Source organism: Pseudomonas sp. L5B5 (assembly GCF_020520285.1).
Classification (GTDB): Bacteria; Pseudomonadota; Gammaproteobacteria; order Pseudomonadales; family Pseudomonadaceae; genus Aquipseudomonas.
This window is the reverse complement of record NZ_CP084742.1, coordinates 3,220,751-3,334,332: the sequence shown is the minus strand read 5'-3', so window position 1 is coordinate 3,334,332 and position 113,582 is coordinate 3,220,751. Positions and strand designations below refer to the sequence as shown.

The 113,582-nt window shown below is 62.0% G+C and carries 99 protein-coding genes, 3 tRNA genes, 1 other RNA gene and 2 pseudogenes (2 of these 105 running past the window's edge); 64 read left to right on the top strand and 41 right to left on the bottom strand.

What is annotated here, in order from left to right:
• The 7 genes from LGQ10_RS15300 to LGQ10_RS15270 form a co-directional block, all read left to right on the top strand.
• Window positions 1-393: the final stretch of an NAD-dependent epimerase/dehydratase family protein gene (locus LGQ10_RS15300; RefSeq protein WP_226526033.1), read on the top strand. The gene continues 501 nt to the left of window position 1, outside the view; only the last 393 of its 894 coding nucleotides appear in the window; the start codon falls outside the window, past its left edge; its stop codon occupies window positions 391-393.
• 131 nt (window positions 394-524) lie between these two features.
• Window positions 525-2,192 carry a gamma-glutamyltransferase gene (gene ggt / locus LGQ10_RS15295; RefSeq protein WP_058436547.1) on the top strand — a complete coding sequence of 556 codons (1,668 nt, stop codon included), beginning with the start codon at window positions 525-527 and terminating at the stop codon, window positions 2,190-2,192.
• 159 nt (window positions 2,193-2,351) lie between these two features.
• Complete coding sequence (locus tag LGQ10_RS15290; RefSeq protein WP_058436546.1) at window positions 2,352-3,797, top strand: SulP family inorganic anion transporter; 1,446 nt, start codon at window positions 2,352-2,354, stop codon at window positions 3,795-3,797.
• A 216-nt stretch (window positions 3,798-4,013) separates the two neighbouring features.
• Window positions 4,014-5,363 (top strand): gluconate:H+ symporter, encoded by a 1,350-nt coding sequence (locus LGQ10_RS15285; RefSeq protein ID WP_226526032.1) that lies wholly within the window; start codon window positions 4,014-4,016, stop codon window positions 5,361-5,363.
• Window positions 5,364-6,224, top strand: coding sequence for a MurR/RpiR family transcriptional regulator (locus tag LGQ10_RS15280; protein WP_226526031.1), 861 nt, complete (start codon window positions 5,364-5,366; stop codon window positions 6,222-6,224). It abuts the gene before it with no gap.
• A 1-nt stretch (window position 6,225) separates the two neighbouring features.
• The gene (locus LGQ10_RS15275) at window positions 6,226-7,692 is read left to right on the top strand and encodes an N-acyl-D-amino-acid deacylase family protein (RefSeq protein ID WP_226526030.1); all 1,467 of its coding nucleotides are present in this window, start codon (window positions 6,226-6,228) and stop codon (window positions 7,690-7,692) included.
• A gap of 117 nt (window positions 7,693-7,809) precedes the next feature.
• Window positions 7,810-8,178, top strand: a complete 369-nt coding sequence (locus LGQ10_RS15270) for a glyoxalase superfamily protein (protein ID WP_226526029.1) — start codon at window positions 7,810-7,812, stop codon at window positions 8,176-8,178.
• Between the two features lie 5 nt (window positions 8,179-8,183).
• Here the strand turns inward: LGQ10_RS15270 and LGQ10_RS15265 are convergent, their stop codons facing one another.
• The 4 genes and pseudogenes from LGQ10_RS15265 to LGQ10_RS15255 all read right to left on the bottom strand — a co-directional run bounded on the left by LGQ10_RS15265 (window position 8,184) and on the right by LGQ10_RS15255 (window position 11,650).
• On the bottom strand, window positions 8,184-9,212 hold the full coding sequence (locus LGQ10_RS15265; RefSeq protein WP_058434944.1) for an AraC family transcriptional regulator ligand-binding domain-containing protein: 1,029 nt from the start codon (window positions 9,210-9,212) through the stop codon (window positions 8,184-8,186).
• Window positions 9,213-9,517: 305 nt separating this feature from the next.
• Entirely contained in the window at window positions 9,518-10,231 is a 714-nt protein-coding gene (locus tag LGQ10_RS31550; RefSeq protein WP_413247623.1) for a methyl-accepting chemotaxis protein, read from the bottom strand.
• 144 nt (window positions 10,232-10,375) lie between these two features.
• A pseudogene (locus tag LGQ10_RS31545) lies at window positions 10,376-11,302 on the bottom strand (methyl-accepting chemotaxis protein); the annotation flags it as partial.
• A gap of 168 nt (window positions 11,303-11,470) precedes the next feature.
• Window positions 11,471-11,650: a hypothetical protein gene (locus LGQ10_RS15255; RefSeq protein ID WP_226526028.1), complete on the bottom strand. Its 180-nt coding sequence runs from the start codon at window positions 11,648-11,650 to the stop codon at window positions 11,471-11,473.
• 145 nt (window positions 11,651-11,795) lie between these two features.
• Here LGQ10_RS15255 and LGQ10_RS15250 point away from each other — a divergent pair, with 145 nt between their 5' ends.
• Entirely contained in the window at window positions 11,796-12,473 is a 678-nt protein-coding gene (locus LGQ10_RS15250; protein ID WP_226526027.1) for a histidine phosphatase family protein, read from the top strand.
• 36 nt (window positions 12,474-12,509) lie between these two features.
• Here the strand turns inward: LGQ10_RS15250 and LGQ10_RS15245 are convergent, their stop codons facing one another.
• The 3 genes from LGQ10_RS15245 to LGQ10_RS15235 all read right to left on the bottom strand — a co-directional run bounded on the left by LGQ10_RS15245 (window position 12,510) and on the right by LGQ10_RS15235 (window position 14,277).
• A complete protein-coding gene (locus LGQ10_RS15245; RefSeq protein WP_226526026.1) occupies window positions 12,510-13,088 on the bottom strand; it encodes a DUF2589 domain-containing protein in 579 nt (192 codons plus the stop codon).
• Window positions 13,089-13,155: 67 nt separating this feature from the next.
• A complete protein-coding gene (locus LGQ10_RS15240; RefSeq protein ID WP_226526025.1) occupies window positions 13,156-13,812 on the bottom strand; it encodes a DUF2589 domain-containing protein in 657 nt (218 codons plus the stop codon).
• 81 nt (window positions 13,813-13,893) lie between these two features.
• Entirely contained in the window at window positions 13,894-14,277 is a 384-nt protein-coding gene (locus LGQ10_RS15235) for a hypothetical protein (protein ID WP_058434939.1), read from the bottom strand.
• A gap of 168 nt (window positions 14,278-14,445) precedes the next feature.
• Between LGQ10_RS15235 and LGQ10_RS15230 the strand changes: the two genes are divergently transcribed.
• Entirely contained in the window at window positions 14,446-15,003 is a 558-nt protein-coding gene (locus tag LGQ10_RS15230) for a pesticin C-terminus-like muramidase (RefSeq protein WP_226526024.1), read from the top strand.
• Between the two features lie 40 nt (window positions 15,004-15,043).
• On the opposite strand, the gene LGQ10_RS15225 is transcribed toward LGQ10_RS15230, so the two are convergent.
• The 3 genes from LGQ10_RS15225 to LGQ10_RS15215 all read right to left on the bottom strand — a co-directional run bounded on the left by LGQ10_RS15225 (window position 15,044) and on the right by LGQ10_RS15215 (window position 18,037).
• Window positions 15,044-15,502, bottom strand: a complete 459-nt coding sequence (locus LGQ10_RS15225) for a hypothetical protein (protein ID WP_226526023.1) — start codon at window positions 15,500-15,502, stop codon at window positions 15,044-15,046.
• Between the two features lie 582 nt (window positions 15,503-16,084).
• Window positions 16,085-17,551 (bottom strand): ArnT family glycosyltransferase, encoded by a 1,467-nt coding sequence (locus LGQ10_RS15220; RefSeq protein ID WP_226526022.1) that lies wholly within the window; start codon window positions 17,549-17,551, stop codon window positions 16,085-16,087.
• Window positions 17,552-17,686: 135 nt separating this feature from the next.
• Window positions 17,687-18,037 (bottom strand): winged helix-turn-helix transcriptional regulator, encoded by a 351-nt coding sequence (locus LGQ10_RS15215; RefSeq protein WP_226526021.1) that lies wholly within the window; start codon window positions 18,035-18,037, stop codon window positions 17,687-17,689.
• 105 nt (window positions 18,038-18,142) lie between these two features.
• Between LGQ10_RS15215 and LGQ10_RS15210 the strand changes: the two genes are divergently transcribed.
• Window positions 18,143-19,177 carry a zinc-binding alcohol dehydrogenase family protein gene (locus tag LGQ10_RS15210; RefSeq protein ID WP_226526020.1) on the top strand — a complete coding sequence of 345 codons (1,035 nt, stop codon included), beginning with the start codon at window positions 18,143-18,145 and terminating at the stop codon, window positions 19,175-19,177.
• A gap of 4 nt (window positions 19,178-19,181) precedes the next feature.
• Here LGQ10_RS15210 and LGQ10_RS15205 read toward each other — a convergent pair whose 3' ends face one another.
• Together LGQ10_RS15205 and LGQ10_RS15200 are read right to left on the bottom strand one after the other, a co-directional pair.
• Window positions 19,182-19,667, bottom strand: coding sequence for a hypothetical protein (locus tag LGQ10_RS15205; protein WP_226526019.1), 486 nt, complete (start codon window positions 19,665-19,667; stop codon window positions 19,182-19,184).
• Between the two features lie 85 nt (window positions 19,668-19,752).
• The gene (locus LGQ10_RS15200) at window positions 19,753-20,223 is read right to left on the bottom strand and encodes a hypothetical protein (RefSeq protein WP_058434747.1); all 471 of its coding nucleotides are present in this window, start codon (window positions 20,221-20,223) and stop codon (window positions 19,753-19,755) included.
• Window positions 20,224-20,576: 353 nt separating this feature from the next.
• Here LGQ10_RS15200 and LGQ10_RS15195 point away from each other — a divergent pair, with 353 nt between their 5' ends.
• Window positions 20,577-20,894 (top strand): hypothetical protein, encoded by a 318-nt coding sequence (locus tag LGQ10_RS15195; RefSeq protein ID WP_058434744.1) that lies wholly within the window; start codon window positions 20,577-20,579, stop codon window positions 20,892-20,894.
• A gap of 52 nt (window positions 20,895-20,946) precedes the next feature.
• Here the strand turns inward: LGQ10_RS15195 and LGQ10_RS15190 are convergent, their stop codons facing one another.
• Window positions 20,947-21,729 (bottom strand): AraC family transcriptional regulator, encoded by a 783-nt coding sequence (locus LGQ10_RS15190; protein ID WP_226526018.1) that lies wholly within the window; start codon window positions 21,727-21,729, stop codon window positions 20,947-20,949.
• 114 nt (window positions 21,730-21,843) lie between these two features.
• On the opposite strand from LGQ10_RS15190, the gene LGQ10_RS15185 reads away from it, so the two are divergent.
• The 4 genes and pseudogenes from LGQ10_RS15185 to LGQ10_RS15170 all read left to right on the top strand — a co-directional run.
• Complete coding sequence (locus LGQ10_RS15185; RefSeq protein WP_058434742.1) at window positions 21,844-22,716, top strand: EamA family transporter; 873 nt, start codon at window positions 21,844-21,846, stop codon at window positions 22,714-22,716.
• A 108-nt stretch (window positions 22,717-22,824) separates the two neighbouring features.
• Window positions 22,825-24,465, top strand: a complete 1,641-nt coding sequence (locus LGQ10_RS15180; protein WP_226526017.1) for an ArnT family glycosyltransferase — start codon at window positions 22,825-22,827, stop codon at window positions 24,463-24,465.
• Between the two features lie 65 nt (window positions 24,466-24,530).
• Window positions 24,531-24,980: a GNAT family N-acetyltransferase gene (locus LGQ10_RS15175; RefSeq protein ID WP_226526016.1), complete on the top strand. Its 450-nt coding sequence runs from the start codon at window positions 24,531-24,533 to the stop codon at window positions 24,978-24,980.
• Window positions 24,981-25,021: 41 nt separating this feature from the next.
• Window positions 25,022-26,040 (top strand): annotated as a pseudogene (locus LGQ10_RS15170) (HipA domain-containing protein); the annotation flags it as partial.
• Between the two features lie 48 nt (window positions 26,041-26,088).
• Here LGQ10_RS15170 and soxR read toward each other — a convergent pair.
• Complete coding sequence (gene soxR, locus LGQ10_RS15165) at window positions 26,089-26,574, bottom strand: redox-sensitive transcriptional activator SoxR (protein WP_226526015.1); 486 nt, start codon at window positions 26,572-26,574, stop codon at window positions 26,089-26,091.
• A 96-nt stretch (window positions 26,575-26,670) separates the two neighbouring features.
• Between soxR and LGQ10_RS15160 the strand changes: the two genes are divergently transcribed.
• Window positions 26,671-27,870, top strand: a complete 1,200-nt coding sequence (locus LGQ10_RS15160) for an efflux RND transporter periplasmic adaptor subunit (protein ID WP_226526014.1) — start codon at window positions 26,671-26,673, stop codon at window positions 27,868-27,870.
• Window positions 27,871-27,882: 12 nt separating this feature from the next.
• Window positions 27,883-31,041: an efflux RND transporter permease subunit gene (locus LGQ10_RS15155; protein WP_226526013.1), complete on the top strand. Its 3,159-nt coding sequence runs from the start codon at window positions 27,883-27,885 to the stop codon at window positions 31,039-31,041.
• A gap of 52 nt (window positions 31,042-31,093) precedes the next feature.
• On the opposite strand, the gene LGQ10_RS15150 is transcribed toward LGQ10_RS15155, so the two are convergent.
• From LGQ10_RS15150 to LGQ10_RS15125, 6 genes are all read right to left on the bottom strand, one after another.
• Entirely contained in the window at window positions 31,094-31,453 is a 360-nt protein-coding gene (locus tag LGQ10_RS15150) for a RidA family protein (protein ID WP_058435269.1), read from the bottom strand.
• A 30-nt stretch (window positions 31,454-31,483) separates the two neighbouring features.
• Complete coding sequence (locus LGQ10_RS15145; protein WP_226526012.1) at window positions 31,484-32,137, bottom strand: DUF3726 domain-containing protein; 654 nt, start codon at window positions 32,135-32,137, stop codon at window positions 31,484-31,486.
• Window positions 32,118-33,812: a hypothetical protein gene (locus LGQ10_RS15140; RefSeq protein WP_058435271.1), complete on the bottom strand. Its 1,695-nt coding sequence runs from the start codon at window positions 33,810-33,812 to the stop codon at window positions 32,118-32,120. The genes LGQ10_RS15145 and LGQ10_RS15140 overlap by 20 nt, the downstream gene beginning before the upstream one ends.
• A complete protein-coding gene (locus LGQ10_RS15135; protein ID WP_058435272.1) occupies window positions 33,813-35,372 on the bottom strand; it encodes a BCCT family transporter in 1,560 nt (519 codons plus the stop codon).
• Between the two features lie 122 nt (window positions 35,373-35,494).
• Complete coding sequence (locus LGQ10_RS15130; protein ID WP_226526011.1) at window positions 35,495-36,544, bottom strand: membrane dipeptidase; 1,050 nt, start codon at window positions 36,542-36,544, stop codon at window positions 35,495-35,497.
• Window positions 36,541-37,992, bottom strand: a complete 1,452-nt coding sequence (locus LGQ10_RS15125) for an aldehyde dehydrogenase family protein (RefSeq protein ID WP_226526010.1) — start codon at window positions 37,990-37,992, stop codon at window positions 36,541-36,543. The genes LGQ10_RS15130 and LGQ10_RS15125 overlap by 4 nt, the downstream gene beginning before the upstream one ends.
• 151 nt (window positions 37,993-38,143) lie before the next feature.
• Here LGQ10_RS15125 and LGQ10_RS15120 point away from each other — a divergent pair, with 151 nt between their 5' ends.
• Window positions 38,144-39,019 (top strand): LysR family transcriptional regulator, encoded by an 876-nt coding sequence (locus LGQ10_RS15120; protein WP_226526009.1) that lies wholly within the window; start codon window positions 38,144-38,146, stop codon window positions 39,017-39,019.
• A 162-nt stretch (window positions 39,020-39,181) separates the two neighbouring features.
• Here the strand turns inward: LGQ10_RS15120 and LGQ10_RS15115 are convergent, their stop codons facing one another.
• The 3 genes from LGQ10_RS15115 to LGQ10_RS15105 all read right to left on the bottom strand — a co-directional run bounded on the left by LGQ10_RS15115 (window position 39,182) and on the right by LGQ10_RS15105 (window position 41,878).
• A complete protein-coding gene (locus LGQ10_RS15115; RefSeq protein WP_226526008.1) occupies window positions 39,182-40,237 on the bottom strand; it encodes a hypothetical protein in 1,056 nt (351 codons plus the stop codon).
• A 100-nt stretch (window positions 40,238-40,337) separates the two neighbouring features.
• Window positions 40,338-40,715 (bottom strand): RidA family protein, encoded by a 378-nt coding sequence (locus LGQ10_RS15110; RefSeq protein ID WP_058435275.1) that lies wholly within the window; start codon window positions 40,713-40,715, stop codon window positions 40,338-40,340.
• Window positions 40,716-40,741: 26 nt separating this feature from the next.
• The gene (locus LGQ10_RS15105; protein ID WP_058435276.1) at window positions 40,742-41,878 is read right to left on the bottom strand and encodes an NAD(P)/FAD-dependent oxidoreductase; all 1,137 of its coding nucleotides are present in this window, start codon (window positions 41,876-41,878) and stop codon (window positions 40,742-40,744) included.
• Window positions 41,879-42,043: 165 nt separating this feature from the next.
• Here LGQ10_RS15105 and LGQ10_RS15100 point away from each other — a divergent pair, with 165 nt between their 5' ends.
• On the top strand, window positions 42,044-42,661 hold the full coding sequence (locus tag LGQ10_RS15100) for a helix-turn-helix domain-containing protein (protein WP_226526007.1): 618 nt from the start codon (window positions 42,044-42,046) through the stop codon (window positions 42,659-42,661).
• A 55-nt stretch (window positions 42,662-42,716) separates the two neighbouring features.
• Here the strand turns inward: LGQ10_RS15100 and LGQ10_RS15095 are convergent, their stop codons facing one another.
• Window positions 42,717-43,622 carry a proline iminopeptidase-family hydrolase gene (locus LGQ10_RS15095; RefSeq protein WP_226526006.1) on the bottom strand — a complete coding sequence of 302 codons (906 nt, stop codon included), beginning with the start codon at window positions 43,620-43,622 and terminating at the stop codon, window positions 42,717-42,719.
• Window positions 43,623-43,713: 91 nt separating this feature from the next.
• Window positions 43,714-44,475: a LuxR family transcriptional regulator gene (locus tag LGQ10_RS15090; RefSeq protein ID WP_058435279.1), complete on the bottom strand. Its 762-nt coding sequence runs from the start codon at window positions 44,473-44,475 to the stop codon at window positions 43,714-43,716.
• Window positions 44,476-44,639: 164 nt separating this feature from the next.
• Between LGQ10_RS15090 and LGQ10_RS15085 the strand changes: the two genes are divergently transcribed.
• From LGQ10_RS15085 to LGQ10_RS15060, 6 genes are read left to right on the top strand one after another with little or no spacing between them, the layout of a single operon-like run.
• Complete coding sequence (locus LGQ10_RS15085; RefSeq protein ID WP_226526005.1) at window positions 44,640-45,527, top strand: proline iminopeptidase-family hydrolase; 888 nt, start codon at window positions 44,640-44,642, stop codon at window positions 45,525-45,527.
• A gap of 3 nt (window positions 45,528-45,530) precedes the next feature.
• Complete coding sequence (locus LGQ10_RS15080) at window positions 45,531-46,478, top strand: ABC transporter permease (protein ID WP_226526004.1); 948 nt, start codon at window positions 45,531-45,533, stop codon at window positions 46,476-46,478.
• Window positions 46,475-47,326, top strand: a complete 852-nt coding sequence (locus LGQ10_RS15075) for an ABC transporter permease (protein ID WP_226526003.1) — start codon at window positions 46,475-46,477, stop codon at window positions 47,324-47,326. Before LGQ10_RS15080 ends, LGQ10_RS15075 begins: the two co-directional genes overlap by 4 nt.
• Complete coding sequence (locus LGQ10_RS15070) at window positions 47,323-48,309, top strand: ABC transporter ATP-binding protein (protein WP_226526002.1); 987 nt, start codon at window positions 47,323-47,325, stop codon at window positions 48,307-48,309. The genes LGQ10_RS15075 and LGQ10_RS15070 overlap by 4 nt, the downstream gene beginning before the upstream one ends.
• Complete coding sequence (locus tag LGQ10_RS15065; protein WP_058435284.1) at window positions 48,306-49,277, top strand: ABC transporter ATP-binding protein; 972 nt, start codon at window positions 48,306-48,308, stop codon at window positions 49,275-49,277. Before LGQ10_RS15070 ends, LGQ10_RS15065 begins: the two co-directional genes overlap by 4 nt.
• Before the next feature lie 27 nt (window positions 49,278-49,304).
• Window positions 49,305-50,819 (top strand): ABC transporter substrate-binding protein, encoded by a 1,515-nt coding sequence (locus LGQ10_RS15060; RefSeq protein ID WP_226526001.1) that lies wholly within the window; start codon window positions 49,305-49,307, stop codon window positions 50,817-50,819.
• 624 nt (window positions 50,820-51,443) lie between these two features.
• On the opposite strand, the gene LGQ10_RS15055 is transcribed toward LGQ10_RS15060, so the two are convergent.
• Entirely contained in the window at window positions 51,444-52,883 is a 1,440-nt protein-coding gene (locus tag LGQ10_RS15055) for a PLP-dependent aminotransferase family protein (protein ID WP_226526000.1), read from the bottom strand.
• Between the two features lie 603 nt (window positions 52,884-53,486).
• Window positions 53,487-53,708, bottom strand: a complete 222-nt coding sequence (locus LGQ10_RS15050; RefSeq protein ID WP_226525999.1) for a co-regulatory protein PtrA N-terminal domain-containing protein — start codon at window positions 53,706-53,708, stop codon at window positions 53,487-53,489.
• Window positions 53,709-53,981: 273 nt separating this feature from the next.
• On the opposite strand from LGQ10_RS15050, the gene LGQ10_RS15045 reads away from it, so the two are divergent.
• Both LGQ10_RS15045 and LGQ10_RS15040 read left to right on the top strand, forming a co-directional pair.
• On the top strand, window positions 53,982-55,160 hold the full coding sequence (locus LGQ10_RS15045; RefSeq protein WP_226525998.1) for an efflux RND transporter periplasmic adaptor subunit: 1,179 nt from the start codon (window positions 53,982-53,984) through the stop codon (window positions 55,158-55,160).
• Between the two features lie 42 nt (window positions 55,161-55,202).
• Window positions 55,203-58,406: an efflux RND transporter permease subunit gene (locus tag LGQ10_RS15040; RefSeq protein ID WP_226525997.1), complete on the top strand. Its 3,204-nt coding sequence runs from the start codon at window positions 55,203-55,205 to the stop codon at window positions 58,404-58,406.
• A gap of 322 nt (window positions 58,407-58,728) precedes the next feature.
• Here the strand turns inward: LGQ10_RS15040 and ssrA are convergent.
• From ssrA to LGQ10_RS15005, 7 genes are all read right to left on the bottom strand, one after another.
• Window positions 58,729-59,122, bottom strand: a transfer-messenger RNA (tmRNA) gene (ssrA, locus tag LGQ10_RS15035).
• Window positions 59,123-59,210: 88 nt separating this feature from the next.
• A complete protein-coding gene (locus tag LGQ10_RS15030; RefSeq protein ID WP_011059173.1) occupies window positions 59,211-59,498 on the bottom strand; it encodes a hypothetical protein in 288 nt (95 codons plus the stop codon).
• A 130-nt stretch (window positions 59,499-59,628) separates the two neighbouring features.
• Window positions 59,629-62,439: an FAD-binding and (Fe-S)-binding domain-containing protein gene (locus tag LGQ10_RS15025; protein ID WP_226525996.1), complete on the bottom strand. Its 2,811-nt coding sequence runs from the start codon at window positions 62,437-62,439 to the stop codon at window positions 59,629-59,631.
• Window positions 62,436-63,107, bottom strand: coding sequence for a LutC/YkgG family protein (locus LGQ10_RS15020; protein ID WP_226525995.1), 672 nt, complete (start codon window positions 63,105-63,107; stop codon window positions 62,436-62,438). The genes LGQ10_RS15025 and LGQ10_RS15020 overlap by 4 nt, the downstream gene beginning before the upstream one ends.
• On the bottom strand, window positions 63,107-64,561 hold the full coding sequence (locus LGQ10_RS15015; RefSeq protein ID WP_226525994.1) for a LutB/LldF family L-lactate oxidation iron-sulfur protein: 1,455 nt from the start codon (window positions 64,559-64,561) through the stop codon (window positions 63,107-63,109). Before LGQ10_RS15015 ends, LGQ10_RS15020 begins: the two co-directional genes overlap by 1 nt.
• Complete coding sequence (locus LGQ10_RS15010; protein WP_226525993.1) at window positions 64,558-65,382, bottom strand: (Fe-S)-binding protein; 825 nt, start codon at window positions 65,380-65,382, stop codon at window positions 64,558-64,560. The genes LGQ10_RS15015 and LGQ10_RS15010 overlap by 4 nt, the downstream gene beginning before the upstream one ends.
• Window positions 65,383-65,518: 136 nt before the next feature.
• A complete protein-coding gene (locus LGQ10_RS15005; RefSeq protein ID WP_226525992.1) occupies window positions 65,519-67,213 on the bottom strand; it encodes a lactate permease LctP family transporter in 1,695 nt (564 codons plus the stop codon).
• 263 nt (window positions 67,214-67,476) lie between these two features.
• Between LGQ10_RS15005 and LGQ10_RS15000 the strand changes: the two genes are divergently transcribed.
• Entirely contained in the window at window positions 67,477-68,244 is a 768-nt protein-coding gene (locus LGQ10_RS15000) for a GntR family transcriptional regulator (protein ID WP_226525991.1), read from the top strand.
• An 82-nt stretch (window positions 68,245-68,326) separates the two neighbouring features.
• On the opposite strand, the gene smpB is transcribed toward LGQ10_RS15000, so the two are convergent.
• Entirely contained in the window at window positions 68,327-68,809 is a 483-nt protein-coding gene (gene smpB, locus LGQ10_RS14995) for an SsrA-binding protein SmpB (RefSeq protein WP_022642145.1), read from the bottom strand.
• Window positions 68,810-68,925: 116 nt separating this feature from the next.
• Here smpB and LGQ10_RS14990 point away from each other — a divergent pair, with 116 nt between their 5' ends.
• The 3 genes from LGQ10_RS14990 to LGQ10_RS14980 are packed head-to-tail and all read left to right on the top strand — an operon-like array spanning window position 68,926 to window position 71,078.
• Window positions 68,926-70,329: a sodium-dependent transporter gene (locus LGQ10_RS14990; protein ID WP_226525990.1), complete on the top strand. Its 1,404-nt coding sequence runs from the start codon at window positions 68,926-68,928 to the stop codon at window positions 70,327-70,329.
• A gap of 7 nt (window positions 70,330-70,336) precedes the next feature.
• Window positions 70,337-70,771, top strand: a complete 435-nt coding sequence (locus tag LGQ10_RS14985) for a type II toxin-antitoxin system RatA family toxin (RefSeq protein ID WP_058433614.1) — start codon at window positions 70,337-70,339, stop codon at window positions 70,769-70,771.
• On the top strand, window positions 70,764-71,078 hold the full coding sequence (locus LGQ10_RS14980) for an RnfH family protein (protein ID WP_226525989.1): 315 nt from the start codon (window positions 70,764-70,766) through the stop codon (window positions 71,076-71,078). Before LGQ10_RS14985 ends, LGQ10_RS14980 begins: the two co-directional genes overlap by 8 nt.
• A 58-nt stretch (window positions 71,079-71,136) precedes the next feature.
• Here LGQ10_RS14980 and LGQ10_RS14975 read toward each other — a convergent pair whose 3' ends face one another.
• A complete protein-coding gene (locus tag LGQ10_RS14975; RefSeq protein ID WP_226525988.1) occupies window positions 71,137-71,664 on the bottom strand; it encodes an outer membrane protein assembly factor BamE in 528 nt (175 codons plus the stop codon).
• Window positions 71,665-71,762: 98 nt separating this feature from the next.
• Between LGQ10_RS14975 and fur the strand changes: the two genes are divergently transcribed.
• On the top strand, window positions 71,763-72,167 hold the full coding sequence (fur, locus tag LGQ10_RS14970; RefSeq protein WP_011059185.1) for a ferric iron uptake transcriptional regulator: 405 nt from the start codon (window positions 71,763-71,765) through the stop codon (window positions 72,165-72,167).
• 107 nt (window positions 72,168-72,274) lie between these two features.
• On the opposite strand, the gene recN is transcribed toward fur, so the two are convergent.
• A complete protein-coding gene (gene recN, locus LGQ10_RS14965) occupies window positions 72,275-73,948 on the bottom strand; it encodes a DNA repair protein RecN (protein ID WP_226525987.1) in 1,674 nt (557 codons plus the stop codon).
• A 250-nt stretch (window positions 73,949-74,198) separates the two neighbouring features.
• On the opposite strand from recN, the gene grpE reads away from it, so the two are divergent.
• The 8 genes from grpE to LGQ10_RS14925 all read left to right on the top strand — a co-directional run bounded on the left by grpE (window position 74,199) and on the right by LGQ10_RS14925 (window position 84,701).
• Window positions 74,199-74,765 (top strand): nucleotide exchange factor GrpE, encoded by a 567-nt coding sequence (gene grpE / locus LGQ10_RS14960; protein ID WP_058438050.1) that lies wholly within the window; start codon window positions 74,199-74,201, stop codon window positions 74,763-74,765.
• 102 nt (window positions 74,766-74,867) lie between these two features.
• Window positions 74,868-76,784, top strand: coding sequence for a molecular chaperone DnaK (gene dnaK, locus LGQ10_RS14955; RefSeq protein WP_226525986.1), 1,917 nt, complete (start codon window positions 74,868-74,870; stop codon window positions 76,782-76,784).
• A 323-nt stretch (window positions 76,785-77,107) separates the two neighbouring features.
• Window positions 77,108-78,232 (top strand): molecular chaperone DnaJ, encoded by a 1,125-nt coding sequence (gene dnaJ, locus LGQ10_RS14950; protein ID WP_015634112.1) that lies wholly within the window; start codon window positions 77,108-77,110, stop codon window positions 78,230-78,232.
• 10 nt (window positions 78,233-78,242) lie between these two features.
• Window positions 78,243-79,049 (top strand): 4-hydroxy-tetrahydrodipicolinate reductase, encoded by an 807-nt coding sequence (dapB, locus tag LGQ10_RS14945; protein ID WP_226525985.1) that lies wholly within the window; start codon window positions 78,243-78,245, stop codon window positions 79,047-79,049.
• Window positions 79,050-79,307: 258 nt separating this feature from the next.
• A complete protein-coding gene (carA, locus tag LGQ10_RS14940; RefSeq protein WP_058434312.1) occupies window positions 79,308-80,444 on the top strand; it encodes a glutamine-hydrolyzing carbamoyl-phosphate synthase small subunit in 1,137 nt (378 codons plus the stop codon).
• A gap of 129 nt (window positions 80,445-80,573) precedes the next feature.
• On the top strand, window positions 80,574-83,795 hold the full coding sequence (carB, locus tag LGQ10_RS14935; protein ID WP_226525984.1) for a carbamoyl-phosphate synthase large subunit: 3,222 nt from the start codon (window positions 80,574-80,576) through the stop codon (window positions 83,793-83,795).
• Window positions 83,792-84,268 (top strand): transcription elongation factor GreA, encoded by a 477-nt coding sequence (greA, locus tag LGQ10_RS14930; RefSeq protein ID WP_226525983.1) that lies wholly within the window; start codon window positions 83,792-83,794, stop codon window positions 84,266-84,268. The genes carB and greA overlap by 4 nt, the downstream gene beginning before the upstream one ends.
• A gap of 28 nt (window positions 84,269-84,296) precedes the next feature.
• Window positions 84,297-84,701 (top strand): hypothetical protein, encoded by a 405-nt coding sequence (locus LGQ10_RS14925; protein ID WP_058437025.1) that lies wholly within the window; start codon window positions 84,297-84,299, stop codon window positions 84,699-84,701.
• Between the two features lie 12 nt (window positions 84,702-84,713).
• Here LGQ10_RS14925 and LGQ10_RS14920 read toward each other — a convergent pair whose 3' ends face one another.
• A complete protein-coding gene (locus LGQ10_RS14920; RefSeq protein ID WP_058437024.1) occupies window positions 84,714-85,022 on the bottom strand; it encodes a YhbY family RNA-binding protein in 309 nt (102 codons plus the stop codon).
• Between the two features lie 106 nt (window positions 85,023-85,128).
• Between LGQ10_RS14920 and rlmE the strand changes: the two genes are divergently transcribed.
• The 18 genes from rlmE to LGQ10_RS14830 all read left to right on the top strand — a co-directional run bounded on the left by rlmE (window position 85,129) and on the right by LGQ10_RS14830 (window position 102,451).
• Complete coding sequence (gene rlmE, locus LGQ10_RS14915) at window positions 85,129-85,758, top strand: 23S rRNA (uridine(2552)-2'-O)-methyltransferase RlmE (RefSeq protein WP_058437023.1); 630 nt, start codon at window positions 85,129-85,131, stop codon at window positions 85,756-85,758.
• 201 nt (window positions 85,759-85,959) lie between these two features.
• On the top strand, window positions 85,960-87,864 hold the full coding sequence (gene ftsH, locus LGQ10_RS14910) for an ATP-dependent zinc metalloprotease FtsH (protein WP_058437022.1): 1,905 nt from the start codon (window positions 85,960-85,962) through the stop codon (window positions 87,862-87,864).
• Between the two features lie 8 nt (window positions 87,865-87,872).
• Complete coding sequence (folP, locus tag LGQ10_RS14905; RefSeq protein WP_226525982.1) at window positions 87,873-88,724, top strand: dihydropteroate synthase; 852 nt, start codon at window positions 87,873-87,875, stop codon at window positions 88,722-88,724.
• A 16-nt stretch (window positions 88,725-88,740) separates the two neighbouring features.
• Window positions 88,741-90,078, top strand: coding sequence for a phosphoglucosamine mutase (gene glmM, locus LGQ10_RS14900; RefSeq protein WP_058438377.1), 1,338 nt, complete (start codon window positions 88,741-88,743; stop codon window positions 90,076-90,078).
• 66 nt (window positions 90,079-90,144) lie between these two features.
• Window positions 90,145-90,900 (top strand): triose-phosphate isomerase, encoded by a 756-nt coding sequence (gene tpiA / locus LGQ10_RS14895; RefSeq protein ID WP_226525981.1) that lies wholly within the window; start codon window positions 90,145-90,147, stop codon window positions 90,898-90,900.
• 4 nt (window positions 90,901-90,904) lie between these two features.
• Window positions 90,905-91,288, top strand: coding sequence for a preprotein translocase subunit SecG (secG, locus tag LGQ10_RS14890; RefSeq protein WP_226525980.1), 384 nt, complete (start codon window positions 90,905-90,907; stop codon window positions 91,286-91,288).
• Between the two features lie 29 nt (window positions 91,289-91,317).
• A tRNA-Leu gene (locus LGQ10_RS14885) sits at window positions 91,318-91,403 on the top strand.
• A 96-nt stretch (window positions 91,404-91,499) separates the two neighbouring features.
• Window positions 91,500-91,576 (top strand) — tRNA-Met (locus tag LGQ10_RS14880).
• A gap of 130 nt (window positions 91,577-91,706) precedes the next feature.
• Window positions 91,707-92,165 (top strand): ribosome maturation factor RimP, encoded by a 459-nt coding sequence (gene rimP, locus LGQ10_RS14875; protein ID WP_226525979.1) that lies wholly within the window; start codon window positions 91,707-91,709, stop codon window positions 92,163-92,165.
• Between the two features lie 47 nt (window positions 92,166-92,212).
• The gene (nusA, locus tag LGQ10_RS14870; protein WP_025131410.1) at window positions 92,213-93,694 is read left to right on the top strand and encodes a transcription termination factor NusA; all 1,482 of its coding nucleotides are present in this window, start codon (window positions 92,213-92,215) and stop codon (window positions 93,692-93,694) included.
• Between the two features lie 26 nt (window positions 93,695-93,720).
• A complete protein-coding gene (gene infB / locus LGQ10_RS14865) occupies window positions 93,721-96,243 on the top strand; it encodes a translation initiation factor IF-2 (protein ID WP_058438930.1) in 2,523 nt (840 codons plus the stop codon).
• A gap of 159 nt (window positions 96,244-96,402) precedes the next feature.
• Window positions 96,403-96,804 (top strand): 30S ribosome-binding factor RbfA, encoded by a 402-nt coding sequence (rbfA, locus tag LGQ10_RS14860; RefSeq protein WP_025131408.1) that lies wholly within the window; start codon window positions 96,403-96,405, stop codon window positions 96,802-96,804.
• Window positions 96,805-96,807: 3 nt separating this feature from the next.
• Window positions 96,808-97,725 (top strand): tRNA pseudouridine(55) synthase TruB, encoded by a 918-nt coding sequence (gene truB, locus LGQ10_RS14855; protein WP_058438936.1) that lies wholly within the window; start codon window positions 96,808-96,810, stop codon window positions 97,723-97,725.
• A 115-nt stretch (window positions 97,726-97,840) separates the two neighbouring features.
• On the top strand, window positions 97,841-98,110 hold the full coding sequence (gene rpsO / locus LGQ10_RS14850; protein WP_003177875.1) for a 30S ribosomal protein S15: 270 nt from the start codon (window positions 97,841-97,843) through the stop codon (window positions 98,108-98,110).
• A gap of 197 nt (window positions 98,111-98,307) precedes the next feature.
• Entirely contained in the window at window positions 98,308-100,413 is a 2,106-nt protein-coding gene (gene pnp / locus LGQ10_RS14845; RefSeq protein WP_058438928.1) for a polyribonucleotide nucleotidyltransferase, read from the top strand.
• Between the two features lie 123 nt (window positions 100,414-100,536).
• A tRNA-Thr gene (locus tag LGQ10_RS14840) sits at window positions 100,537-100,612 on the top strand.
• A gap of 476 nt (window positions 100,613-101,088) precedes the next feature.
• On the top strand, window positions 101,089-101,610 hold the full coding sequence (locus LGQ10_RS14835; RefSeq protein ID WP_226525978.1) for a hypothetical protein: 522 nt from the start codon (window positions 101,089-101,091) through the stop codon (window positions 101,608-101,610).
• A 544-nt stretch (window positions 101,611-102,154) separates the two neighbouring features.
• Window positions 102,155-102,451: a DUF6388 family protein gene (locus LGQ10_RS14830; RefSeq protein WP_058438924.1), complete on the top strand. Its 297-nt coding sequence runs from the start codon at window positions 102,155-102,157 to the stop codon at window positions 102,449-102,451.
• A 68-nt stretch (window positions 102,452-102,519) separates the two neighbouring features.
• Here the strand turns inward: LGQ10_RS14830 and nadC are convergent, their stop codons facing one another.
• Window positions 102,520-103,368 carry a carboxylating nicotinate-nucleotide diphosphorylase gene (gene nadC / locus LGQ10_RS14825; protein WP_226525977.1) on the bottom strand — a complete coding sequence of 283 codons (849 nt, stop codon included), beginning with the start codon at window positions 103,366-103,368 and terminating at the stop codon, window positions 102,520-102,522.
• Window positions 103,369-103,729: 361 nt separating this feature from the next.
• Here nadC and LGQ10_RS14820 point away from each other — a divergent pair, with 361 nt between their 5' ends.
• The 5 genes from LGQ10_RS14820 to LGQ10_RS14800 all read left to right on the top strand — a co-directional run bounded on the left by LGQ10_RS14820 (window position 103,730) and on the right by LGQ10_RS14800 (window position 110,153).
• Window positions 103,730-105,949: a DUF1631 domain-containing protein gene (locus LGQ10_RS14820; RefSeq protein WP_226525976.1), complete on the top strand. Its 2,220-nt coding sequence runs from the start codon at window positions 103,730-103,732 to the stop codon at window positions 105,947-105,949.
• A 63-nt stretch (window positions 105,950-106,012) separates the two neighbouring features.
• Window positions 106,013-106,573 carry a 1,6-anhydro-N-acetylmuramyl-L-alanine amidase AmpD gene (gene ampD, locus LGQ10_RS14815; RefSeq protein ID WP_058437188.1) on the top strand — a complete coding sequence of 187 codons (561 nt, stop codon included), beginning with the start codon at window positions 106,013-106,015 and terminating at the stop codon, window positions 106,571-106,573.
• Window positions 106,570-107,406 (top strand): regulatory signaling modulator protein AmpE, encoded by an 837-nt coding sequence (ampE, locus tag LGQ10_RS14810; protein WP_058437187.1) that lies wholly within the window; start codon window positions 106,570-106,572, stop codon window positions 107,404-107,406. The genes ampD and ampE overlap by 4 nt, the downstream gene beginning before the upstream one ends.
• 180 nt (window positions 107,407-107,586) lie before the next feature.
• Window positions 107,587-109,617, top strand: coding sequence for a methyl-accepting chemotaxis protein (locus tag LGQ10_RS14805; RefSeq protein WP_226525975.1), 2,031 nt, complete (start codon window positions 107,587-107,589; stop codon window positions 109,615-109,617).
• 164 nt (window positions 109,618-109,781) lie between these two features.
• Window positions 109,782-110,153: a hypothetical protein gene (locus tag LGQ10_RS14800; protein ID WP_226525974.1), complete on the top strand. Its 372-nt coding sequence runs from the start codon at window positions 109,782-109,784 to the stop codon at window positions 110,151-110,153.
• Here the strand turns inward: LGQ10_RS14800 and LGQ10_RS14795 are convergent.
• Window positions 110,139-110,930 (bottom strand): TatD family hydrolase, encoded by a 792-nt coding sequence (locus LGQ10_RS14795; protein ID WP_226525973.1) that lies wholly within the window; start codon window positions 110,928-110,930, stop codon window positions 110,139-110,141. The genes LGQ10_RS14800 and LGQ10_RS14795 overlap by 15 nt on opposite strands.
• A gap of 3 nt (window positions 110,931-110,933) precedes the next feature.
• On the bottom strand, window positions 110,934-111,929 hold the full coding sequence (gene cra, locus LGQ10_RS14790; RefSeq protein ID WP_226525972.1) for a catabolite repressor/activator: 996 nt from the start codon (window positions 111,927-111,929) through the stop codon (window positions 110,934-110,936).
• A 299-nt stretch (window positions 111,930-112,228) separates the two neighbouring features.
• Here cra and ptsP point away from each other — a divergent pair, with 299 nt between their 5' ends.
• A protein-coding gene (gene ptsP / locus LGQ10_RS14785; protein ID WP_226525971.1) for a phosphoenolpyruvate--protein phosphotransferase crosses the window boundary here: on the top strand, window positions 112,229-113,582 show its 5' portion. 1,508 nt of this gene lie beyond the right edge of the window; the window shows 1,354 of its 2,862 coding nt (coding positions 1-1,354); the start codon lies at window positions 112,229-112,231; the stop codon falls past the right edge of the window.

Sequence of the window (113,582 nt, the reverse complement as noted above, 5' to 3'; positions counted from 1 at the left end):
GTGCAGCTGCCGCGCCTGCTCAAGCAAGCGCGCAACAGCGGTGTGGTGCGCCATGTCGGGCCAGGGCAGAACATCTGGTCCAACGTGCATATCGAGGACGTGGTGGCGCTCTACATCCTGGCCCTGGCCGGCAACACCCCGGGCAGCTTCTACTTCGTCGAGAGCGGCGAGGCGTCCTTCATCGACATGACCCGCGCCATGGCCCATGCCCTGCACCTGGGCGAGCCCGAGGACTGGCCGCTGGCCGCCGCCGAAGCCGAGTGGGGCTACGAGATGGCCAACTACGGCCTGGGTTCCAACAGCCGCGTACGTGGCAAGAAGGCTCGCGAACGGCTGGGTTGGGCACCACGGCGGGCCTCGGTGCTGGAGTGGATCGAGCACGAGATGGTCTGAGACTGGCCCACTGATCCATCTGCGACAAACGGCTGCCTGCGGGCGGCCGTTTTGCCGTGGGCGTTTGCTCACTACGCAACAAAACGCCTAAGGTTCGTCTGGTCTGAAAACAACGATAAAGGACGGACTCCATGCGTATCTTGCTGTGCAAGACCCTGGCCCTGGGCGTCGCACTCGCCGCCGGCTCACCCGCCTTCGCCGCGTTGCTGGAAGGGGGCGCCGTGGCTGCACCCAACTCGTACGGCGCCGAAGTCGCGGCGCAGATCCTCAAGAAGGGCGGCAACGCGGTGGACGCCGCGGTGGCCACTGCCTTCACCCTGGCCGTGACGTACCCCGAGGCCGGCAATATCGGCGGCGGCGGGTTCATGACGATGTACATCGACGGCAAGCCGTATTTCCTCGACTACCGGGAAACCGCGCCCAGCGCCGCGACCCGCGACATGTACCTGGATGACAAGGGCGAGGTGATCGAGAACCTGAGCCTGGTGGGCGCACGCGCCGCCGGGGTGCCGGGCACCGTGATGGGCCTGTGGGAGGCGCACCAGAAGTTCGGCAAGCTGCCCTGGAGCGAACTGATCACCCCGGCCGTGGGCTATGCCAGGAACGGTTTCAAGGTGGCCGACAAGCAGTACCAGTACCGCGAGGATGCCTTGAAGCTGTTCAACGGCAGCACCAACTTCGCCGACTACTTCGGCAGCATGAAACCCGGCGAGACCTTCCGCCAGCCGGAACTGGCCGCGACCCTGGAGCGCATCGCCGACCAGGGCGCCAAGGAGTTCTACAGCGGCAAGACCGCCGACTTGCTGGTGGCGCAGATGCAGGCCGACAAGGGCCTGATCACCAAGCAGGACCTGCAGGACTACAAGGTCCAGTGGCGCCAGCCGCTGCAGGTGAGCTTCCGTGGCAACACGCTGTACACCGCGCCGCCGCCCAGCTCCGGCGGGGTCGCCCTGGCGCAGCTGATCAGCATCAAGGAAGCCCGCGCGGCAGACTTCAAGGGGGTCGAGCTGAACTCGGCCAAGTACATCCACCTGCTGGCTGAAATCGAGAAGCGGGTATTCGCCGACCGCGCCGACTACCTCGGTGACCCGGGGTTTTCCGAGGTTCCGGTCAAGCAGCTGACCGATCCGGCCTACCTGAAAAAACGCGCCGCCGAGGTCAACCCCGACGCCATCTCGGCTACCGAGAAGGTGCGCCCCGGGCTTGAACCGCACCAGACCACCCACTTCTCCATCGTCGATGCCCAGGGCAATGCGGTGAGCAACACCTACACCCTGAACTGGGACTACGGCAGCGGCGTGGTGGTCAAGGGCGCGGGGTTCCTGCTCAACGACGAGATGGACGACTTCAGTGCCAAGCCCGGCGTGGCCAATGCCTTTGGCGTAGTGGGCGGCGATGCGAACGCCATCGCCCCGGGCAAGCGCATGCTGTCGTCCATGAGCCCGAGCCTGGTGACTCGTGACGGCAAGGTCACCCTGGTGTTGGGCACTCCTGGCGGGTCGCGGATCTTCACCTCGATCTTCCAGGTGCTGAACAACCTCTACGACTACCACCTGCCGCTGGAAAAGGCCGTGGCCGCGCAGCGCGTGCACCACCAGCTGCTGCCCAAGGACACGATCTACTACGACGCCTATGCACCGCTCACCGGCAAGGTGGCCGATGAGCTCAAGGCCATGGGCTACACCCTGGAAGACCAGGGTTGGGAGATGGGCGATATCCAGGCCATCCGGGTCAACGGCACCCAGCTTGAAACCGCCTCCGACCCACGCGGGCGTGGTGTGGGCAAGGTCGTCAAGTAACCGCTGCGCCTTGTCGGAGCCGGTACGCCGGTTCCGGCAAACGCATCTCTGCGCGCCGACGGCCGGCTGGTCGGCGGCGTCTCGATTCCGTACCATTCCCCGCCTGTTTCCCGCCATCCCCCAAGGGCCGCTCCTGTCGGTCCGCGTCGTAGGTCAATCATGAAAGCAAAACGTCTGCGTGCCGATGTCCTGGCCGGACTCACCACCTCGTTCGCCCTGCTGCCCGAATGCATCGCCTTCGCCCTGGTGGCTCACCTCAACCCGCTGATGGGCCTGTATGGCGCCTTTTTCATCTGCACCCTGACCGCGCTGTTCGGCGGCCGGCCGGGCATGGTCTCCGGTGCTGCCGGTTCCATGGCGGTGGTGATCGTCGCGCTCGTCGTGCAGCACGGCGTGCAGTACCTGCTGGCCACGGTGCTGCTGGGCGGGCTGGTGATGGTCGCCTTTGGCCTGTTGCGCCTGGGCAAGCTGGTGCGCATGGTGCCGCACCCGGTGATGCTGGGTTTCGTCAACGGCCTGGCGATCGTCATCGCCCTGGCCCAGCTGGAGCATTTCAAAAGCGGCGAACACTGGCTCAGCGGCCAGCCGCTGTACCTGATGGCCGGGCTGGTGGCGCTGACGATGGCCATCGTCTATCTGCTGCCACGCCTGACCCGGGCGGTGCCGCCGGCCCTGGTGGCGATCCTCGGTGTCGGCCTGCTGGTGTACCTGCTGGGGCTGCCGACCCGCACTCTCGGGGACATGGCCCACATTGCCGGTGGCCTGCCGGTGCTGGCGCTGCCGGACGTGCCCTGGACCCTGGAGACCCTGGGCATCATTGCGCCCTATGCGTTCCTGATGGCCATGGTCGGCCTGCTGGAAACCCTGCTGACCCTGAACCTCACCGACGAAATCACCGAGACCCGTGGCTACACCAACCGCGAATGCGTGGCCCTGGGCGCGGCGAACATGGTCTCCGGCGCCTTCGGCGGCATGGGGGGCTGCGCGATGATCGGCCAGACCGTGATCAACCTGAGTTCCGGTGGGCGTGGACGGGTGTCCGGGGTGGTGGCCGGGGGGCTGATCCTGCTGTTCGTGCTGTTCCTCTCGCCGCTGATCGAGCGCATTCCCCTGGCGGCGCTGGTGGGGGTGATGTTCGTGGTATCGCAGCAGACCTTCGCCTGGGCCTCCTTGCGGGTGATCAACAAGGTGCCGTTCAACGACGTGCTGGTGATCCTCGCGGTGACCGTGATCACCGTGTTCACCGACCTTGCCATGGCGGTGTTCTGCGGCATCGTCATCGCCGCTCTCAACTTCGCCTGGCAGCAGGCCCGCGAGCTGTATGCCGACAGCCACCTGGAAGCCGACGGCAGCAAGTTGTACCACCTGCACGGAACCTTGTTCTTCGCTTCCACCACGCCGTTCCTCAACCAGTTCGACCCGGCCAGCGACCCGCAGCAGGTGACCATCGACTGCCGGCACCTGAACTTCGTCGACTACTCGGCCATCGCCGCGCTCATGACCCTGCGCGAGCGCTATGCCAAGGCCGGCAAGCAGCTGCGGGTGCTGCACCTGTCCGAGCGCTGCAAGAAGCTGCTCAAGCGCGCCCGGGTGCAACACGACTGACGCTTCGCGGGCGGGCCATCGCGCTCGCCTGTTCCGCCTGCCAGGTGCATGAAAATACCCAGTGGCGATTTTCATCGCCTGGGCCTTGGCATAGCCATGCACGACAACACCTGCCTCTTTGCGAAAATCAGTTTCATTTGATTTGAAAGTTACCGCCTAAAGTGATTAAAAACTTTCATAACCATTCGAAACGACGCTGTTCTCAAGGAGGTATCCGTGGCTCCTGCATTGGCTTACGGACTGCTGGGTTATGCCGCAGTCGCCATCATCGCGTTGATCGTCCTGATCGCCCGCTACCGGCTCAATCCCTTCATCGTCATCACCCTGGTATCGGTGGGCCTGGCCCTGGTGAGCGGCATGCCGGCCTCCGGGGTCGTGGCGGCCTACGAGGCCGGGGTCGGCAAGACCCTGGGGCATATCGCCCTGGTGGTGGCCCTGGGCACCATGCTTGGCAAGCTGATGGCCGAGTCTGGCGGGGCCGAGCAAGTGGCCCGGACCCTGGTCGCCCGCTTCGGCCAGCGCAATGCCCACTGGGCCATGGTCTGCATCGCCTTCCTGGTGGGCCTGCCGCTGTTCTTCGAGGTGGGTTTCGTGCTGCTGGTGCCCATTGCGTTCACCGTGGCGCGCCAGGTCGGGGTGTCGCTGCTGATGGTCGGCTTGCCGATGGTGGCCGGGCTGTCGGTGGTGCATGCCCTGGTGCCGCCGCACCCGGGGGCGATGCTGGCGGTACAGGCCTACCAGGCGCCGGTGGGCCAGACCCTGCTGTACGCGATCCTGATTGGCGTGCCTACGGCGATCGTCGCCGGCCCGGTGTATGCGCGATTGATCGTGCCGCGTATCCAGCTACCGGCGCACAACCCGCTGGAGCAGCAGTTCATCAACCGCGAGCCGCGTGCACGCCTGCCGAGCTTTCGCCTGACCCTGGGCACCATCCTGTTGCCGGTGGTACTGATGCTGCTGGGCGGCTGGGCCAACCTGATCGCCGCGCCGGGCACCGGCCTGAACCAGTTCCTGCTGTTCATCGGCAACTCGGTGATTGCCCTGCTGGTCGCGACCCTGGTGAGCTTCTGGACCCTGGGCCTGGCCCAGGGCATGAACCGCGAGTCGATCCTCAAGTTCACCAACGAGTGCCTGGCCCCCACCGCCAGCATCACCCTGCTGGTGGGGGCCGGTGGCGGCCTGAACCGCATCCTGATCGATTCCGGGGTGACCGAGCAGATCATCGGCCTGGCCCATCAGTTCCAGCTGTCGCCGTTATGGATGGGCTGGCTGTTCGCGGTACTGATGCGGGTCGCCACCGGTTCGGCCACCGTGGCCCTGACCACGGCCTCCGGCGTGGTGGCGCCGGTGGCATTGGGCTTGGGCTATCCCCATCCCGAGTTGCTGGTGATCGCCACCGGGGCGGGCTCGGTGATCCTGTCCCATGTCAACGACGGCGGCTTCTGGCTGGTCAAGGAATACTTCAATATGACCGTCATCCAGACCTTCAAGACCTGGACCGTGCTGGAGACCCTGATCTCGCTGATCGCCTTCGGCTTGACCCTGGTACTCGCGGAGTTTCTCTAGATGGACATCCTTTATCAGATCCGCTCGCGCCTGGACGATCTCAGCGCCGGGGAGGCGCGGATCGCCCGGCTGATGCTCGACGACGTGGGGTTCGCCGCCTCGGCCAGCCTCGAGGAGCTGGCCCGGCGCGCCGAGGTCAGTGCCGCGACCCTGTCGCGTTTCGCCCGCAGCGTCGGTTGCCGGGATTTGCGCCAGTTGCGCCTGCAACTGGCGCAGGCCAGCGGGGTGGGCAGCCGCTTCCTGGACCCGGGCGCGAGCACCGAGGCGTCCGGTTTCTACCGCCAGATCGTCGGCGATATCGAATCGACGCTGCACCGGCACCTGGCGGGTTTCGAGGAAGCGCAGTTCGCCGATGCAGTGCGCCTGCTGGGCCGCGCGCGGATGATCCATGCCTTCGGCACCGGTGGTTGCTCGACCCTGTGCAGCGCCGAGTTGCAGGTGCGCCTGGTACGCCTGGGCTACTGCATCGCCGCCTGCCATGACCCGGTGATGATGCGGGTGACCGCCGCCTCCCTGGGGCCGCAGCACGCAGTGATTGCCTGCTCCCTCAGCGGCCTCACCCCGGAGTTGCTGGACGCGGTGACCCTGGCCCGCAGCTACGGCGCCGGCGTGCTCGCCATCACCTTGCCCGACTCGCCCCTGGCCGGGTTGGCGGACGTGCTGCTGCCGCTGCACAGCGCCGAGACCCCGTTCATCTACAAGCCCACCGCTGCCCGCTACGGCATGCTGCTGGCCATCGACGTCCTGGCCACGGAGCTGGCCCTGGCGATGCCCGACGACAACCAGGAACGCCTGCGCAGGATCAAGCTGGCCCTGGACCATTACCGTGGCGGCGCCGACAGCCTGCCCCTGGGAGACTGACATGCGCTACGACACCCTGATCCGCAATGCCCTGATCATCGACGGCAGCGACCGCCCCGGCTATTGCGCCGACCTGGCGATTCTCGACGGCCGCATCCAGCGCATCGGCGAGCTGGCCGGTGCGGTCGCCGCGGTCGAGATCGATGCCGCCGGCCGCGTGCTGGCGCCGGGGTTCATCGATGTGCACACCCATGACGACACGGTGGTGATCCGCCAGCCGCAGATGTTGCCCAAGCTCAGCCAGGGGGTGACCACGGTGATTGTCGGCAACTGCGGGATCAGTGCCGCGCCGGTGACCCTCAAGGGCGATCCGCCGGACCCGATGAATCTGCTGGGGCAGCGGCAGATGTTCGTCTACCCGCGCTTCGCCGACTACCGCGCGGCGGTGGATGCGGCTCGTCCGGCGGTGAATGTCGCAGCCCTGGTGGGGCATACCGCGCTGCGCAGCAATCACCTGGCGGACCTGTACCGTACCGCCACCGCCAGCGAGATCGCGGCCATGCGCGAGCAATTGCGCGACAGCCTGGAGCAGGGAGCCCTGGGCCTGTCCACCGGGCTGGCCTACGCCAGCGCCTTCTGCGCCGAGACCGATGAAGTGCGGCAACTGGCCGAGGAGCTGACGGCCTTCGGCGCGCTGTATGCCACGCACTTGCGCAGCGAGTTCGAGCCCGTGCTGGACGCCATGGACGAAGCCTTCCTGATCGGTCGCTCGGCGCGGGCGCCGGTGATCATCTCGCACCTCAAGTGCGCCGGTGCCGGCAACTGGGGGCGCAGCCCGCAACTGCTGGCAGCCCTGGAGCAGGCGGCGCAGGAACACCCAGTAGGCTGCGACTGCTACCCCTATGCCGCCAGCTCCTCGACCCTGGACCTCAAGCAAGTCACCGACGCCTATCGCATCACCATCACCTGGTCGACGCCGCATCCGGAGCAGGGTGGGCGCGACCTGGCACAGATCGCCGCCGACTGGGGCCTGGACCTGCTGGCCGCCGCCGAGCGCCTGCAACCGGCGGGGGCGGTGTACTACGGCATGGACGAAAGCGATGTGCGGCGCATCCTCGCCCACCCACTGACAATGGTCGGCTCCGATGGCCTGCCGGAAGACCCGTTTCCCCATCCCCGGCTGTGGGGCGCTTTTCCCCGGGTACTGGGGCACTTCAGCCGCGACCTGGGGTTGTTCCCGCTGCACACCGCGGTACACAAGATGACCGGCCTGTCGGCGGCGCGCTTCGGCCTGCTGCAGCGCGGCGAGATCCGCGAAGGCTATTGGGCCGACCTGGTGCTGTTCGATCCGGCGCGGGTCCAGGACGTGGCCGATTTCCAGGAACCACGCCGCTCGGCGCAAGGAATCGACGGGGTGTGGGTCAATGGCCGGCACAGTTATACCGCAGGCCAGGCCAGCGAACAGCGCCACGGACGCTTCCTGCCTCGGGAGGGCGATTTGCGCCAGGGGTTCGCCGTTCCAGGCTGAATGCTTGATCCCCATCACAGTAGTGGCGTCTTGATATTAAAGAAAGCGCGCGTGGCGCCGAAGTGCTGACCATTGGGGTCGCTAACACCGACCTGTTTCCAGTCAGGGAGTCACGCAATGAGCTTTGGCAAGACCACCCCCGTCCTGCGCATCTTCGATGAAGCCAAGGCCCGGGCGTTTTACCTGGACTTCCTCGGCTTCCATCTCGATTGGCAGCACCGCTGCACCAACGATCTGCCGCTGTACATGCAAGTGTCACGGGGCGAATGCGTGTTGCACCTGTCCGAGGACCAGGGTGACGGCAGCCCGGGTGCCGCGCTGCGTATCGAGACCGACGAGCTGGAAGCCTTCCAGCAGCAGCTTTTGGCCAAGCACTATCCGTTTTCCGATCCGCGCATCCAGGCCATGCCCTGGGGCAGCCAGGACATGACCGTACTCGACCCGTTCGGCAATCGGCTGGTGTTCACCAACGCCATCAGCGCCTGACAGGCTCAGGCCTGGCCCCGGCTGGGAGCCGCCTGGCGGAACTGGCCGGGCGTCAGGCCGGTGCGGGCCTTGAAGCTGCGGTGGAACGAGCGAGGCTCGGTGAAGCCCAGGCAGTCGGCAATGGCCTGGATCGACAGGTCGCTGTGCCGCAGGTAGTGCTCGGCCAGTTCCTGGCGCAGGTCGTCCAGGACCTGCTGGTAGGAGGTGCCGTCCTTGAGCAGCTGGCGCTGCAGGGTACTGACCGACACCTGCAGCTGTTCGGCCACCTGCTCCTTGCGCGGCAGGCCATCCTTGAGCAGTTGGCGCAAAACGTTCTGCACCTGGAGCGTCACGGGCGCATCGGCCAATGAAGCCATCATCGACTGGGCGTGGTCTTCCAGGGTCTTGAGCAGGCGTGCATCGGCCTGGCGCAGGGGCAGTTGCAGGTAGTGCAGGGGGGCCACCAGGGCCGAGCAGGGTTGCTGGAACAGCACCGGGCAGCCGAACAGCGCCTCGTACTGCTCGACCCTGGCCTGTTCGGGCAGCGGATGCTCGAACCACACGGCGCAGGGCGACAGCTGCGAATCGGCGATCCAGCGGGCATACAGCAACCAGGAGGCGAGCACGTTTTCCACCAGGTGCCGGCGAATATCGGGACGCTGGTGGCGGCAGCTCCAGACCAGGCGCACTTCGTCACCTGCCACCTCGGCGCGGCTGGTGCCCATGTCCCCCACCAGTTTCTCGAACGGCATGATGCGGCCCATGGCTTCGCCCAGGGTCGCGCAGTTCATGGTGATGTAGCCCAGCACGTTCCAGGAGCTGGGCTTGACGAAGCGTGCCGAGTTGAGCCCGAACAGCGGGTCGCCCGAATGCAGGCAGAAGTAGTCCAGCAAGCGTTCGTGGACTTCCAGCGGCAAGCGCAGGCTGGTGTCGTTCAGCTGCGCCGGCTGCAGCCCGGCGGCGGCCAGTGCCGGTTCCGTGGCAATGCCCAGTTGCTCGGCATACAGCAGGTACTTGAGCAGGGGCGGGACCGAGGTAAAACCGAGGCTGGGCATGGGCGGGTTCCTGGCAACGAATCCTTCGGACAGCAGGATGGAGACCGGGAAAGGTAAGGGCAAACCGCGAGCGCTGTAAATGACTGTGCACCGCGCCTCTTGTCGCCGCTGCCGAAGGCGGCGACCGGCCCCGAAGGAGAGCTGCCTTCGAGGGCCCGGGAAGGCCCTGCGGGCCTTGTCGCAGCCTGTGGCAGCGGCTACAGAAGTCGAGCATCCAGGCGTGGCGCACCTTGCGTGCGCCGGGTATCTGGCGTCCTGCACATGACCACCAGCCTTGTTCAAAGGCGGCGGCCATGGGGGGCAAGTCAGACGCGGAAGTGGCTGACCATCATCTGCAACTGGCCGCCCAGGCGGGCCAGTTCGACGCTGGAGGCGGCGGTTTCCTCGCTGGCGGCGGCCGTCTGTTCCGACACGTCGCGCACGTTGATGATGCTGCGGCTGATCTCTTCGGCCACGGCGCTCTGCTGTTCGGCAGCGGCGGCGATCTGCTGGTTCATCGACTGGATGTTGGACACCGTGCGGGTGATGTTCTCCAGGGACGCACCGGCCTTGCGGGTCAGGTCGACGCTGCTGTCGGTCAGTACTCGGCTGTTGTGCATCACGGTCGCCACTTGCTGGGTACCGTTCTGCAGGCCGGCCACCAGTTCCTCGATTTCTTCGGTGGACTTCTGGGTGCGCTGGGCCAGGGCCCGCACTTCGTCGGCGACCACGGCGAAACCACGGCCGGCTTCACCGGCGCGGGCGGCTTCGATCGCGGCGTTCAGGGCCAGCAGGTTGGTCTGTTCGGCCACGGCCTTGATCACGTCCATGACGCTGCCGATCTTGTCGCTTTCCTGTTGCAGCACGCTCATGGCGTCGGTGGAGCGCACCACTTCGCTGGCCAGGCGCTCGATCTGCTCGATGGCCTGGGCCACTACCTTGTCGCCTTCGCGAGCTTCGCCATCGGCGGCGGCAGCCGCCTGGGAGGCCTCTTCGGCGTTGCGCGCGACTTCCTGCACGGTGGCGGTCATCTCGTGCATGGCGGTGGCCACCTGGTCGGTCTCGACTTTCTGGCTGTTGACCCCGGCGCTGGTTTCCTCGGTCACCGCCGACAGTTCTTCGGCGGCGCTGGCGATCTGGGTCACGCCGTCGCGGATACCGCCAATCAGCTCCCGCAGGGTCACGCCCATGCGAGCGATGCCCTGTTGCAGCACGCCCAGTTCGTCGCGGCGGGTGATATGCATGTCCTGGGTCAGGTCGCCGGAGGCGATGCGCTCGACCGCGGTCAGGGTTTCGCGCAGCGGACGGGTGATCTGGCGGGTGATGATCACCGCGGCCAGCACGCCCACCAGCAGCGCCAGCAAGGTGCTGGTCAATTGCAGGCTGCGGGCCTGGGCACTTTCGACGTCACGGCGATCCAGCTGGATCTGGTACAGGGCGTCGCTGCGGCTGACGATGTCGGCGCCCTGGTCGGTCATTTCCTTGCGTGCCTGCACGGCGCTGGTAAAGGCCACCTTGAAGTCCTGCAGCGAGCTGCGGTAGCCATTCAGGGCTGTTTCCAGCTGTTGCAGGGCATCACGCTGGGTGATGCTGAAATGGGCCTTGAGCTGACCCATTTCGGCAATCGCGGCGTTGAGCTCGGTGACGGCTTTCTGTTCGGTGTTCGGGTTGTTGGTGGTGACGTAGCCACGCACTTCATAGCGGGCCAGCTGGAAGGCTTCCTTGGCCTGGGTGATGGCCTGGAACTGCTCGAAGCGCTCGTCGCTCAGGGGGAGCTGCTTGACCCAGGTGTTGATTCCGTTGATCAGGTCATTGGCGCGTTCGGCGTTCTGGTTCATCGCCAGGCGCGCAGCGTCGCCGGTGCGGTAGGCGTTGCGCATCTTGTTCAGCGAGTCCTGATAGGCGCTGATGGTCGCGCCCAGGCCTTGCAGGAGCTTGATGTTTTCCGGGCTCTGGAACGAGGCCAGGAGCTTTTTCTGCTGGGCGCTGAAATCGTCCAGGGTGTTCTGCACGCCCTGGGCGGCAGTTTCGTCGCCGTTGGCCAGCATGTACTGCAGGCGGGTGACCCGCAGCTTGGTCAGGCCGATGTTGAGCTGGGTGATGTCACTCATCCAGTTGCTGCGGTCGATCATGCCGCCCAGGCTGGTCCAGCCGGTCAGTGCAAGAACGGTGGTCAGGGCCAGGACCAGGCCGAAGCCCAGGCCCAACTTAAGGTTGACGCTGATGTTGGCGAACCAGCTATTCATTGAATTCCTCCAGGAACGTAGCGCTTCTTGATCTCAGTTGGCCGGAAGATTGTTGTTCTTGGTGACCAGCAAGGTGTTTTGTAGGGGGTGTATCGGCGGGATGTGCCATAGCTGAAACGATTTCGTCGGCATTGCGCCAAGACAATGTTTCAGCGTTTGACGGCTATTTTGCGGGATGAACCCCCTGTCCGTTGAGCTTTTTTTCACATTCATTTCACCGCTCCCCCACGCCCACCCGCCTAGAGTCTGGCCGTTCGCTGCCTCGGGCACGCGACAGCGCTCGATTGTCATCAGGCCTGCGTAGCCTCGGCGCGAGCTGTTCGGCACCACGGAACATTCTGCAAAGGGCGACGCCAACGTGAGTACAAGACTGTTGATTGCGCAGGCCGGGCGTCCTTCCCTGGGGCGTGTCCTGGCCCGCTACAGAAGGCTCCTGGCCCTGTTGCTGGCTGTGGGCCTGATGCTGCCGCTGGGCCTGTACCTGCTCGAACCGGCGGCCGTGCCCGACCTGGCCCATGGCAACACGAGCGGGATCAAGGCCCTGAGCGCCAGCTGGGCCAAGGGCGACGTGATCGCCCTGGTGCGCCATGTGGAGCGCTGCGATCGCTCCAATGCTGCCTGCATTGGCCCGACGGACGGTATTACCGATCGTGCCCGGGACGTGGCGGTGGGGCTCGGCGCGCAGTTCGAGCAACTGGGCCTTGCGCGGACCGACATCTACAACAGCCCCCTGACGCGTACCGTGCAGACAGCAGGCTATATGTTCAGCAAGGTCAGCAGCGGCGACAGCTGGCTGTTCAACTGCAAGGGCAGCATGTTGCGCGACGCCCTGGCGCACAAGGTTGCCGGCCGCAACCTGGTGCTGGTGACCCACAGCGAATGCATGGCGCAACTGGAACAGGACCTCAAGCGGGCGACCCCGACCCTGGGGTACGGCGCGGCCTTGTTCGTCTCCACCGATACGCTGGACGGCACGCCGAAGATGCTCGGCCTGATCGAGGCCAGCGACTGGCGCTCGGTGGACCTCAAGCGCTGAGGCGATCGCCTGGCCTTGCCCTGGACGCTGTTGGCTTCAGGGCATCAGCAGGTCTGCCTCTTCAGGCCGGCCGGGGCGCGGTGGCAGGTTCGGCGGGTTTTCGCTGAGCCGCTGGGGGCTGATCAGGTTGGTGAACTCTTCGATCAGGCGCTGGATCGCCTCCGGCGGCTCGCAATCGCGAAACTCCATGCTGATCTGCACCTCGTCGGGGTCGCGCTCATGGCCTTCGCGCTTGCCGTGGCCGAAGGTGACGAAGAACTTTTCGCACTGCAGTTCACCGTTCTCCAGGTCGTGGGTAGCTTTCTGCAGCTCGGTGCCTTGCATGCGCACCGACAGGTCGACGGTCATCTTGTGCAGGGCCAGGCCCTTGGGCGAGACCAGGGCGATCAGCGGGACGTTGATGATGTGCTGGTCGTTGAGCGCCACCTCCACCATCTTGGCCTTCATCGGCGTGCCCAGGTCGTTGACGTCATAGTCGAAGAACTGGTCGAACAGCTTGATGTACTGCTGGGCGATCAGGTTGTGGGTAGCGGCCGCAGCCTGGTGCATGCCCCGGGTGATGTGACTCAGGTCGCTGGCGGACATGGGCTCCTTGCGACGGGAAAAAAACGCCATGGATCACGCTCCTGGAGTGGTGGCTGGAGTACCCCGCCGGGTGGGCGGGGCTCGTTGGCAGAGGCAATCACACGGTGTCTTTTTTCTTCTCCGCAGGCGCATCAGGCTGTTTCAGCGTATTGGCGGTGGGCAGCTTGTCGGTGTCGGTCGCGGTGGCGTTGGGCAGCATCACCGGCTTGGTGGCCGCATCGGTGAGGAAGTCGATCACCCGCATCAGGGCTTCCGGCGGGTCCTGGCGGACGATCTTGGTGCTGATGGCATAACGTGCGCGGGTATCGGTCTTGCGGGTCTGGGTGGACTTGTGGCTCGCCGCACCCTTGACCGAGACGCTGAAGGGCCCCCAGCCCATCTTCGCCTCGAAGCTGCCGGAGGCCTCGGTGGAACTGGTGTCCTCGGCCATCTGGCTGATGGTCAGCTCGAACTCGATCGAGCCTTCCTCGATGGTGATGTTGGGGTGACTGATGGCCGCCAGCAGCGGGATGCGCATCGACTTCTTCACCGTGCCCTTGTAGACGCCCTGATCGTCCACCAGGGTCTCGTCGTAGTCGAACTGCACCGATACCGCCTGGCCGTTCTGGATGCACACGCCCATCAGGAAGTCCGCGTAGGCTTTGCTCGCGGCGACCTGTGCCTGGATCATCGCCATCAATGGACCAGTGATCATCTTGTCCAGGGGCAGGGCGGCTATCACGCCGCCGATCAGGCCCTTGTCTATTTCTGCCATGGTCTTTCTCCTTGTCGTCTATGCGCTGGTTGCGCACTTGCAGCCTATGCAGGCCATTGTCGACGCTTCAGCGGGAAGCGATTACCGGGGAGTGGTGACGTCCAGGCGACGGATGTTGCCGATCTGCCGCAGGCTCAGGCCGTATTTGTCGGCCAGTACGCTACGGGAGATCCCGCCCAGGCTTTCCAGCTGGATGTGCTGGTTGCGGATCTGCCGGCAGAAGTGATCGGCCTTGGGGATTTCCAGGGCCAGGCCGGCGAAACGCTCGATCAGTGCGTCGAGCGCCTCCGGTGGCAGGAGCAGGGCCAGGGAGGTGCGTTCGGCATGCTTGGGGATGTACTTGGGGCGGCCACCGTATTCGCAGGTCAGGCGATAGGCGTTTTCCAGGCCAATGCAATCGATGAGGGCCTGGAGCGAGTGAGGGAGTTGGCGAACATCGATAAGGCTGAGGTCTTTCACGTCCATTTGGTACCTCCTTGGAATTATGGATAAAGCCGGTTCGATCCTAAGGAGGTGTTGGTTCCTCTTTGCAGTGGGAAATATCCCCCTTATTGCGGGGAACTATTACAGTCTGATGCTGTATCGGTCGCGGGTGTTGCACTGGATTTTCTTCAACTGGATGAGGGAACTCCCATGTCGCGCTATTCGATCGATTTCAATTTCATCGCCGAACGAGAAGGCGGTGCCCGTACCGAGGGGTATGTGCCCGCCATTGCTCATAGCAAGAGCGGGGTCACGATTGCCACCGGTTTCGACCTGGGGCAGCGAAAGCTGGCGGACCTGCAGGCGCTCAAGCTGCCGGCGGACCTGGTGCGGCGCCTGAGCCCCTATCTGCTCCTGATCACCGTGGACGCGCAGGCTGTCCTCGATAAGTACCCCTTGACCATCAGCCCTGATGAAGCGCGCCTGATTGACGAAGCATTCAATGCGCCCTTCATCGAGCAGTTGGCGAAGAACTATGCCGCGGCCAGTGGGCGGGACTTCGCTCAACTGCCGGCGCCCGCGCAGACGGTGATTGCCTCGGTGTCCTTTCAGTACGGTGACCTGGCCAGCCGTACGCCGAATTTCTGGCGCCAGGTGATTGCTTGCGACTGGGCCCAGGCGGTGGCCAACCTGCGTGACTTCGGTGATGCCTACAAGAGCCGGCGAGGCCAGGAGGCCGACCTGCTGAGTTCGCAACTCAAGCCGTGAACAGCACCGCCCGGGGTAGGCCCGGGCGGCCGGTTCGTTCTCAAGGGCAGGGCAAGGCGATGAACAGGCTGACACTGGCCATGGCGCCGGCGTCATCGGTGCGAGTGCCGGCGGGCAAGGTGCGCCAGTCCACCACCAGGCACAGGGCCTTGACCGGCAGGTTGGCGATGCTGCCGATGGGGGTGGTGAATTCGTAGCGGTACAGCGCCTGGGTGGAGTTCCGGGCCCAGACGCTGGTGGCGCTGCCCAAGGTGGTACGGGCCATATCCGGCAGTTTGTCCTGGCTGACGGTGAGGCGCGGATGCTCGCCATGCTGGATAAATGCCCCGTTGTCCCGGGTGCGTTTCCACATTTGATGCCATTGGCTGCCGGCGGCGGCTTGCTCCAGGGTGACGGCGTAGGCCTTCAGGGTTGCAGGGGAAGTACTGGCGGTTTCCAGGGCCTGGACGGCGCCAGCAAACAGGCCCAGGACAATGATCAGTGAGCGCAGAATCAACATGGGGGTACTCCTTTCCAAGCCCTCGTGGGGCTGGCATGCAAACAGGGCAGGGACCTTGGCGAAATCGCGCCGTCCACAGGCAAGGCTTGGCGGGGGCTAGGCAACCCCGGTGCCTAATGCCGATCAGCCAGGGAAATGCTAGGAGCGAGGCTTGCCCGCGATCGAGTTGAGAGCGCTGCGTTCATCCAATTAATACGCGCTACCGTTGACGACCCTCGCGAGCAATCGAGCGTCGACCGGCTGCTCCTGCCGGGGATCACCTCGCTTGACTGACCGGCATTGGCCCCGGTGCCACCCTTGCTCATCGACGGTTTGCGAACCTTGGACCGGCTTCGGGTGGTGCTGACAGTGATGGTCATGACTGACTCCTTGAGGGCATGCCCATTGGTGGGCGCCAGTCATGTTTGCAACAGTGGCGGGCGGGTATCAGCGGGAAAGGATTCAAGGGGTGTGTCTGCGCGGATGGCATTCCAGGGCGCGGCGAGTACAGTGCTCGCGCGCTCCGCAGACGTGGTCACCTAGCAGTACCGGTCGTAAATCCATGCTGGCCAGCACGGCACCTGCGGGGTGCCGTCCTGCGGTTCAGCCGGCGGGCGCCAGGTTGACGAAATAGTAGGCCTGGCGCCCCACCATCATCACCTTCTGCACCTGCAGCGGCGGCTTGGGTGGCTCAAGGCCTCCCAGTATCGCCATGTGCTTGGGGGATTCGGCGAGAAACGCCATCAACTGAGCCTCGGACTCCAGGTCCTGGAGCACCGTCTGGACGTAGAACACGCTGGCCCCGGCAATGCGTTCGCTGGCCTGGTAGAGCACCAGTTCATGGCCTTCGGCGCGCAGCGTCTTGATCTGGTCGGTCACCGGCACGAAGGACATCTCGCGGTCCAGGCGCGGCGCGAACCACTGGGCGTTCACCAGGTAGGCCACCACCACCAGGCTCATCAGCCCCACGACCAGGCTTTTGCGCTGGCGCCCCACCGCGCTCCAGAACCCATTGCCCTGGGCGCGCTGGGCGAGGCGCTGGTACAGCACCGCGCCGTACTCGGCGGCAAGCACTGCCGCGGCCGGGGTCAACGACATCAGGTACACGGTGCGCTTGCTCGATGCCAGGCACAGCAGGGTGAACTGCGCCAGCAGCCAGAGGGTGAAGAACAGCAGGTAGCGGTTGTTCGCCAGCTCCTTGCGCCAGTGCCACAGGCCCAGGTAGACCAGGATGTTCCAGGGCAGGAAGGCCTGGGGCAGCTTGGCCAGGTAGTAGTAGAAGGGCTCGTAGTGGCCGGCTTCGACGAAGGAGCCACCAAAGCGCCCGATGCTGTTGGTCAACAGGACCTCTGCCAAGGCATCCGCGCCGCCACGCTGGTACAGCAGCGCCAGCCAGATCGCCAGGGGCACCAGGCCCAGCAGGGTCAGCAGTGCGGGCCGTAGCCAGTGCCCCAGGGCCAGCCGCCTGTTCAGCAGGCTATCGACCAGCAGGTAGGCGAAGATCACCACCCCGGGCATGGCCAGGCCCAGCACGCCCTTGCTCAGGGTGGCGATGGCAATGCCGGCGGCGAAGGCCAGCCAGGCCAGCGGTGCCGGCTGGTGTTCGACCTGGCGCCGATGGGCCTGGTAAAACCCCAGCAGGGCCAGGGTGACCCCCAGGCTCAGCAGGGCATCCTCGCCCACGCCGCGCACGTTGCTCCAGTAGCTGGCCATGGTCGCCAGCATCAACCCGGCCATCAGGGCCACGCCGGCGGGGCGACCGAAGCGCCGCAGCAGGCCGTACAGCAGCATCACGCTGAACAGCCCGGCAAAGGCCGAGGCCAGGCGCACTGCCAGCGGCGTGCCGCCAAAGGCGCGGATGGCGCTGGCGTCGAGCCACAGGCTCAGCGGTGGTTTTTCCAGGAAGGGCGTGCCGAACAGGCGCGGGGTGACCCAGTCATCGTCCAGATGCATCTGCATGGCGATTCCGGCGACCCGGGTTTCAGTCGAGCCTTGCAGCTCATGGTTGCCCAGGGCGAAGAAGAACAGCAGGCAGGCCAGCAGGAACAACAACGGGGCAGGTCGTGACATGGGGGGCGTCCGGGAGCGCAGGCGAGGGCTGCGGGCAAGCGCCGGAGTATACGCAGGGGAGTCTTAACAAATTGTGAACAAGTGGAGGGTTTTGGTGACAGTCGTGCTTAGCGGTTGGGGCGCCGGCCAGGGACCTCAGGTGAGCCCGGCTTGGCGCAGGCGGCTGATACGCCCCTGGCCCCAGTTCGATAATGCTTCGACCACCGGCTGCAGTGATCGCCCTTCTTCGCTCAGGCGATATTCCACCCGCGGCGGGACTTCGGCGTACACCGTGCGCAGCACCAGGCCGGCGGCCTCCAGGTCACGCAGTTGCTTGGTCAGCAGGCGCTGGGAAATCCCGGGCAGGCGACGTTGCAGCTCGTTGAAACGCAGGTAGTCGTTGTTGAGCAGTTGGTGCAGGACCACGCCTTTCCAGCGTCCATCGATCAGGTCCAGGGTGACCTCGACCGGGCATCCGGGAATGTCCTGGTAGTGCTTGTTCTTCATCGTCTGACGACCCTTTTGCGTAGCTGGTACGCAAAAGTACCCTACTTGTGCGGGTGGGGCATGAGGGATTTAAGTGTGCGCTTTCAATCGCCAGGAAGCTCTGCAATGAAGGCCATCGCCTACCTCCCGGGATCGTCGCTGTCCCATCCCCAAGCGCTCTGCGACGTGGAACTGGCCGAACCGGCACTCGGTCCCCACGACATATGTGTGGAGGTCCAGGCGGTCTCGGTCAACCCTCTGGACACCAAGGTCCGCGATGGCCGGGTAGCGGTCCCGCAGAGTGTGCGAACCCTGGGTTGGGATGCCTGTGGCTTGGTCCAGGCGGTGGGAACGCACGTGACCCTGTTCGCTCCCGGTGATGCGGTGTTCTATGCCGGCACCTTTACCCGGGATGGGGCCAATGCCCAGTTGCATCGGGTGGACGAGCGCCTGGTGGGGCGCAAGCCCAAAAGCCTGTCCTTTGCCCAGGCCGCAGCCTTGCCGTTGACCTCGCTGACGGCCTGGCAATTGCTGTTCGAGAGCCTCGGTCAGGTGCCGGGCGAGCGCTCGGTTCCGGGCACGCTGCTGATTGTCGGCGGGGCCGGCGGTGTGGGGTCGATGCTGATCCAGCTGGCTCGCCAGTTGACTGGCATGACGGTGATTGCCACGGCGTCGCGGCCCGACAGCCACCAGTGGTGCCTGGATCTGGGAGCGCAGCATGTGCTTGACCATTCCCGCTCACTGGCAGCACAACTGGCAATCCTCGACCTGCCGCCAGTGACTCACATCGCGGCCCTGACCCATACCGAGCGGCACTATGCCGAGCTGGTCGAGATCATTGCGCCCCGTGGTCATATCGCGCTCATCGACGATCACGACTTCTTCGATGCCGTGCCGCTCAAGGCCAAGAGTGTGTCCCTGCACTGGCAAATGGTCTTCACCCGGGCCCTGTTCCAGACCCCGGACATGATCGAGCAGCACCATGTTCTCGGGCGGCTGGCGCAATTGCTGGACCAGGGTGTCATCCGCTGCACCCTGGGCGAAGTCTTCAGCCCTTTCAGCGCAGAGAGCCTGCGGCGTGCGCATGAGCGAGTGGAGCGCGGCGGCCGGTTGGGCAAGGTGGTGATGGCCCGCGACGCGCAGGAGGGTGTTGGCCGCTGATGCGTCAGCGCAGATGGCGCCCGCTGCGCCACCAGAATATCAACCCCAGGAAGGCCCCCGAAGTGCTGAACAGCGGCGCCATGGACGCGTAGTTCTCCAGCTGGCTGGGCACTGGCGGTTCTTCGGGCAGGTCGACGTAGACATCGGGCATCAGGGTCATCACCACGGGAATGGTCGGCAAGGCAAAGACTGCACCACAGAACAGATAGATCAGCACGTTGCGCCAGGCAAAACGCTGGGCCAGCCAGAAGAACAGGGTGCAGGGCAGGGCTGTGAGAATACCGATCACCAGCCCGCTCGCCACCAGGGTCAGCAGGCCCATGAACAGCACCTGGAAAATCTCGGTCCAGCGCACGGTGCCGGCGCCGGCCAGCATCATCAGCATGAGCCCTGCCGACGCGACCACGGCCAGGGCGGTGACGCCGATGAAGTAGGCGGCGAACCAGTCTTCAGGTTGCACGGTGCGTTGGGTCGGGGGTGTCGAGGGCATGGAAACATCGCTTCAGCAGGTAGGTGGGCTGGCCAAGGTCATGGCCCGTGTCTGTTTGCCGGCAAGCCGGTGCCTGGGGATGGCGTCAGCGCAGGTGACGTCCGCTGCGCCACCAGAAGATGGCGCCCAGAAAGGCTCCCGAAGCGCTGAACAGCAGCATCGCGGGCAGATAGCGGGGCACGCCGGGTGCGTTGGTTGAAAGGCTGATGAAACCGGAAAGCAGGCTCATCACCACCGGAATGGTGGGCAGGGCGGCCAGGGCGCCGCACAGCAGGTAGATCGGCAGGCGGTGCCAGGTGAATCGCTGGGCCAGCCAGAAGAACAGGGCACTGGGCAGGGCGGCGCTGATCCCGATCACCACCGTGCTCAGCAGCAGCCCCACCACGTAGAACGATATCGAGCCGCCCAGGTCGCTCCACGGATCCCGGCTGGAGGCCTGCAGTATCACGCAGACCGTGAGCGTCAGCACCAGGGCCAGCGCCGCGACACCGATGAAGTAGGTGGCGACCCAGTCACTGGGTTGTACGGTTCGAACAGGGAGGGACGGCTGGGACATGGTAGGCAATGGCTGCAGGTTGAGGATGACCAACCCAGGCTATCGGCAAGCGCGCTGGTGGACTGTGGAGTTTGCGTGGTTTTTTTGCGACGAAGGCTCAAGGGCGGATGACGCTGGGGGAGCAAATCACTTATACAAGCAGGGCTGTGAGCCCTGTTGGCGTCAGTCACCCAGAAGGAGATGGAGATGATCAAGTTCCTCAACGTAACCGAGTTGCCCCGTACCCCTGTGCATTGCCATGCCGGCTCCGTCAGCGGAGCGATCAATGCCTGGGAGCTGAAAAATCGGGCTCTCAATACGAAGGGGTTTGTTTCATGTCCAAAGAATTACTCGGAGTTTCTGCTGTAGGGCTGATGGTGCTGGGCGAGTTCTGCGCCATCTACAGTGAAGTGGTGGTCGCGCGGCTGGCCCATGCGGGCACCACCAGTGGCAGCGAGTTGCTGGTGCCGGTGCTGATCATGTGCCTGGGGGGCCTGTGCCTGTTGGCGGCCTACTGGCTGGGTTACGTGGCCGTGGGCGACATCTGGATCATCACGGTGGTTTCGGTGACCTCGCTGCTGATCCTCGAGCCGCTGGTGATCTGGGCGCTGTTCCAGCAAATGCCCGGACGCGGCGCGCTGATCGGCTTCTGCCTGGGTGCGCTGGGCATGTTGTCGGCGGTATTGCTGTAGCGCAGATCTCGCAGGCCCGGCCTGGCAGGTGCACTGCCGGGCCCGCGGCCTTTCAGGCTCGCGCCTGGGCAAAGTAGCGACTGGGCGCATGCCCCAATATCCTGCGAAACACCCCACTGAAGGCGCTCGGGCTGCTATAGCCCAGGTCCATGGCCACCCGGGTCACGGGTTCGCCATTGCCCAGGCGCACGACCGCGGCCAACAGGCAGGCCTGCTGGCGCCATTGCACGAAGCTGATGCCGATGTGCTGGCGGAACAGGCGGGTGAAGGTGCGTCGGCTCATGCCGGCCCGCAGGGCCATTTCATCGAGTGTCCACTCCAGCGACGGTTGCTCCAGCAACGCGCGGCAGGCCTTCACCAGTCGCGGCTCGCCGGGGAGCGGGGCATTGAGCGACAGCGGCGCCATGGCCGCGATCTCGTGCAGCAACAGGCCCATCAACTGGCCATGGACATCATCGGTGGCGTAGTTCGGCGGGGTATCCACGGCGCGGATCAGCAACTGGCGCAGCAACTCGGACACCTCCAGCACCTGGCAGTCGCCGGGCAGGCCCAAGCGTTGCGCCGCTTGGGGCTGCACATAGGTGTTGAGCATCAATACCGGACCGCTCATGTGCATGGCGTGCGGCACCTCAGCCGGCACCCAGATCGCTCGTCGAGGCGGCACCACCCAGTTGCCCTGGTCGGTGAACACACTGATCACCCCCGAGGCGGCGTAGGCGAACTGTCCGCGTCGATGCCGGTGTTCGGCAAAGTATTGCCCGTCCTGGTAATCGATGGCGGTGACCAGCACATCCCGGGGGGAATTCAGATAGGGGTCGATAGTGATTGGCTCCATGGCCCGAATCTACTGGTATCTGACCTGATACTGCAAGCGGGCCAACAGGCCGGCAGAGATAGTGGGAACCCGGTCGGGGATTGGCCCGCGACCGTTTTCCATGGATCGCGCGACATGCAGAACAAACACCTGCTCCTGGCCCTGCTGGTGACGGCCTTGTGGGGGCTGAACTTCCCCATCACCAAGCTGGGGCTGGCCAGCATCGACCCGCTGCTGCTCACCGCCCTGCGTTTTACCCTGGCGGCGCTGCCCTGGGTGTTCCTGGTGCCGCGCCCGCAAGTGGCCCTGGGCTGGCTGGTGGCCTACGGCCTGATCTTCGGGGTGGCGATGTGGGCCCTGATCAACCTCGGGATCGACCAGGGCGTCGCGCCTGGCACCGCGTCGTTGCTGGTCCAGTTCAGTGCGTTCTTTTCCCTGGGCTGGGGTGCGCTGCTGTTCGGCGAGCGCCTGCGGGTGGCGCAATGGGTGGCCACGGGTATCGCTCTGGTGGGGCTGTTGCGGATCATCGCCGGCAGCCCGGGGCAGGCCACCAGCCTGGGTTATGCCTTGTTGCTGGCCAGTGCCTTGAGCTGGAGCCTGGGCAACGTGATCATCAAGCGCTGCGGGGTGCGCGAGGTGTTCGCCTTTGTGGTCTGGGCCAGCCTCTTCGCGCCGCTGCCGTTGCTGGTACTGACCTGGCTGGCCCACGGCGCCGAGCCCTTCGTGCAACTAGTCGGACAGGTGTCCGGGACGGCGATGCTTTCGCTGCTGTTCCAGGTCTATGTCGCGACGCATTTCTGTTATTGGGGCTGGAACCTGTTGCTGCGCGAGTATCCGGTGTCACGGGTAGCGCCGTTGTCGCTGCTGATCCCGCTGTTCGGGACGGCTGGCTCGATGCTGTTGCTGGGGCAGCGCGTCACCCTCGACGAAGGCCTGTCCATGGCCCTGGTCCTGCTGGCGCTGGTGGTCGGGCAGGTGCGCTGGCGCCGGGCGCCGCTGGCGAGGTGACGGCGCGCGGCTGTTTTCAAGGATCGTTCAGCGAGTGTTCAGTAGCCGCTCCGGCAACATGCCTGGCTGAGCCGAGCCCTTGCAACGGCACTTTCTGGTAGAGCGAAGATGGTTCGAGAAAAGCGTTTTGGGGTCGAGGCCTGGGCGATCTACCTGGTGGCGCTGGTGTTGTTCACGTGGGGCATCTGGGATGAGCAGCCCCAGGGGTTCGACGGACGTTGGGCGCTGTTCCTGCAGGAGATGTTCCGTCACGGCGCCAGCCTGTTTCCCACCACCTACGGACAGCCCTATCCGGATTACCTGGGGACGGCGACGTTTTTCAGCTATCTGTTCGCCCAGGCCTTTGGCGCCCCCAACCACCTGGCCAATATTCTGCCTACGGCCCTGGCCTCGGCTGGCGTGCTGGCCTTGCTGTATCGCCTGCTGGCGCCGATGGACCGTACCTGGGCCCTGCTTTCGGTGCTGCTCACGGCACTGACCAGCCAGTTGCTGGACAAGTCGCGCTCGGTCTGCCTGGACCAGATGATTTCCCTGTTGTGCCTGGGAACCTTCTATTTGTTGCACACCGGCGAGCGGCGGGGCTCGTGGGCCTGGCAACTGGCGGTGCTGCCGCTGCTGGTACTGGCCTTCGCCATTCGCGGGCCCCTGGGCCTGGTGGAGGTCTGTGGCGTGGCCTGTGTCTACTGGCTGCTGGGCGATGCCCGCAGTCGCGAAGCGCGGGTGCTCATGGCCAAGCGCATCCTGGGCCATGGCGCCGCCGGGTTGCTGTTGCTGGCGGGGTGCTGGTGGCTCTTGATGAAGCTGGCCTTCATCAGTGGTGGCCAGGCCTTCGTCGATCAGGTCTACAACATGCAGGTCGGCGGACGCCTGGATGAAAGCGGTGAGCCGTTCTACTTCTATTTCCAGCTGGCGCTGTATCGGTATTTCCCGGTGGTGCTTCTGGCTTTCGCGACCCTCGTCGGGCTGCGGCGCCAGTGGGCGCGGCGCCATGCCGAGCCGCAGCTGCAACTGGTGCTGCGCCTGGGCGCCTGTGGCCTGATGATCCTGGTCGGGCTGTCGCTGCCCAGCTTCAAGCGTGCCTATTACATCCTGCCCATGGTGCCGATGTTCGCTGCGGTGGCCGCCTATGGCCTGCTCCATGGCCGAGGCTGGCTGGCCAGGCTGGGCCAGGGCTACCAGTGGCTGGTGGCGCTGTTGCCGGGGCTGTGCATCGTGGTGCTGTTCGTGTTGCGCCACAGCTGGCACAAGCACGGTTACTGGCCGCCGGTGTCGATGCCGCTGCTGATCGCGATCTTCGCCTTGCTGCAAGGGCTGGCGCTGTATCACTGGCGGCGCACCCTGGCGGATTGGGGGCGGCGCCTGGTGCTGCTCAGTGGCCTGGCCCTGGCGGCGCAGTGGCTGCTGCTGGTGTCCGTGGTGGACCCGGCCAAGGACCTGCAATTCGACACCCGGGGCTTTGTCTCCCAGGTCGAGCGCTTGCGCGCCGAGCGCCCTGGGCCGCTGGTGTTCTTCAACCTGGGCCAGGACACCTGGGCGATCCGCTACATGATGAACCTGGACCATGACGAGCGACCGCTGTTTGTCATGGACGACGCCGTGGAGCGGCTGGAGCGGCTGCCTGCGGGTTCCTGGGTGATCGTCGAGCGCAAGGAGCGCGGCAAGCTTGAGGGCACCGCGCTGGAACATCTGCAACCGGTGTACGAAGGCCGCCTGAACGACAGTGGTTTTCTGGTGTTCCGGTTGCCCTAGCGGCTTGGCAGCAGGAACGCAGGGTCGTATTTTCTACCCTTGCATGAATCTGCGAGGGAACGTCCATGCACTATCAGGTTCGTCCGGCCGTGGTGGCCGATGCGCAGCGGATCAGCCAGGTGATCCTGGCGGCGCTGCTTGCCAGCAATGCCCGGGATTACCCGGCAAGCGTGATCGAGCGGGTCAGGCAGAGCTTCACCGCCGCGGGCGTGGAGCAGCTGATGCAGCGCCGACGGATGTTCGTCGCCCTGGCCGACGGGGTACTGGTGGGGACCGCCAGCCTGGATGCGAACGCAGTACGCACGATGTTCGTCGAGCCGTCCTGGCACAGTCGAGGTGTCGGCCGGCAACTCATGGCCGTGCTGCAGCAGGCGGCCCGGGATGCCGGTGAGTCGGTGCTGGTGGTCCCGGCCTCGATCACCGCCGAGGGTTTTTATACGCGCCTGGGGTTTCGCACGGTGCGCGAACAGCTCGATGGCGAGGAGCGAACGCTGATCATGGAACAAGCGCTCTAGGGGCATCATGGGTAGGGATGCCACTGCTGTGCATCGGCGGCATGGGCCTGCTGGAAGGTTATGTTCTGGAGCAGTTGCGCAACCGTCTGGCCAAGTTGGTGAACGTCGACCCCATGTTGCTGTTGGCCCTGTCTGGCAGCAGTTCTCCCATCGGCCGGGTAATGGTGAAGTCCCCCGAAGTCGATGCGCTCTTGCAACGCCAGCCGTTTGCCGGGGAACGGCTGGAGGAAATCCTGGCCTGGGACGGTGCCGAGGATATCTTCGCCGGCCTGGTGGATCGCTACATCCTGCGTGCCGGCATCTCGGGGGTACAGCCCAAGGTGCTGGTGCCCGAGCAGCAGGACGCCACGTCGCAGCGTTTTACCTCGAAGACCTCCGACTTGATCATCAAGAGTGGCCGGGATGAGTTTCCAGGGCTGGCGATCAACGAATTTCTGTGCATGTCGATGGCACGGGAGGCAGGGATTGCGGTTCCGCAATCCTATCTATCCGCCAACGGCAAACTGTTCGTCATGCGTCGCTTCGATCGGGACGAACGGCTCGACCCGCTGGGGTTCGAGGACATGGCTGCGCTGATGGGGCTGGGGACAGAACAGAAGTACAGCAAGAGTTATTCGGCGATTGCCAAGGCGGTGCGCCTGTTCTGTGCGCCCGAGTAGGTGCAGGCTCGCTGGCCCAATTGTTCGCCATGGTCAGCCTGAGTTGCATGGTGGGTAATGGCGATGCCCACTTGAAGAACTTCGGCCTGCTGTATACCGATCCTACCCAGCGCGATGCACGGCTGGCGCCGGCTTACGACATCGTCAATACCACGGCGTACATTCCTGAAGATGTGCTGGCGCTGGATCTGCTGGGCAACAAGTCATTGTTCTCATCGCGCCAGGGCTTGCTGGAGTTTGCCAGGGTCTGTGATGTGGCACGGCCGGAGGAGATCATTCGCGAACAGCTACACGCAGTGGAGCGTGTGCTGGCTCGCTCGCCAGAATGGGTTGAACGAGCGCCGCAGGTTGCTGCGGCAATCAGGCAGTGTGCCGAACCGTTCATGAAAACCTTCGGCTAGTTCCAGGCACACGCTGGCAGCCCTGATAACCGGGGCGTTGCCAGGCACTCACGCCTCCCCTCGCAATTGTTCCACATCGATCTTCTCGTCGCCGATCCAGCGCCGCGCGCCGCAGCCGTTGCGGGCGTAGATGTCCCCCGGGTTGTTCATCTTGCAATGATCCATGGACATGCAACCGCAGCCGATGCACTCATCCAGGCTCATGTTCAGCCGCTCCAGCTCGGCGATGCGCTGTTGCACCCGGGCCTTCCAGGTGGCGGACAGGCGTTGCCAGTCCTCGCCCATGGGGGCGTGGTTGTTGGGCAGGTCATCGAGTTGTTCGCTGATCTCCTCCAGGGAAAACCCTACCCGCTGGGCGAACACGATGTAGGCCACGCGCCGCAGCACCGAGCGTGGATAACGCCGGTGGCCGCTGCCGGAGCGAGCCGAACTGATTAGCCCGCGGGACTCGTAGAAACGCAGCGCCGAAGCGTTGACTCCGCTGCGCCGGGCGATTTCGGTGATGGTCAAGTGGGGGTCGCCTGGGGAATACATGATCGCTCCATGGAGGGCTTTACTTAAAGTTCACTTTAACTTGTACCGTGCCGGCAGCCAAAAAACCAATGTTCGATTGTCGGGGAGTGCATGTTCGTGAATTCAGCCCAGCGAGTTCTCTACCGGGCCCGTGGTGTATCGCGAGGTGTGGCGTTGTACGGCGTGGTCCTGGCCCTGGCGGCCTGCGGTGAAACCCAGGCGCCCCCGGCGGCGCAGGCTCCGGAGGTGGAGGTCAGTACCCTGGCCTTGCGCAGTATCCGCGAGTGGGATCAGTTCAATGGTCGGATCAGTGCAGTGGACAGCGTCGACCTGCGCCCCCGGGTCAGCGGTTATGTCGACCGCGTGACATTTCGCGACGGCGAGCAGGTGCGCCAGGGCCAGGTGCTGTTCGAGATCGATCCGCGTCCCTACCGCGAGGCCCTGGCCAGCGCCGAGGCGCGCCTGCAGCAGGCCCAGGCTTCGCTGCGCCTGGCCAAGGCCCAGGACCAGCGCGGCCAGGCGCTGGTTCGCCAGGCGGCGATTTCCCGCGAGGAGGGCGATATCCGCAGCGCCTCCCTGGGCCAGGGCCAGGCACAGGTCAATGCGGCCATCGCCGATGTCGCCATGGCTCGGCTCAACCTGGGGTTCACCCAGGTGCGAGCGCCGTTCGCCGGGCGCGCCGGGCGGGCGCAGATCACCGCCGGCAACCTGGCCCAGGCCGACCAGACGGTGCTGACCACCGTGGTCTCCCAGGATCCGATCCATGTCTATTTCGATGCCGACGAGCACAGTTTCCTGCGCTACAGCGAGCAGGCCGCGGCGGGGGCCCGTCCCGGGTTGGCCCATCAGGTTCGGGTTGGCTTGGCCAGCCAGCGCGACAGCTTTCCCTTCAGTGGCCAGGTGGACTTCCTGGACAACCGGGTGGACGCCACCACGGGCACCATCCGCGCTCGCGCAGTGCTGGCCAATCCCGAGGGCAAGCTGACCCCCGGGTTGTATGCACGGGTGCGCCTGGAAGGCGCGGGGGAAGTCCAGGCCCTGTTGGTGGACGATCGCGCGGTGCTCACCGACCAGAACCGCAAGTACGTGTATGTGCTGGGCCCGGAGGACAAGGCGGTGCGCAAGGACGTGGTCCTCGGGCGCCTGCTCGATGGCCTGCGGGTGATCGAGTCGGGGCTGGCAGCGGGGGACCGGGTGGTGGTCAGCGGCGCGCAGAAGATCTTCTACCCCGGCATGCCCATCCGGCCCAAGGAGGTGGCGCCGCCTGTCGCCAAGTCGTCGCTGAGCCCCGAGGCCCCGGCGTTGTCGGCCCACTGACGGAGACGGAACATGGATTTCTCGAAGTTCTTCATCGACCGACCGATCTTCGCCATCGTCCTGTCGATCATCATTTTTGCCCTGGGGCTGATCTCGATCCCGTTGCTGCCGTCGGGGGAATATCCCGAGGTGGTGCCGCCCAGCGTCATGGTCCGCGCCACCTACCCTGGCGCCAACCCCAAGGAAATCGCCGAGTCGGTGGCGGTGCCCCTGGAAGAGGCGATCAACGGCGTGGAAGGCATCATGTACATGAAGTCGGTGGCTGGCTCCAACGGCACCCTGGCCCTGACCGTGACCTTCAGCCCGGGCATCGATCCGGATGCCGCCGCGGTACGCGTGCAGAACCGCGTCAGCCAGGCGTTGTCACGCCTGCCCGAGGAGGTGAGGCAATACGGCGTCACTACCCAGAAGCAGTCGCCCACCCCGCTGATGTACGTCAGCCTGTACTCCAAGGAAGGCCACTACGACTCCCTGTACCTGCGCAACTACCTGACCCTGCACGTCAAGGATGCGCTGTCGCGCTTGCCCGGAATCGGTGATGTCGGTGTCTACGGCTCGGGCGACTACGCCATGCGCCTGTGGCTGGACCCTGATGCGCTGGCGTCCCGGGGCCTGACGGCGGCCGATGTGCTGAGCGCGGTACGCGAGCAGAACGTGCAGGTGTCGGCGGGCCAGCTGGGGGCCGAGCCGTCGCCGCAGAGCGCCGACTTCCTGGTCTCGATCAACGTGCGCGGGCGCCTGCGCAGCGAGCAGGAGTTTGGCGATATCGTGCTCAAGTCCGGCCGGGACGGCCAGGTGGTGCGCTTGTCCGATGTGGCGCGCATCGAGCTGGGAGCCGGTGACTACACCCTGCGTGCCTCCCTGGACGGCAAGGAGCAGGCCACGGTGGGGATCTTCCTGCTGCCCGGGGCCAACGCCCTGCAGGTGGCCAATGCGGTGTATGCCAAGTTCGACGAGCTGTCGCAGAACTTCCCCGAGGATGTGGCCTACAAGGCCATCTGGGACCCGACGGTATTCGTTCGCGAGTCCATCGCCGCGGTGCAGCACACCCTGATCGAGGCCGTGATCCTGGTGGTGCTGGTGGTGATCGTGTTCCTGCAGACCTGGCGGGCTTCGATCATTCCGCTATTGGCGGTGCCGGTGTCGATCATCGGCACCTTCGCCTGGCTCTACCTGCTGGGGTATTCGATCAACACCCTGACCCTGTTCGGCATGGTACTGGCCATCGGTATCGTGGTGGACGACGCCATCGTGGTGGTGGAGAACGTCGAGCGTTTCATCGCCCAGGGCTTCAACCCCCGGGAGGCCGCCCACCGGGCGATGCGCGAGGTGTCCGGGCCGATCATCGCCATCGCCCTGGTGCTGTGCGCGGTGTTCGTGCCCATGGCCTTTCTTTCCGGCGTCACGGGCCAGTTCTACAAGCAGTTCGCCGTGACCATCGCCATTTCCACGGTGATCTCGGCGATCAACTCGCTGACCCTGTCGCCGGCGCTGGCGGCCAAGCTGCTCAAGCCCCACGATGCCGCCAAGGACCCGCTGGAACGCCTGATCCAGCGCCTGCTGGGCGGATTCTTCAGGGTCTTCAACCGCTTCTTCAATCGCAGCTCCGAGCGTTACCAGGGGTCCGTCACCGGGATCCTGCGTCATCGCGGCAGTGTCTTCGCGATCTACGGCCTGTTGCTGGTGGCCACGGTCTGGCTGTTCCAGGTCGTGCCCGGCGGCTTCATCCCGACCCAGGACAAGCTCTACCTGTTCGCCGGCACCAAGCTGCCGGAGGGCTCGTCGCTGTCGCGTACCGATGAGTTGACGCGCAAGGTCATCGACACGGCCCTGAGCGTGGAGGGCGTAGACATGGCGCCGGCCTTCAGTGGCCTCAATGCCTTGCAGGGGGTGAACACGCCCAACGTGATGGCGGCGTACATCATCCTCAAGCCGTTCGACCAGCGCACCCGCAGCGCCGCGCAGATCAACGCCGAACTCAACGCCAAGCTGTCGCAGCTGCATGAGGGATTCGCCTACGCACTGTTGCCACCGCCGATCCAGGGCCTGGGCAACGGCTCGGGTTATTCCTTGTACCTGGAAGACCGCGAGGGCCTGGGCTACGGCGCCTTGCAAGGCGCCATGAGCGCGTTCCAGGCGGCCGTGGCCCGGACCCCGGGCATGAGCTTTCCGGTGAGTTCCTACCAGGCCAACATTCCCCAGCTGGAAGTGCAGGTGGACCGGGTCAAGGCCAAGGCCCAGGGCGTGGCCTTGAGCGATGTGTTCAACACCTTGCAGGTCTACCTGGGCTCGGCCTACGTCAACGACTTCAACCTGTTCGGGCGGGTGTACCGGGTCATGGCCCAGGCCGACAGCCGCTACCGCCAGAGCGCCGAGGACATCGGCGCCCTGCGGGTACGCAACGACCGCGGGCAGATGGTGCCGCTGGCAGCGATGATCACGGTCACGCCCACCTTCGGGCCGGACCCGGTGGTGCGCTACAACGGCTACCCGGCCGCGGGGATGATCGGCGACGCCGATCCCAAGCAGCTGTCTTCGGCCCAGGCCCTGGCCAAGCTGCAGGAGATAGCCGACCAGGTGCTGCCCAAGGGCATTGTCCTGGAGTGGACCGACCTGAGTTATCAACAGGTGACCCAGAGTCACGCGGCGCTGGTGGTCTTCCCCCTGGCAGTGATGCTGGTGTTCCTGGTGCTGGCGGCGCTCTACGAGAGCTGGACCCTGCCCCTGGCGGTGATCCTGATCGTGCCGGTGTGCATGCTCGCGGCGTTGACCGGGGTCTGGCTCAGCGGTGGCGACAACAACGTGTTCGTCCAGGTCGGGCTGGTGGTATTGATGGGCCTGGCCTGCAAGAACGCGATCCTGATCGTCGAGTTCGCCCGGGAACTGGAGGCCCAGGGCCGGGGTATCGTCGAGGCGGCGCTGGAGGCCTGCCACCTGCGCCTGCGGCCGATCGTCATGACCTCGGTGGCGTTCATCGCCGGGGCGGTGCCGCTGCTGGTGGGCACAGGCGCCGGCAGCGAGATCCGCGCCGCCACCGGAATCACGGTGTTCTTCGGCATGCTCGGGGTGACCCTGCTGGGCCTGTTCCTGACCCCGGTGTTCTACGTGACCCTGCGCAAGCTGGCCGGTGGCTCGGTGCATGCCCTGGCGCCAGAGCCCGCCCAGGGCTGAGGCTGGCGGGCGCAAGTGCGGCAGCGGGTGCCCTCGGGCACCCGCTGTCGGTTCAGGCCTTCTGCGCGGCGATGACCATGATCTCGATGCGGTAGTGAGGCTTGGCCATCGGCGCTTGCACACAGGCTCGAACCGGCGCCTGGACGTCACTCAACCAGGCGTCCCAGAGCAGGTTCATGGCCGCGTAGTCGGCCATGTCCCTGAGCCAGATCTGTGCGCTGAGCAACTGGCCCCGGTCGGTGCCGGCCCGGGTCAGCGCCTCGTCGATCTGGCTCAGGACGTCCTGGGTCTGGGCGTTGATATCCCCTTCGACCAATTGGGACACCTGGCCTGCCAGGTAGACGGTGTGGTTGTGGATAACCGCTTCGCTGAAGCGGGCGGTGGTGCCGATGCGTTGAATCGTCAGGCTCATGGTGAATCCGTGGGTTGTAGGGTGGAAGGGTCAGTTGTTGTCGCTCAGGCCCGCGCCGGCGCCCAGCAGGCGCGAGGCTTCGGAGGCGGGTACGTAGGTACGCGCGGCCAGCCGTTCGAGGGCTTGCTGCACATCGTCGTGCAGCGCTGGCAGCGGGCCGGCTAGAGCCGTGCCGGGATGCTCGGTGAGACAGGTGCGCCGGCAGTCGACGCGGGCTGCATGGCGGCTGTCCAGGCCCGCGGCCTGTTGCAGGAAGGCAGTGCCCTGGCTGTCGAACAGTACCGTGCAAGCGTCCCAGGCCAGCTCGAGGGCCATTCCCAGCTGCCGGGCAGTGGTGCTGGCAAAGGGCAGCAACAGCACCGGGCTTGCCAGGTCTGCAAGCTGCAGTGTTGTACCGTCGCGCAGCAGGTAACCGTGGTCGCAGAGGGTCGCCCCGGCAATCAGCGGGCACATCCAGTGCCCTGGCACCTGCCAGGGACCATCGCCCACCCGGGGGGCCAGTTGCGGGTAGGGGCAGCCGTCATCCTGTTGCAGCTGCGCGGCCAGCAGGGCGGCGCCTTCCAGGCCGTGGGCCGCCAGCCAGCGTGCCGCCTTGCCGGCTTCCTCGGCCAGGCCCCAGGACAGGCCGGCACCGCGAGCGGCCTTCTTGCACAGGTTTTCGAGTTCATTGAGCGAGGCATTCACGGCGGTGCTCCTGGCAGTCGAGGCTTGGGTAGGACCAGTCATCCGCTGCGACCTGGTCCAGTTCATGGGGGAAGGGCGCGTTCTGGAAGAGGGTGATGCGTACCCAGCGATCCGAGCGCGGATCGAAGTGGGTGGCGCCGAAGAACGACAGCTTGCAGCGCAGCAGGTCGATGGGCAGCAGGGCCTGGTCGATCAGGTTGTCCTGGATGTCGGCATAGGGAAATGCCGGCGCCAGCTGGACCCGGCGCACGCTGTGGCGATGCTGCGGGTGTTCGAGCAGGAAACCGGCCACGCTCTGGCCGTCGGCGCAAGGCTCCAGCGCCGCCTGCAACTGGGCGATGTCCCGGGCGACCGCCAGGGGTTGCTCCAGCTCCTGGCCGGGCTCGGCATAACGCTGGCCCAGGCGTGGCTCGAGCTTCTCTTCGGAGACGTACCAGAACAGTGCCCGGCTGCCGGCACTGGAAAAGTCGATGGCCTTCACCCAGGCGTAGTGCTCGCCGAGGATCTGTCGCAACTGGCGCAGCGACATGCTGCCGTCGATGCAGAAGCTGTGCTGTTCATCGGCCTGCATGGTGGCGCCCAGCTCATCCACCAGGTGCCCATAGGGCTCCAGCAACAGGGACACCAGGCACTCCTGGGCTTCCAGTGACAGCTGGGCCTGGGCCCAGCGATAAAGGGCATCCCAGGGCGCATCACGGTGCAGGAGGCCGCCCTGCAGCTGTTGCTCCAGGCGGGCCAGGTCATCGGTCAACTGCAGGATGCGTCCGTGTTGCAGTGCATGCTCGGAATGCCAGTGGCCGATGCCGGCCCGGGCCCGGGCCAGGAACTCGACGAAGGCCCGCCGCTGCGACGAAGACGGCTGGCGCACGGCCCGCACTCGCTGCAGGGCGGTTTCCCGGGCCCGTACCCAGTTGTTCAACAGGACCGGATGGTTGAGCAGGAACGGCGCCATGCCCAGCCCGGTGGAGTTGCCGATCCCCACGCGCCGGCGCAGCGCGGGCGCCAGGGGCACCGCGTGTTGTGGCGCGCGGGCCAGGGCCAGGTGTTCGACCAGGTCCAGGGTAAAGGCGCGGATCAGGTACACCGTGAGCATTTCGGCCTGGAACGGGGCTGCCAGTTCTGCTCGCCCGGCGATGCTCTCGCGATCGGCAGCGCCGAACTTGCCGCTGCCGTACACCGCCGTGGTGCGCATCAGGTAGCCCACATCGTCGATGCATTGCGGGTCCGGCTGGCGGCCTGCAGCCAGGGCCTGGATCACCTGCTCGAACAGTCGCACCGAGCGGTTGGCCCGGGCCATGCACAGCTCGCGGGAGGAAATGCGCCCGGCTTCCTGCCTTGGCACATTGGCCTCCAGGCGGTCCAGGTCGGCGGCGTCGGGGATGCCGTCGAACAGGGCGAAGGTGGCATCCCAGGCGGTGGCGATGACCCGGTCCGAGCGCAGCGCCGGGTCCAGGTCATGGGCGAAGGCCACCAGGCTGTAGCTGCGTTCGGGCCCGGTGGCGGTATACACCGCACGGCCCACGCCCTGGTCGTCGAGGGTCCACAGCGTGCGCTGGAACTGCCAGTTCTCGGCCTTGAGCCGGCGCAGCAACTGGCGCATGAACGACAGCCGGGACTGGTGGAAGGCCCCCAGGCGCGCGGCCTTCATGACGGTGGCGGGTGGTCGCAGGTTCATTCAGAGCACCCCCTGTTCGCGGGCCATTTGCCGGGCAATGCGGATGGCGTCCCACACCGCTGGCAGGATCAGCAGGGATACCGGTACGGCGGTGATCACGATGAACGATTGCAAGGCGCTGATGCCTCCTTCGCCAAGGGTGATCAGGGTCGCGCCCACCAGGCCCATGCCGGCGCCCCAGAACACCCGCAGCCAGGCCGGGGATTCGTCGTGGTTGCTGCTGATGGCCATGGCCACGGTGTAGGACATGGAGCCGGCGCTGGTGACCACCGAAAAGAAGCTGAGAAACAGGAACAGCGCCGAAATCAGGTTGGGCAGCGGCATCGACTGGGCCACCCCGAGCAGCAGCGCCTCAGGTTGCACGCCGTGGCTGATCACACTGCCCGGTGACTGCAATTCAATACCGATTCCGGTGCCGCCTACCAGGGTGAACCAGAGCATGGTGATCAACGGTGCGGCCACCGACATCAGGGTGATCACCTCGCGGATGCTGCGCCCTCGGGAGACCTTGGCCACGTAGATGCCCATCATCGGCGCATAGCCAATGAACCAGCCCCAGTAGAACAGGGTCCAGCTGTTGAGCCAGGCGTTGTCGTCGCGGTACAGGGCCGTCTGGAAGAAGCTGGTGACGTGCACCGCCAGGCTCTGGGCCAGGGTTTCGCTGAGGAACAGGGTGGGGCCGAAGATGAACAGGAACGCCGCCAGGCCCAGCATCAGCCATACGTGGACCTTGCTCACCAGGCGCAGGCCGCCCAGGCCCACCACGCAGGACAGGGTGTAGATCACCGTCACCGAGAGAATCACCATGGCTTGGACCATGATGGTGTTGGGCACGCCCCACACCGAGTGCAGGACAAAGGCGATCTGCAGGCCGAGAAAACCCACCGGGCCGATGGTGCCGGCCACCACCGCGATGATCGCCGAGGCGTCGGCGAACACCGCGATCGGGCCCTTGAGCGCGCGCTCGCCCAGCAGCGGATAGAGCAGGGTGCGCGGCATCAGCGGCAGGTTCTTTTCGTGGTGCAGGTACATGTAGACCACGGTCAGCAGGCTGCCGAGCACCGCCCAGGCCATGAAGCCCCAGTGCAGGAACGACTGGGAGAGCGCCGCCACGCCGGCGGCGTCGGTCTTGGCCACGGCGCCGAAGTACGGCGGAGGGGCGATGAAATGCATCATGGGCTCGGCGGCGGCCCAGAAGGCGCCGCCCCCGGCCAGCAGGGCGCACATGATCATCGATACCCAGTTGAAGGTGCTGATGCTGGGCTTGTGCCCAACGCCGCCCAGGCGTACCCGGCCCAGGCGGGTGAAGCCGATGTAGAGGCTGGCACCGAAGGTGGCGAGCATCAGCACCTGCCAGTACAGGCCGAAGTAGTGGGTGCTCCAGGTGAAGGCGTGGCCGATCAGGCTGGAAAGGGTATTCAGGTCTATCAGGGCAATGACCAGGAACAGCAGGAAGAAACCTCCGCTGATCCAGAAAATCGACCAGTCGAGGGTTCCATCGGCGCGGCTGTGCAGCGAACGGGTGTCGATCCCCGCTTTGATTTCGCCTGGAATTTCCATGGTGCCTCCGTGTTGCGTTGTCGATCGCTAATAATTGTTATGGGCGCATTTGTTGTTGTTAGTGCGTGGCGATGACCCTGTTCAGGCCGGACGTCAGGACAATCGGGAAACAGTCGGGGGCCTCAGACCGCGATCTCGTGAGGATGGACGGCGGCACCTGCCTGGGCCTTGGCCGGGATGAAGTTGTGCTCGAAGAAGCGCAGCCAGTTGCCGCCCATGATGGCGCCGACTTCCTGGGTGCTGAACCCCACGCTATGCAGGCCCGCCTCGATGTTGTGGAAGTCGCGGTTGTCGCGGAACCAGGTCGGCTGGTCGGGAAAGCCCGGCTGCGCCTTGGAGCCTTCGCCGTAGTCGACGTCCAGGGTCCAGCGGCCGACGCGCATCCAGTCCACCACGCTGTTGGGCTGGTCCTGGCACAGGTCCGAGCCCAGGCCCAGGTGCTCGACGCCCATCAGCTCGGCGGTGCGCGCGATCATTTCGCAGAAGCTCTGCACGCTGCAGGCGCTCTTGTCCTTGAGGTGATGCGGGTACAGCGAGAAACCGAACATGCCGCCGCTCTGGCCCAGGGCCTTGAGCACGGTGTCGGACTTGTTGCGCAGCGCCGCGTGCCAGAACGCCGGGTTGGCGTGGGTGATGGCGATCGGGCGCTCGGAGTGCTCGATGGCCTCCAGGGTCGAGCGCTCGGCGGAGTGGGACATGTCCACCACCAGGCCGACCCGGTTCATCTCCCGCACCACCTGCTTGCCCATGCGGGTCAGCCCCGGGTCTTCCTGTTCATAGCAGCCGGTGGCCAGCAGCGACTGGTTGTTGTAGGTCAGCTGCATGAAGCGCGCGCCGAGGCTGTGGACCACTTCCACCAGGCCGATGTCGTCCTCGATGGGCGAGGGGTTCTGGAAGCCGAAGAAGATCGCCGTGCGCCCGGTCTGCCGCGCCAGGGCGATATCGCTGGCCCACTTGCCGTGCAGGATCAGGTGCGAGTAGTGCTGGAACCTGCGGTTCCAGGCTTCGATGTTGGCCACCATCTCGCGGAAGGTCTCGTGGTAGGCGATGGTCACGTGCACCGCGTCGACACCGCCTTCGCGCATCTGCTGGAAGACCTTTTCCGACCAGTTGTCGTACTGCATGGCATCGATGCGCGGGCCGCGGCTGGCAAAGGTCTGGGGCAGGCTCATAGCGGTGCCCCCGCGGCGATGTAGCCGGTCTTCACATGGGTGTAGAACTCCACCGCCGAGCGCCCTTGTTCGCGCGGACCGTAGCTGGAGTCGCCGCGACCGCCGAAGGGCACGTGGTAATCGGTGCCGGCGGTGGGCAGGTTGACCATCACGCAGCCGACCCGGGCGTTGCGGCGGAAGTGGCTGGCGCGGGCCAGGGAGCGGGTCATGATGCCGGCGGTGAGGCCGAAGCGGGTGTCGTTGACCAGGCTCAGGGCCTCTTCGTAGCTGCCGGCCTTGATCACGCAGGCGATGGGTGCGAACAGCTCCTCGCGGTTGATGCGCATGGCATTGCTGCCGCCAACGAACAGCGCCGGTGCCTGGTAGTAACCGGGGGCTTGCAGCTCCAGGCGCTGGCCGCCGGTGAGCAGTTCGGCGCCTTCTTGCTGGCCCAGTTGCAGGTTCGCCAGGTTGGCCTCCAACTGCGCGGCGCTGGCCACCGGGCCGATCTGGGTGCCGGCCTCCAGGGCGTGGCCGACCTTCAGCGCCTGGGTGGCCGCCAGCAGTTTCTCGACGAAGGCATCATGGATGCCTTCATGCACGATCAGCCGCGAGGAGGCGGTGCACTTCTGCCCGGTGCCACCAAAGGCGCCATTCACCGCGCAGCTCACCGCCAGGTCGAGGTCGGCATCGTCCATTACCGCCAGGGCGTTTTTCGAACCCATTTCCAGCTGTACCTTGGTCAGGTTGGCGGCGGCCGAGGCGGCGATGCCCTTGCCCACGTCCACCGAGCCGGTGAAGGAAATGGCGCTGATGCCCGGGTGCTCGATCAGCGCCTGGCCGATCTCGGAACCGGCGCCCATCACCAGGTTGAACAGGCCCTTGGGCAGGTCCTGGCGGGCGATGATCTCGCTGAGGATCACCGCGCTGGCCGGGGTCAGGTTGGCCGGCTTCCACACCACGGCATTGCCGAAGGCCAGGGCCGGGGCGATCTTCCAGCAGGCGGTGGCCATGGGGAAATTCCACGGCGAGACGATCGCCACCACGCCGATGGGTTCGCGGCGGATGTCGATCTCGATGCCGTCGCGCACCGAGTCGGCGGTCTGGCCCAGCTGGCGCAGGGTTTCCGCGGCGTAGTAGGTGAAGAACTGCCCGGCGCGGTACACCTCGCCGGCACCTTCGGCCATGGGCTTGCCTTCTTCCCGGGACAGGGTCTTGCCGATGTCCGCGGAGCGTTGCATCAGCTCCTGACCGATGGCCATCAGCACCTTGTAGCGCTGCTCGATGCCGCTGCGGGCCCAGATGCGCTGGGCCTCGCCGGCGGCGGCGATGGCACTGTCCAATTGCGCGCGGGAGGCCTGGGCGTAGAGGCCGATCAGGTCGCGGGTGTCGGACGGGTTGCGGTTCTCGATCTCGCGCTCGCCCTTGAGCCATTGGCCGGCGATGTAGTTGTGATGGTTGTCGCTCATGAAATCCTCCAGGGCGGCACGCCAGGCGGGGCGTTGCCTTTGTGCGGTTCTGGGAGGATTATGAGTCGGCCTTGTATTAAGTAAATCTAATAAATTTTAAGCTTGTTTAAGTAAAATTTAAGTTTTGCCTCTGCCAGCAGGACGCACCGCCATGAGCATCAAGATCTCCAACCTGCAGTTTTTCGTCGCGGTTGCCACCAGCCAGAGCCTGACCCAGGCCGCCCAGCGCCTGCACCGCACACCGGCGGCGGTGTCGCTGTCGCTCAAGCAGTTGGAAGAAGAACTGGGGGGCGCGCTGTTCGAAGGCGAACGCAAGAACCAGCTCAGCCCCCTGGGGCGTTTCGTGTTGCTGGAAGCCCAGCGCGAACTGGCGCATTTCGACCGCACCATCAGCACCATCAAGACCTACGCCAAGGCTGAGACCGGCCTGGTGCGGGTGGCGGCGGTGCCGTCCTTCGCCATCACCCTGCTGCCGCCGCTGCTCAAGCAATTCCATGAACAGCACCCGCAGTTCCACCTGGATATCCGCGACATGGATTCCGAGCGAGTGGTACAGGCCGTGCTCAGCGGCGAGGTGGACATCGGCATCGGCACCGTGCCGGCGAGCATCCCCAACATCGACCAGGACTTCCTGTTCTCCGACGCCTTCTGCGTGGTCTGCGCCAGCGACAATCCCCTCAACCGCCTGGCGCGCCCGCTGCGCTGGAGCGACCTGGACGGGCAGAACTTCATCAACAGCGGCCTGGGCGCCGAGATCAACGCCGCCGAGTTCCGGCACATCCGCGACCACTCGACCCTCAGCGTGAGGAACACCACCTCGTTGCTGGCGCTGGTGGCCCAGGGCATGGGCGTGACCCTGCTGCCGGAGTTGCTGAGCCGTTCGGCGGCGGGTGACCAGCTGAATTTCCTGCGCCTGGAAGACCAGCGCATCGTGCGTTCGGTGAGCGTGATCACCGCGCCCAGGGAAAGCCTGAACCATGCCTCCTACACCTTCCTCAAGGCGCTCAAGGGCAGTCGATTCGCTTGAGCCGTGCGCCATCGGATCTTGTAGGAGCGAGCTTGCTCGCGATGGACGTTAACGATAACGCGCGTTCGTTGGGGGAACGCGGCGCTCTCGGGATTTTCGCGAGCAAGCTCGCTCCTACAACGTCGGGTCGAACTCAAGGCACCGCAGATACATCTCGGGTGCCTACGCCACCACCACCCGCCGTGGCCGCAGCCAGCCGATCACCACCGCGGCGATCAGCAGGAAGCCCAGGTAGCCGAAGAACGGGTAGACCTGGCCCACCAGGCTGATGAACCCCACCAGGCTGCCGACGAACGCCAGGGCTCCGGCGAGGATCGAGCCGATACGGAACTGCCGGGTGCCGGCGGGCAGCAGCCGTGCGCTGAAGGAGTACAGGGTGCCCACGGCGGTGTTGAGGATCATGCAGAAGATGATCAGCGCCATCATCAGGCCCAGGGTCGGCGAGATTTCGCTGGCGATCGACAGCATCGGCATCGGCAGGTCCGCCACGCTGTCCAGGCGCGACAGCAGGCCGAGGCTCATCACCAGCATCAAGAGGCCCAGCAGCGCGCCACCGATGATGCCGCCCCACATGGCCTGTTTCTCGCCCTTGGCCGCGCCACCCATGATCGCCAGGATCGGCACGCCGGCGACGATGTTATAGGAGACGTAGAGCAGGGCGCCCAGCAGCCAGTGGCTGGCGCCGGCGTCTTGTCTGGCCGCCAGTTGATTGAGTTCGCCGAAGCTCAAGTCGCGGGTCGCCGCGCCGTACAGGGCGATGCCCACGGCAGTGATGATCAGGAACGGAGTCACGGCGCTGATCATGCCGATCACCTTGTGCACGTCCAGGCAGACGATGGCCACCACGATCAGGGTGACCAGCACGCTGCCGGCGATGGCCGGGATGCCGAACTGCTGTTCGAGCAGGGCACCGCCGCCAGCGAGCATGACCACGGTCACGGCGAACATGAAGAAGGTGATCATCAGGTCCACCAGGGCACCCAGGTGCTTGCCGCACAGGGCTTGCACCACGTCCTTGTGCGACGCCGCCCGCAGGCGGCTGCCCAGGCTGGCCAGGGCCATGCCGAGGAAGGTGAACAGCGCCGCGCTGACCACAGCGCCCGCCAGGCCCCAGACGCCGAAGTCGACGAACATCAGCAGCAGTTCACGGCCGGAGGCAAAACCTGCCCCGACAATCACACCGACGAAGGCGCCGGCGATCTTCAGACTTTCTTTCATGACGATTGGCCTCGATTGTTCTTGTTATGTCAGAAGGACGCCACGGCGCCTGTGGGCCATGGTCATCCTGGGCATCGCACTTGAAGGCTGGGCGGGTGGCTCAGTTGCCCCCGACCCAGACCTGGACTTCGATCTCTACGTCCACCCCCAGCGCCAGTTGGGCGGCGACGGTGGAGCGCACCGGAAAACCGTTCTTGAAATAGCGCTGGTACACCTCGTTGAAGCCGGCGAAGTGCTGCATGTCGGTGATCCATACCGTGCTCTTGACCACTTGGTCGAAGCAGGCGCCGCACTCGGCCAGGGTCTCGCCGATGCGATCCATGGCGGCCTCGGTCTGGGCGCGGATGTCGCCGTGCACCACTTCGCCTTCGGCGCTCATGGGGATCTGCCCGGAAAGGAACAGGAAGCCGCCGACCCGGATCGCTCGGGAAAAGGGGTAGGGCAGGTGGCTGGGGTAACGCTGGATGTCATTGGACATGGCAAGGGCCTCGTGGGCTGGGTGGGTTAACGCAAGCGTGCGGGAGCCAGGGATTGCGGATCGACGCCCTGGTTCAGCAGTTCTTCGGGGAGCGGTTGCCCGAGCAGCAGGGCGCAGGCCAGTTGCGAGACGCCGGCGGCCGACTGGATGCCATAGCCGCCCTGGGCGGCAAGCCAGAAGAAACCTTCGCGGTCGTCGTCCCAGCCCACCACCAGATCGCCGTCGGCGACGAAGGAGCGCAGGCCGGCCCAACTGTGGCGCGGACGGCGGATGCTCAGGGAGGTGGCGTTCTCGATGTGATAGATGCCGGTGGCGATGTCCAGCTCCTCGGGCATCACGTCCTGGGGCGACACCGGGTCGGCGTTGGCCGGGGAGCCGAGCAACTGGCCGGCGTCGGGCTTGAAATAGAAGCTTTCGTCGATGCCGATCACCGCCGGCCAGCGGCTGAAGTCTTCATCCGGCGGGCCATCGAAGGTGAAGGCGCTGCGCCGGCAGGGTTGCAGGTCGATGGGTTGTACGCCGCAGAGCTGGGCAACTTCATCGACCCAGGCACCGGCGGCGTTCACCAGATTGCGTGCCTGCAGTTGCCGGCCGTCCTTGAGCTGGATGTTCCAGTGGCGGTCTTCGCGGCTGGCCTCGACGATTTCTGCGTCGCAGAGCAAGGTTCCGCCGACCTGGCGCATGCCCCGCAGGAACCCCTGGTGCAGGGCATGCACGTCCAGGTCCTGGGCGGCGGTTTCCAGCATCGCCCCGGCAACGGCGTCGGGGCGCAGGCAGGGCACCAGGGCCAGCGCCTGCTGGGCATCGATCAGACGCACGTTGGCAGAACGGGCGCGGGTGTCGTCGTAGGTCTGTTGCAGTTGTTCCAGCTGTTCATGGCGGGCGACGTACAGGCAGCCACGGGGTTCGAGCAGCGGATGTTCGCTGAAACCTTCCGGTGGCCGTTGGTAGAAGGCCCGGCTGGCGCGAGTCAGGGCCTGGATCTGCGGTGTACCGTAGGCCTCCATGAACATCGCCGCGGAGCGCCCGGTGGCGTGGTAGCCCGGCTGCGATTCGCGCTCCAGCACCAGTACGCGGGCCTGGCCGGCCAGGCGATAGGCCAGCGACGCGCCGGCGATACCGGCGCCGATGATGACGAAGTCGAAGCATTGGGTGTCGTGCATGGCGAACTACCTTCGTTGTCTTTGTTGGGTGTCGAGCACAATTCTCTCATAAGAGAAATCTAAGATATGAGAATTTTCTAGTCAACCGAAGATCATGGGGTAATATTTCGCGATTGGCCCCGGCTCCCGTCGTGGCAGCCCTTATTCGTCTGACAGAGAGCCTTCATGAGTGCCGACCGAGCCCAGCCCGCCTCGTGCTCCCCCGCCCATCCACTGACCGACCGGAGCCAGGTCGGCGCGCGTTTGCGCAGTATCCGCAAGGCCCAGAAGCTGACCCTCAAGCAACTCTCGGAACGCTCCGGGGTGGCGCTGTCGACCCTGTCGAAAATGGAACTGGCCCAGGTCTCGGTGAGCTACGAAAAACTCGCCGCTGCGGCCCGGGCCCTAGGCGTCGACATCGCCCAGCTGTTTGCCCCATCGGCCATGGCCAGCCGGGCAGTGCAACCCACGGTGGTCAGCACCACCATCGCCGACGCCCCGGGCTACAGCACCGGCAACTATGATTACCACCCCATGGCCGGCGATTTTCCCGGGCGCAACATGACGCCCATGTATGCGCGGATCTTTGCCCGTGAGGTGCAGCAGTTCGAGGATTACATCCGCCACCCCGGGCAGGAGTTCGCCCTGGTGCTGGCCGGGCGGGTGCGCATCCAGTTCGAAACGGGGGAAACCGTGAGCATCGGCCCGCAGGAAACCGCCTACTTCAACAGCAGCATCGGCCATATCTACCTGGCCGAAGGTGCGGAAGACGCCGAGGTGATGGTGGTGATGTCGGAGCGTTGAGCCTGGCAGCATGCTGGCCCAGGCCCGGGAGAGGCCTGGGGCGAGGCGTGGTGGATCAGCGGGCCAGGGACTCGTCGAGGAACTTCACCACGGTACCCATGCAGGCCATGCGCTCCTCGATGTGGGGCATGTGGCTGGAGGCTTCGAACAACGCCCAGCGAATGTCCGGGACATGATCCAGGAATGGCTTGACCACGGTGGGGGTGGCTTCGTCGTGGCGCCCGGAAATCAACAGGGTCGGCACCTTGATCTTGTGCAGCCCCGCAACGACGGACAGGTCTCGGGTGTTGCCGATGATGTGGAATTCATTGGGGCCGGTCATGGCGTGATAGACGGTCGGGTCGGCATCGACCTGGGCGAAGGTGCGCGCCACCTCTTCGGGCCAGGGCGAGATCCGGCACACATGGCGGTCGTAGAACACTCGCGTCGCGGCAATGTAGTCGGCGGATTGATAAGTCCCGGCCCGTTCATGCTCGAGCAGGGTCTGCTGCACACCTTCAGGCAGGAGTTGGCGCAGGCGGTTGGCCTCTTCGACCCAGGTGCGCATGTCTGCCGGGGGATTGGCGAGGATCAGCGAGCGCAGTCCCGAGGGTTGCCGGGCGGCATGCTCACTGGCCAGCATGCCTCCCCAGGATTGCCCCAGGAGTGCGTAGTTGTCGCTGATGCGCAGGTGATCCAGCAGGTTGTCCAACTCTTCAAGGAACAGCGGCATGTTCCAGAACGAGGAGTCCTTTTCCGGCAGGTGGGTCGAGTGGCCGTTGCCCAGTTGGTCGTAGTGGATCACCGGACGCCCGCTGCTGGCGATGTCGCTGAAGGCATCGAGGTAGTCGTGCGTGCAGCCTGGGCCGCCATGGATGATCACCAGCGGCGTGTAGCCGCTGTCCAGGTCGCCGGTGATGCGATACCAGGTCTGGTAGGGACCGAAAGGCGCAAAGCCTTCGCGTGTTGCGAGAAGTTCCATTTCCGTACCGCTCTCTGAAAAACCCTGTAACACACGATACCGGCGTCCGGTCCGCGGGATAACTAGAGAAACAGATAGGTTTTGCCCGGTTTCAGTTGTCGAGCAGCCGGTAATGCACGGCCCTGACCACGGCCTGGACCCGGTTCTTGGCCCCCAGTTTGTGCATCGCGGAGGTCAGGTGCAGGGTGATGGTGGCCAATGAGCGGTTCAGGCGGTTGGCGATCTCGGCGGCCGTCAGGCCGTCAGCCGCGAACCTCAGGCACTCGCGCTCGCGTTTGGTCAGGTGCACCGGGCACGCCCGGGCCTCCTTGGCCAGCAGGGGAAAGGCCGCTTCCTGCAGGGCGTGGGAAATCAGGGTGAAGTCGCTCAGCGCCTGGCGGGCATCTTGCAGCGGCGTTCCGCCGGAATCCGACCGCAGGCCGGTCAAGGTGGCAAGGCCGCCCCTGGGCAGGTGGATCGGCACGGTGATCCCGCAGGTCATCTGCGAAGCGTGCAGGTAGCTCACCACGGGAGCATGATCGCGGCCCATGAACGACTGCAGGACGGTGTCGTCCTCCGAACGGTAGGACCAGACAAAAGGCGAAGCTGTATTGAGCGACAGGTGCTGGACGGGATCGATCTGGTAGTAGCCGGCCTGGCACCAGAGTGCCTGCCAGTCATTGGGGGTATTGCGCAATCTGAGTACCGAAGGGGTCAGCAGGATCCCCTGGTGATCCACCGGCACCGGGCTGTAGTCATACACCAGGGCGTCGAACCCCAGCGCCTGGGCCATGCGCAATACGTTGTCCATCTGTTCGTCCAGGCTCCTGCCGGACACGAGACGGGCATTGAAATCAGACAGCTTGGTCTGCATCCATTCAGCTCCCTTGGCAATTTCAATCCTGAAATCGGGCCGGTAGAATGCCACGCCCGGACAAAGGACTGCTAGGCCAAACCTATAGGAAATACTAGGTTATGGACGTACGGCTTCCTCGGTAAGGTTGCGCCAAAAGGGCATTTAGCTGATGGAGAACAAGGATGTGGCGTGAAGTCGAGCCCGACCAGCGATACGAAGTGCAAGTCGATGGTCACACACTGGTGGCCTATGGCTTTGGCGAAGGCGATGAGGTGCTGTTGTGCCTGAACGGTGGCCCGGGCCTGCCCTGCGATTACTTGCGCGATAGCCACGGCTGGCTCAAGGAGCATGGACTGCGGGTCATAGCCTTCGACCAGCTCGGCACCGGTGCCTCGGACCGGCCCATCGACCCGGCCCTGTGGGATATCACCCGCTACGTGGCAGAAGTGGAAACCGTCCGCCAGACCCTGGACCTGGGCAAGGTCCACCTCCTGGGACACTCCTGGGGTGGCTGGCTGGGGATCGAATACGCCATCCATCACCCCCAGGCTCTCAAGACGCTGATCCTGGAGAACACCGCTGGCGACCTGCCGCACCTGTCTTCGGAGCTTGAGCGCCTGCGCAGTGCCCTGGGCAGCGAGACCGTGGCGATGATGCAGCGCCACGAGGCCATGGGCACCCTGGACCATCCTCAGTACCAGGCCGCTGTCACCCTGCTCAACTACCGCCATGTCTGTCGCCTGGACCAATGGCCGGCACCGGTGAACCGTTCCCTGGGCGACTGGAACATGGGGCCGTACGTCACCATGCAGGGCCCCAACGAGTTCCTCTATACCGGCAATCTCAAGGACTGGAGCCGCATCCAGGAGATGGCCAGTTTCGAGATGCCGGTGCTGATCACCACCGGCCAGCACGACGAGTTGACCCCGGCTTGCGCCATGCGCATGAAGATGGCGCTCAAGGATGCCCAGTTGCATGTATTCCCCAACAGCAGCCATATGCCGTTCTACGAAGAACCCCAGGCCTACTTCCCGGTGCTGCTGGACTTTCTGCGGCGTCATCGGAGCTAGTCGATGAACCTGGCGCGTTATCGCTTCATCCTGTCGCGCCCCTTGCAGCTGTTGCCGGTGCTGTTCGGTATCAGCCTGATCACTTTCGTGCTGGTGCGCTCGATTCCTGGTGATCCGGCTCGGGCGCTGCTGGGCTCGCGCAGTACCCCGGATGCGCTGATCAAGATCCGTGCGCAATACGGTCTCGATCAGCCGCTGTGGCTGCAGTATTTCTACTTTCTCAAGAACTTGCTCAAGGGCGACCTCGGCCAGTCGTTGCTGTACAAGGTCGATGCCCTCAAGCTGATTGCCAGCCGCATCGAGCCGACGCTGTTGCTGGTGTCCGGCAGTGTGTTGCTGGCGCTGCTGATCGCCATTCCCCTGGCCACGCTGGCGGCGCGCAACAAGGGCGGCTGGAGCGATCACCTGGTTCGCCTGTTCACCACGGCTGGCCTGGGCATGCCGGCTTTCTGGCTGGGGATCATGCTGATCCTGCTGTTGAGCGTGCAGTTGGGATGGTTCCCGGTCTCGGGGTATGGCCGCACGTGGCTAGACAAGCTGCATCACATGATCCTGCCGTGCCTGACCATCGCCCTGGCGCTGTCCGCGGTGCTGGTGCGCAACCTGCGGGCCAGCATGCTCATGGAGTTGCAGGCCGACCATGCCACTGCCGCGCGGGCCCGGGGATTGTCCGAGGCGGCGGTCTTTCGCCGGCATGTGTTGCCCAACTCGCTGGTGCCGGCGGTCAACCTGCTGGCGGTGAACATCGGTTGGCTGATCAGCGGCACGGTGGTCATCGAAAGCCTGTTCGCCATTCCCGGCATTGGCCAGTTGCTGGTGCGCGGCATCTTCACCCGCGACTACATGGTGGTGCAGGGAGTGGCCATGGTGCTGGCCTGCGCCACGGTGCTGGTCAACTTCCTCGCCGATGTGCTGACGGTAGCGATCGATCCCCGGGTGAACATGCGATGAGCGTCCAGGTCTCGATCCCCGCCAGGCGCCTGGGCCTGGGCTTGCGCAATGGCCAGCTGGCCACGGTGCTGGGCCTGGTCATCGTCGGTGGCTGGTTGCTGCTGGCGCTCTGCGCGCCCTGGGTCGCTCCCTTCGACCCGATCGCCCAGAACACCGACATCCGCCTGTTGGCGCCGAGCCTGGCGCATCCTTTCGGTACCGACAACTTCGGTCGCGACATCCTTTCCCGAGTGATCTGGGGCGCGCGCATCGACTTGCAGCTGGCGGTGATCGGTGTGTTGTTCCCGTTCCTCATCGGCACTTGCGTCGGCGCCTTGGCCGGTTACATCGGTGGGCGTTTCGATACGGTGTGCATGCGCTTGATCGATGTGATCCTGGCTTTCCCGTTCCTGGTGCTGATGCTGGCGATCATGGCCATCCTCGGACCGGGCCTGAGCAACTTCTACATCGCCATGGCCCTGGTGGGCTGGGTGTCCTATGCCCGGTTGATCCGCTCGCAGATCCTGGTGCTCAAGCAAAGCGACTTTGCCCTGGCAGCCAAGAGCCTGGGCTTTGGCCATGGACGCATTCTGTTTCGCCACTTGCTGCCCAACGCGATGTTCGGCTCGATCGTGTTTTCCATGTCCGATGCGGTGCTGGTGCTGCTCAACGGCGCGGCGGTCAGCTACCTCGGCCTCGGGGTGCAGCCGCCCACGGCCGAGTGGGGCACCATGGTCGCCGAAGGCCAGAGCTTCATCACCTCGGCCTGGTGGATCTGCACCTTCCCGGGGCTGGCGATCGTCACCCTGGCCATGGGTTTCAGCCTGCTGGCCGACGGTATCGCCGAGCACTTCGGGGGGCGACCATGAGCTCGCCGATCTTGCGAGTCGAAGACCTCAGCGTGATTGCCCATAACGAGGGGCGTGAGGTCACCCTGGTGGATCGCCTGTCGTTCGACCTGGCCGAAGGCGAAGTCCTCGGCCTGGTGGGGGAGAGCGGCTCGGGCAAGACCCTGGCCTGCCGGGCCCTGATGCGCCTGCTGCCCTCGGCGAACCTGCGAACCCAGGGCAAGGCGGTGCAACTGGCCGGCCAGGACCTGCTGCCACTGGATGAGGCCGGCATGCGTCGCGTGCGGGGCCGGCACCTGGGGATGATCTTCCAGAACCCCAGCAGCCACCTAGATCCGTTGATGCGGATCGGCGAGCAGATTGCCGAGGGCATTCGCCTGCACCAGGGTGCGTCCAGGCGCGAAGCACGGGCCAAGGCCGTCGACGTGTTGCGCCAGGTGGGCATTCCCGACCCGCAGCGGCGAGTCGACAGTTATCCCCACGAGTTTTCCGGTGGCATGCGTCAGCGGGCGATGATCGCCGTGGCCCTGGGCTGCAATCCCCGGGTGCTGATCGCCGACGAACCGACCACGGCCCTGGATGTCACCGTGCAGGCGCAAATCCTGCGTTTGCTTCTGGACCTGCGCGACCGGCATGGGCTGTCGATCATCATGATCACCCACGACCTGGGCGTCGTCGCCCAGACCTGCGATGCCATCGCGGTGATGTATGCCGGGCGGCTCTGTGAACACGGCAGCAAGCAGGTGCTACTGGCTCGACCACAACATCCCTACACGGCGGCGCTGATCGGTTGCCAGCCGACAACCGGGGTCGGTGAGGCCAGGCTGCGGACCATTGCTGGCCAGCCGCCGTTGCTCGATGCCCTGCCGACGGGCTGTCGCTTCAATCCCCGTTGCCTGCGGCCGGGCAGCCGATGTACCGAGTCGCTGCCGGATATGCAGGCCCAGGGCAATGGGCAGCGAGTGGCTTGCCATTACCCGTTGCTGGCGGGAAGTCTGTCATGACGTTGTTGCAAGTGAAGGACCTGCAGGTGCGCTTCGCTGCGCCTGGCGCCGGACCGTTCGGGATGAGCAGGCAATGGCTGACGGCGGTCAACGGCGTGTCGCTGAGCCTGGAGGCCGGGGAAGTGCTCGGCTTGGTAGGGGAGTCGGGCAGCGGCAAGAGCACCCTGGGACGCGCCATCCTGCGCCTGAATGATATCCACGCGGGCCAGGTGCTGTTCGATGGCGTGGACGTGACCCGGGGCCGCAAGGTCGACCTCCAGCGACTGCGCCACGAGACCGCGATGATCTTCCAGGACCCTTATGCCGCGCTCAACCCGCGCCTGAGCATCGGCCAGACCATTGCCGAAGTGCTGCGGGTGCAGGGGGCGGTCGCGGTGCCACTGATTCCGGCCCGGGTCGACGAGTTGCTGACCCTGGTCGGCTTGCGCCCGGAACTGGCCGGGCGCAAGCCGGGCGAGCTCAGTGGCGGCCAATGCCAGCGGGTGGGAATTGCCCGGGCCCTGGCTGTCGAGCCGCGCCTGATCGTCGCCGATGAGTGCGTGGCGGCGCTGGACGTGTCCATCCAGGGGCAGATCATCAACCTGCTGCTGGAGCTGCGCGAGCGCATGAACCTGGCGATCCTGTTCATCGCCCACGACCTGGCGATCGTCCAGCGCCTGTGCAGCCGGGTGGCGGTGATGTATCTCGGGCAGATTGTCGAGCAAGGGCCCACTGACGCCGTATTCGGCGCGCCCCGGCACCCTTATACCGCCGCGCTGATCCAGTCGATCCCGCATATCGATCCGAACCGCCCACTGGCGAGCGATCCCCTCCCGGGCGAACCGCCCAGCCCGCTGGACCTGCCAGGCGGTTGCGCCTTTCACCCACGCTGCCGACAGGCGCAGCCCGCTTGCGCTGAAACACCACCGCCCACTCGCCAGCTCGCTGGGCACAGCTACCGCTGTGTGCTTGTCGAGCCATTGCTGTGAACACGTTTATCAAAAAGGAGTTTGACCATGCGTTCGAAACACCTGCGATTGTTGACCGCCGCCACATTGACCCTCTGTTCGCTGGCCTCCGGTATCGCCCAGGCGGCCGGAGTGCTGACCATCGGTTGCCGTGAGGAAAGCACCACCTTCGACCCGATCAAGAGCGCGCAGAACCGCGACAGCTGGGTGTTCGCCAACGTCTACGACGTACTGGTGCGGGTCGACAATACTGGTACCAAGCTGCTGCCGGGCCTGGCACAAAGCTGGCAGGTGTCCGCCGACGGCCTGACCTACACCTTCAAGCTGCGTCCGGCCAAGTTCTCCGACGGCTCGCCGATCACCGCCGGCGATGCCGCGTTCAGCCTGCTGCGGATTCGTGACAACAAGGGCTCGCTGTGGAGCGATTCCTACAAGATCATCGACAAGGCCGAGGCCACCGATCCGCAGACCCTGGTGGTAACCCTCAAGGCACCGTCCGTGCCTTTCCTCGCGCAAATGGCCACGCCCAACGTCTCGATCCTGTCGCAGAAGGCCATGGAAAAACTCGGCGAGGAGGCTTACGCCCAGGAGCCCGTGGCCTCGGGTGCCTTCATCGTCAAGGAATGGCTGCGCGGCGAGCGCGTGGTGCTGGAGAAGAACCCGCACTTCTGGCAGGCCGACAAGGTCAGCCTGGACGGCGTGGAATGGATCTCCATCCCGGACGACAACACCCGCATGCTCAAGGTCCAGGCCGGCGAGCTGGACTCGGCGATCTTCGTGCCGTTCTCCCGGGTCGAGACCCTGAAGAAAGACCCGAACCTGGTGATCCACATGGATCCGTCCACTCGTGAAGACCATCTGTTGATCAACCACGATCACGGCCTGCTGGGCAAACCCGAAGTGCGCCAGGCCCTGGATATGGCGATCGACAAGAAATCCCTGGTCGACACCGTGACCTTCGGCCTGGGCCAGGTGGCCTACTCCTACATCCCCAAGGGCGCGCTGTATCACAACGCCAACAACCCGCAACGCCCCTATGACCCGGTCAAGGCCAAGCAACTGTTGAAGGATGCCGGTGCCTCGGGCCTGAAACTCAACTACGTGGTCAACGCCGGCAACGAGGCCGACGAGCAGATCGCCGTCCTGGTCCAGCAGCAGCTGGCCGCCGTGGGAGTGACCACCAGCCTGCAGAAAGTCGATCCGACCCAGAGCTGGCAGATGCTGGTGGACGGCGATTACGACCTGTCAGTGATGTACTGGACCAACGACATCCTCGACCCCGACCAGAAGAGCACCTTCGTCCTGGGGCACGACACCAACATGAACTACATGACCCGCTACAAGAACGACAAGGTCAAGGCCCTGGTAGCCGATGCCCGGGTAGAAGCCGACCCGGCCAAGCGCCAGCAGATGTACACCGAGCTGCAGGCCATCGCCAAGCAGGACACCCACTGGATCGACCTCTACTACAGCCCGTACATCAACATTTCGCGCAAGAATATCGAGCACTTCCAGCAGAGCCCGCTGGGCCGCCTGTCGCTGGAGGAAACGGTGAAGAACTGAGGGTGATGGAAGATGCGGGGAGAGCGTTCAGTGCTGTCCCTGCAGCGCTCGGACGAGCGGGCGGCAGTGCTTGCAGTCTGGCAGAACAGTGTACTCATTGTGGTGAAGCCAACCGCGGACCTGTCCATACCAAGGACATCCAGACCCAGCAAGGTAAGGAGCACAGCGTCAGCGCTAAGTGCAGGTCCGGAAGTAAGCATGCACTTGGTCGCGGACCTTCTCTAGGGTGGTGATGTCGAGCGCGTTCAATGTGCACGGGCCGTTGGCATTGCCGTCGAGCCGCTGTCAACATGGTGCTAGGGAGCCAATCCCGAGCACCGCCTGATACTTGGCTTTACGAAAAACGGAGCGTTTAGTAAGTATCAGTGATGGCGTTTAGATTGGTTAATCTGAACTAGAGCTATAATTTTATTAAACAATTCTATTTTCATTTCGGCTAAAAGCTTTAGTACCTGGTTGAGTAAAAATTACTTAAGTAACGCCGCCGTTTTGGTTGATGATTAGGAACTTCAGCACCGGTAGTCGGACGTCTTGGGTAAACTTTCGGACATTTAATATATTTTTTCACACGGATAACAAAAAATACTGCTGACTGAGAGAGTTAAAAGTTTCAAAAATCCCCACTCACCTTGGATCAACTTTTAGAAGGATGTCACGTAAACAATCTAAAGCCGGGTCAATGTCGAGCGTTTCGATGGAGCCGAATCCGAATAGCAGGCCTGCTCTGAAGGGCTCCTGATAAAAATAGCCCTCAATTGAGCAGAGGCCTACCTCTACCTTCCTGGATAACTCAATCAGCAGTTTGAGATCGATAGGGTTCTTGAACAAGGCTGCTATATGGAAGCCCGCGGTGGTGTGGATCGACTCCAGCCAAGGAGACAAATCACCATCGAGACGATTGCGAATGCGCACTCTGCGCCCGGCATAAACAGTGCGACATCGCCGGATGTGCTTCTGCAATCCCCTATCAGCCATAAACTTGGCCAAAGCCCATTGTGGCAGTAACGAAGTATGACAGTCAGTGAACTGTTTGGCCTTTATTACAGCCTCTAGAATCGCGGGTGGAGCAACGACGTAGCCCAAGCGTAGTTCTGGCAGCATTGTCTTGGAAAATGTTCCCACGAACGCGACTACCCCGTATTCATCCATGCTTTGTAGCGAGTCTGTTGGTAGTCCCTCGTACCTGAATTCGCTGTCATAGTCGTCTTCAATGATAACAGCGCCAAGTTCTCTAGCTCTATTGAGGAGGGCCCGTTTTCGATCTGGGCTCATCGGCATGCCTAGCGGAAACTGGTGCGCTGGAGTGACGTAGATAAGGCATGTTTGGTCTGGAATGAGGTCTACACGCATACCCTCCTTGTCGACTGGCACACCCACGACAGTTGCTCCCTGCGACGCGAACAACAATCTAGCCGGTGGGTAGCCGGGATCCTCCACAGCTACAATGCTGCCTTTGGTCAATACCACGCGAGATATCAAATCCAGTGCTTGCTGCGCCCCATTGCAAACAACCACATCATTATCTTGGCAAACGACTCCTCGGCAGAATGCTACATGCTGAGCGATAGCACTGCGCAAAGCAGGAATGCCTGCGATGCTACTGTAGAAACCTATCGATCGTTGCATCTGGCGCAACCCATATTGCACGCAACGACGCCATTCGTTTTGAGGGAATGGACTCTTGCTGGTCGCGCCGCCTATAAATTCACGGCGTAATGTGCCCTCCAAAGCTGGATCGGGAAGGGGAAAGTGGAGCGACTTCCAAAGATCTAGGGTATCGACGCATGCCAGCTCAGGAGTTTTCTGCTGGCGCGGGGAGCGCGGAGGACGAGCATTGACGTAGGTTCCCTTGCCAACCTTGCCTATCAGAAAATTTTCGTATGTTAGTTGTGCGTAAATATCGGAAATGGTTTTGCGTGAGATGCCTAGCTGTTCTGTGAGCAACCTAGTTGGTGGCAGCTGCATACCTGCTGCCAATCGGCCGCTTTCGATCGCTCCACGCAGTTGTTTATACAACTGACCAGCCAGATCTTTACGCCCATTGATGACAACATGTAGTTCCATACTGCTAGGCCCCTCGTAGAGTGTTGTTCAAAACAGCATGACGTTAGAAGGCACTGAAGGCTAGGGGGGAGAAAATGGTAAGGCCTTTTTTCTCTGTATTGGTCTGGTTGAATTTTCGCAGATTTACCAATCTGCAATGGCTAGTTGGGAAGTTGGAGCCTTGAAATCTGAGAGGTTAAAGTTTTAACTGATACTTGCCTTGTGCCGAGCAAGCGATTTTTTCGAATTGGTAGCAATGCTTTCGATACTCAAGCAGCCTGTTTCTTGATGTGTTTACAGGTGGAGTGAATGAGAGATTGACGGTGACATTACATGCGTTTTCTTCTTGAGCCTAACCGTTTGGTGGGGCTTTTCTGGTCAAGGTTCCTTGATGGTTCTCATCTGCTGAGACCGACGCCTTGCCGGGGAGTCAGTTAATAAAGTGCTTGTTCTTGTTCTGGGAATTTTTTTCGAGAACCTGGCTGTTTAAGGAAGTAGTGAAAATATTATTAGATCTATAAAGTGCTTGGCGCTCGCCTATAAGTAATAGGCTCTCGTCAGTGTAGAGTCAGAAATAAGAAAGCAGTCCTTAATGCGGCGTAAGGACTGCTAGCCCCCCCCTACTTACAGTGGCGCAGTTGTCGTCGAGCAGTCGACTTTTGTGTTTTCTTTATCTTCGCTCTTGGTGGTTATTTGAGTGTCGTTCTTGGATTTAGCTTGTGCTGCCATAGCTTCTTGAACACGAGCTTCATTTTTTTCCTGCAATCTGTCGGCGCCGCCCTCAGCGAAGGCCTGAGAGCTAAGTGCCGGCAAGAAAAAAGTAATTGCAATAATAAGATTTTTCATGAAGGTATGTTCCAAATAGTGTCACGGTGCGTGACTTGAATTTTCAAGTTATTTGAAAGGCTGCACTCGAAAAACGTCCAATTCGGAAAAAAACAAGATGGCCAATTTTTGGGTAATTAAGCAGATGACCGATTTTGGTATATGAATTTTATAAGAAATTGGATGTTCCTATCTGCTGCCCGGGAATCTACCTTTGTGGAGTGAATCTATTCGCTGGCTGATGACGTTATCACTGCTCAGTAGTTGCATTAAGCTTAATAAACGAGATCTAACGTGAAGACCTCAACGCCAATGGCTAAAAAAAGTAAAACAGCACTTGCTGTCAGTGTGTTGATCGTACTGGGCGTGGGTACCTACCAAATGCAACGCCCAGTCGCCGCTCCAGCGGCCCAACCTGCAGTCACGGCGATACCTGTGGGCGTTGCAGAAGTCGTTGAAAAATTGATGGTCGAGTGGAGGGACTTTTCTGGCCGGGTAGAAGCGGTTGAACATGTCCAGATTCGCCCACGAGTCAACGGCACTATCGATGTTGTGCATTTCCAGGAAGGGCAGGTGGTCACCAAAGGAACTCCACTGTTCACAATTGACCCGCGGCCTTATCAAGCTGCTTTTGCTAAAGCCGAAGCGACTCGCGAAAGTGCCAAGGTGCGCTTCAATCTAGCCAAAACTGAATTGGCTCGTTCAAGTAAATTGATTGTTGAGCGAGCAGTTTCCCAGCGCGAGCAGGATCAACGCGCAAATGATGTACTTGAGACTCAAGCGGCCCTTAGCGCTGCACAAGCAGACGTATTGACGGCGCAACTCAATCTGCAATACACGACTATTACAGCGCCGATAACCGGCCGGGTTTCTCGTGTCGAGTTCACTGTAGGCAACTTGGTAAGCACTGGACCGGATGCTCCAGTCCTCACCAGCATCGTCTCTGTATCTCCGGTTTACGTGAACTTTGAGCTTGATGAGGCGAGCTATATTCGCTTCGTTCGCAAGGGCGCAAAGGGTAACACTGGAGTCAGCAATCTGCCGGTATTCATGGGTGTAGCGAATGAGAGCGATTACCCCTATAGCGGCCGCATAAAATCCCTGGACAACCAACTCGATCGTCAGTCCGGAACGCTTAGGGTGCGTGCAGTGTTCGACAATTCGAACGACGAACTCACGCCTGGAATGTATGCCCGCATTCGCACGGGTGACTCCGCTCCGCAGCCCACGATGCTCATACGTGATCAGGCGGTAGGTACGGACCAATCCAGGAAGTACGTTTTTGTCGTCACTTCGGAGAACAAGGTGGTCTACCGCGAGGTGATTCTTGGCCCAGTGATTGATGGTTGGCGTGTAGTGCGTTCCGGGCTCTCAAAAGGTGAGCGTATCGTCGTAGAAGGGCTGCAAAAAATCCGCCCCAATGATCTTGTTGATCCGCAGCCTGCCGTCAACGCAGTTGCAGTAGGTGCCTAAAATCAACCTGGAAGATCCTGATCTTCGGTCAGTAAGGCTCACATGAACATCTCGCGCTTTTTCATTGATCGGCCAATTTTCGCTGGAGTGCTTTCTGCGATTATCTTCATTGCAGGCTTGATTGCAGTTTTCAACTTGCCCCTGTCTGAGTATCCAGATGTCGCTCCACCGTCCGTAGTGGTTAAAGCTCAGTATCCTGGCGCGCACCCACAGACAATCGCAGAGACCGTAGCAACGCCTATTGAGGAACAAATCAATGGTGTGGAAGGGATGCTGTACATGAACTCCCAAGCCACACCGGACGGGCAACTAACCCTGACCGTAACCTTCAAGCTCGGTACCAATCCTGACCTTGCCCAACAGGTGGTGCAGAACCGTGTTAGTCAGGCATTGCCACGTCTGCCCGAGGCTGTGCAGCGGCTTGGGGTCACTACCCTGAAGAGCTCGCCTGACCTCACGATGGTGGTGCATTTGCGGTCGCCAAACGAACGTTATGACATGCAGTACCTTCGCAATTACTCCCTGATCAACATCAAGGACCAACTCGCACGTATTCCAGGCGTGGGCCAGGTTCAGGTTGGGGGGGCGGGCGATTATGCGATGCGTATTTGGCTTGATCCGCGCAAGCTGGCGGCTCGTAATCTGGCAGCAGGTGATGTGGTGCGGGCGTTACGTGAGCAGAATGTCAACGCAGCCGCAGGGGTGATCGGCGCATCTCCTTCAGCTCCTGGGGTCGACTATCAGATTTCGGTGAACGCTCGTGGCCGCCTAACAACAGAGGACGAGTTCCGGGACGTGATTGTTCGCACTTCAGTTGACGGTCGTGTCACGCGTCTTCGTGATATTGCCCGCGTAGAACTGGCGGCTGGCGAGGATGTTCTACGCACATTGGTGGATAACAAAGAGGCGAACGCCATCTTCATTTTTCAACTGCCTGGTTCCAATGCACTGCAGATTTCTGACAATGTGCGCAAGACCATGGCGGAACTGAAAAAGGACATGCCTGAAGGCGTGGACTATCAGGTTATCTACGACCCAACGCAGTTCGTGCGCTCTTCGATTGATGCGGTGGTTCATACGCTGATTGAGGCTATCGTCCTGGTCGTCCTGGTGGTCATCATCTTCCTCCAGACATGGCGTGCATCCATTATTCCACTGCTGGCTGTGCCTGTATCGGTGGTCGGCACATTCGCCATCATGTTGATGATGGGGTTTTCAATCAACGCTTTGAGCCTGTTCGGGCTTGTATTGGCAATCGGAGTGGTGGTCGACGATGCGATTGTAGTCGTTGAGAATGTCGAGCGTAATATTGGGCTAGGCCTGTCGGCCCGTGAGGCGACATATCAGGCCATGCGTGAAGTATCGGGGCCAATTGTCGCGATCGCGCTGACTCTCTGTGCGGTCTTCGTGCCATTGGCATTCGTCAGTGGGCTTAGCGGACAGTTCTTCAAGCAGTTCGCCTTGACTATTGCCATCTCGACAGTGATCTCTGCGTTCAACTCGTTGACCTTGTCCCCTGCTTTGGCTGCGATGTTGCTCAAGGGGCACGACGTACCAAAGGATGCGTTTCAAAAAGCATTCGACAAGGTTTTCGGCGGTTTCTTCAAGCACTTCAATCGACTGTTTGACCGAGCTTCTGATAACTATGGGACAGGTGTTTCACATGTCCTCAAGCGCAAGTCACTATCGTTGCTGGTTTATGGAACACTGGTCCTCGCTGCCGTATTTATCTTCAATAGAGTACCTGCAGGTTTTGTGCCGCCCCAAGACAAGCAGTATTTGCTGGGCTTTGTTCAACTGCCAGACGCCGCATCCTTGGATCGGACTGAGGCAGTGTTGCGTGAAATGACCGCCATTGCGTTGGCGGAGCCAGGCGTACATGCGGTTACTGGTTATGCAGGGTGGTCTATTAACGGTTTCGTTAGCAGTCCTAATTCCGGTGTTGCTTTTTTTTTGCTCAAAGACTTCGCCGAGCGTGAGGGGCCAGGCATGACGGGCAACGAAATTGCTGCTCGACTCAATGCTAAGTTCGAGAAGATCAAAGGCGCCTACACCGCTGTATTCCCTCCTCCACCGGTGTCAGGCATGGGGAGCGTGGGTGGCTTCAAGTTGCAACTTCAGGATCGTGCAGCACTCGGCACACCTGCATTGAATGATGCGTTGCAAACATTCATGGTGCAGGCCAAACGAGCACCTGAACTTAATGGGATGTTCTCCAGCTTTCAAATGAACGTACCGCAACTTTACGCCGATGTTGACCGGACACGTGCTCAACAGTTGGGTCTTTCAATCCCGTCGGTATTCGAAACACTACAAATCTACCTGGGCTCCATTTATGTCAATGACTTCAACAAGTTCGGACGTACTTTCCAGGTTAAAGTACAGGCTGACGCCGAGTTTCGGGGACACGCGGAAGATATCGGTTTGTTCAAGGCTCGTAATGACAAAGGTGACATGGTTCCGCTGGCATCGGTGCTGCAAATGACCCAGACCTATGGGCCCGATCAAGCGGCGCGCTACAACGGCTTTCCGTCGGCAGATATCAGCGGGGGACCGGCTTCAGGCTACAGCAGCGGTCAGGCACTAGAGGCAGTTGAACGCATTGCCGCCGAGACTCTACCTCGTGGCATAGGCTACGAATGGACCGAGTTGACCTACCAGAACAAGATAGCGGGCAACACGCTGTTTATCATCTTGCCGCTGTCGATGTTGTTGGTGTTCTTCGTGCTCGCCGCTCAGTACGAAAGTCTGACGCTGCCAATCGCTGTTCTGCTGATTGTTCCAATGGGCATCCTTTCTGCAATCACAGGCGTGTGGTTGACCGGCGGAGACAATAATCTGTTTACCCAGATCAGCTTTGTGGTGCTCGTGGGGCTGGCTTGCAAGAACGCGATATTGATCGTCGAGTTCGCACACGAACTGGAGCATCAAGGCCGCTCGATTCGTCAGGCTGCAATTGAGGCTGCGCGCCTTCGCCTGCGTCCGATTCTGATGACCTCCCTCGCCTTTGTCGCGGGTGTTGTACCGCTAATTACCTCTAGTGGTGCCGGTGCGGAAATGCGTCAAGCCATGGGGGTCGCAGTGTTCACCGGGATGATTGGTGTAACGTTCTTTGGCTTATTCTTGACCCCAGTGTTCTATGTGTTGTTGCGCCATCTGTCGGTACGTTTCTCACGTTCGGCCAAAGTGCCGCCAAGCAACACCGTCCACAATGCTAGTGCTCATCCACTGAACCAGGAGGTTTGAACCATGAAATATGGCACATTCCCAACTAGCCTCTTGAGTCCAGGCGTTCTGCTGATGCCTTTGAAAGTGCTTCACCTGGAGGCTGGAACATATCTGCGGTGCGCAGGCAGCTCAAGGTGGGTTGCATGAGTAGATGCAAAAGCTACTCCGGACACCGCTTTGGTATCCCGAAGGTTGCAGCAGGTGGAGTGGGGTATTGCCAGGGATATCAAAGCGTAAGAAAAGCCACAATTCTCCACCGGCCCGGACGGCTCTGAGCCCCCACATTCACTGAATTCCAGGCACAAAAAAAGACGTCCATGGACGTCTTTTTCTGTTTGTTTGGTGGAGCCGGGGGGATTTGAACCCCCGTCCGCCAGTACTCCGCTGTCGGTCCTACATGCTTAGCCGTGTCTATTGAGTTAACCCTCAGCGACCCGACGGGCAGGGTGCTTTGGGCGAGTTGTGTAAGTTTTAGCCGCTTCGTCCACAACGTACTGCACGGCGATTCTGTTCTATATGACAATCATTTTGGGTTTACAGACATCCCCTGATGATTGCTGGACCCGAAGGTACCAGGGGGGAAGTGCTAAGGCTGCTTACGCAGCGAGAGCGTAATCCCCGTAGGTTTCGTCATTGGCAACTATAGGAAGTTGCAACAGTGGATTTACGAGTTCTGTTACCAACTCGGCATGCACCTAAAGTTTTGCAACCGGCGTCGAATCCAAAACGGCCCCGAGCCTGTTGTGCATTACCAACAGGTGGGCGGAGTTTACGCTAACCGAGGCCAGAAGGCCAACCCGAAGGTTGGCCCAATGTATCGGCCTACTGATCGCCCTTGGTGTTGTTCTGCAATTGCTGGATGGCCTGGGTGGTCAGCGAGATGCAGTTCTTGGTGCCTTGCTCGGTGCCCTTGGCGTGTTCGGCGGTGGCTTGTTGCACCTTGGCATCGATGTCGCTGCTCAGGTCCGAGCTCATGGCTTCGGTACTGACCTTGGCATCCTTGATTTTTTGCAGGTTGATCTGGCACAGGTCCTCTTGCCCGGCAGCGAATACCGGTGAGGCCAACATGGCAGCGGTGATGAACAGTCCAGCCAGTGCAGAGCGCTTCATGATCGTCTCCTTGAATCACAGGGGGAGGCCTGCTTTTGCTGCGGGCCTGGAAGATGGACTGCGAGGGAGCGCCAGGGTTCGTTTTTTGCGCGGGGAAAAGCCCCGGCGCCCGTCTCAGGGCGCCCAGATATCAGCCAGCCTTGGCCCGGGTGACACGGTCCACCAGGTAGACCAGCCCGTGGTAGTCGATCCCGCCATGCTGGCTGAGGCCGATTTCACAGGTGCGGCTGGTGGAGATGCCTTCGCTGCAATACTGCACTGCGTCCTTGAGGCTGCGCAGGGAGTGAGCATTGAGTTCCGGGGTGGTGAAGCCCTTGTCGCCGGCGAAACCACAGCAGTGGATGCCTTCGGGGATCACCACGTTATTGCTGCAACGCCGGGCCAGTTCGATCAGCGCCTGGCTCTCGCCCAGGTGCTGGGTGCTGCAAGTGACGTGCACGGCGATCGGTGCTTCCTGCGGGGTGAACTCCAGGCGCTCCAGAAGGTGGGTGCGGATGAAACGTACCGGGTCGTAGAGGTCCAGGCGCACGTCGCCCAGGTCCTGTACCAGGCGCAAGGTGCAGGGGCTGGTGTCGCAGTAGATCGGGTCGAGGCCGCCACGGCTGGCGTGGAGCAGGGCGCCGATCAGTTCCTGGCGTTTGTCCTCGGCTTGGGTGGCATAACCCTTGGAGGCGAACGGCTGGCCACAGCAGAGGTTGTCCAGATTGTCCGGCAGCACCACCTGGTAGCCGGCTTTTTCCAGCAGGCCACGGGTTTTTTCGTACAGCGATGTTTGTTCCTTGTCCCCTGCGGCCGGTCCCATGACTCGTGATACACAGGCTGCCAGATACACCACCCGCGGACGCGAATCGCTCACTGCAGGGCTGAAGCGAATGGCCTTTTCCGGTTGCGGCATGGCGTTGTTCCACTGCGGCACCTGGCCCTTGGACAAGCGGGTCAGGGTTGCCGACAGCTTGCCCAGGCGCGGTGCCCCCAGGAGCATGCGCGCACCGTTGGCCACGTGCAGGGTGAAGCGAGCGCCCTGCAAGGTGGTGGCGAAGTGCGAGCCGAGCCAATCGGCGGTGCCGTTATGGGTGGCGTGTTCACTGCGCAGTTTCTTCACCAGCTCGCCGGTGTTGATGCCCACCGGGCAGCGTTGGGCGCACAGGCCGGTGGCGGCGCAGGTGTCGATGCCCTGGTACTGATAGGCCGTTTCCAGCTCAGAGGTGTCGATGCCGGCGCGTTTGCGCGCCTGGATATCACGCCAGATGACGATGCGCTGGCGCGGGCTCAGGGTCAGCCCCTTGGACGGGCACACCGGTTCGCAGAAACCGCACTCGATGCACTTGTCCACAATCTCGTCGGCCGCCGGCAGCGGCTTGAGATTTTTCAGATGGATCTGCGGGTCTTCGCTGAGCACCACGTCCGGGTTGAGGATGCCATTGGGGTCCAGCAGGCGCTTGAGCTGCCACATCAGTTGGTAGGCATCGCTGCCCCACTCCAGCTCGACGAAGGGCGCCATGTTGCGCCCTGTGCCGTGCTCGGCCTTAAGCGAGCCGCCGAACTCCACCGCCACCAGTTGCGCCACATCGTCCATGAACGCCTGGTAGCGGTTCACTTCGTCGCTGCTGTTGAAGCCTTGGGTGAAGACGAAATGCAGGTTGCCCTCCAGCGCATGGCCGAACAGGATCGCTTCGTCGTAATGGTGCTTGTCGAACAGCTCGATCAGGCGATTGACGCCGATGGCCAGCTGTTCCACAGGGAAGGTCACGTCTTCGATGATCACCGTGGTGCCGGTCTTGCGCACCGCGCCCACCGCCGGGAAAGTGTCCTTGCGGATCGCCCAGAGCTTGGCGTTTTCCCGTGGGTCTTCGCTGAAGTCCACCTGTTTTTCCACCGCGAAGGCAGCCAGGGACTCCATGATTTGCGCCAGTTGCTCGTGCAGCAGTGATGAGGACGCGGCGCGGGACTCGATCAGCAGCGCGCAGGCATTGGCCGAGAGCTGCTGGACGAAGGCCGGCATGCCGGGCTTGTCCTGCACCGAGCGCAGGCTGCGGCGGTCCAGCAGCTCCACCGCCGATACCGGCTGGCTCTTGAGTACGGTCACCGCGTTGCAGCAAGTGTCCACATCGGGAAAGACGATCAGCGCCGAGGCCTTGTTCGGGTGGTCGATCACCGTGTCGTAGGTCACTGCGCTGATAAAGCCCAGGGTGCCTTCGGAGCCCACCAACAGATGGCTGAGGATCTCCAGCGGTTCGTCGAAATCCACCAGGGCGTTGAGGGACAGGCCGGTGGTGTTCTTCAGGCGGTATTTGTGACGGATCTTTGCTGCCAGCTCGCTGTTGGCTCGGGTCGCGCGGCCCAGTTCGGCCAGGCGTTCCAGCAATGGGCCATGGCTGGCACGAAAGGCGGCGACGCTGGCGGCATCCTCGGTGTCCAGGCGGGTGCCATCGGCCAGTACCAGGCGGATGCCGGCCAGGGTGTGATAGGTGTTCTGGGCGGTGCCGCAGCACATGCCGCTGGCATTGTTGGCGACGATGCCGCCGATCTTGCAGGCGTTGATCGAGGCCGGGTCGGGGCCGATCTTGCGCCCGAAAGGTGCCAGCCAGGCGTTGGCCTGGGCGCCGATCACCCCAGGCTGCAGGCGGATCTGCGTTCCTTCGTGGCGAATCTCCCTACCATTCCAGTTATCCCCCAGAACGATCAGTACCGAATCACTGATGGCTTGCCCGGAAAGGCTGGTGCCCGCCGCGCGAAAGGTCACTGGTACTCGGTCGCGCTGGGCCAGCTGGAGCAGGGTGACGACTTCGTCTTCGGATTCGACGCGGATCACCAGTTGCGGGATCAGCCGGTAGAAGCTGGCATCGGTACCGAAGGCCAGGGTCGAGAGCGGATCGTCGAAGCGCCGCTCCTGGGGAATCAGTTGCTGGGCGTCACGCAGAAAAGCGGCCGGTAGGCTCATTGGTCCTCCAGGATCAGCACCACCAGGTCTTTCGGGCCGTGGGCGCCGTAAGCCAGGACTTGCTCGATATCAGCGGTTTTCGATGGGCCGGACACCAGCAATGCATTGGTCGGCATGCCGGCGGCCCAGTTCATCTGTTGCTGCACCTGATAGAAGTTGTCGTGGATCTCGCTGGCCTTGAGCAGGGCGAAATGCACCGGCGGCACCAGGCTCATCAGCCGCGGCTCTTCCCGGGTTGGCCAGAGGATCAGGCTGCCGGTGGCGGCGATGGCCCCCAGGGTACTGGTGAGGCTGGCCGGGGTGTCGTTGAACAGCTCGGCTTTCCACTCTTCCACCGGCCGGTCATAGGCCTTGAGTTCAGGCAGCTCGGGATGCTCGCTCCAGTGCTGCGTCACTTGCTGGCCATAGGCTGTGCCCGGGGCGATCAGCAGGCTGCGCAACTGGCGCTCCTGCAGCAGCCGAGCCAGCAGTTCTGGCCAACCGGCCGCGCTGCTCAGGTGAATTTCGGTGTGCACCGCTTCCATTTGTTTACGCAACTGCGGGATGCGTTGTTCGGCGGTATAGGTGTAAGGCTCGGTGACCAGCGCCTCGTCGAAGTTATCCACAATCGGTGTGGTGCCGGTCAGGCTGTTGCGCAGCTTGGCGAGGATGTTGTGCTTGGCGCTCATCAGCGGTCTCCCTGCTTGGCCAGGTGCTCACGGGCCAGGTCATGCAGCGACCGGGCGGCGGGTTTTGGCGCACTGTGGTTCTGCGTCCAGGGGCCGACGTTGCTCGGGGCCAGTGCCCGCAGCCGTGTGGCGGCGAGGGTGAACAGGCGATACAGGGTCGGCGAGCTGTTGAGGCGGGCCCAGGCGTTCCAGATGAAACGTTCCTTGCGCGAGTACTTGCTGCCCTGGCCGCGCATCACTTGATGAGGGCTGTCCGGCGCCTTGACGTTCTCTTCGCGCAGGCGCCGCAGCAGCGCCGGGATCGGGATCTTCACTGGGCAGACTTCACCACAAGCGCCGCATAGCGACGAAGCGCTGGGGTGGTCCGGGACCTTGGCCAGGCCCACCATGTGCGGGGTGATGATCTTGCCGATCGGCCCCGGGTAGACCTCGCCGTAGGCATGGCCGCCGATTCGGGTGTACACCGGGCAGTGGTTCATGCAGGCGCCGCAGCGGATGCAGTTCAGGGTCTGGCGCAGTTCGCTGTCGGCAAACGCCTGGCTGCGGCCGTTGTCCAGCAGCACCAGGTGTACTTCCTGGGGGCCGTCCAGCTCATGCTCTTTGCGCGGGCCGGAGATCATGTTGACGTAGGTGGTGATGGGCTGGCCCAGGGCCGAACGGGTCAGCAGCGACAGGAGTGGTACTACGTCGCGCAGGTTCTCGACGACTTTCTCGATCCCGGTGACGGCGATGTGCACCGGCGGCACGGTGGTGGACATGCGGCCGTTGCCTTCGTTTTCCACCAGCAGCAGGGTGCCGGTCTCGGCCACGGCGAAGTTGACGCCGGAAACGCCGATATCGGCTTCGAAGAATTTCTGCCGCAGGACCCTGCGACCGATCTGAATGAGTTGGTCAACGTCCTTGGTGTACTCCACGTCGAGTTTGTCGTGGAACAAGGACGCGACCTGACCGGCATTCTTGTGGATCGCCGGCATAATGATGTGTGAAGGCTTCTCGTGGTCGAGCTGGACGATGAACTCGCCCATGTCCGACTCAAGGCATTCAATGCCTTGTTCAGCGAGGACATGGTTCATTTCCATCTCTTCGCTGACCATCGATTTGCCCTTGATCACTTGCCGTGCCTCGTGAGCACGGATGATCGAAAGAACGATGCCATTGGCCTCGTCCACCGTTTCCGCCCAGTGCACTGTCACACCGTTGCGGGTCAGGTTCTGTTCCAGGCGCTCGAGCAGCTCGGGCAGCTTGGACAGCGCCCGGGCGCGAATCGCATTGCCCAGGGCGCGCAGGTGTTCTCTTTCGTGGGCATCGCTGAACGAGGCCGCACGCTTGGCCATGAGGGAATCCATGGCACTGCGAAAGTTGTTTCGCAGTTGTTGGTCACCCAGGGCCTGGTGGGCCCGGGTACGAAAATCGTCCGCCAGCGTCGTGGTCGGAATCAGCTCTGGAGTGCTCATCGGGCACCTCCAGTGCGTTGCCAGAGGAAGCTCGCCAGGTGCTGGCCGCGCAACGCCTCTTGCTGTTTTTCCAGGGCGCCGTTGATGTTCATCAGGCAGCCGCAGTCGGCACTCAGTACCTGATGGGCGCCGGAGTCTTTCAGCGCACGGGTCTTGTCCGCGACCATGGCGCCGGAGATGTCCGGCATTCGGACGCTGAAAGTCCCGCCAAAGCCACAGCATTCGCTTTCGTGGCTGTGTTCTACCCGTTCCACGTTGCTCAGCTGTGACAGCAACTCACGGCCATGCAGGTGGGTGTTCATTTCCCGGCGTGCCGAGCAGGAGGTGTGCAGCGCCACCTTGACCGGTGCGCCGCTGTCCTTGAGCTGCACCTTGCACACATGCAGGAGGAACTCGGCCAGCTCGTAGGTACGGGCGGCCAGGGCCTGCACCTGTTTCAGTGTTTCGGGCTCGTCCTTGAACAAGTCCGCATAGTGCTCGCGCAGCATGCCTGCGCAGGAGCCCGAGGGCACCACCACCGGATAGTCGCCGGCAAACAGCGCCAATTGCGAGCGGGCCACGATGCGTGCCTGCTCGGTGTAACCCGAAGTGTAGGCCGGTTGTCCGCAGCAGCTTTGCCCCTGTGGGTATTCCACGCGAATGCCTTCGCGCTCCAGCAGGTGAATCGCGTCCATCCCGGCTTCGGGATAGAACAGGTCGACCACGCAGGTGCCGAACAGGTAGACCCGCGCCGGCTTGGTGCTGGGGTACTGCCGGGGTTCGGCCAGCGGTGGCGCGACACGGGTCGCGTTGGGCACGGCGTTGTAGAAAAGCTCGCTCATCAGGCGTGTCTCCGGGTGGTCCCGGTTATTCGTCTGGCGCGGCGACTGAAAGATAAACCAGCAAGCTTTCAGCAGCCTTGCAGACCGGGTCGTGAATGGCTGGTGCCGCAAGTCCTTGCGGCACCATGGGTGTTGCCTAGTGCACCAGCATGCCGGTGAACCAGTAGGCCTGGGCCAGGGTGATCAGACCGACGATAGTGGCAAAGAACAGACTGTGCTTGAGGGTAAAGCGGAACAGGTCGGATTCCTTGCCCACCAGGCCGGTGGCGGCGCAGGCCACGGCGATCGATTGTGGCGAAATCATCTTGCCGGTCACGCCACCGCTGGTGTTGGCCGCGACCAGCAAGGTGTCATTGACCCCGATCTGGTGCGCGGTGGTGGCCTGCAGCGAGCTGAACAGGGCGTTGGACGAGGTATCGGAACCGGTGAGGAACACTCCGAGCCAGCCCAGGAACGGCGAGAAGAACGGGAACGCTGCACCGGTGGCCGCCAGTACCAGAGCCATGGTCGAGGACATGCCCGAGTAGTTGGTGACGAAGGCGAATGCCAGCACCATGCCGATGGACAGGATCGGCCAGCGCAGCTCGTAGAAGGTTTCCTTTAAAGTGGTCAGACCAGTTTTCAGATTGATCTTCAGTACCAGCATGGACAGCAGCGCCGAGAAGAAGATCGCCGTGCCGGTGGCCGAGATCGGGTCGAACTTGAAGACCGCCGGGATGGCGGTCGGCGCGGTGACGATCGGGGCCACCTTGACCACCATCTGGTCCAGGTGCGGGATGGCGAAGTTGAACACCCAGGCGTACATCGAACCGCCGGCTGCGAACATCGCCTTGAACGGCTTGAGGGTCCAGATGGTGACCAGCACGGTGAGGATCAGGAACGGCGACCAGGCCTTGAAGATCTGGCCCAGGCTGTAGGGGGAGGCCTGGCTGGTACGCGGCTGGCCAAAGCCGCCGGCACTGGCGGTGATGGCGATGTCGGCGCTGACGCCGGGGATTCTTGCGTCGGCGCTGCGCTTGGGTTGCCAAATCTTCAGGAACAGGGTCAGGGAGACCAGGCTGGCCAGGGCCGAAGTGATGTCCGGCAGCTCGGGACCGATGAAGTTCGAGGTGAAGTACTGGGTGACGGCAAAGCTCAAGCCGGCCACCAGCGCTGCTGGCCAGGTTTCCTTGACCCCGCGCAGGCCGTCCATCATGAAAACCAGCCAGAAGGGGACGAACAGCGATAGCAATGGCAGTTGGCGACCGGTCATGGCGCCGATCTTGAAGGCGTCGATGCCGGTCACCTGGCCGGCGACGATGATCGGGATGCCCAGGGCGCCAAAGGCCACGGGCGCGGTGTTGGCGATCAGGCACAGGCCGGCGGCATACAGCGGGTTGAAGCCCAGGCCCACCAGCAGGGCGGCAGTGATCGCCACCGGGGCGCCGAAACCTGCCGCCCCTTCGAGGAAGGCGCCGAAGCAGAAGCCGATCAGCAGTACCTGCAGGCGCTGGTCGTCGGTGATCGACAGCACCGAGCTGCGGATGATTTCAAACTGGCCGCTCTTCACGGTCAGCTTGTAGAGGAAAACGGCGGCGACAATGATCCAGGCGATGGGCCACAGACCGTAGGCAAATCCATAGCCAGCGGCAGCGAGGGCCATGTCGGCGGGCATCTGGAAGGCGAAGATCGCCACCAGGATCGACAAGGCCAGGGTGATACTTCCGGCGACGTGTCCCTTGAGGCGGAATACGGCCAGGGCCAGGAAGAAGAACACGATCGGGATGACGGCGGCGAGGGCGGACAGGCCGAGGCTGCCAAGCGGGCTATAGAGCTGTTGCCAGGTTTGCATAGTGGGGTGGCCCCTAATTGTTGTTGGTCAGGCACTGTTAGCGTTCTTGGTTAATTGGTAAGACCAATTTACAATCGCTGTCGGCTAGGGTAAAAGCGTTGGGCTCGGTGTGTCAATTTGCCGCCCTAAAACTTTTGTCGCAGGTGAGTGCAGCGAGGCATCTGATCGCTGGAAATGACCGCCTTCTGCCAGGTGTTGGCGCGACGCGAATAGGCCAGAATAGAGCCCCTCCGACGATGGGTTGGGAGGGTGGGGAGTGAGTGATGAGCTTTGACCAGATACGCCAGCGCCGTTTGTCCGACGATATTGTCGAGCGCCTGGAAGCGATGATTCTCGAAGGCACCTTGACGGCAGGAGAGCGGTTGCCAGCCGAGCGCGCGCTGGCCGAGCAGTTCGGGGTTTCGCGGCCTTCGCTGCGCGAGGCGATCCAGAAACTGACCGCCAAGGGGTTGCTGATCAGTCGTCAGGGCGGTGGCAATTATGTGGTGCAAGGCGTGGGCTCGACGTTCAGCGATCCACTGCTGCACCTCCTGGAAAACAATCCCGAGGCTCAGCGCGACCTGCTGGAGTTCCGTCATACCCTCGAGGCTTCCTGTGCCTATTACGCGGCGCAGCGGGCAACTTCTGTGGACCGCGAGCGCCTGACCCAGGCTTTCGAGGCGTTGCAGGATTGTTATGCCCGTGCCGACGACAACAGCCGTAGTGAGGAAGGGGCGGCGGATGCCCGCTTTCACCTGGCCATTGCCGAGGCCAGCCACAACGCGGTGTTGCTACATACCATCCGCGGGCTGTTCGACTTGCTCAAGCGCAACGTGGTGACCAACATCGGTGGCATGTACAAGCAGCGTACGGAAACCCGCGACATGCTGATCAGCCAGCATCGGGACCTGTACCTGGCGATTATCGAGGGGCGTGCGCAAGACGCGCGGGAAGTTTCGAGCCGGCACATCCTGTATGTGCAGGAAGTTCTCGAGGAAGTGCGTCAGGAAGTGCAGCGAGTGGCTCGCGCCGAACGGCGCAAGGGTATTTGATGCATCATCGCCGGCCACCTGGCTCCTGCATCGGCAGTGCAGAAACCGGGTGGCCGGCGATGATGACCTCGGGGCAGGACGGTCAGTCTTCCTTGCCCTTGGTCCGCACGGCGCGCTGCAATTCCCGGTCGGAATCGCGCTCGCGCTCGGTGTGCCGCTTGTCATACTCCTTCTTGCCCTTGCCCAGTGCGATCTCGCACTTGACCAGATGCTTGCTCCAGTAGAGCGAAAGGCAGACGCAGGCATAACCCTTCTGTTGCACGGCGGCAAACAGCTTCTCCAGCTCGCGCTGGTTGAGCAGCAGCTTGCGCGTGCGCGTCGGGTCGGCGATGACGTGGGTGCTGGCGGTGGTGAGCGGGGTGAAATGGCTGCCGAACAGCCAGGCCTCGCCATCCTTGAGCAGCACGTAACTGTCCACCAGTTGTGCCTTGCCCGCCCGCAGGCTCTTTACTTCCCAGCCGGCCAGGACCAGTCCAGCCTCGAACCTGTGTTCGATGAAGTAATCGTGTCGCGCCTTTTTGTTTTGCGCGATGGTCCCTGTTGGGTGTTTCTTCTGTTTAGCCATAGGGGCGGCATTATAGGGAGTTGCGCGCGCGCCCGCTACGGTGACGCAGCGTGCTTGAGCAGGTTGATTGAATCCCGGACAATGCGCGCTCTTTTTTTCGGTTGGGCGCGTTAACGATGTCGACAGACAGGGTCTCTGTCCACGGCGGCTGGGCAAGCCGCTGGGTCTTTATACTCGCTGCAACTGGTTCGGCCGTGGGCCTGGGGAGCATCTGGAAGTTCCCCTACATGGTCGGCGTTTATGGTGGCGGTGCTTTTGTCCTGGTGTTCCTGGCGTGTATCGCACTGATCGGCCTGCCGGTGATGTTGGCCGAAACCCTGATCGGGCGTCGTGCCCGGCAGAGTCCGGCCAATGCCCTGAAGGTCCTGGCCCTGGAGTCCGGGCATTCGGCCAGATGGTCCTGGGGCGCCTTTGCCGGAATGATCACCGCACTGCTGATTCTTTCCTTCTACAGCGTGGTGGGTGGTTGGTCGCTGGACTACATCATCGACATGGGGCGTGGCGATTTCCAGGGCGTGACGGCGGATCAGGTGGGGGCCTATTTCTCTGCGGTCACGGCTGATCCCTGGCGCCTGACGCTGTGGCATACGTTGTTCATGCTGCTGTCGGCGCTGGTGATCGCCAAGGGCGTGGTCGCCGGGCTTGAGCGCAGCTTGCGGATCATGATGCCGCTGCTGTTCGTGATGCTGCTGGTGTTGCTGGGCTACAGCATGACCACCGGGCACTTCATGCAGGGCCTGCACTTCATGTTCGATTTCAGCCTGGAGCGCCTGTTGGATGGCTTGCTGCCGGCCATGGGGCATGCGTTCTTTTCCCTCAGCGTGGGAGTCGGCTCGATCATGATCTATGGCGCCTACATGCCCAAGCACTCGTCCCTGGCCGGGACGGTGGTGGGCGTGGCGCTGCTGGATACCTTCGTCTCGCTGGTGGCGGGGATGGCGTTGTTCCCCATAGTGTTTGCCGCCGGGCTGAACCCCAGCGAAGGGCCGGGGCTGATGTTCATCAGCCTGCCGTTCGCCTTTGGTAATGTGGCGTTCGGCCAGCTCATGGGCGTAGTGTTTTTTGTCCTGGTGGCCATCGCTGCCTGGAGCTCGGCCATTTCCCTGTTGGAGCCGATGGTGGCTTATCTGGTCGAGAGGACTAAAATCCGCCGCGGCTGGGTGACATTCTGGCTGGCGTTCAGTTGCTGGTTCGTGGGGTTGGGGACGGTGTTCTCCTTCAATATCTGGCAGCAGGCCAAGTTTTTCGTGAACGAAGGTGGCGTTTTTCACCTCTACCAATGGGGGGCGGCCGGCGGTCTGGATTTCTTTGGTGTTGTCGACTTTTTCACTTCGAGGATCATGTTGCCTCTGGGCGGTTTGTGCTTCGTGGTGTTTGCAGGTTGGGTGATGGGCCGTGAGGCGGTGCGTGATGAGTTGTCGCTGCGTAGCCCCTTGTTGTTCGCCCTGGCCTTGTTTTTGATGCGCTATGTGGCGCCCGTCGGCATTCTTGTGGTGTTTGCCGCCCAGTTGTGGAAATGAAGCTCACATGACGACCCATATTCAACGTTCGGCCCTTTTGCCTTATCCGGCGCAGTTTCTTTATGACCTGGTCAATGACGTGGCCCGATACCCGGAGTTTCTGCCCTGGTGCTCGTCGGCCGAGGTATTGGAAAGCAGCGAAGAGCGGATGCGCGCCAGCCTGGCGGTGGCCAAGGGCGGCATGAGCCAGCGCTTCGTGACCTGCAACAACCTGGTGCCGGGGCAGTCGATCGAAATGAATCTGGAAGAAGGGCCCTTCAACCAGCTGCACGGTTTGTGGGTGTTCAAGCCGTTGGGAGACAAGGCCTGCAAGATCAGCCTTGATCTGTCCTTCGATTATGCGGGGCCCTTGGTTCGAGCGACCTTGGGGCCGTTGTTCAACCAGGCAGCGAATACCCTGGTGGATGCTTTCTGCCAGCGCGCCAAGCAGCTGCATGGCTGAGCCATTGATGCGGATCGAAGTGGTGTATGCCGCCATCGATCGCCAGTTGCTGCTCGAAGTGCAGGTGGCCCACGGCACGACACTGCGCGCGGCGTTGCTGGCCTCGGGCCTGGGCGAGCATTTTTGCGAGCTGGACCTGGCGACTTGCCCGGTGGGGATCTTCGGGAGGCAGGCCAGCGCCCCAGGGCGGCATGTGCTCCAGGAGGGCGACCGGATCGAGGTCTACCGTCCGTTGTTGGCTGATCCCAAGGAAGTGCGGCGTCTGCGGGCGGCCAAGGCTGCCCAGGCGCGCAAGGCTGAAGGGTAGGGGTCATGGCAGGCAATAAAAAGCCCGGGCTGGCCCGGGCTTTTTACTGGCCGCAGGTTTATTGCGGCGATGTATCCAGTGGTTCTGGCGTAGGTACGGGAACGGTCTCGACACCGTCCACGTCCTTCTGGATCTGATCCAGCAGGGAGCCTGGCTTGACCGGCTTCTCGGCTTTTGGTTTCTCGGCGTTCTCTGCAGGGGTGGTAACGGTATTGCCGTTCTCTTTCCCCAGCAGGGCTTCGTCGCGGCTCACGCCTGGCATGAAGTCGCCAGCGAGGCTGACCAGTTGATCATTGGTGTTGAAGATCAGGCTGACGCGTTCCTGTTGGCGTTCACCGCCACCGGGTTGCAGGCTATAGAGATAATCCCAGCGATCGGCATGGAACGTGTCGGTCAGCAGAGGGTTGCCCATGATAAACCGTACTTGCCGTCGGGTCATTCCGGGGCGCAACTGGTCTATCATGTCCTGCGTCACGACATTGCCCTGCTGGATGTCGATTTTGTAAACCCCGGGGAATGAACAACCGGCGAGTGCGAGCAGTCCCACGAAGGTGAAACTGGTTAGCAAGAGCTTGGTGTTTTGCATCGGTGGGCGACTTCCACTATCTTGGCTGGGACAACGTAAACCCCGATCATACCCGCATTAAGAGAAGCTGCGAAGCAGCATCGGCGAGAAAGCTGACCATGGTTGAAAATAGCGAACTACGTAAAGCCGGCCTTAAAGTGACTCTGCCACGAGTCAAAATTCTACAAATGCTCGATTCCACCGAGCAGCGGCACATGAGCGCTGAAGATGTCTACAAGGCGCTGATGGAGGCTGGTGAGGATGTGGGTTTGGCCACGGTTTACCGTGTACTGACTCAATTCGAAGCCGCCGGACTGGTGGTGCGCCATAACTTCGATGGCGGTCACGCTGTATTCGAGTTGGCTGACGGCGGCCACCACGACCATATGGTCAACGTGGAGTCTGGTGAAGTGATCGAGTTCTTCGACGAAGAAATCGAAAAACTTCAGAAGGCGATTGTCGAAAAGCACGGTTTCGAATTGGTGGATCACAATCTTGTGCTGTATGTGCGCAAGAAAAAGTAAGCTCTTTACGCGACTTTTATAGTCGTGAAACGATCGAAGGCGACCTCAGGGTCGCCTTCGTGTTTTCTGCATCAAGCGTCTTATATAAAGAAGGAAGGGCTAAAGGTTTAGGCCTTGGTGGTCACTACCATTTTCTTGGCGTGGGCCAGGGACTCCTTGGTCAGGTCGATTCCGCCCAGCATCCGCGCAATTTCTTCGACCCTTTCGTTTTTACCCAATTTGGATACAGCGGTGTGGGTCGCGTTGTTGCCGCGCACCTTATGCACGAACAGGTGCTGGTGCCCTTGGGCGGCGACTTGTGGCAGGTGGGTGACGGTCAATACCTGCCCGCGTTCGCCAAGGCGGCGCAACAGCAGGCCGACAATCTCGGCGGTTGGTCCGCCGATCCCTACGTCGACTTCGTCGAACACCAGGGTTGGAACTCGGGATGTCTGGGCGGTAATGACCTGGATCGCGAGGCTGATGCGTGATAGCTCGCCACCCGAGGCCACCTTGGCCAGCGCCTTGAGTGGTTGGCCAGGGTTGGCACTGACCAGTAGCTCGACCTGCTCCAGGCCATGGGGCAGCAATTCATCGCTGCTATTGGCCCGTAGTTCGATGGTGAAGCGTCCACCAGGCATGCCCAGGCGCTGGATCTCCAGTTCCACCGCGCTGGCCAGGCTGGTGGCGGCCTGTTGGCGCAGCTGGCTCAGTTCCCGGGCTTTCTCGTGATAGTGACGGGCGAAGGATTGCAGTTCGTCTCCTAGCCGCTCGATGGATTCATCGTTGGCATCCAGGCTTTCTATCTCGTCCAGTAGCGTCTGCTGCATCACGGCCAGCTCGAAAGGCTGGATGCGGTGCTTGCGTGCCAGGGTATAGATGGAATCGAGGCGTTCTTCCAGGTGCTGCAGGCGCGCCGGGTCGGCATCGAAGTTGTCGACGAAGCGGTTCAGCTCTCCCACCGCTTCTTCAACCTGAATCTGGGCGCTGGCCAGCAGGTTGGTCGCCTCTGCCAGGGAGCCCGACAAGCTGCCAATGCTGGACAGGCGATTGAGGCTGACGGTCAAGGCGTTGAGCACGTTGCCCGAATCGCTCTCGCTGCACTGTTCCACCACTTGTCGGCAAATGCCCAGAAGGCTTTCGGCGTTGGTCAGGTTCTTGTGTTCCTGCTCGAGATCCTCGAGTTCGTTTTCCCCGAGGCCCAGGTTCTCCAGCTCTTCCAGTTGATAGCTGAGCAGTTGATGACGGGCCCGTTGCTCGTCGCCGGAATTGGACAGGCGTTCAAGCTCCTGGCGGGTCTGGCGCCAGCGTTGAGCCGCCAGTTGAACCTGGCGAGCCAGGTCGGTGGCGCCGGCGTACTCATCCAGCAAGCGACGGTGGGTATCGGTCTTGAGCAGCGACTGATGTTCGTGCTGGCTGTGGATATCGATCAGCAGCTCGCCCAGGGCCTTGAGGTCTCCGAGCGGGCAGGGGGTGCCGTTGATGTAGCCGCGGGATCGGCCTTCGGCGGTGATCACCCGGCGCAGGATGCAGGGGCCGTCGCTGTCCAGGTCTCGTTCGGCCAGCCAGGTGTGGGCTTCGGGAATATCCGCCAGGTCGAAGGTGGCCAGAATGTCGGCCTTGTCTGCTCCCGGTCGTACTGCACCGCTGTCGGCGCGATCGCCCAGGGTCAGGCCGAGTGCATCGAGCATGATCGACTTGCCGGCGCCGGTTTCACCCGTGATGACGCTCATCCCGCGATCCAGTTCCAGATCCAGGTGTTCGACGATGGCGTAATTGTGTACGGACAGGTGCACCAGCATTAAGGCCGCTCCCAAACTAGATGTCTGGTTATTTATACAGTGTTTTGTTTCTGGCTGACAATGCCCTTCCTTAGCTCGATTCGCTTGGCTGTCGCTTCTGCTTAGTGCGTTCGGGAATGGTGTTTCGGCAGATTTGCCGACAGGTGTCGACTTTTGCCGCGGCCGCGGCCTTGAACCCTGAAAATGCGTCCCCATATAGCTGGGCAGAAGAGTGGGTTCGGCCCGCAGACGATATTGAAAGGAGAATTTCATGGCTGACGAACAGACCCTGGATACGCAAAACCCGGATATCAACCAGGCCCCAGAGACTTCCGGTGAAGATCTGGCGGCTCGTGTACAAGTGCTCGAGGAACAACTGGCTACTGCACAAGACCAGGCTTTGCGTGTCGCGGCCGATCTGCAGAACGTCCGCCGTCGCGCCGAGCAGGACGTGGAAAAGGCTCACAAGTTTGCACTCGAGAAGTTTGCCGGCGACCTGTTGCCGGTGATCGACAGCCTGGAGCGTGGCCTGGAACTGTCCAGCCCGGATGACGAGAGCATTCGTCCGATGCGCGAAGGTATCGAGTTGACCCTGAAGATGTTCCACGACGCCCTCAAGCGTTATCAGCTGGAAGCCATCGATCCTCACGGCGAGCCCTTCAACGCTGAACAGCACCAGGCCATGGCCATGCAAGAAAGCGCGGACGTCGAGCCCAACAGTGTTCTCAAGGTGTTCCAGAAGGGTTACCAGCTCAATGGTCGCCTGCTGCGCCCGGCCATGGTCGTGGTCAGCAAGGCTCCGGCACCGGTTTCGCCTTCGATCAACGAGAAGGCTTGAAAACGGCTGTAGAGCCCCCATTTATCAGTCAAGCGTTTAAGTGCTACCGCAGTTTGCCACCACAGCTGCGGCATCCAAATCCAAAGTTTCGGGAGAGTTAACATGGGCAAAATTATCGGTATTGACTTGGGGACCACCAACTCGTGCGTCTCCATTCTTGAAAACGGCAACGTAAAAGTTATCGAAAACGCTGAAGGCGCGCGTACCACGCCGTCGATCATCGCGTACGCCAACGATGGCGAAATTCTGGTAGGTCAGTCGGCCAAGCGTCAGGCTGTCACCAACCCGCACAACACCTTGTACGCAGTAAAGCGTCTGATCGGTCGTCGCTTTGACGAAGAAGTGGTGCAGAAAGATATCCAGATGGTCCCTTACAAGATCGTCAAGGCTGACAACAGCGACGCCTGGGTTGAAGTGAACGGCCAGAAAATGGCTCCGCCACAGATCTCGGCTGAAATCCTGAAGAAGATGAAGAAGACCGCCGAAGACTACCTCGGCGAAGCTGTGACCGAAGCGGTCATCACCGTTCCGGCCTACTTCAACGACAGTCAGCGTCAGGCTACCAAGGACGCCGGCCGCATCGCGGGTCTGGACGTAAAACGTATCATCAACGAACCTACCGCGGCCGCTCTGGCCTACGGCATGGACAAGGCCAAGGGTGATCACACCGTGATCGTTTACGACCTGGGCGGTGGTACTTTCGACGTTTCCGTGATCGAGATTGCTGAAGTCGATGGCGAGCACCAGTTCGAAGTACTGGCCACCAACGGTGACACCTTCCTCGGTGGTGAAGACTTCGACATCCGCCTGATCGACTACCTGGTTGATGAGTTCAAGAAAGAAAGCGGCATGAACCTCAAGGGCGACCCGCTGGCCATGCAGCGCCTGAAAGAAGCTGCCGAGAAGGCCAAGATCGAGCTGTCCTCGAGCCAGCAGACCGACGTCAACCTGCCGTACATCACCGCAGACGCCACCGGTCCTAAGCACCTGAACGTGAAGATCTCCCGCGCCAAGCTGGAATCGCTGGTCGAGGATCTGGTTCAGCGCACCATCGAGCCATGCCGTATCGCCCTGAAGGACGCCGGTATCGACGTCGGCGCGATCAACGACGTGATCCTGGTCGGTGGCCAGACTCGTATGCCGCTGGTGCAGAAGACCGTAACCGACTTCTTCGGCAAGGAAGCTCGCAAGGACGTCAACCCGGACGAAGCTGTTGCCATGGGTGCTGCCATCCAGGGTGCGGTACTGGCTGGTGATGTGAAGGACGTGCTGCTGCTGGACGTCAGCCCGCTGACCCTGGGTATCGAAACCATGGGTGGCGTGATGACCGCGCTGATCGAGAAAAACACCACGATTCCTACCAAGAAATCGCAAGTGTTCTCGACTGCCGACGACAACCAGGGCGCAGTGACCATTCACGTACTGCAGGGTGAGCGCAAGCAAGCCGCGCAGAACAAGTCCCTGGGCAAATTCGACCTGGCCGACATTCCACCAGCTCCACGTGGCGTGCCGCAGATCGAAGTGACCTTCGACATCGACGCCAACGGTATCCTGCACGTAGGTGCCAAGGACAAGGCTACCGGCAAGACTCAGTCGATCGTGATCAAGGCCAACTCCGGTCTGTCGGATGAAGAAATCCAGCAGATGATCCGTGATGCCGAAGCCAACTCGGAAGAGGATCGCAAGTTCGAAGAGCTGGCTGCTGCCCGTAACCAGGGTGATGCACTGGTGCACTCGACTCGCAAGATGGTTGCTGATGCCGGCGATAAAGTGACCGCGGAAGAGAAAACCGCGATCGAGGCGGCCGTGGTTGCCCTGGAAACCGCCGTCAAAGGCGACGACAAGGCCGCTATCGACGCCAAGGTCGAAGAGCTGTCGAAGGTCTCGGCTCCGGTTGCTCAGAAGATGTACGCCGAACAGGCCCAGCCTGCAGAAGGCGCGGCACCGCACGCTGAGTCCGCTGAAAAAGCCGACGACGTGGTCGACGCCGAGTTCGAAGAAGTGAAAGACCACAAGTAATGGCTTGTTGGTCGGCCGGTTGACTGCCTTTGGGCGGTGACTGGTAGGATGTCGCCGCGCGGGAGCTTGCTCCCGCGTTGGCGTGTCTGGAGTCAGCGAATTTTTGACGGCGTACAAGCTCCGTTTGTGCGCTGGCGGTCGGGCTGGAGAAGCTCCTGCTTTCCGGCTGTGATGACCGCAATGGTCGACCCGCAATAGGGTTGGCTTTCCAAGACCAGGATCGTTGAATTGACGTGAGTTGGGTCCGGGCCTGTAGAGGGGCTCAACGAGTTTGGCGGAGCTCAGGAGGGGTTTGCCGGACGTCCTTAAGAGTGCAAAGACTTATGGCAAAGCGTGACTATTACGAAGTGTTGGGTGTGGAGCGTGGCTCCAGTGATGCAGAGCTGAAAAAGGCTTACCGTCGTTTGGCGATGAAGCATCACCCGGACCGTAATCCCGGCGACAAAGCGTCGGAAGACATGTTCAAGGAGGCCAACGAGGCCTACGAAGTGCTGTCCGATTCCAGCAAGCGTGCCGCTTATGACCAGTATGGCCATGCGGGTGTCGACCCGAGCATGGGTGGCGGCGGTGCCGGCTTCGGCGGGCAGAATTTCTCCGATATCTTCGGTGACGTGTTCAGTGACTTCTTTGGTGGTGGCCGGGGCGGTTCCCGTGGTGGTGCACAGCGCGGCAGCGACCTGCGCTACACCCTGGAGCTGAACCTGGAAGAAGCGGTACGTGGCACCACGGTGAATATCCGTGTACCGACACTGGTCAACTGCAAGCCGTGCGATGGTTCGGGTGCCAAGAAGGGCTCCTCGCCCGTTACCTGCCCGACTTGTGGCGGTATTGGCCAGGTGCGCATGCAGCAGGGCTTCTTCTCGGTGCAGCAGACCTGCCCGCGCTGCCATGGCCAGGGCAAGATCATTTCCGATCCGTGCGATTCCTGCCATGGCGAGGGCCGGGTCGAGGAGTACAAGACGCTGTCGGTGAAGGTGCCGGCGGGTGTCGACACCGGCGACCGCATTCGTCTGTCCGGTGAAGGCGAGGCAGGGACCCAGGGTGGTCCGACCGGCGACCTGTATGTGGTGATCAATGTGCGCGAGCACGCGATCTTCCAGCGCGATGGCAAGCATCTGTTCTGCGAAGTGCCCATCAGCTTCGTTGATGCGGCCCTGGGTGGCGAGCTGGAGATTCCGACTCTGGACGGTCGGGTCAAGCTGAAGATTCCGGAAGGAACTCAGACCGGCAAGCAATTCCGGATTCGTGGCAAGGGTGTTGCTCCGGTGCGTGGCGGCGGTGCCGGCGACCTGATGTGTCGGGTTGCGGTGGAGACGCCAGTGAACCTGAGTCGTCGTCAGCGCGAGCTGCTGGAGGAGTTGCGTGGTTCGCTGGACGACGACAATTCCCACTCGCCGAAAACCACCGGCTGGTTCGAGGGCGTCAAGCGCTTCTTCGGCGACCTGTAAGGAGTAACGCATGCGACGTATAGCAGTGATGGGCGCCGCAGGGCGCATGGGCAAGACCCTGGTCGAGGCCGTGCAACTGCGTTCGCCGCTCTCCGGCCTGACGGCCGCCATCGTGCGTCCGGGCAGCTCTCTGGTGGGGGCGGATGCCGGCGAGCTGGCATCGCTGGGTCGCCTGGGCGTACCGATGTCCGACAGCCTGGAGAAGGTGGTCGATGAGTTCGATGTATTGATCGACTTCACTCTGCCCGAAGTGATGCTCAAGAACCTGGCGTTCTGCCGCAAGGCCGGCAAGGCCATGGTGATTGGTACCACGGGATTGGGGGACAAGGAAAAGCAATTGCTGGCGGAGGCGAGCCAGGATATCCCGATCGTCTTCGCCGCCAATTTCAGCGTTGGTGTGAACCTGTCCCTGAAGCTGTTGGACATGACGGCCCGGGTGCTGGGCGATGATGCGGACATTGAAATCATCGAGACTCATCACCGGCACAAGATCGATGCTCCGTCGGGTACCGCCCTGCGCATGGGTGAAGTGATTGCCAGTGCCCTGGGGCGCGACCTGCAGCAAGTCGCCGTGTATGGTCGCGAAGGCCATACCGGGGCTCGCGAGCGTGAAACCATTGGTTTCGCGACGGTCCGTGGGGGGGATGTGGTAGGCGACCATACGGTGCTGTTCGCTACCGAAGGAGAGCGTCTGGAAATCACCCACAAGGCCTCCAGTCGCATGACTTTTGCCAAGGGGGCGGTGCGTGCAGCCCTGTGGCTGGAGGCTCGTCAATCGGGCCTTTACGACATGCAGGACGTGCTGGATCTGCGTTGAAATACAGTCGGGAGTGGGGCCGGGCTTGTACCTGCGGTCCCGTTCCGACCCGCATGAGCGATGTCCTGTCGCATTCTCCTGCTTTTCAGACTCATTAGTGGTGGACCAAAAAAGCCTTTTTCTGTAAGCTACAGCTTTAGTGTGTCCACTAAAAGCGCGCAGATAATTCGATGAAGAAGCGGGGTGACGTGTCCAAACGTCATTCCGCTTTTTTGCAACCTGCGATCGCCCCTTCAGGCTCTATATACGGGAGGTCTCTTGACTAAGCCAGCCATACTCGCCCTTGCTGATGGCAGCATTTTTCGTGGCGAAGCCATTGGAGCCGACGGTCAAACCGTTGGTGAGGTGGTGTTCAACACCGCAATGACCGGCTATCAGGAAATCCTTACCGATCCTTCCTACGCCCAGCAAATCGTCACCCTCACTTATCCCCATATCGGCAACACCGGTACCACGCCGGAAGATGCCGAATCCGATCGTGTCTGGTCGGCCGGCCTGGTTATCCGTGATCTGCCCCTGGTGGCCAGCAACTGGCGTAACACCCAATCCCTGTCCGATTACCTGAACGCCAACAACGTGGTGGCGATCGCGGGTATCGATACCCGCCGCCTGACCCGCATCCTGCGTGAGAAAGGCGCCCAGAACGGTTGCATCATGGCGGGTGACAATATTTCCGAGGAAGCCGCCATTGCCGCGGCCCGTGGTTTCCCTGGCCTGAAGGGCATGGATCTGGCGAAAGTCGTCAGCACCAAGCAGAGCTACGAGTGGCGTTCGACCGTCTGGGACCTGAAGACCGACAGCCACGCCACCATTGAAGCTTCCGAGTTGCCTTACCACGTGGTCGCCTATGACTATGGGGTCAAGCTGAACATCCTGCGCATGCTGGTGGAGCGCGGTTGCCGCGTCACCGTGGTGCCTGCCCAGACGCCTGCGAGCGAAGTCCTGGGGCTCAACCCGGATGGCGTGTTCCTGTCCAACGGCCCCGGCGACCCCGAGCCTTGCGATTATGCGATCAAGGCCATTAAGGACGTCCTGGAAACCGAGATCCCGGTGTTCGGTATCTGTCTGGGTCACCAGTTGCTGGCCCTCGCTTCCGGTGCCAAGACCGTGAAAATGGGACATGGCCACCACGGCGCCAACCACCCGGTCCAGGACCTGGACACTGGTGTGGTGATGATCACCAGCCAGAACCATGGTTTTGCGGTGGACGAGAACTCCCTGCCGGGGAATGTCCGGGCGATCCACAAGTCGCTGTTCGACGGTACCCTGCAAGGTATCGAGCGTACTGACAAAAGCGCGTTCAGTTTCCAGGGCCATCCTGAGGCCAGCCCTGGTCCGAACGATGTGGCGCCGTTGTTCGATCGCTTCATCAACGAGATGGCCAAGCGACGCTAAGCGCTCGCCTTGAAAGTATAGCGAGCAGCGCCCGAGGGCGGCCCCGGCGACCCCGGTGGAGTCCCCTCAGGCGCCTCAGAGAATGTTCAAGACGGCTTGCCGACTGACCTGCGGATTTGAGTGACAACCATGCCAAAACGTACAGACATTAAAAGCATCCTGATTCTCGGCGCTGGCCCGATCGTGATCGGCCAGGCCTGCGAATTCGACTACTCCGGCGCCCAGGCTTGCAAGGCCCTGCGCGAAGAGGGTTACCGCGTCATCCTGGTGAACTCCAACCCGGCCACCATCATGACCGACCCGGCCATGGCCGACGCCACCTACATCGAGCCGATCAAGTGGCAGACCGTTGCCAAGATCATCGAGAAAGAGCGTCCTGACGCGCTGCTGCCGACCATGGGTGGCCAGACGGCCTTGAACTGCGCACTGGACCTGGAGCGCGAAGGTGTTCTGGAAAAGTTCGGTGTGGAAATGATCGGCGCCAACGCCGACACCATCGACAAGGCCGAAGACCGCTCGCGCTTCGACAAGGCCATGAAGGCCATCGGCCTGGAATGCCCGCGTTCCGGTATTGCCCATAGCATGGACGAGGCCAATGCCGTCCTCGACAAGCTGGGTTTCCCTTGCATCATTCGTCCGTCCTTCACCATGGGCGGCACCGGTGGCGGTATCGCCTACAACCGTGAAGAGTTCGAAGAAATCTGCGCCCGTGGTCTGGACCTGTCGCCGACCAAGGAACTGCTGATCGACGAATCGCTGATCGGCTGGAAAGAGTACGAGATGGAAGTGGTCCGCGACAAAAAGGACAACTGCATCATCGTCTGCTCTATCGAGAACTTTGATCCGATGGGCGTGCACACCGGCGACTCCATTACCGTCGCCCCGGCTCAGACGCTGACCGACAAGGAATACCAGATCATGCGCAACGCCTCCCTGGCGGTGCTGCGTGAGATCGGCGTTGAAACTGGCGGCTCCAACGTGCAGTTCGGCATCTGCCCGGACACCGGCCGCATGGTCGTGATCGAGATGAACCCGCGGGTGTCTCGCTCCTCGGCCCTGGCTTCGAAAGCTACTGGCTTCCCGATCGCCAAGATCGCCGCCAAGCTGGCTGTCGGCTACACCCTCGACGAGTTGCAGAACGACATCACCGGTGGCCGCACTCCGGCCTCGTTCGAACCGTCAATCGACTACGTGGTCACCAAGCTGCCGCGTTTTGCCTTCGAGAAATTCCCGAAAGCCGATGCTCGCCTGACCACTCAGATGAAGTCCGTGGGTGAAGTCATGGCCATCGGCCGGACCTTCCAGGAATCGCTGCAGAAAGCGCTGCGTGGCCTTGAGGTTGGTGTCAGTGGCCTGGATCCGAAAGTCGATCTGGCCAGTCCTGATGCGGCCGGTATCCTCAAGCGCGAGCTGACCGTTCCGGGTGCCGAGCGTATCTGGTACGTGGCCGACGCCCTGCGCTCGGGCATGAGCTGTGACGATATCTTTGCCCTGACCGGCATCGACCACTGGTTCCTGGTTCAGATGGAAGATCTGATCAAGGACGAAGAGAAGGTCAAGACCCTGGGTCTGGCCAATATCGACAAGGCACTGATGCTGCGCCTCAAGCGCAAGGGCTTCTCCGATCAGCGCCTGGCCAAGCTGCTGGGCATCACTGACAAGAACCTGCGTCGTCATCGTCACAAGCTGGAAGTGTTCCCGGTCTACAAGCGTGTTGACACTTGCGCGGCCGAGTTCGCTACCGACACAGCCTACCTGTATTCGACCTACGAGGAAGAGTGCGAGGCCAATCCGTCGACTCGTGACAAGATCATGATCCTGGGCGGCGGTCCTAACCGTATCGGCCAGGGTATCGAGTTCGACTATTGCTGTGTGCACGCGGCGCTGGCCCTGCGCGAAGACGGTTACGAGACCATCATGGTCAACTGTAACCCGGAAACCGTTTCCACCGACTACGACACCTCCGATCGCCTGTACTTCGAACCGTTGACCCTGGAAGACGTGCTGGAAGTGGTGCGTGTCGAGCGGCCGAAGGGCGTGATCGTCCACTACGGCGGCCAGACCCCGCTGAAACTGGCTCGTGCCCTGGAAGAAGCAGGCGTGCCGATCATTGGCACCAGCCCTGACGCCATCGACCGTGCCGAAGACCGTGAGCGCTTCCAGCAGATGGTTCAGCGCCTGAACCTGCTTCAGCCGCCGAACGCCACCGTGCGCAGCGAAGACGAGGCCATCCGTGCCGCCGGCACCATCGGTTATCCACTGGTGGTGCGTCCTTCCTACGTGTTGGGCGGTCGCGCCATGGAGATCGTCTACGAGTTGGACGAGCTCAAGCGCTACCTGCGTGAAGCGGTGCAGGTGTCGAACGACAGTCCGGTACTGCTCGACCACTTCCTCAACTGCGCCATTGAAATGGACGTGGACGCAGTCTGCGACGGTACGGATGTGGTGATCGGCGCGATCATGCAGCACATCGAGCAGGCGGGTGTGCACTCCGGTGACTCGGCGTGTTCGCTGCCTCCGTACTCGCTGCCGGCCCATGTTCAGGACGAAGTTCGCGAGCAGGTCAAGAAAATGGCCCTGGAGCTGGGCGTTGTTGGCCTGATGAACGTGCAGCTGGCCCTGCAGGGCGACAAGATCTACGTGATCGAAGTCAACCCGCGTGCCTCGCGTACCGTGCCATTCGTTTCCAAGTGCATCGGCACCTCGCTGGCGATGATCGCCGCGCGGGTCATGGCTGGCAAAACCTTGAAAGAGCTGGGCTTCACCCAGGAAATCATTCCGAACTTCTACAGCGTCAAGGAAGCGGTATTCCCGTTCGCCAAGTTCCCGGGTGTCGATCCGATCCTCGGCCCGGAAATGAAATCCACCGGTGAAGTGATGGGCGTGGGCGATACCTTCGGTGAGGCCTTTGCCAAGGCCCAGATGGGTGCCAGCGAAGTACTGCCAACCGGTGGTACTGCGTTCATCAGCGTGCGTGATGACGACAAGCCTCTGGTTGCAGGCGTGGCTCGTGATCTGATCAACTTGGGCTTTGAAGTGGTGGCCACTGCGGGCACTGCCAAGGTGATCGAGGCGGCTGGCTTGAAAGTACGTCGTGTGAACAAGGTGACTGAAGGGCGTCCGCATGTGGTCGATATGATCAAGAACGACGAAGTCACCCTGATCATCAACACCACTGAAGGTCGCCAGTCGATCGCTGATTCCTACTCCATTCGTCGTAACGCCCTGCAGCACAAGATCTACTGCACCACCACGATCGCTGCTGGCGAAGCTATCTGCGAAGCGTTGAAGTTCGGTCCTGAAAAAACCGTGCGTCGCTTGCAGGACCTACACGCGGGATTGAAGGCATGAACAAATACCCCATGACTGTCCAGGGCGCTCGCGCCCTGGAAGAAGAGCATGCTCACCTGACCAAGGTCGTGCGTCCGAAGCTCAGCCAGGACATCGGCACGGCTCGCGAGTTGGGTGACTTGAAAGAAAACGCCGAATACCACGCTGCGCGTGAGCAGCAAGGCATGGTCGAGGCGCGGATCCGTGATATCGAAGGTCGTCTGCAGAATTCGGTGGTCATCGATGTCACGACCATTCCTCATTCCGGCAAGGTGATTTTTGGTACCACGGTCGAGATCGCCAACGTCGAGACCGACGAAAGCGTGACCTACCAGATCGTTGGTGAGGACGAGGCTGACATCAAGCTCGGTAAAATATCCGTCGGTTCGCCAATTGCTCGCGCCTTGATCGCCAAGGAAGAGGGTGATGTGGTGGTGGTCAAAACGCCTGGTGGCGTTATCGAGTACGAGATTGTCGAAGTCCGTCACATCTGAAAGAAGGCGCCCGCTGCATGCGGGCGCCATGCTTTGGCAGCTGACCCAGATGCTATGGGTCGGTGGCTTGTGGTTACTGCATCTTGGGCTGTTGCCGGCTCTTGGGCAGATCGGTCTTGCACCGTTGCTGATCGAAGAGATCTCGACGCTGCTCAGCACGCTGCTGGTTGGGTTTTCTGCGGTGTGCCTGGCTCTTCAGGCGCTGGTGTTGATCCAGTCCGAGGGAGTGCAGAGCCTGTGGCGGGAAATTCGGGGGCAACTGCTGCTGATGGCAATGTATGCATGTGCGATGTATTTCACTGTGCACATGCTGCTGCCTGAGTCCCAGCGCTGGCAGTTGTTCAGCTATCTGGTCCTGGGTCTTTCCGGTTTGCTGCTGGTCTTGCAGCCGGTGCCGGGGTGGGGTGGCAGGGTGCGCCAGGCACACCCTTGACCCGAGTCGACGTCAGTTGAAGCGATGGACGTTCGACAGCTGCTTGTTTACCTTGGCGTTCTTGCGATAGATCAACGCCATCTTGCCAATGACCTGCACCAGATCGGCCTTGCCGGCCTTGCACAGTTCGCTGATGGCTTCCAGGCGCGACTCGCGCTCGAGGATGTTGAGCTTGATCTTGATCAGCTCGTGATCGCTCAAGGCGCGTTCAAGTTCGGCTAGTACACCTTCGGTCAAACCGTTATCAGCCACAGTCAATACTGGTTTCAGATGGTGGCCAATGGATTTGTACTGTTTCTTCTGCTCTTGAGTGAGCGGCATAATCTGACCCCTGCGTCTGATCTTGAAAAAAGCGGCGGCCAGTTTACCCGAGCGAGTCCGGGACCGCCCAGTTAATCACGACGCGTTTTATTTTTTGAGGTGCCCTGTGGCCCGTTCCAAGACAAGCCATAACTGGCTGAAAGAGCATTTCAACGACCCATTCGTCAAAATGGCGCAGAAAGATGGGTATCGGTCCCGTGCCAGTTACAAACTTCTGGAAATCCAGGAAAAGGACCGTCTTATTCGTCCCGGCATGAGCGTAATCGATTTGGGGGCGGCTCCGGGGGGGTGGTCTCAGGTGACCAGTCGTCTGATTGGTGGTCAGGGGCGATTGATCGCCTCCGATATCCTGGAGATGGATAGCATTCCCGATGTGACCTTCATCCAGGGCGATTTCACTGAAGATGAGGTCTTCGCACGAATCCTGGAGGCGGTGGGAAATTCCGAGGTCGACCTTGTGATTTCCGATATGGCCCCCAATATGAGTGGATTGGCAGCAGTGGATATGCCTCGAGCGATGTTCTTGTGCGAGTTGGCTCTGGATCTTGCTGGTCGAGTGCTGCGCCCGGGTGGTGACTTCCTGATCAAGATCTTCCAGGGCGAGGGGTTTGACGAGTTCCACAAGAGTGTCCGGCAGATGTTCGACAAAGTGCAGATGCGCAAGCCGACATCTTCCCGCGACCGCTCCAGGGAGCAGTATCTGCTGGGGCGTGGCTTTCGTGGTCGCGCTGAGTAACTGAAGGTTTTGAGCGGGGTGATAGGATTTTCATATTTCGCCCCGTGGGATTAAGCGAATATTGTGTAGTCTAGGTTTCACATAGGGTTACAGACAGCGCCTGCCAGAGCTGTAGGTAATGTAGTAAGTTAGGCCGGTGAATATCATGCGAAGCGCGCACCAGTAGCGGAGCTTGCTTCAGAGGGTAGTTAATTGAACGACATGGCAAAGAATCTGATCCTTTGGTTGATCATCGCGGCCGTCCTAGTGACGGTGATGAACAACTTCTCCAGCCCTAACGAGCCGCAGACCCTCAACTATTCCGACTTTATTCAGCAAGTCAAGGATGGCAAGGTCGAGCGAGTTGCCGTTGATGGTTATGTGATCACCGGCAAGCGCAATGATGGCGACAGCTTCAAGACCATCCGTCCTGCGATTCAGGATAACGGCCTGATCGGCGACCTGGTGGACAACCATGTAGTTGTCGAGGGCAAGCAGCCCGAGCAGCAGAGCATCTGGACCCAGTTGCTGGTCGCCAGCTTCCCGATCCTGGTGATCATCGCGGTCTTCATGTTCTTCATGCGCCAGATGCAAGGTGGTGCTGGCGGCAAGGGCGGACCGATGAGCTTTGGCAAGAGCAAGGCGCGCCTGCTGTCTGAGGATCAGGTGAAAACCACCCTGGCTGACGTCGCTGGTTGCGACGAGGCCAAGGAAGAAGTCGGTGAGTTGGTTGAGTTCCTGCGTGATCCGGGCAAGTTCCAGCGCCTGGGTGGTCGTATTCCTCGTGGCGTGCTGATGGTTGGCCCTCCAGGTACAGGTAAGACCCTGCTGGCCAAGGCTATCGCCGGCGAGGCGAAAGTACCGTTCTTCACCATTTCCGGCTCCGACTTTGTCGAGATGTTCGTTGGCGTGGGTGCCAGTCGCGTGCGCGACATGTTCGAACAGGCCAAGAAGCACGCTCCTTGCATCATCTTCATCGACGAGATCGACGCTGTCGGTCGTCACCGTGGTGCCGGCATGGGCGGTGGCCATGATGAGCGTGAGCAGACTCTCAACCAGTTGCTGGTCGAGATGGATGGTTTCGAAATGAATGACGGCATCATCGTGATTGCCGCCACTAACCGTCCGGATGTGTTGGATCCAGCGTTGTTGCGCCCTGGCCGGTTCGATCGCCAGGTTGTTGTGGGGCTGCCTGATATCCGTGGTCGCGAGCAGATTCTCAAGGTGCATATGCGCAAGGTACCAATGGGCGATGACGTCGCTCCTGCGGTGATTGCACGTGGTACCCCGGGTTTCTCCGGTGCAGACCTGGCCAACCTGGTCAACGAGGCTTCGCTGTTCGCTGCACGTAGCGGCAAGCGAATTGTCGAAATGAAGGAATTCGAGTTGGCCAAGGACAAGATCATGATGGGCGCCGAGCGCAAATCGATGGTCATGTCCGAGAAGGAGAAGCAGAACACGGCCTACCATGAGGCGGGTCACGCCATCGTCGGTCGAGTGGTGCCTGAGCATGACCCGGTCTACAAGGTGTCGATCATTCCTCGCGGGCGGGCTCTGGGCGTTACCATGTTTCTGCCGGAGGAAGACCGCTACAGTCTGTCCAAGCGCGCCTTGATCAGTCAGATCTGCTCGCTCTACGGCGGCCGTATTGCCGAGGAGATGACCCTGGGCTTCGATGGTGTGACCACGGGCGCCTCCAATGACATTATGCGGGCCAGCCAGATTGCCAGGAACATGGTGACCAAATGGGGGCTTTCGGAGAAGCTGGGCCCACTGATGTATGCGGAAGAAGAGGGTGAAGTGTTCCTGGGGCGCAGCGCAGGTTCCCAACATGCAAGTCTGTCTGCTGAAACGGCGAAACTGATCGACTCCGAGGTGCGCAGCATCATTGATCAGTGTTATGGCACCGCCAAGCAGATTCTGACCGACAATCGCGACAAGCTGGATGCGATGGCTGATGCGTTGATGAAGTATGAAACCATCGATGCCGAGCAGATTGACGACATCATGGCGGGGCGTACTCCGCGTGAGCCTCGTGATTGGGAGGGCGGTTCGGGCACTACGCCTCCAGTGGCGCAGAACGAGCGCCCGGAAACGCCCATCGGCGGCCCTGCTGCCGATCACTAAGGTTTTAAATGACTTCTGTTCCTTCCTCTACCCGGTTGCCTTGCGGTAACCGGGTTCTTGATTTGGCCCATGCACATGTCATGGGTATCTTGAACGTCACTCCCGATTCCTTTTCCGATGGTGGTCGTTTCAACCAGCTCGATGTCGCCTTGCGTCATGCCGAAGCCATGGTTGCGGCGGGTGCTACGCTGATCGATATCGGCGGTGAGTCGACCCGGCCAGGGGCGCGTGCGGTATCTCCTCTGGAGGAGCTGGAGCGCGTGGCTCCGGTGGTCGAACGCATCAGTCGCGAGCTGGACGTCATCATTTCCGTTGATACCTCAACACCAGCAGTCATGCGGGAAACCGCTCGCCTGGGTGCGGGGTTGATCAACGATGTGCGCTCGCTTCGGCGCGACGGTGCGCTGGATGCGGCAGCTGCCAGCGGGTTGCCGGTGTGCCTGATGCACATGCTCGGCGAGCCTGGTGATATGCAGGATCATCCGCACTATCAGGACGTTACCCTTGAGGTCGAAGGGTTCCTGGCTGAGCGCATGGCGGCCTGTGCTGCGGCGGGAATCGATGCGCAGCGGATCATTCTTGATCCCGGTTTTGGTTTCGCCAAGACCCTGCAGCACAATTTGAGTCTGTTCAGGCATATGGAAGCACTGCACGCCTTGGGTCGCCCGCTGCTGGTGGGTGTCTCGCGCAAGAGCATGATCGGCCAGGCCTTGGGGCATCCCGTTGGCGAGCGGCTGTATGGCAGTCTGGCGCTGGCGGCCTTGGCCGTTGCCAAGGGGGCGAAGATTATCCGTGTCCATGATGTCGCCGAGACCATGGATGTGGTGCGAATGATTACGGCAGTGGAATCCGCCGAATAAGAATGATGGAGTACCTATGACTAAGAAATACTTTGGCACCGACGGCATTCGTGGTCGTGTGGGCGAATACCCTATTACTCCTGATTTCATGCTCAAGCTTGGTTGGGCTGCCGGCATGGCCTTTCGCAGCATGGGCGCATGCCGAGTTCTGGTGGGTAAGGACACGCGAATTTCCGGATACATGTTCGAATCGGCCCTGGAGGCCGGGTTGTCCGCTGCCGGTGCAGATGTCATGTTGCTGGGCCCCATGCCGACCCCCGCGATTGCTTACCTGACTCGTACGTTCCATGCCGAGGCAGGCATCGTTATCAGTGCTTCGCACAATCCTCATGATGACAACGGCATCAAGTTCTTCTCGGGAGAGGGCACCAAGCTGCCTGATGAAGTCGAGCTGATGATCGAGGAGTTGCTGGATGCACCAATGACAGTGGTGGAGTCCAGCAAGCTTGGCAAGGTGTCGCGAATCAACGATGCCTCTGGGCGCTATATCGAGTTCTGCAAGAGCAGTGTTCCTTCCAGCACCAGCTTCGCTGGCCTGAAGATCGTTCTTGATTGTGCCCATGGTGCGACCTATAAGGTGGCGCCGAGCGTGTTCCGTGAGTTGGGTGCGCAAGTTACGGTGCTGTCTGCGCAGCCCAATGGCTTGAACATCAATGAGAACTGCGGCTCTACCCATATGGCGCAACTGCAGGCTGCAGTTCTGGCTGAGCATGCTGATCTGGGCATCGCCTTCGATGGTGATGGCGATCGGGTTCTGATGGTCGATCAGACGGGTACTGTTGTCGACGGTGACGAACTGTTGTTCATCATCGCTCGTGACTTGCACGAGCGCGGCAAGTTGCAGGGGGGGGTTGTGGGTACCCTCATGAGCAACCTGGGTCTGGAGTTGGCCCTGGCGGAACTGGGCATTCCTTTTGTTCGTGCCAATGTTGGCGACCGGTACGTGATTGCCGAGCTTCTGGAACGTAACTGGCTGGTAGGCGGCGAAAACTCGGGACACATCCTCTGCTTGCGCCACGCCACCACGGGTGATGCGATCATCGCGGCGTTGCAGGTGCTGATGGCGCTCAAGGCGCGCGGTGAAAGTCTGGTTCAGTGTCGGCAGGGGCTTCGCAAGTGCCCTCAGGTTCTGGTCAATGTGCGTTTTGGCGGCGGCGACAGTCCTGTCGAGCATCCAGCGGTGAAAGAGGCTTGCGAGCGAGTGACTACTGCCATGGCCGGGCGTGGTCGAGTTCTTCTGCGCAAGTCCGGAACAGAGCCTCTGGTGCGTGTCATGGTCGAAGGCGACGATGAAATCCAGGTTCGCGCCTATGCTGATGAGCTGGCAAAGCTGGTTGCTGAAGTTTCTGCCTGATTTCAGCTTGCCAGTGATGTTTTGGTTGGGTAACATCTGCGCCCACTTTGATCGACGAGGTAAAGCATGCGTCGCCCCATGGTAGCTGGTAACTGGAAAATGCACGGTACCCGCGCCAGCGTCGCTGAGCTGATCAATGGCCTTCGTCACCTGGCCTTGCCAAGCGGTGTTGACGTCGCGGTATTCCCGCCTTGCTTGTATATCAATCAGGTGATTGATGGCTTGAAAGGCAAGTCGATTCTTGTCGGCGCACAGAATTCCGCGGTTGAACCGATGCAAGGTGCTTTGACAGGCGAGATCGCCTCGAGTCAATTGGTGGATGCAGGTTGTTCCCTGGTGCTGGTTGGGCACTCCGAGCGCCGTCAGCTGATGGGTGAGCGCGATGTGACTCTCAATCGCAAATTCGCAGCAGCACAGGCCTGTGGCTTGAAGCCGATCTTGTGTGTAGGGGAGACTCTCGAGCAGCGTGAAGCCGGGAAGACTCTGGAAGTTGTCGGGCGTCAGCTGGGCAGCATCATCGAGGAGTTGGGTGTTGGTGCGTTTGCCAATGCTGTTATTGCTTACGAGCCAGTCTGGGCCATTGGTACCGGGCTGACTGCGACACCGCAGCAAGCCCAGGATGTGCACGCAGCCATTCGGGCGCAGTTGGCGGCAGAGAATTCTGAAGTGGCACGAGGTGTGCGGCTTCTATACGGCGGCAGCGTGAAGGCGGCCAATGCGGTCGAGCTGTTCGGCATGCCGGATATCGATGGGGGGCTGATTGGTGGAGCCTCCCTGAACGCAGATGAGTTCGGTGCGATCTGTCGCGCCGCGGGAAACTGAAAAAATGCTGGAAACAGTCGTAGTCGTTTTTCATCTGCTGGGTGCCTTGGGCGTAGTTGCTCTGGTTTTGCTGCAGCAGGGTAAAGGTGCGGAAGCTGGCGCGTCTTTCGGTGCAGGTGCTTCAAATACTGTGTTCGGAAGCCAAGGTTCCTCTACCTTTCTTAGTAAGTTTACTGCTATACTTGCCGCCGGTTTCTTCATAACCAGCTTGGGGTTAGGTTACTTTGCTAAAGAGAAAGCTCATCAGCTGACTCAAGCAGGTTTGCCGGATCCAGCAGTGCTTGAAGTGCCAAAGCAAAAACCGGCTTCTGATGATGTCCCGGTGCTCCAAGAGCAAAAGTCGGCCAACAGTGCGACTGACGTACCTCCAGCTCAAGAGCAGAAGTAAGAAGAGTTTCATGCAGTAACGTAGTCTATGCCGAGGTGGTGGAATTGGTAGACACGCAACCTTGAGGTGGTTGTGCCCATAGGGTGTAGGGGTTCGAGTCCCCTTCTCGGTACCAATTATCAGGAGAGCCCGCTGTTGCGGGCTTTCTTGTAGGTGGAAGGTTACATTGACCCAAAAAGGGATCAGTCGTATACTTCCGCCCCAGCTTTGTCGCGGGGTGGAGCAGTCTGGTAGCTCGTCGGGCTCATAACCCGAAGGTCGTCGGTTCAAATCCGGCCCCCGCAACCAGTTTTAGCGGAGCCCCTTTTCAGGGGCTTTTTGTTAACTGGACACTTTATAACGCCGCTATTCAACGGCGTTTCCGTGATGGGCGTTTCGCCCATTTTTTATTTGCACAAGCATGCACGAGGGGGTTCAGGTGTCGAGCAAGCTAGAACAGTTGCAGGCCTTGTTGGCCCCGGTGGTCGTGGCCCTTGGCTATGAATGCTGGGGCATCGAGTTTTCGGCCCAGGGCCGCCATTCATTGTTGCGCGTCTATATCGATAAGGAAGGCGGTGTGCTGGTGGACGATTGCGCCATCGTCAGCCGTCAAATCAGCGGTGTTCTGGACGTTGAAGATCCTATCTCCATTGAGTACACCCTTGAAGTTTCCTCTCCTGGCATGGAACGCCCGCTGTTCAGTCTTGAACAGTTTGCCAAGTATGTCGGTGAGCAAGTGAAGATCAAACTGCGCTCGCCCTTCGAAGGTCGGCGTAATTTCCAGGGCCTTCTCCGCGGGGTGGAGGAGCAGGATGTCGTGGTGCAAGTGGACGACCATGAGTTCCTGTTGCCGATCGATATGATCGACAAGGCCAACATTATTCCCAGTTTTGACTGAGACGCGGATCCCGCGGATCCAATGGCTTGCGAAAGGCGAGGCGTACGATGAGCAAAGAAGTACTGCTGGTTGTTGAGTCGGTATCCAATGAAAAGGGTGTACCGGCGAGCGTGATTTTTGAGGCGCTGGAGCTGGCCCTGGCCACTGCTACCAAGAAGCGTTTTGAAGACGAAGTGGACTTGCGTGTGGAAATCAACCGCCACACTGGTTCCTACGAGACTTTCCGTCGCTGGACGGTGGTCGATGAAGCCGACCTGGATGATCCGGCGGTAGAAACCTGGCTGAGCAAGGCCCGCGAGACTCATCCCGATGCCAAGGTCGGTGATGTCATCGAGGAAAAAATCGAATCCATCGAGTTCGGCCGCATCGCTGCCCAGACCGCCAAGCAGGTCATCGTGCAGAAAGTTCGCGAAGCCGAGCGCGCGCAGGTGGTGGACGCTTACCGCGAGCGTCTGGGCGAGATCATCTCCGGCACCGTGAAAAAGGTGACGCGTGACAACGTGATCGTCGACCTGGGCAACAACGCCGAGGCGTTGCTGGCTCGCGAAGATATCATCTCCCGTGAAACTTTCCGGGTTGGCGTGCGCCTGCGCGCGCTGCTCAAGGAAATCCGCACCGAGAACCGCGGCCCGCAGCTGATCCTGTCGCGTACTGCACCGGAAATGCTGATCGAGCTGTTCCGTATCGAAGTGCCGGAAATTGCCGAAGGCCTGATCGAAGTCATGGCCGCTTCCCGTGATCCGGGTTCGCGCGCCAAGATTGCTGTTCGCTCCAAGGACAAGCGCATTGATCCGCAAGGCGCGTGCATCGGTATGCGCGGTTCGCGTGTCCAGGCCGTTTCCGGCGAGTTGGGTGGCGAGCGTGTGGATATCGTCCTGTGGGATGAAAACCCGGCGCAGTTCGTGATCAACGCCATGTCGCCGGCCGAAGTCGCGGCAATCATCGTCGACGAAGATGCCCATGCCATGGACATCGCCGTTGGCGCAGACAACCTGGCCCAGGCCATTGGTCGCGGTGGCCAGAACGTGCGTCTGGCCAGTCAGTTGACTGGCTGGACCCTGAACGTGATGACCGAATCGGACATCCAGGCTAAGCAACAAGCAGAAACCGGCGACATCCTGCGCAACTTCATCGACGAGCTGGAAGTCGACGAAGAGCTGGCTCAGGTGCTGGTAGATGAAGGTTTCACCAGCCTGGAAGAGATTGCCTACGTACCGTTGGAAGAAATGCTCAACATCGACGGCTTTGACGAAGACATCGTCAACGAGCTTCGCGCTCGGGCCAAGGATCGCTTGTTGACCAAAGCCATCGCTACTGAGGAAAAGCTGGCAGACGCCCATCCGGCCGAAGACCTGCTCTCGCTTGAGGGTATGGACAAGGATTTGGCGATGGAACTGGCGGTGCGCGGCGTAATTACCCGCGAAGACCTGGCCGAGCAGTCTATTGACGACCTGCTCGACATCGACGGCATTGACGATGATCGTGCCGGCAAGTTGATCATGGCCGCCCGAGCCCATTGGTTCGAGTAATAGGCGCGGCCTGAGGAGAGAAGTGCATGACGCAAGTCACGGTGAAACAACTGGCCGATGAGGTCAAAACACCGGTAGAGCGCCTGCTGCAGCAGATGCGTGAGGCAGGTCTGCCGCACACCGCCGCCGAGGAACATGTGAGCGACAGCGAGAAGCAGTCATTGCTGACTCACCTGAAAAGCAGCCACAAGGCGAAAGTGGAAGAACCACGCAAGATCACTTTGCAGCGCAAGACCACCAGCACCCTGCGTGTTGCTGGCAGCAAGAGCATCAGTGTTGAAGTGCGCAAGAAGAAAGTCTTCGTGCAGCGCAGCCCGGAAGAAATCGAAGCCGAGCGTCAGCGTGAACTGGAAGAGCGTCGCGCAGTAGAAAATGCTGCCCGTCAAAAGGCTGAAGAAGAAGCCAAGCGTCGCGCCGAAGAAGAAGCGCGTCGCCAGCCTGCTCCGGCTGCCGAGCCAGTTGCCGCGCAAGCAGCACCTGCTCCAGCGCCTGTGGTGGAGGCTGTGCAAGAAGCTCCAGCGGCCGCTGCGGCAGTTGCGGCTCCTGCAGCTGACGCACGCAAGAAAGATGAGCAGCGCCGTCCAGACAAGCCCCGCAACGACGATAACCGCCGTAGCGGTGATGGCGATCGCAAGAACGCTCCGCATCGTGCTTCGGTCAAGGAAAAGGCTCCTGCGCCTCGTGTTGCCCCACGTACTACCGACGAAGAAAGCGATGGCTTCCGTCGTGGTGGCCGTGGCAAGGCCAAGCTGAAGAAACGCAACGCTCACGGTTTCCAGAACCCGACCGGGCCGGTAATCCGTGACGTGCAGATCGGCGAGACCATCACTGTGGGCGAATTGGCCCAGCAGATGTCGGTCAAGGCTGCTGAAGTCATCAAGTTCATGTTCAAGCTGGGCACCCCGGCCACCATCAACCAGGTACTGGACCAGGAAACTGCCCAGCTGGTTGCCGAGGAGCTGGGCCACAAGGTGACCCTGGTCAGCGACACTGCCCTGGAAGATTCCCTGGCCGAGTCCCTGAAGTTCGAAGGTGAGGCAGTTTCTCGTGCACCGGTCGTGACCGTGATGGGTCACGTTGACCATGGCAAGACCTCGCTGTTGGACTACATCCGTCGTGCCAAAGTGGCCGCGGGCGAGGCCGGTGGCATTACCCAGCACATCGGTGCCTACCACGTGGAAACCGAGCGTGGCATGGTCACCTTCCTCGACACCCCTGGCCACGCCGCGTTTACCGCAATGCGTGCCCGTGGTGCCAAGGCTACCGACATCGTGATCCTGGTGGTCGCGGCAGACGACGGCGTGATGCCGCAAACCATCGAAGCCGTCCAGCACGCTCAGGCTGCTGGTGTTCCGCTGGTAGTCGCGGTGAACAAGATCGACAAGCCAGGCGCTGACCTGGACCGTATCCGCAGCGAGCTTTCGACCCACGGCGTGACTTCGGAAGAGTGGGGTGGTGATACTCCATTCGTACCGGTTTCCGCGAAGATGGGTACTGGCGTAGACGATCTGCTCGAAGCCGTCCTGCTGCAGGCCGAAGTACTGGAGCTCACTGCGATGCCTTCGGCTCCTGGCCGTGGCGTGGTGGTCGAGTCCCGTCTCGACAAGGGACGTGGTCCGGTTGCTACCGTGCTGGTTCAGGACGGTACCCTGCGTCAGGGCGACATGGTGCTGGTCGGTTCGAACTATGGCCGCGTGCGCGCCATGCTCGACGAGAACGGCAAGCCGATCAAGGAAGCCGGTCCTTCCATCCCTGTCGAGATCCTCGGCCTGGACGGTACCCCGGACGCTGGCGACGAAATGAGCGTAGTGGCCGACGAGAAGAAAGCCCGTGAAGTGGCTCTGTTCCGTCAAGGCAAGTTCCGCGAGGTCAAGCTGGCCCGTGCTCATGCCGGCAAGCTGGAAAACATCTTCGAGAACATGGGCCAGGAAGAGAAGAAGACGCTCAACATCGTCCTCAAGTCCGACGTCCGTGGTTCCCTGGAAGCTCTGCAAGGCGCGCTCAACGGCCTGGGCAACGACGAAGTGCAAGTGCGCGTCGTCGGCGGCGGTGTCGGTGGTATCACCGAGAGCGACGCCAACCTGGCACTGGCCTCCAGCGCTGTACTGTTCGGCTTCAACGTGCGTGCCGATGCCGGCGCCCGGAAGATCGTCGAGCAGGAAGGTCTGGATATGCGTTACTACAACGTGATCTACGACATCATCGAAGACGTCAAGAAGGCCTTGACCGGTATGTTGGGCAGCGACGTCCGGGAGAACATCCTGGGTATTGCCGAAGTTCGCGACGTATTCCGCTCGCCGAAGTTTGGTGCGATCGCCGGTTGCATGGTCATCGAAGGTGTCGTGCACCGTAACCGTCCGATCCGCGTGCTGCGTGAAGACATCGTGATCTTCGAAGGCGAGCTGGAATCCCTGCGCCGCTTCAAGGATGACGCTTCCGAAGTCCGTGCCGGCATGGAATGCGGTATTGGCGTGAAGAGCTACAACGACGTCAAAGTCGGTGACAAGATCGAAGTCTTCGAGAAGGTCCAGGTTGCTCGCAGCCTCTAACTCGCGTACTTCAAGAGCCCTGGCAGACCGTCGCATGTGCATGCACGGCACCGCCAGCGGCCTCTAAACGCAACGCCCGGTCCGGCTTCTGCCAGGCCGGGCGTTTGCCGCTTTCAGACCACACGGGTTTCACCGTGAGGCAGTAACAGGTAACAAGACATGGCAAAAGAATACAGCCGTACCCAACGCATCGGGGATCAGATGCAGCGCGAACTGGCGCAATTGATCCGTCGTGAAGTCAAGGATCCACGTGTCGGCCTGGTGACCATCACCGCCGTGGAAGTCAGCCGCGACGTCGGCCACGCGAAGATCTTCATCACCGTGATGGGCCAGGAAAACGCAGAAGAAATCGCCCAGAGCATCAAGGTGCTGAACTCGGCGGCAGGCTTCCTGCGCATGCAGCTGGCCCGGGAAATGAAGCTGCGCAGCGTGCCGCAACTGCACTTCCATTACGATGAGAGCGTGGCTCGCGGGGCGCATCTGTCGGCCCTGATCGAGCGTGCCGTGGCTGAAGACAGCCAGCATGGCGACGCGCCTGCCCCTGAAGACGCCAAGGAGTAAATGGTGGCTCAGGTCAAGCGTATCCGTCGTAACGTCAGCGGCATCATCCTTCTGGATAAGCCGCTGGGCTTCACCTCCAATGCGGCCTTGCAGAAGGTCCGCTGGTTGCTCAATGCCGAGAAGGCCGGTCACACCGGCAGCCTCGACCCCTTGGCCACTGGCGTCCTGCCGTTGTGCTTCGGCGAGGCGACCAAGTTCTCGCAATACCTGCTCGATTCCGATAAGGGTTACGAGACCCTGGCACAGCTAGGCAAGACCACCACCACGGCGGACGCTGAAGGTGAAGTTTTGCAGACTCGCGAGGTGACCGTTGGTCGTGCCGACATTGAAGCGGTATTGCCGGAATTTCGCGGCGAAATCAAACAGATACCGCCGATGTACTCCGCCCTCAAGCGTGATGGCCAGCCACTCTACAAATTGGCTCGTGCAGGGGAAGTGGTGGAGCGTGAACCGCGTTCTGTTACTATTGCGCGCTTGGAATTACTCGCCTGCGAAGGCGACACTGCCCGTCTGGCGGTGGACTGCAGCAAAGGCACCTATATCCGTACCCTGGTGGAAGATATCGGTGAAAAACTGGGCTGTGGTGCTTACGTTGCGGAACTGCGGCGGACCCAGGCCGGACCTTTCAGCCTGGCCCAGACGGTCACCCTGGAAGAGCTTGAAGCAGTGCATGCCGAGGGCGGCAATGAAGCGGTAGATCGCTTCCTGATGCCATCGGACAGTGGCCTGCTGGATTGGCCGCTGCTGCAGTTCTCGGAACACAGCGCGTTCTACTGGCTCAACGGCCAGCCGGTGCGCGCTCCCGATGCACCGAAGTTCGGCATGGTGCGGGTACAGGATCACAACGGTCGTTTCATCGGTATCGGTGAAGTGAGCGAAGACGGGCGCATCGCGCCGCGTCGACTGATTCGGTCAGAATGACCGAACGAGTGTGGCTGTTAACAGGCACGGTCAACACTCATTTTTAGATACAGGGATTTGTCCCTGGCCTGTTGAAACTGCCCTTTGGGTGGTTTCCTGAAAAAAGGATTGCCTCATGGCTCTCGACGTTCAAGAAAAAGCACAAATCGTTGCTGACTACCAGCAAGCTGTTGGTGACACTGGTTCGCCAGAAGTGCAAGTTGCACTGCTGACCCACAACATCAACAAGCTGCAAGGTCACTTCAAGGCCAACGGTAAAGATCACCACTCCCGTCGTGGTCTGATCCGCATGGTAAACCAGCGCCGTAAGCTGCTGGACTACCTGAAAGGCAAGGATCTGGGTCGTTATCAGACTCTGATCGGCCGCCTGGGTCTGCGTCGCTAATCAGCGATTGCGCTATGAGGTTGGTTGTTTGCCATGCGTCAGCGGTTTTTCCGCTGGCGTATGGCAGGCTTCCAGCCTCAAGTTTTATCTGCTTCACCGTTTTACCTGGACAATAAAGGCTGGGCCGATTCCCGGTATTGCCCAAGAATTTCGCAAGAATCAAGTTTCCCCAAGAGCCACAAAGAAGGTAGGACACCGTGAACCCGGTAATCAAAAAATTCCAGTTCGGTCAGTCGACCGTAACCCTCGAGACTGGCCGTATCGCCCGTCAGGCCTCCGGCGCAGTATTGGTCACCGTTGACGACGACGTCAGCGTATTGGTGACCGTGGTTGGCGCCAAGCAAGCGGATCCAGGCAAGGGCTTCTTCCCTCTGTCCGTTCACTACCAGGAAAAGACTTACGCTGCCGGTAAGATCCCTGGCGGTTTCTTCAAGCGTGAAGGCCGCCCTTCCGAGAAAGAAACCCTGACCTCGCGTCTGATCGACCGTCCGATCCGCCCTCTGTTCCCAGAAGGCTTCATGAACGAAGTGCAGGTTGTCTGCACCGTGGTTTCCACCAGCAAGAAGACCGATCCGGACATCGCTGCGATGATCGGTACCTCGGCTGCCCTGGCGATCTCCGGCATTCCTTTCGACGGCCCGATCGGCGCCGCTCGCGTGGCATTCCACGAAAGCACCGGCTACCTGCTGAACCCGACCTACGAGCAGCTTCAGGCATCTAGCCTGGACATGGTCGTGGCCGGTACCGAAGAAGCCGTACTGATGGTTGAATCGGAAGCCAAAGAGCTGACCGAAGACCAGATGCTGGGCGCCGTACTGTTCGCCCACGACGAATTCCAGTCGGTGATCAAGGCTGTCAAGGAACTGGCTGCCGAAGCCGCCAAGCCAACCTGGACCTGGGCTCCGCAAGCCGAAGCGACCGAACTGCTGGGCGCTATCCGTGCCGAGTTCGGTGAAGCGATCTCCCAGGCCTACACCATCACCGTCAAGGCCGACCGTTACGCTCGCCTGGGCGAGCTGAAGGACCAAGTGGTTGCCAAGCTGTCCGGTGAAGAAGGCCAGCCGACTTCCGCTGAAGTCAAAGCCGCTTTCGGCGAAATCGAATACCGCACCGTTCGCGAAAACATCGTCAACGGCAAGCCACGTATCGACGGCCGCGACACCCGCACCGTACGTCCGCTGAACATCGAAGTCGGCGTCCTGGCCAAGACCCACGGTTCGGCCCTGTTCACCCGTGGTGAAACCCAGGCGCTGGTCGTTGCCACTCTGGGCACCGCCCGTGACGCGCAGCTGCTGGATACCCTGGAAGGCGAGAAAAAAGACCCGTTCATGCTGCACTACAACTTCCCGCCGTTCTCGGTAGGCGAGTGTGGTCGCATGGGTGGCGCTGGTCGTCGCGAAATCGGCCACGGCCGTCTGGCCCGTCGTTCCGTTCAGGCCATGCTGCCTGCCGCTGACGTGTTCCCGTACACCATCCGCGTGGTATCGGAAATCACCGAGTCCAACGGTTCCAGCTCGATGGCTTCCGTTTGCGGTGCTTCCCTGGCCCTGATGGACGCGGGTGTGCCGATGAAGGCACCGGTTGCCGGTATCGCCATGGGTCTGGTTAAAGAAGGCGAGAAGTTCGCCGTCCTGACCGACATCCTGGGCGACGAAGACCACCTGGGCGACATGGACTTCAAGGTAGCCGGTACCGCCAAGGGCGTCACCGCGCTGCAGATGGACATCAAGATCAAGGGCATCACCGAAGAAATCATGGAGATCGCCCTGGGCCAGGCCCTGGAAGCTCGCCTGAACATCCTCGGTCAGATGAACCAGGTCATCGGTCAATCCCGTACCGAGCTGTCGGCCAACGCTCCGACCATGATCGCGATGAAGATCGATACCGACAAGATCCGTGACGTCATCGGTAAAGGCGGCGCGACCATCCGTGCGATCTGCGAAGAAACCAAGGCCTCGATCGATATCGAAGACGATGGTTCGATCAAGATCTTCGGTGAAACCAAGGAAGCGGCAGAGGCCGCGCGCCAGCGCGTCCTGGGCATCACCGCAGAGGCTGAGATCGGCAAGATCTACGTCGGCAAGGTTGAGCGCATCGTCGACTTCGGCGCCTTCGTCAACATCCTGCCTGGCAAGGACGGTCTGGTGCACATCTCCATGCTGAGCGACGCTCGCGTAGAGAAAGTCACCGACATCCTGAAAGAAGGCCAGGAAGTGGAAGTGCTGGTACTGGACGTGGACAACCGCGGCCGTATCAAGCTGTCCATCAAGGACGTGGCAGCAGCCAAGGCTTCGGGCGTTTAATCCCCCGCCAGCCTTAAGCTGAACAGCAGACGCCCCGACTGGTTCGGGGCGTTTTGCTATCTGCGGCTCGCATCTGCTGCTTTGCCTGGCGCGTCCCGGATGCCGGTGCTAGGTTTAGCCGACGCCGGTGTAGCTCAGTCGGTAGAGCAGCGCACTCGTAACGCGAAGGTCGCAGGTTCGATTCCTGTCTCCGGCACCAGATAGCAGGTCAGGGCAGATCATGACTGCCTACGCCCTTCAAGAACTTCCGCTTGGCGATAAATGAACGCCCTCGAAAGACACCGAATTAAAAACATCGGCAGACAGCTGTAGCCACCATGTCGAGTTTGCGTGTTTTATCCAAAAACCGTACTAAACAGTTACCCCAACTTGCTCCATAAGCTCCAGGCTTCTCCTGATTATTTGAGCTGAGCGCTCTTCTAGTTGCTTGTTGAATGACGTCTGGTTTACGGATGCCGGCAAGCCAGAGATAACTGCATCAACCAAGAGGTTGCCTGTATTTAGCCTGCATCATGTACCGGGCCTCAGCCATGTGCTCGGCGCTACTGGGTTTATGCGCTTTGTGTCCGGACGAGTTTTGGGCCCGGTTGATCATCCCCCGGCTGATCATGAAGCGGATAGTAGCCGCTAGGGGTATTGCGCATAATGACAGCCAGAAATCATGGAGCGTCCCGTGTGAAGAAGTGGAAGTTGGCTGTGTTCGGTGTGGTGTCGCTGGCCCTTGCAGGCTGTGAGAAAGGCCCCTCCTATGAATTTGAGGGGCAGTACTTCGCCGCCGAAGGCGAAGAATGCACGACTCCAGCGAATACCAAGGACCTGGAGCACTATTTTCTGGAAATAACCAAACAGGCCAGCATGGGAAAGGTGGTGTATTCCGCCAAGTTGCCATCAGCGGCAAAAGCCGGGCTGCCTGTTGTCAGTGCGCAAGACGTCTCGCCCAATGATGATAATCAACTCACTTTCAATTTCAGCAAAGCCAGGGTGTACGGGGTTCCTCCGGAGAATCCGGACTTTACTATCGTAGTTACCGTAATCCCCAATCAAGACAGGGAAGGGCATCTTTGGCTGATCAAGAACAAGATGATCATTACCAAGGATGGGGAAGTGAAAGAGTTCGATATCCTTGAACGTCTGAAAGACCTTATCGATGTCGGGCGGACAGGCGCCTGCTTGAGAAAAGGAACGGCGACGGGCTGAGCGTGAATCAATCCGAGTTCACCGCAAGCTCTCAGCAATTCGGCGTGAAACAACCACTCATCTTCGTCGGGCCCTGATTGGTTAATGCCGATCAGTTCAGGAAAGGGTAGGCGCGAGGCTTGCCCGCGATGGACTTCAGGGCGCTGCGTTTATCCAATACCTGCGCGCTACCGTTGACGACCATCGCGAGCAAGCTTCGCTCGGGCAGGGGGGCACTTCGCTTAACTGACTGGCATTACCCTGATTGGCTCCCCTTTTAAGCACCGATGTAGCCCATTGCGATGACTGGATCTGCGAAATCCTGTTTCGCAGGGTTCTGGCGAGTGGGTGTTTGATGATGCTCCGCAAAACCTCCGATTTTTCTGCAATGGGTGCATCAGGTCATATAAATCGTGGGCCAAAGTCCCTATATTCGATTCCTGTCTGAGTACCAGCATGCTGTTTTCAGATGATCCCGAATGGCTCTGCAGGCCGGTTGAATCGAGCGGCCCAGAGATCCCAGCGACCCAGATCCATTTCCATTCCCACGATCAGAGAGAACGAGATGATTCCTAAAGAGGCAAGAATCGACGTAGCACTTGAAAGGTACCTGGATGCCACGCCTTCCCTGAAGGAAGAAATCAGCGCCCTCAGCCCTGCGGAGCAGAAGCAGCAGGCGCAATGGGCCTTTGAAGACGAGGCGGAGTCTCGCGGCATCGAGCCGTGGGAGTTGGTACTCGACCTGGTGGCCGAGACACCCGAGGAGCTGAAGGCCATGCGCCTGGAAGTGCATCAGGAGGTTGCTGAAGCACTGGGCATGGAACTTGAGGAATATCTGGAACTGAACGAAATCGACGATTGAGCGCCACTACTGGCCACAAGCTTCAAGAAGGTCTCCTGAAGCTTGTGGCTTGATACTCGCCGCGGTTTTCAGAGGCTCAGCCGCATGGACAGGTCCAGGGCCTTCACGTCCTTGGTCATCGCACCGATGGAGATGTAGTCCACCCCGGTTTCGGCGATCGGACGCAAGGTGCTTTCGTTGATCCCGCCGCTGGCTTCGAGCTTGGCCTGACCAGCATTCAGTCGCACGGCCTCGCGCATATCCTCCAGGCTCAACTCGTCGAGCATGATGATGTCGGCGCCCGCCGCCAGTGCTTCTTTCAATTCCCCCAGGCTTTCCACTTCCACTTCCACCGGCTTGCCCGGGGCGATCTTGTGGGCGGCGCTGATGGCCTGGGCGATGCCGCCACAGGCGGCGATATGGTTTTCCTTGATCAGGAAGGCGTCATACAGGCCGATGCGGTGATTGTGGCAGCCGCCGCAGGTGACGGCGTACTTCTGCGCCAGCCGCAAGCCGGGAAGGGTCTTGCGGGTATCCAGCAGTTTGACCTGGGTATCGGCGACAAAGTCGGCCAGGTAGCGGGCGCGGGTGGCTACGCCGGACAGCAGTTGCAGGAAGTTCAGGGCACTGCGCTCACCAGTGAGCAGCGAACGGGCCGGACCTTCGAGGTGGAACAGCGCCTGGTTGGGCGCCACCCGCTCGCCATCTGCTACCTGCCAGTGCACGGCGACCCGTGGGTCCAGCTGGCGAAACACCGCGTCGACCCAGGCCGTACCGCTGATCACTGCGGCTTCGCGAGTGATGATCGTGGCCTTGGCCAGGCGTTCGGCCGGGATCAATTGCGCGGTGATGTCGCCGCTGCCGATGTCTTCCAGCAGCGCGCGGCGCACGTTGGCTTCGATTTCGGCGGTCAGGTCGGCGAGGCGTAGATTCGGCATAACGGACTCCACAAACAAAGTGCGCCGATTATAGGGGCACGGCATGGACGAACCCAAGGCGGCTGATCCGACAGACTGAGGCGAACCTGTGTTTCCTCGTTTTGTCTGATTAATGAGAGGGAATTTTCTTAGAAAAGTAAGAGATATTTCCGAGGAGACGACAGAGTCTGCTGGCGCAACAGGGGCGTTTTACAAGATAATGCGACTTGTAATTGACGTCATAGCTTTGACGTATCTTTGGCTTCCCCTTACATGAAGTGCAGTGGAGTGCATCTGCCTCCGCTCAGCGTCGGCTGTGAGCGTCACCGGCTCGGCAGGACCTTGATATCGAACCGAAGAAACACCTATGCAGGAGGCTTGGATGCACAACGACGGGAATGTAGTGCCTTTGCACAAGGCCGCTACAGATCAGGCGACGGCTTCGCCGCTTGCCCGCCTGCCTGTGATTCTGCTTCAGGTTCGTGACAAGGCCGCCCAGCAATTGCGCCACGGCCTGCAAGAGTTGTTCGATAACGCCGATGACACCCTGTTCGAGATGGCCGACCGGGCGCAGAACAATGTCGAGCAGAACATCCTGTTCGAAGCCATGCGCGACCTGCGCCTGAAGCGCAAGAGCATCGAGCGCGGTTTCCTCGAGAAGTTCTTCGAAGCCTTTGCCGGCCTGGCCCAATACGATCCGCCCCTGATCATTGCCCACGTGGCGGCCTACGACTGCGAGCCGCAGTCGTCCCGGGACGAACTGGAAAAATCCGTGGCCGTGGATGCCATGGTGGCCAAGGTGTTCAACCGCGCCGGCTTCGCCCTGGGGCACCTCACCGCGCGCCTGGGCGTGTTGTTGGGCCGGCGCCTGGCAGAGGGCGAAAACCCCCTCGGACCGGCGCTGCTCTGCGAGTACTTCCTGCAGGCCGGGCGCAACCTGGGCGTGGAGATCAAGGTCAAGCTGATCATCCTCAAGCTGTTCGAGCGCTACGTGCTCAGCGAGGCCGAACAACTCTATGCCGAGGCCAACCAGCTGCTGATCGCCACTGGCGTCCTGCCCGAGCTGCTGCCGGCACCGGCACGTCGGGCTTCGGATCGGGCCCGGGCCGAGGTCCAGGGCGAGGCCGGGCCGGGCAAATCCGGACAACATCCCTTCGACGAAAGTGTCCAGGAAGTCTTCGCCGCCTTGCAGACCCTGCTGTGCCATGTACGCGGCAGCGTGGCGCCAACCCTGGAAGCCAGCGCCGAGACCCAGCCGATTTCCACCCGCGACCTGTTGCGGCTGTTGTCGCACCTGCAGCAGTACGTGCCGCCTCCCAGCGTTCAGGATGATTTCGACCTGCGCAACCAGCTGGAGCAGTTGCTGACCCGGGTCAGCGTCAAGAGCGGCAAGTCTCGGGTTGTGGATGTAGCCGACGAGGATGTGATCAACCTGATCGCCATGCTCTTCGAATGCATTCTCGACGATCGCAACCTGCCGGATTCCCTCAAGGCACTGATCGGTCGCCTGCAGATCCCCATGCTCAAGGTAGCGGTGCTGGACAAGAGCTTCTTCAGCCGCGGCAGCCATCCGGCCCGGCGCCTGCTCAATGAAATTGCCGCTGCCGCCATGGGCTGGGGCGGTTGCGATGACCATCAGCGCGATAGCCTGTATCTGCGGATCGAGCAAGTGGTACAGCGCCTGCTGAGCGAGTTCACCGACGATCCGGCGATCTTTTCCGAACTGCTGGCGGACTTCCTGGCCTTCACCGCCGATGAGCGGCGCCGTGCCGAGTTGCTGGAGCAGCGCACTCGCGATGCCGAAGAAGGCCGGGCCAAGGCCGAGCTGGCCCGACGCCGGGTGGAACGGGCCCTTAACCAGGCGTTGCTGGGCAAAGTGCTGCCGCAAAGAGTGGTCGACTTCATTCGTGACGCCTGGAGCCAGGTCCTGCTGCTCAGTTGCCTGAAGCACGGTGACGACTCGGAGCAATGGCAAGCCGCCGAGCAGACCATGGAGCAGTTGATCTGGAGTGTGCAGCGCCATGCCCAGCCGGACACCGCCATGCGCCTGCTGGCCCTGGTGCCGGGGCTGCTCAAGGGTTTGCGCGAGGGGTTGAGCGGTGCGGCTTTCGATCCGTTCGCCACCAGCGAGTTCTTCGCCCAGCTGGAGCTCCTGCACCTGCAGGCTTTCGAGCATCAGGCCCAGGCCGCTCAACAGGCTGTGGCCACCCTGCAGGTGGCGCCCACGGACATGATCGAGGTCGCCCAGCACATTGTCCTGCCCAGCGCCGAAGAGGGCCCGCTGGAAGCCGCGCCCCTGGCCCTGCCGGCCAACGACGCCAGCGTGCAGTGGGTGGATCAGTTGCGCCTCGGCGCCTGGGTCGAGTTCCAGGAGGACGAGGACAACATCCTGCGCTGCAAGCTGGCGGCGATCGTCCCCCATCCGGTGGTCAAGTACGTGTTCGTCAACCGCACCGGGATGAAGGTGCTGGAACGCACGCGCATGGGCCTGGCCCTGGAATTCCACCGCGACGCGGTCCGTGCCCTGGACGATACCCTCCTGTTCGACCGGGCCCTGGAGTCGGTGATCGGCAATCTGCAGCGACTCAATCACGGCAAGTGATCGCAACCAGGGCAGGGATCGCGGCATACTGGGCCACCCAAGGCTTTAGTTGAAGGAATCGGTATGCGGCTGGACCCTGCCACGGGTTGGTGTCATGGCGTACGTCACTGTCCGTCACCCAATTTCAATGAGCGCCCGGCGGGCGAGATCTCCCTGCTGGTGATCCATAACATCAGCCTGCCGCCGGGTCAGTTCGGCACCGGCAAGGTGCAGGAATTCTTCCAGAATCGCCTTGATGTCACAGAACATCCCTACTTTGCCGGGATCGCCGACTTGCGCGTGTCTGCGCATTTTCTGATCGAACGTGACGGTGCGGTCACCCAGTTTGTCTCCTGTCTGGACCGGGCCTGGCATGCCGGTGTGTCGAGTTTCGAAGGGCGCGAGACCTGCAACGACTTTTCCCTGGGGATCGAACTGGAAGGCACCGATGAGTTGCCCTTCACAGGCGCCCAGTACCAGGCGTTGAGTCTCTTGACCGAACAACTGCAGGCGGCATTTGGTGCCATCACGCCACAACGGATCTGTGGCCATAGCGACATCGCACCCGGGCGCAAGACCGACCCGGGCCAGGCTTTTGACTGGGCACGCTATCGTGCCGCCTTGGAGAAGGGGGAAGGACAATGAGTTTTCTGGTGTTGCTGCTGGCCGTGTGGATCGAGAAGTTCTCGGCCCTGCGTCAGAAAGTGCAGCGCGACAGCGGGTGGCTGGCGCGCCTGGCGCGGATGGAGTCGAGCCCGCGCCTGGCCGGGCATCCGTGGGGAGTGCTGGGGTTGCTGGTGCTGCTGCCGGTGGTGGTGCTCGGCCTGCTGTTGCTGGTATTGCAACCGGTAGCCTATGGCCTGTTGGCATTGCCGGTACACCTGCTCGTGGTGATCTATGCCCTGGGCCGCGGCGACTTGCTCGGCGGCCTGGGCCCCTTTCGCGATGCCTGGCGGCGCGAGGACCTGCAAGCGGCGCTGCACGTGGCCAAGCGTGACCTGGGCATTTGCGCCGACACCGGCGAGCAGTTGCTGGAGCGGGTCCAGGGCCATCTCTTGTGGCAGGCCTACCAGAGCTTCTTCGCGGTCATTTTCTGGTACTTCCTGCTGGGCCCGGTCGCGGCGCTGAGCTACCGCCTGCTGGCGCTGGCCGCCGAGCACGGCAAGAACCCGGCCCTGGTGGAGCGCGCGGCGCAGCTGCGGCATGCCTTTGACTGGCTGCCCGTGCGGCTCCTGGCGGCAAGCTTCGCCCTGGTGGGCAACTTCGTCGCAGTGGGCCGGGTGATGCTCCACGAGTTGCTCAACTGGCATATCGGTGCGGCGCAACTGGTGGAAAAGGTCGGCCTGGTGGCGGGAGAAATTCCACCACCGGTGACCGGGCCGGAAGGCATCAACAGCCTCGATCGCATCTGGGAGCTGCTGCTGCGGGCCGCGGTGCTCTGGTACGCCGGGTTCGCCCTGTACACCGTGCTCATCTGAGCCCCTTGGCGAGGGAGCCGCTTCCCTCGCCCTGTTCCCCGCAGCGCCACCCAGGCGCGGTTAACTTTAAGTTACAAAACCTCCCCCGAAATTGAGCTATACAGACGGAGCGCCGAATAGTGGCTATCTGCTGCCTTCGCCTGCCTGCCAATAAAAATAAAAGAAAAGGGAGACTTCTTTGTGAAGAGCTTGCTCTATCCCGCTGTCGCGCTGATGAACCGCCTGAGCTTCGGCATGAAGTTCAGCCTGATCAGCGTGCTGTTCTTTGTACCCATGCTGGTGACCAACTTCTATCTGGTGCGCGATTCCTATCGCGAATTCCAGGGCACCCGGGTCGAACTGCAAAGCCTCGACCTGCTGGGCAGCAGCCTGGCGCTACGCCGAGACCTGGAAACCCTGAACAACCAGGTACAGATCAATGCCGGCCTCGGCCAGTCCGGCAAGGCCGGAGACCTTGAGAGCAAGATCGTCGCCCAGGAGCGCCTGGTGCTCGAGCGCCTGCAAGCCATGCACGCGGTGACCACCGACCCCCAGCAGGTGGAGATATTCAACGCCAAGCGCGACGAACTGGTGGCCGCCTTCAAGACCCAGCAAGCGGAAAGCTCGCTGCTGAACAAGAGCGGGCTGATCGGCAAGCTGCTGGGCAGCGCGCAGCTGCTCAGCCAGATCATCGCCAGCCAGTCGGGCCTCAGCCGTGACGCCCAGGGCGATATCCGCCAGCTCAGCGAACTGATCACCGGCGTCACTCCGCAGGTCACCCAGGTCCTGGGCGAGGGCCGGGCCATGGGTGCCTTCTCCCTGGGCCAGGGTTTCCTCAACTCCTCGTCCAGTACCCGTTTCGACGAGCTGCTGGTGCAGATCGAAAAACTCCAGGCCGAGTATGGCCTCAAGCTGCAGGATGCCCTGGGTTCCAGCCGGGCCGCCCACGACGCCCTCGATGGCGCGGCCAATGCCAGCAAGGGCAGCCTCAAGCAAGCCAGCGAGCTGTTCGAAGAGCAGGTGGTGATGGCCGAGACCCTGGAGGCGCCCTGGCCGGCGTTCTACGAGCAGGTCAGCCAGCTGATGGGCCAGACCTACCAGCTCAACGAAAGCACCCTGAAGTTCCTCGATGTCGAACTGCAAAAGCGCCTGGCGCAGAACCGCAGCCACATGGTGCTGCTGGTGGCGGCCCTGGCCCTGGTGTTCCTGTCGATCGTCTATCTCTATGGCGGCTTCTATGCCTCGACCCGCACCACCCTGCGGCGCCTCGGCGCCATGATGGACAAAGTGGCGGCCGGCGACATGACCGTCACCTTCACCGCCCACAGCCGTGACGAACTGGGGGAGTTGGGCAGCCTGTTCAACGGCACGGTGCTGAAGATCCATGACCTGATCGAGCGGGTCGGCCATACCGTCAGCGAAGTCGAGCGCCAGGCCGGGCAAGTGCAGAGTGTCTCGGCCCAGAGCAACCAGGCGGTGGCCGGCCAGCGCAGCCAGATCGAGCAGGTGGCCACGGCGATGAACCAGATGTCGGCCACCTCCCAGGAAGTGGCCCGCAGCGCCGCGGCGGCGGTCAGCAGTGCCCACAGCGTCAACGATGAAACCGTCAGCGGCCGGGGCCTGGTGGAATCCCAGCAGGGCAGCATCGCCCGGCTGGCCAGCGAGATCGACCAGTCGGTGCTGGTGATCAACCAGCTGGCCAGCGACAGCCAGTCCATCAGCCGGGTGCTGGAGGTGATCAAGAGCATCGCCGAGCAGACCAACCTGCTGGCCCTCAACGCCGCCATCGAGGCGGCCCGGGCCGGCGAGCAGGGGCGGGGTTTCGCCGTGGTGGCCGATGAGGTCAGGACCCTGGCCAAGCGCACCCAGCAGTCCACCGAAGAAATCGAAGACATGATCGGCAAGCTGCATGGCGGGGTCAGTGCAGCGGTCAAGGCCATGGGCACCAGCCATGCCATGGCCAATGGCACGGTCGACCAGTCGGAGAAGGTCCAGCAAGCCCTGGAAAACATCCTCGGCGCGGTGGGCATGATCGTTGACCAGAACCAGCAGATCGCCGCGGCAGTGGAGCAGCAGACGGCCGTGGCCCACGACATCGACCAGAACATCGTCGAGATCAACCGCGCCGGTGAACGTACCGCCGAAGGCGCCCACCAGACCGAAGATGCCAGTCGCCAGCTCGCAGCCCAGGTGGTCGAGCTCAAGCAGTTGATCGGCGCGTTCCGGGTCTGAACACGCCCTCCAGCACAGCCCCGGTCCGGCGGGGCTGCCACAAGCTGTAGTAATTAATCGCTTTGTCTGCGGCGTGTTTCCTGCTTTCCTGCGCGTTTTTTCGAGCGTCGCTCGCGCTCGGCCAGTCAGCCATGGCTCGTCCATGGCCCTGAGGAAATCCGCCGATGACCGTTTCTTCCGGAGTGCTGGGGCGCTGCGCCCATTGCCAGGCCCTGCTCGATCTTGAACCCTGGCAACTCAACGCCATGACCATGCAGGAGCCCTTCGCCTGCAAGCACTGCCACAAGCCGCTGAAGCTCGAGTGCCCCGCACAGGTCAAGCGCCTCAAGGCCCTGGGCTCGTTCGCCACCCTGCGGGCCATGCTGATCGTGCTGTGTGCCACGGTGCTGCTGGTCAGCCTGGCGCTGCAATGGATCGGGTTGCTGGAGCGCACCCTGCAACTGGGCATCTCGGCGCTGGTGCTGGTGGCTTACCTGCTGGTGATGACCATTGCCCGGCGTCGGCAGCGCCGCCCCCTGCTGCTACAGGCTGGCTGAGGGCCAGCCGAACACTTCGCAAGCGTTACGGGTGCTGGCGCTGGCCAGGTGCTCGGCGCTGATGCCGATGATCTCGGCCAGGGCCGCGCAGATTTCCGGCAGGTGCTGGGGGCTGTTGCGCTGGTTGGGGTACATCGCCGGGGCCATGTCCGGCGAGTCGGTCTCCAGCACCAGGGATTCCAGGGGCAATTCGGCGAGCAACTTGCGCAGGCGCAGGGCCTGGGGCCAGGTCGCGGCGCCGCCCAGGCCCAGCTTGAAACCCAGCTTGAGGTATTCCCGGGCTTCCTCGCGGCTGCCGGCGAAGGCATGGATGATCCCGCCGCGCTGGAGCTTGAAGCGCTTCAGGGTGGCGATCACGGCTGCGTGGCTGCGCCGCACATGCAGCAGCGCCGGTAGCTGGAAGTCCGCCGCCAGCTTCAATTGGGCCTCGAACAGCGCCTGCTGACGCTCGCGGTCCAGGTGCTGGAGAAAGTAGTCCAGGCCGATCTCGCCCACCGCGCACAACTGCCGATGCCCCGCCAGGCGTGCCAGCCAGTCGCCCAGGTGCTGCAGGTCGGCGGGCTGGTGATCGTCCAGGTACACCGGGTGCAGGCCGAACGCCGCGTATAGCTGCGAGTCGCCTTGCACCAGGTCCCAGACCCGCTGCCAGTTGTCCTGGTAGACCCCCAGCACCACCATCCGCCCGACACCCCGGGCGCGGCTGTCGGCCAGCAGCGCCGTGCGGTCGGCGTCGAAGTCGGGAAAATCCAGGTGGGTGTGGCTGTCGATCAGCTCCACGGTTCAGCCCTGCTGGATACGCTGCTTGAAGGTCCGGGCGATGGCCTGCACGCCGGGTTGGTAATGCCCTTCCTCGATGGCGGCCAGGGCCAGGTGCAGGGCCTTTTCAGCGATCAACGCGTGTTGCTGGGCCATGGCATTGACCGGCAGCGGCAGGAAATCCAGCAACTGAGTATCGCCAAAGGTACCCAGGCGCAGTGGCCGAGACTTGAGCGGGAAGTCGTGCAGGGCATCGAACACCCCTTGCAGCAGCACATAGGAGGTGGTCACCAGGGCATCGGGCAGGTGGCCCAGGCGCTGCAGCAACTCCTCCATCAACTGCCGGCCGCAATCGCGGCTGAAGGCCTCGCCATGCTCGATCAGCACCTCGCCGCCGAAGCCTTGCAGGGCCTGGCGGAAACCCGCAGCCCGTTCATGGCTGATGCCCAGCTCCGGGCGAGCGCCGATCAGCACGATCTGCCGGGGCTCGGGTTGCAGCAGGCTCTGGGTCAGTTGCAGGCTGGCTTGCAGGTCATCGCTGATCACCGAACAGAACTGCCCGGCTGGCATCACCCGGTCAATGGCAATGATCGGCAAGCCCTGGGCCTGCAATTGCTGGTAGCTGTCGTCTTCGGGCGGCAGGCAGCTGGCGACGAACAGCGCGTCACAGCGACGCGCGCGAAACAGCTGCAGCAGTTGCCGCTCGCTGTCCGGCGCATCGTCGGAGCTGGCGATCAGCAACTGGTAGCCCCGGGCTCGCGCCCCTTGCTCCAGCAATTTGGCGATACGCGCGTAGCTGGGGTTCTCCAGGTCCGGGAGAATGAAACCCAGGGTCCGGGTGTGGCGGCTGCGCAGGCCGGCCGCCTGTGGGTTGGGGGTGAAGCCGTGTTCCTCGACAACCGCCCGTACCCGTTCCACGGTGGCGCTGCTGATGCGTTGCTGTTCGGCCTTGCCGTTGATGACGTAACTGGCGGTGGTGACGGACACACCGGCCAATCGAGCTATATCACTGAGTTTCAACCCGGGATTTCCTTATTTTTGGTGCTTGCCCCGACATTTTCGCCAATCCTACCTGATCTGGGCACGCGACCAACGTCGGAACCGGCAGGCGACCAGCAGGACTTCAAGGGGCAGAGATTATCGAGTAACTTGCCGATCCTGCTAGATTAAACGTTTCAGCAAGCGTATTTTCTGGGCCACAGCGTCAACGTAGAAACGCTGCCGCCCGCTGGCCAGTCCCATTTTTGGCCATGACAGCGCCTACGCTGCTGACTTAAAACAATACCTAGCGCTGCCCCCCGCGCTAAATAGGAGAATCCATGCTCGAACTCACCGTAGAGCAGATATCCATGGGCCAGACGGCTGTGGACAAGTCCGCAGCGCTGCACCTGCTGGCCGACAAACTGGTGGCTGACGGCCTGGTGGCCGCGGGTTACCTGACCGGCCTCGAACATCGCGAGGCCCAGGGCTCGACCTTCCTTGGCCAAGGTATCGCCATCCCCCACGGCACCCCGCAAACCCGCGACCAGGTCTTTGCCACCGGCGTGCGCCTGCTGCAGTTTCCCGAAGGCGTGGACTGGGGCGACGGGCAGATCGTCTACCTGGCCATCGGCATCGCCGCCAAGTCCGACGAGCACCTGCGCCTGCTGCAATTGCTGACCCGCGCCCTGGGCGAGACCGACCTGGGCCAGGCCCTGCGCCGCGCCAGTTCGCCGCAGGCCCTGCTCAAGCTGCTGCAAGGCGCGCCCCAGGAGCTGGCGCTGGATGCACAGATGATCAGCCTTGGGGTGGCGGCCGAAGATTTCGAAGAACTGGTGTGGCGCGGTGCGCGCTTGTTGCGCCAGGCCGAGTGCGTGAGCAACGGCTTTGCCGCCGTGCTGCAGCAGGTCGAGGCGCTGCCCCTGGGGGATGGCCTGTGGTGGCTGCACAGTGAACAGACCGTGTTGCGCCCGGGCCTGGCCTTCGTCACCCCGGACAAACCCATCCGTTACCTGGGCCAGCCGCTGAGCGGCCTGTTCTGCCTGGCCAGCCTCGGTGAAGCCCACCAGGCCCTGCTCGAACGCTTGTGCACGCTGCTGATCGACGGTCGTGGCCAGGAGTTGTGGCGCGCTACCAGCACCCGCGCGGTGCTCGAAGTCCTGGGCGGCGAGTTGCCGGCGGACTGGCCCAGTGCCCGCATTGCCCTGGCCAACGTCCATGGCTTGCACGCCCGTCCGGCCAAGGAGCTGGCGCAACTGGCCAAGGGGTTCGAGGGCGAGATCCGCATTCGTCTCGCCGACGGCAAGGAACCGGCAGTCTCGCTGAAGAGCCTGAGCAAGCTGCTCAGCCTCGGCGCCCGGCGTGGCCAGGTGCTGGAGCTGATCGCCGAGCCGAGCATCGCCGCCCAGGCCTTGCCGGTGTTGCTGGCGGCCATCGAGCAAGGACTGGGTGAAGAGGTCGAGCCCTTGCCGACCGTCGCGGCGCACGTGGATGTGTCGCAAGAGATCGCCGCACCGCTCAGCGCGCCAACTTCCGGCAGCCTGATCCAGGCGGTCGCCGCTGCCCCCGGGATCGCCATCGGTCCGGCCCATGTCCAGGTCCAGCAGAGCATCGACTATCCGCTGCGTGGTGAGTCCGCTGCCATTGAGCGCCAGCGGTTGCAGCGGGCCCTGGGCGAGGTGCGCGAGGACATCC

What these genes read in the sequence shown, in the direction of transcription:
- rbfA (WP_025131408.1), top strand. Translation starts at nt 96,403, where the DNA reads ATGGCAAAAGAATACAGCCGTACCCAACGCATCGGGGATCAGATGCAG.
- LGQ10_RS15135 (WP_058435272.1), bottom strand. Translation starts at nt 35,372, where the DNA reads ATGGAAATTCCAGGCGAAATCAAAGCGGGGATCGACACCCGTTCGCTG.
- LGQ10_RS15255 (WP_226526028.1), bottom strand. Translation starts at nt 11,650, where the DNA reads ATGAATGTGAAAAAAAGCTCAACGGACAGGGGGTTCATCCCGCAAAAT.
- LGQ10_RS15090 (WP_058435279.1), bottom strand. Translation starts at nt 44,475, where the DNA reads ATGCAGACCAAGCTGTCTGATTTCAATGCCCGTCTCGTGTCCGGCAGG.
- LGQ10_RS15020 (WP_226525995.1), bottom strand. Translation starts at nt 63,107, where the DNA reads ATGAGCGCCAAGCACAACATCCTCGCCAAGCTGCGCAACAGCCTGACC.
- LGQ10_RS15265 (WP_058434944.1), bottom strand. Translation starts at nt 9,212, where the DNA reads ATGCCCAGCCTCGGTTTTACCTCGGTCCCGCCCCTGCTCAAGTACCTG.
- LGQ10_RS15155 (WP_226526013.1), top strand. Translation starts at nt 27,883, where the DNA reads ATGGATTTCTCGAAGTTCTTCATCGACCGACCGATCTTCGCCATCGTC.
- LGQ10_RS15120 (WP_226526009.1), top strand. Translation starts at nt 38,144, where the DNA reads ATGAGCATCAAGATCTCCAACCTGCAGTTTTTCGTCGCGGTTGCCACC.
- LGQ10_RS15190 (WP_226526018.1), bottom strand. Translation starts at nt 21,729, where the DNA reads ATGGAGCCAATCACTATCGACCCCTATCTGAATTCCCCCCGGGATGTG.
- LGQ10_RS15205 (WP_226526019.1), bottom strand. Translation starts at nt 19,667, where the DNA reads ATGCCCTCGACACCCCCGACCCAACGCACCGTGCAACCTGAAGACTGG.
- LGQ10_RS14800 (WP_226525974.1), top strand. Translation starts at nt 109,782, where the DNA reads ATGACCGTTTCTTCCGGAGTGCTGGGGCGCTGCGCCCATTGCCAGGCC.
- LGQ10_RS15110 (WP_058435275.1), bottom strand. Translation starts at nt 40,715, where the DNA reads ATGTCCAATGACATCCAGCGTTACCCCAGCCACCTGCCCTACCCCTTT.
- LGQ10_RS15065 (WP_058435284.1), top strand. Translation starts at nt 48,306, where the DNA reads ATGACGTTGTTGCAAGTGAAGGACCTGCAGGTGCGCTTCGCTGCGCCT.
- glmM (WP_058438377.1), top strand. Translation starts at nt 88,741, where the DNA reads ATGACTAAGAAATACTTTGGCACCGACGGCATTCGTGGTCGTGTGGGC.
- ggt (WP_058436547.1), top strand. Translation starts at nt 525, where the DNA reads ATGCGTATCTTGCTGTGCAAGACCCTGGCCCTGGGCGTCGCACTCGCC.
- LGQ10_RS14920 (WP_058437024.1), bottom strand. Translation starts at nt 85,022, where the DNA reads ATGCCGCTCACTCAAGAGCAGAAGAAACAGTACAAATCCATTGGCCAC.
- LGQ10_RS15270 (WP_226526029.1), top strand. Translation starts at nt 7,810, where the DNA reads ATGAGCTTTGGCAAGACCACCCCCGTCCTGCGCATCTTCGATGAAGCC.
- folP (WP_226525982.1), top strand. Translation starts at nt 87,873, where the DNA reads ATGACTTCTGTTCCTTCCTCTACCCGGTTGCCTTGCGGTAACCGGGTT.
- LGQ10_RS15000 (WP_226525991.1), top strand. Translation starts at nt 67,477, where the DNA reads ATGAGCTTTGACCAGATACGCCAGCGCCGTTTGTCCGACGATATTGTC.
- grpE (WP_058438050.1), top strand. Translation starts at nt 74,199, where the DNA reads ATGGCTGACGAACAGACCCTGGATACGCAAAACCCGGATATCAACCAG.
- LGQ10_RS15275 (WP_226526030.1), top strand. Translation starts at nt 6,226, where the DNA reads ATGCGCTACGACACCCTGATCCGCAATGCCCTGATCATCGACGGCAGC.
- LGQ10_RS15070 (WP_226526002.1), top strand. Translation starts at nt 47,323, where the DNA reads ATGAGCTCGCCGATCTTGCGAGTCGAAGACCTCAGCGTGATTGCCCAT.
- fur (WP_011059185.1), top strand. Translation starts at nt 71,763, where the DNA reads ATGGTTGAAAATAGCGAACTACGTAAAGCCGGCCTTAAAGTGACTCTG.
- LGQ10_RS15085 (WP_226526005.1), top strand. Translation starts at nt 44,640, where the DNA reads ATGTGGCGTGAAGTCGAGCCCGACCAGCGATACGAAGTGCAAGTCGAT.
- LGQ10_RS15215 (WP_226526021.1), bottom strand. Translation starts at nt 18,037, where the DNA reads ATGAAGAACAAGCACTACCAGGACATTCCCGGATGCCCGGTCGAGGTC.
- LGQ10_RS15140 (WP_058435271.1), bottom strand. Translation starts at nt 33,812, where the DNA reads ATGAACCTGCGACCACCCGCCACCGTCATGAAGGCCGCGCGCCTGGGG.
- LGQ10_RS15055 (WP_226526000.1), bottom strand. Translation starts at nt 52,883, where the DNA reads ATGGAACTACATGTTGTCATCAATGGGCGTAAAGATCTGGCTGGTCAG.
- dnaJ (WP_015634112.1), top strand. Translation starts at nt 77,108, where the DNA reads ATGGCAAAGCGTGACTATTACGAAGTGTTGGGTGTGGAGCGTGGCTCC.
- LGQ10_RS15185 (WP_058434742.1), top strand. Translation starts at nt 21,844, where the DNA reads ATGCAGAACAAACACCTGCTCCTGGCCCTGCTGGTGACGGCCTTGTGG.
- smpB (WP_022642145.1), bottom strand. Translation starts at nt 68,809, where the DNA reads ATGGCTAAACAGAAGAAACACCCAACAGGGACCATCGCGCAAAACAAA.
- secG (WP_226525980.1), top strand. Translation starts at nt 90,905, where the DNA reads ATGCTGGAAACAGTCGTAGTCGTTTTTCATCTGCTGGGTGCCTTGGGC.
- LGQ10_RS15030 (WP_011059173.1), bottom strand. Translation starts at nt 59,498, where the DNA reads ATGAAGCGCTCTGCACTGGCTGGACTGTTCATCACCGCTGCCATGTTG.
- LGQ10_RS15005 (WP_226525992.1), bottom strand. Translation starts at nt 67,213, where the DNA reads ATGCAAACCTGGCAACAGCTCTATAGCCCGCTTGGCAGCCTCGGCCTG.
- LGQ10_RS15235 (WP_058434939.1), bottom strand. Translation starts at nt 14,277, where the DNA reads ATGGACGTGAAAGACCTCAGCCTTATCGATGTTCGCCAACTCCCTCAC.
- LGQ10_RS15245 (WP_226526026.1), bottom strand. Translation starts at nt 13,088, where the DNA reads ATGGCGTTTTTTTCCCGTCGCAAGGAGCCCATGTCCGCCAGCGACCTG.
- LGQ10_RS15280 (WP_226526031.1), top strand. Translation starts at nt 5,364, where the DNA reads ATGGACATCCTTTATCAGATCCGCTCGCGCCTGGACGATCTCAGCGCC.
- LGQ10_RS14985 (WP_058433614.1), top strand. Translation starts at nt 70,337, where the DNA reads ATGACGACCCATATTCAACGTTCGGCCCTTTTGCCTTATCCGGCGCAG.
- LGQ10_RS15115 (WP_226526008.1), bottom strand. Translation starts at nt 40,237, where the DNA reads ATGAAAGAAAGTCTGAAGATCGCCGGCGCCTTCGTCGGTGTGATTGTC.
- nusA (WP_025131410.1), top strand. Translation starts at nt 92,213, where the DNA reads ATGAGCAAAGAAGTACTGCTGGTTGTTGAGTCGGTATCCAATGAAAAG.
- LGQ10_RS15080 (WP_226526004.1), top strand. Translation starts at nt 45,531, where the DNA reads ATGAACCTGGCGCGTTATCGCTTCATCCTGTCGCGCCCCTTGCAGCTG.
- LGQ10_RS15225 (WP_226526023.1), bottom strand. Translation starts at nt 15,502, where the DNA reads ATGTTGATTCTGCGCTCACTGATCATTGTCCTGGGCCTGTTTGCTGGC.
- LGQ10_RS15040 (WP_226525997.1), top strand. Translation starts at nt 55,203, where the DNA reads ATGAACATCTCGCGCTTTTTCATTGATCGGCCAATTTTCGCTGGAGTG.
- LGQ10_RS15010 (WP_226525993.1), bottom strand. Translation starts at nt 65,382, where the DNA reads ATGAGCGAGCTTTTCTACAACGCCGTGCCCAACGCGACCCGTGTCGCG.
- LGQ10_RS15290 (WP_058436546.1), top strand. Translation starts at nt 2,352, where the DNA reads ATGAAAGCAAAACGTCTGCGTGCCGATGTCCTGGCCGGACTCACCACC.
- LGQ10_RS14820 (WP_226525976.1), top strand. Translation starts at nt 103,730, where the DNA reads ATGCACAACGACGGGAATGTAGTGCCTTTGCACAAGGCCGCTACAGAT.
- LGQ10_RS15015 (WP_226525994.1), bottom strand. Translation starts at nt 64,561, where the DNA reads ATGAGCACTCCAGAGCTGATTCCGACCACGACGCTGGCGGACGATTTT.
- ampD (WP_058437188.1), top strand. Translation starts at nt 106,013, where the DNA reads ATGCGGCTGGACCCTGCCACGGGTTGGTGTCATGGCGTACGTCACTGT.
- LGQ10_RS15130 (WP_226526011.1), bottom strand. Translation starts at nt 36,544, where the DNA reads ATGAGCCTGCCCCAGACCTTTGCCAGCCGCGGCCCGCGCATCGATGCC.
- LGQ10_RS15230 (WP_226526024.1), top strand. Translation starts at nt 14,446, where the DNA reads ATGTCGCGCTATTCGATCGATTTCAATTTCATCGCCGAACGAGAAGGC.
- LGQ10_RS15095 (WP_226526006.1), bottom strand. Translation starts at nt 43,622, where the DNA reads ATGGAACTTCTCGCAACACGCGAAGGCTTTGCGCCTTTCGGTCCCTAC.
- LGQ10_RS15060 (WP_226526001.1), top strand. Translation starts at nt 49,305, where the DNA reads ATGCGTTCGAAACACCTGCGATTGTTGACCGCCGCCACATTGACCCTC.
- recN (WP_226525987.1), bottom strand. Translation starts at nt 73,948, where the DNA reads ATGCTGGTGCACCTGTCCGTACACAATTACGCCATCGTCGAACACCTG.
- infB (WP_058438930.1), top strand. Translation starts at nt 93,721, where the DNA reads ATGACGCAAGTCACGGTGAAACAACTGGCCGATGAGGTCAAAACACCG.
- LGQ10_RS15195 (WP_058434744.1), top strand. Translation starts at nt 20,577, where the DNA reads ATGGTGCTGGGCGAGTTCTGCGCCATCTACAGTGAAGTGGTGGTCGCG.
- LGQ10_RS15100 (WP_226526007.1), top strand. Translation starts at nt 42,044, where the DNA reads ATGAGTGCCGACCGAGCCCAGCCCGCCTCGTGCTCCCCCGCCCATCCA.
- tpiA (WP_226525981.1), top strand. Translation starts at nt 90,145, where the DNA reads ATGCGTCGCCCCATGGTAGCTGGTAACTGGAAAATGCACGGTACCCGC.
- LGQ10_RS31550 (WP_413247623.1), bottom strand. Translation starts at nt 10,231, where the DNA reads ATGCACGAGATGACCGCCACCGTGCAGGAAGTCGCGCGCAACGCCGAA.
- LGQ10_RS14925 (WP_058437025.1), top strand. Translation starts at nt 84,297, where the DNA reads ATGCTTTGGCAGCTGACCCAGATGCTATGGGTCGGTGGCTTGTGGTTA.
- LGQ10_RS15220 (WP_226526022.1), bottom strand. Translation starts at nt 17,551, where the DNA reads ATGTCACGACCTGCCCCGTTGTTGTTCCTGCTGGCCTGCCTGCTGTTC.
- LGQ10_RS15075 (WP_226526003.1), top strand. Translation starts at nt 46,475, where the DNA reads ATGAGCGTCCAGGTCTCGATCCCCGCCAGGCGCCTGGGCCTGGGCTTG.
- LGQ10_RS15240 (WP_226526025.1), bottom strand. Translation starts at nt 13,812, where the DNA reads ATGGCAGAAATAGACAAGGGCCTGATCGGCGGCGTGATAGCCGCCCTG.
- soxR (WP_226526015.1), bottom strand. Translation starts at nt 26,574, where the DNA reads ATGTATTCCCCAGGCGACCCCCACTTGACCATCACCGAAATCGCCCGG.
- LGQ10_RS15125 (WP_226526010.1), bottom strand. Translation starts at nt 37,992, where the DNA reads ATGAGCGACAACCATCACAACTACATCGCCGGCCAATGGCTCAAGGGC.
- LGQ10_RS15200 (WP_058434747.1), bottom strand. Translation starts at nt 20,223, where the DNA reads ATGTCCCAGCCGTCCCTCCCTGTTCGAACCGTACAACCCAGTGACTGG.
- greA (WP_226525983.1), top strand. Translation starts at nt 83,792, where the DNA reads ATGAACAAATACCCCATGACTGTCCAGGGCGCTCGCGCCCTGGAAGAA.
- ftsH (WP_058437022.1), top strand. Translation starts at nt 85,960, where the DNA reads ATGGCAAAGAATCTGATCCTTTGGTTGATCATCGCGGCCGTCCTAGTG.
- carB (WP_226525984.1), top strand. Translation starts at nt 80,574, where the DNA reads ATGCCAAAACGTACAGACATTAAAAGCATCCTGATTCTCGGCGCTGGC.
- rpsO (WP_003177875.1), top strand. Translation starts at nt 97,841, where the DNA reads ATGGCTCTCGACGTTCAAGAAAAAGCACAAATCGTTGCTGACTACCAG.
- LGQ10_RS14980 (WP_226525989.1), top strand. Translation starts at nt 70,764, where the DNA reads ATGGCTGAGCCATTGATGCGGATCGAAGTGGTGTATGCCGCCATCGAT.
- dapB (WP_226525985.1), top strand. Translation starts at nt 78,243, where the DNA reads ATGCGACGTATAGCAGTGATGGGCGCCGCAGGGCGCATGGGCAAGACC.
- LGQ10_RS14975 (WP_226525988.1), bottom strand. Translation starts at nt 71,664, where the DNA reads ATGCAAAACACCAAGCTCTTGCTAACCAGTTTCACCTTCGTGGGACTG.
- nadC (WP_226525977.1), bottom strand. Translation starts at nt 103,368, where the DNA reads ATGCCGAATCTACGCCTCGCCGACCTGACCGCCGAAATCGAAGCCAAC.
- ampE (WP_058437187.1), top strand. Translation starts at nt 106,570, where the DNA reads ATGAGTTTTCTGGTGTTGCTGCTGGCCGTGTGGATCGAGAAGTTCTCG.
- LGQ10_RS14830 (WP_058438924.1), top strand. Translation starts at nt 102,155, where the DNA reads ATGATTCCTAAAGAGGCAAGAATCGACGTAGCACTTGAAAGGTACCTG.
- LGQ10_RS15105 (WP_058435276.1), bottom strand. Translation starts at nt 41,878, where the DNA reads ATGCACGACACCCAATGCTTCGACTTCGTCATCATCGGCGCCGGTATC.
- LGQ10_RS14990 (WP_226525990.1), top strand. Translation starts at nt 68,926, where the DNA reads ATGTCGACAGACAGGGTCTCTGTCCACGGCGGCTGGGCAAGCCGCTGG.
- LGQ10_RS15180 (WP_226526017.1), top strand. Translation starts at nt 22,825, where the DNA reads ATGGTTCGAGAAAAGCGTTTTGGGGTCGAGGCCTGGGCGATCTACCTG.
- LGQ10_RS15150 (WP_058435269.1), bottom strand. Translation starts at nt 31,453, where the DNA reads ATGAGCCTGACGATTCAACGCATCGGCACCACCGCCCGCTTCAGCGAA.
- LGQ10_RS15210 (WP_226526020.1), top strand. Translation starts at nt 18,143, where the DNA reads ATGAAGGCCATCGCCTACCTCCCGGGATCGTCGCTGTCCCATCCCCAA.
- LGQ10_RS15025 (WP_226525996.1), bottom strand. Translation starts at nt 62,439, where the DNA reads ATGAGCCTACCGGCCGCTTTTCTGCGTGACGCCCAGCAACTGATTCCC.
- LGQ10_RS15050 (WP_226525999.1), bottom strand. Translation starts at nt 53,708, where the DNA reads ATGAAAAATCTTATTATTGCAATTACTTTTTTCTTGCCGGCACTTAGC.
- dnaK (WP_226525986.1), top strand. Translation starts at nt 74,868, where the DNA reads ATGGGCAAAATTATCGGTATTGACTTGGGGACCACCAACTCGTGCGTC.
- LGQ10_RS15175 (WP_226526016.1), top strand. Translation starts at nt 24,531, where the DNA reads ATGCACTATCAGGTTCGTCCGGCCGTGGTGGCCGATGCGCAGCGGATC.